Source organism: Tenacibaculum skagerrakense, assembly GCF_004345825.1.
GTDB classification, from domain to species: domain Bacteria; phylum Bacteroidota; class Bacteroidia; order Flavobacteriales; family Flavobacteriaceae; genus Polaribacter; species Polaribacter skagerrakensis.
In genome coordinates, this window is record NZ_SLXM01000001.1 from 807,402 (window position 1) to 902,261 (window position 94,860).

At 30.9% G+C, this 94,860-nt stretch carries 97 protein-coding genes and 1 other RNA gene (1 of these 98 cut by a window edge); 45 read left to right on the plus strand and 53 right to left on the minus strand.

Annotated elements, in window-relative coordinates:
* Positions 1-926, minus strand: the 5' portion of a protein-coding gene (locus EV195_RS03765; RefSeq protein ID WP_132793096.1) for a DUF6588 family protein. It extends 103 nt beyond the left edge of the window; the window shows 926 of its 1,029 coding nt (coding positions 1-926); its start codon is at positions 924-926; its stop codon lies beyond the left edge, outside the window.
* A gap of 125 nt (positions 927-1,051) precedes the next feature.
* On the minus strand, positions 1,052-2,989 hold the full coding sequence (gyrB, locus tag EV195_RS03770; protein WP_132793098.1) for a DNA topoisomerase (ATP-hydrolyzing) subunit B: 1,938 nt from the start codon (positions 2,987-2,989) through the stop codon (positions 1,052-1,054).
* Between the two features lie 478 nt (positions 2,990-3,467).
* Here gyrB and EV195_RS03775 point away from each other — a divergent pair, with 478 nt between their 5' ends.
* Positions 3,468-4,640, plus strand: coding sequence for a DUF3103 family protein (locus EV195_RS03775; protein ID WP_132793100.1), 1,173 nt, complete (start codon positions 3,468-3,470; stop codon positions 4,638-4,640).
* 111 nt (positions 4,641-4,751) lie between these two features.
* On the opposite strand, the gene asnB is transcribed toward EV195_RS03775, so the two are convergent.
* Positions 4,752-6,413 carry an asparagine synthase B gene (gene asnB, locus EV195_RS03780; RefSeq protein ID WP_132793101.1) on the minus strand — a complete coding sequence of 554 codons (1,662 nt, stop codon included), beginning with the start codon at positions 6,411-6,413 and terminating at the stop codon, positions 4,752-4,754.
* A 235-nt stretch (positions 6,414-6,648) separates the two neighbouring features.
* Here asnB and EV195_RS03785 point away from each other — a divergent pair, with 235 nt between their 5' ends.
* The 9 genes from EV195_RS03785 (at position 6,649) to trpA (ending at position 15,663) form a co-directional block, all read left to right on the plus strand.
* A complete protein-coding gene (locus tag EV195_RS03785; protein ID WP_132793102.1) occupies positions 6,649-8,367 on the plus strand; it encodes a glycoside hydrolase family 9 protein in 1,719 nt (572 codons plus the stop codon).
* A gap of 174 nt (positions 8,368-8,541) precedes the next feature.
* Positions 8,542-9,933, plus strand: coding sequence for an anthranilate synthase component I family protein (locus tag EV195_RS03790; protein WP_132793103.1), 1,392 nt, complete (start codon positions 8,542-8,544; stop codon positions 9,931-9,933).
* A gap of 2 nt (positions 9,934-9,935) precedes the next feature.
* Entirely contained in the window at positions 9,936-10,517 is a 582-nt protein-coding gene (locus EV195_RS03795) for an anthranilate synthase component II (protein ID WP_132793105.1), read from the plus strand.
* A gap of 80 nt (positions 10,518-10,597) precedes the next feature.
* On the plus strand, positions 10,598-11,587 hold the full coding sequence (gene trpD / locus EV195_RS03800; RefSeq protein ID WP_132793107.1) for an anthranilate phosphoribosyltransferase: 990 nt from the start codon (positions 10,598-10,600) through the stop codon (positions 11,585-11,587).
* 19 nt (positions 11,588-11,606) lie between these two features.
* Positions 11,607-11,960, plus strand: a complete 354-nt coding sequence (locus EV195_RS03805) for a four helix bundle protein (RefSeq protein WP_132793109.1) — start codon at positions 11,607-11,609, stop codon at positions 11,958-11,960.
* A 77-nt stretch (positions 11,961-12,037) separates the two neighbouring features.
* Complete coding sequence (gene trpC, locus EV195_RS03810) at positions 12,038-12,826, plus strand: indole-3-glycerol phosphate synthase TrpC (RefSeq protein ID WP_132793111.1); 789 nt, start codon at positions 12,038-12,040, stop codon at positions 12,824-12,826.
* 88 nt (positions 12,827-12,914) lie between these two features.
* Positions 12,915-13,562: a phosphoribosylanthranilate isomerase gene (locus EV195_RS03815; protein ID WP_243693059.1), complete on the plus strand. Its 648-nt coding sequence runs from the start codon at positions 12,915-12,917 to the stop codon at positions 13,560-13,562.
* Complete coding sequence (gene trpB, locus EV195_RS03820) at positions 13,552-14,730, plus strand: tryptophan synthase subunit beta (protein ID WP_132793113.1); 1,179 nt, start codon at positions 13,552-13,554, stop codon at positions 14,728-14,730. Before EV195_RS03815 ends, trpB begins: the two co-directional genes overlap by 11 nt.
* Before the next feature lie 162 nt (positions 14,731-14,892).
* On the plus strand, positions 14,893-15,663 hold the full coding sequence (gene trpA, locus EV195_RS03825) for a tryptophan synthase subunit alpha (RefSeq protein WP_132793115.1): 771 nt from the start codon (positions 14,893-14,895) through the stop codon (positions 15,661-15,663).
* An 80-nt stretch (positions 15,664-15,743) separates the two neighbouring features.
* Here trpA and EV195_RS03830 read toward each other — a convergent pair whose 3' ends face one another.
* Positions 15,744-16,391 (minus strand): DsbA family oxidoreductase, encoded by a 648-nt coding sequence (locus tag EV195_RS03830; RefSeq protein ID WP_132793117.1) that lies wholly within the window; start codon positions 16,389-16,391, stop codon positions 15,744-15,746.
* Between the two features lie 165 nt (positions 16,392-16,556).
* On the opposite strand from EV195_RS03830, the gene EV195_RS03835 reads away from it, so the two are divergent.
* Both EV195_RS03835 and recQ read left to right on the plus strand, forming a co-directional pair.
* On the plus strand, positions 16,557-17,108 hold the full coding sequence (locus tag EV195_RS03835) for a TlpA family protein disulfide reductase (RefSeq protein ID WP_132793119.1): 552 nt from the start codon (positions 16,557-16,559) through the stop codon (positions 17,106-17,108).
* Positions 17,109-17,129: 21 nt separating this feature from the next.
* A complete protein-coding gene (gene recQ / locus EV195_RS03840) occupies positions 17,130-19,241 on the plus strand; it encodes a DNA helicase RecQ (protein ID WP_132793121.1) in 2,112 nt (703 codons plus the stop codon).
* Positions 19,242-19,297: 56 nt separating this feature from the next.
* On the opposite strand, the gene EV195_RS03845 is transcribed toward recQ, so the two are convergent.
* From EV195_RS03845 to EV195_RS03870, 6 genes are all read right to left on the minus strand, one after another.
* Positions 19,298-19,918, minus strand: a complete 621-nt coding sequence (locus EV195_RS03845; RefSeq protein ID WP_132793123.1) for a hypothetical protein — start codon at positions 19,916-19,918, stop codon at positions 19,298-19,300.
* A complete protein-coding gene (locus EV195_RS03850; RefSeq protein WP_132793125.1) occupies positions 19,902-20,381 on the minus strand; it encodes an RNA polymerase sigma factor in 480 nt (159 codons plus the stop codon). The genes EV195_RS03845 and EV195_RS03850 overlap by 17 nt, the downstream gene beginning before the upstream one ends.
* 80 nt (positions 20,382-20,461) lie before the next feature.
* On the minus strand, positions 20,462-21,367 hold the full coding sequence (locus EV195_RS03855; protein ID WP_132793127.1) for a carbohydrate kinase family protein: 906 nt from the start codon (positions 21,365-21,367) through the stop codon (positions 20,462-20,464).
* Positions 21,367-22,533: a glycoside hydrolase 100 family protein gene (locus tag EV195_RS03860; protein WP_132793129.1), complete on the minus strand. Its 1,167-nt coding sequence runs from the start codon at positions 22,531-22,533 to the stop codon at positions 21,367-21,369. Before EV195_RS03860 ends, EV195_RS03855 begins: the two co-directional genes overlap by 1 nt.
* Complete coding sequence (locus EV195_RS03865) at positions 22,526-23,860, minus strand: MFS transporter (protein ID WP_243693060.1); 1,335 nt, start codon at positions 23,858-23,860, stop codon at positions 22,526-22,528. Before EV195_RS03865 ends, EV195_RS03860 begins: the two co-directional genes overlap by 8 nt.
* Before the next feature lie 140 nt (positions 23,861-24,000).
* Positions 24,001-26,616: a TonB-dependent receptor gene (locus EV195_RS03870; protein WP_132793133.1), complete on the minus strand. Its 2,616-nt coding sequence runs from the start codon at positions 26,614-26,616 to the stop codon at positions 24,001-24,003.
* Between the two features lie 177 nt (positions 26,617-26,793).
* Here EV195_RS03870 and EV195_RS03875 point away from each other — a divergent pair, with 177 nt between their 5' ends.
* The 7 genes from EV195_RS03875 (at position 26,794) to EV195_RS03905 (ending at position 31,676) form a co-directional block, all read left to right on the plus strand.
* A complete protein-coding gene (locus EV195_RS03875) occupies positions 26,794-27,813 on the plus strand; it encodes a LacI family DNA-binding transcriptional regulator (RefSeq protein ID WP_132793135.1) in 1,020 nt (339 codons plus the stop codon).
* 54 nt (positions 27,814-27,867) lie between these two features.
* Entirely contained in the window at positions 27,868-28,374 is a 507-nt protein-coding gene (locus tag EV195_RS03880) for a GbsR/MarR family transcriptional regulator (protein ID WP_132793137.1), read from the plus strand.
* A 380-nt stretch (positions 28,375-28,754) separates the two neighbouring features.
* Positions 28,755-29,576: a DCC1-like thiol-disulfide oxidoreductase family protein gene (locus EV195_RS03885; protein WP_132793139.1), complete on the plus strand. Its 822-nt coding sequence runs from the start codon at positions 28,755-28,757 to the stop codon at positions 29,574-29,576.
* Positions 29,577-29,579: 3 nt separating this feature from the next.
* Entirely contained in the window at positions 29,580-29,924 is a 345-nt protein-coding gene (locus tag EV195_RS03890) for a hypothetical protein (protein WP_132793141.1), read from the plus strand.
* Positions 29,925-29,926: 2 nt separating this feature from the next.
* A complete protein-coding gene (locus EV195_RS03895) occupies positions 29,927-30,298 on the plus strand; it encodes a hypothetical protein (protein WP_132793143.1) in 372 nt (123 codons plus the stop codon).
* Between the two features lie 10 nt (positions 30,299-30,308).
* Entirely contained in the window at positions 30,309-31,202 is an 894-nt protein-coding gene (locus EV195_RS03900; protein ID WP_132793145.1) for a TIGR01777 family oxidoreductase, read from the plus strand.
* A gap of 3 nt (positions 31,203-31,205) precedes the next feature.
* Positions 31,206-31,676: an SRPBCC family protein gene (locus EV195_RS03905; RefSeq protein WP_132793147.1), complete on the plus strand. Its 471-nt coding sequence runs from the start codon at positions 31,206-31,208 to the stop codon at positions 31,674-31,676.
* A gap of 118 nt (positions 31,677-31,794) precedes the next feature.
* Here EV195_RS03905 and EV195_RS03910 read toward each other — a convergent pair whose 3' ends face one another.
* The 4 genes from EV195_RS03910 to EV195_RS03925 form a co-directional block, all read right to left on the minus strand.
* Positions 31,795-32,415 (minus strand): TonB-dependent receptor plug domain-containing protein, encoded by a 621-nt coding sequence (locus EV195_RS03910; protein WP_132793149.1) that lies wholly within the window; start codon positions 32,413-32,415, stop codon positions 31,795-31,797.
* A gap of 215 nt (positions 32,416-32,630) precedes the next feature.
* On the minus strand, positions 32,631-32,831 hold the full coding sequence (locus EV195_RS03915; RefSeq protein WP_132793151.1) for a hypothetical protein: 201 nt from the start codon (positions 32,829-32,831) through the stop codon (positions 32,631-32,633).
* A 231-nt stretch (positions 32,832-33,062) separates the two neighbouring features.
* Positions 33,063-36,515, minus strand: a complete 3,453-nt coding sequence (locus EV195_RS03920) for a methylmalonyl-CoA mutase family protein (protein WP_132793153.1) — start codon at positions 36,513-36,515, stop codon at positions 33,063-33,065.
* A gap of 70 nt (positions 36,516-36,585) precedes the next feature.
* Positions 36,586-36,915 (minus strand): hypothetical protein, encoded by a 330-nt coding sequence (locus EV195_RS03925; RefSeq protein WP_317128204.1) that lies wholly within the window; start codon positions 36,913-36,915, stop codon positions 36,586-36,588.
* 213 nt (positions 36,916-37,128) lie between these two features.
* Here EV195_RS03925 and EV195_RS03930 point away from each other — a divergent pair, with 213 nt between their 5' ends.
* Positions 37,129-39,282: an alkaline phosphatase D family protein gene (locus EV195_RS03930; RefSeq protein WP_132793155.1), complete on the plus strand. Its 2,154-nt coding sequence runs from the start codon at positions 37,129-37,131 to the stop codon at positions 39,280-39,282.
* A gap of 21 nt (positions 39,283-39,303) precedes the next feature.
* Here the strand turns inward: EV195_RS03930 and EV195_RS03935 are convergent, their stop codons facing one another.
* Entirely contained in the window at positions 39,304-40,221 is a 918-nt protein-coding gene (locus EV195_RS03935; RefSeq protein WP_132793157.1) for a LysR family transcriptional regulator, read from the minus strand.
* 77 nt (positions 40,222-40,298) lie between these two features.
* Here EV195_RS03935 and hutH point away from each other — a divergent pair, with 77 nt between their 5' ends.
* From hutH to EV195_RS03950, 3 genes are read left to right on the plus strand one after another with little or no spacing between them, the layout of a single operon-like run.
* The gene (gene hutH, locus EV195_RS03940) at positions 40,299-41,789 is read left to right on the plus strand and encodes a histidine ammonia-lyase (protein ID WP_132793159.1); all 1,491 of its coding nucleotides are present in this window, start codon (positions 40,299-40,301) and stop codon (positions 41,787-41,789) included.
* 14 nt (positions 41,790-41,803) lie between these two features.
* On the plus strand, positions 41,804-43,798 hold the full coding sequence (locus EV195_RS03945; RefSeq protein ID WP_132793161.1) for a urocanate hydratase: 1,995 nt from the start codon (positions 41,804-41,806) through the stop codon (positions 43,796-43,798).
* Positions 43,799-43,810: 12 nt separating this feature from the next.
* Positions 43,811-44,350, plus strand: a complete 540-nt coding sequence (locus EV195_RS03950) for a DUF4136 domain-containing protein (RefSeq protein WP_132793163.1) — start codon at positions 43,811-43,813, stop codon at positions 44,348-44,350.
* Positions 44,351-44,434: 84 nt separating this feature from the next.
* On the opposite strand, the gene EV195_RS03955 is transcribed toward EV195_RS03950, so the two are convergent.
* Complete coding sequence (locus EV195_RS03955) at positions 44,435-45,901, minus strand: hypothetical protein (protein WP_132793165.1); 1,467 nt, start codon at positions 45,899-45,901, stop codon at positions 44,435-44,437.
* Between the two features lie 173 nt (positions 45,902-46,074).
* On the opposite strand from EV195_RS03955, the gene EV195_RS16635 reads away from it, so the two are divergent.
* The 3 genes from EV195_RS16635 (at position 46,075) to EV195_RS03965 (ending at position 47,245) form a co-directional block, all read left to right on the plus strand.
* The gene (locus tag EV195_RS16635) at positions 46,075-46,242 is read left to right on the plus strand and encodes a DUF5522 domain-containing protein (protein WP_165915675.1); all 168 of its coding nucleotides are present in this window, start codon (positions 46,075-46,077) and stop codon (positions 46,240-46,242) included.
* A gap of 45 nt (positions 46,243-46,287) precedes the next feature.
* The gene (locus tag EV195_RS03960) at positions 46,288-46,998 is read left to right on the plus strand and encodes a DUF4197 domain-containing protein (RefSeq protein ID WP_132793167.1); all 711 of its coding nucleotides are present in this window, start codon (positions 46,288-46,290) and stop codon (positions 46,996-46,998) included.
* Positions 46,999-47,059: 61 nt separating this feature from the next.
* Positions 47,060-47,245, plus strand: a complete 186-nt coding sequence (locus EV195_RS03965; protein WP_132793169.1) for a Lacal_2735 family protein — start codon at positions 47,060-47,062, stop codon at positions 47,243-47,245.
* Here EV195_RS03965 and EV195_RS03970 read toward each other — a convergent pair.
* The 3 genes from EV195_RS03970 to pyrF all read right to left on the minus strand — a co-directional run bounded on the left by EV195_RS03970 (position 47,225) and on the right by pyrF (position 50,099).
* Positions 47,225-47,920, minus strand: coding sequence for an ABC transporter substrate-binding protein (locus EV195_RS03970; RefSeq protein WP_243693061.1), 696 nt, complete (start codon positions 47,918-47,920; stop codon positions 47,225-47,227). The two genes, EV195_RS03965 and EV195_RS03970, sit on opposite strands and share 21 nt — an antisense overlap.
* Before the next feature lie 85 nt (positions 47,921-48,005).
* Positions 48,006-49,253, minus strand: coding sequence for an aryl-sulfate sulfotransferase (locus EV195_RS03975; RefSeq protein ID WP_132793173.1), 1,248 nt, complete (start codon positions 49,251-49,253; stop codon positions 48,006-48,008).
* A gap of 27 nt (positions 49,254-49,280) precedes the next feature.
* Positions 49,281-50,099 (minus strand): orotidine-5'-phosphate decarboxylase, encoded by an 819-nt coding sequence (gene pyrF / locus EV195_RS03980; protein WP_132793175.1) that lies wholly within the window; start codon positions 50,097-50,099, stop codon positions 49,281-49,283.
* 63 nt (positions 50,100-50,162) lie between these two features.
* Here pyrF and EV195_RS03985 point away from each other — a divergent pair, with 63 nt between their 5' ends.
* From EV195_RS03985 to EV195_RS04020, 8 genes are all read left to right on the plus strand, one after another.
* Positions 50,163-51,245 (plus strand): ABC transporter permease, encoded by a 1,083-nt coding sequence (locus EV195_RS03985; protein ID WP_132793177.1) that lies wholly within the window; start codon positions 50,163-50,165, stop codon positions 51,243-51,245.
* Positions 51,242-51,715 carry a TlpA family protein disulfide reductase gene (locus EV195_RS03990; protein ID WP_132793179.1) on the plus strand — a complete coding sequence of 158 codons (474 nt, stop codon included), beginning with the start codon at positions 51,242-51,244 and terminating at the stop codon, positions 51,713-51,715. Before EV195_RS03985 ends, EV195_RS03990 begins: the two co-directional genes overlap by 4 nt.
* Positions 51,712-52,200, plus strand: a complete 489-nt coding sequence (locus tag EV195_RS03995) for a TlpA family protein disulfide reductase (RefSeq protein WP_132793181.1) — start codon at positions 51,712-51,714, stop codon at positions 52,198-52,200. Before EV195_RS03990 ends, EV195_RS03995 begins: the two co-directional genes overlap by 4 nt.
* Before the next feature lie 123 nt (positions 52,201-52,323).
* The gene (gene tpiA, locus EV195_RS04000) at positions 52,324-53,082 is read left to right on the plus strand and encodes a triose-phosphate isomerase (RefSeq protein WP_132793183.1); all 759 of its coding nucleotides are present in this window, start codon (positions 52,324-52,326) and stop codon (positions 53,080-53,082) included.
* A complete protein-coding gene (gene prmA, locus EV195_RS04005) occupies positions 53,083-53,916 on the plus strand; it encodes a 50S ribosomal protein L11 methyltransferase (RefSeq protein ID WP_132793185.1) in 834 nt (277 codons plus the stop codon).
* Positions 53,917-53,924: 8 nt separating this feature from the next.
* Positions 53,925-54,200 (plus strand): ATP-dependent Clp protease adaptor ClpS, encoded by a 276-nt coding sequence (locus EV195_RS04010; protein WP_132793187.1) that lies wholly within the window; start codon positions 53,925-53,927, stop codon positions 54,198-54,200.
* Positions 54,201-54,203: 3 nt separating this feature from the next.
* Positions 54,204-54,476: a hypothetical protein gene (locus EV195_RS04015; protein ID WP_132793189.1), complete on the plus strand. Its 273-nt coding sequence runs from the start codon at positions 54,204-54,206 to the stop codon at positions 54,474-54,476.
* Between the two features lie 900 nt (positions 54,477-55,376).
* Positions 55,377-56,210: a M57 family metalloprotease gene (locus EV195_RS04020; RefSeq protein ID WP_243693062.1), complete on the plus strand. Its 834-nt coding sequence runs from the start codon at positions 55,377-55,379 to the stop codon at positions 56,208-56,210.
* Positions 56,211-56,270: 60 nt separating this feature from the next.
* Here EV195_RS04020 and EV195_RS04025 read toward each other — a convergent pair whose 3' ends face one another.
* The 3 genes from EV195_RS04025 to EV195_RS04035 form a co-directional block, all read right to left on the minus strand.
* A complete protein-coding gene (locus tag EV195_RS04025) occupies positions 56,271-56,666 on the minus strand; it encodes a hypothetical protein (protein ID WP_132793191.1) in 396 nt (131 codons plus the stop codon).
* A 221-nt stretch (positions 56,667-56,887) separates the two neighbouring features.
* Complete coding sequence (locus EV195_RS04030) at positions 56,888-58,372, minus strand: S8 family peptidase (RefSeq protein ID WP_132793193.1); 1,485 nt, start codon at positions 58,370-58,372, stop codon at positions 56,888-56,890.
* A gap of 264 nt (positions 58,373-58,636) precedes the next feature.
* Positions 58,637-59,614 carry a M20/M25/M40 family metallo-hydrolase gene (locus EV195_RS04035; RefSeq protein WP_132793195.1) on the minus strand — a complete coding sequence of 326 codons (978 nt, stop codon included), beginning with the start codon at positions 59,612-59,614 and terminating at the stop codon, positions 58,637-58,639.
* 64 nt (positions 59,615-59,678) lie between these two features.
* On the opposite strand from EV195_RS04035, the gene kdsA reads away from it, so the two are divergent.
* Together kdsA and EV195_RS04045 are read left to right on the plus strand one after the other, a co-directional pair.
* The gene (gene kdsA / locus EV195_RS04040) at positions 59,679-60,497 is read left to right on the plus strand and encodes a 3-deoxy-8-phosphooctulonate synthase (RefSeq protein WP_132793197.1); all 819 of its coding nucleotides are present in this window, start codon (positions 59,679-59,681) and stop codon (positions 60,495-60,497) included.
* The gene (locus EV195_RS04045; protein WP_243693063.1) at positions 60,497-61,063 is read left to right on the plus strand and encodes a hypothetical protein; all 567 of its coding nucleotides are present in this window, start codon (positions 60,497-60,499) and stop codon (positions 61,061-61,063) included. The genes kdsA and EV195_RS04045 overlap by 1 nt, the downstream gene beginning before the upstream one ends.
* 202 nt (positions 61,064-61,265) lie before the next feature.
* Here EV195_RS04045 and EV195_RS04050 read toward each other — a convergent pair whose 3' ends face one another.
* Complete coding sequence (locus EV195_RS04050) at positions 61,266-62,144, minus strand: DUF4846 domain-containing protein (RefSeq protein WP_132793199.1); 879 nt, start codon at positions 62,142-62,144, stop codon at positions 61,266-61,268.
* Between the two features lie 109 nt (positions 62,145-62,253).
* On the opposite strand from EV195_RS04050, the gene EV195_RS04055 reads away from it, so the two are divergent.
* Positions 62,254-63,204: a transglutaminase domain-containing protein gene (locus EV195_RS04055; protein ID WP_132793201.1), complete on the plus strand. Its 951-nt coding sequence runs from the start codon at positions 62,254-62,256 to the stop codon at positions 63,202-63,204.
* 132 nt (positions 63,205-63,336) lie between these two features.
* On the plus strand, positions 63,337-64,284 hold the full coding sequence (locus EV195_RS04060; RefSeq protein ID WP_132793203.1) for a transglutaminase domain-containing protein: 948 nt from the start codon (positions 63,337-63,339) through the stop codon (positions 64,282-64,284).
* A 2-nt stretch (positions 64,285-64,286) separates the two neighbouring features.
* On the opposite strand, the gene EV195_RS04065 is transcribed toward EV195_RS04060, so the two are convergent.
* Positions 64,287-64,655 carry a DUF1801 domain-containing protein gene (locus EV195_RS04065; protein WP_132793205.1) on the minus strand — a complete coding sequence of 123 codons (369 nt, stop codon included), beginning with the start codon at positions 64,653-64,655 and terminating at the stop codon, positions 64,287-64,289.
* A 115-nt stretch (positions 64,656-64,770) separates the two neighbouring features.
* Here EV195_RS04065 and EV195_RS04070 point away from each other — a divergent pair, with 115 nt between their 5' ends.
* The 4 genes from EV195_RS04070 to EV195_RS04085 all read left to right on the plus strand — a co-directional run bounded on the left by EV195_RS04070 (position 64,771) and on the right by EV195_RS04085 (position 67,870).
* Positions 64,771-65,382: a hypothetical protein gene (locus EV195_RS04070; RefSeq protein ID WP_132793207.1), complete on the plus strand. Its 612-nt coding sequence runs from the start codon at positions 64,771-64,773 to the stop codon at positions 65,380-65,382.
* 8 nt (positions 65,383-65,390) lie between these two features.
* Positions 65,391-65,687 (plus strand): winged helix-turn-helix domain-containing protein, encoded by a 297-nt coding sequence (locus EV195_RS04075; protein ID WP_132793209.1) that lies wholly within the window; start codon positions 65,391-65,393, stop codon positions 65,685-65,687.
* A 124-nt stretch (positions 65,688-65,811) separates the two neighbouring features.
* Positions 65,812-67,221 carry a cell envelope integrity protein CreD gene (creD, locus tag EV195_RS04080; protein WP_132793211.1) on the plus strand — a complete coding sequence of 470 codons (1,410 nt, stop codon included), beginning with the start codon at positions 65,812-65,814 and terminating at the stop codon, positions 67,219-67,221.
* Entirely contained in the window at positions 67,187-67,870 is a 684-nt protein-coding gene (locus EV195_RS04085) for a DUF1361 domain-containing protein (protein WP_132793213.1), read from the plus strand. The genes creD and EV195_RS04085 overlap by 35 nt, the downstream gene beginning before the upstream one ends.
* A gap of 37 nt (positions 67,871-67,907) precedes the next feature.
* Here EV195_RS04085 and EV195_RS04090 read toward each other — a convergent pair whose 3' ends face one another.
* The 3 genes from EV195_RS04090 to EV195_RS04100 all read right to left on the minus strand — a co-directional run bounded on the left by EV195_RS04090 (position 67,908) and on the right by EV195_RS04100 (position 69,870).
* Complete coding sequence (locus EV195_RS04090) at positions 67,908-68,123, minus strand: DUF3820 family protein (protein ID WP_132793325.1); 216 nt, start codon at positions 68,121-68,123, stop codon at positions 67,908-67,910.
* Between the two features lie 91 nt (positions 68,124-68,214).
* Positions 68,215-69,438 carry an NAD(P)-dependent oxidoreductase gene (locus EV195_RS04095; RefSeq protein ID WP_132793215.1) on the minus strand — a complete coding sequence of 408 codons (1,224 nt, stop codon included), beginning with the start codon at positions 69,436-69,438 and terminating at the stop codon, positions 68,215-68,217.
* 225 nt (positions 69,439-69,663) lie between these two features.
* Positions 69,664-69,870 (minus strand): hypothetical protein, encoded by a 207-nt coding sequence (locus EV195_RS04100; protein WP_132793216.1) that lies wholly within the window; start codon positions 69,868-69,870, stop codon positions 69,664-69,666.
* Positions 69,871-70,145: 275 nt separating this feature from the next.
* Between EV195_RS04100 and EV195_RS16640 the strand changes: the two genes are divergently transcribed.
* Entirely contained in the window at positions 70,146-70,319 is a 174-nt protein-coding gene (locus EV195_RS16640) for a hypothetical protein (RefSeq protein WP_165915676.1), read from the plus strand.
* Positions 70,320-70,346: 27 nt separating this feature from the next.
* Here EV195_RS16640 and EV195_RS04105 read toward each other — a convergent pair whose 3' ends face one another.
* Positions 70,347-71,963 carry a helix-turn-helix domain-containing protein gene (locus EV195_RS04105; protein WP_165915677.1) on the minus strand — a complete coding sequence of 539 codons (1,617 nt, stop codon included), beginning with the start codon at positions 71,961-71,963 and terminating at the stop codon, positions 70,347-70,349.
* Positions 71,964-72,258: 295 nt separating this feature from the next.
* On the opposite strand from EV195_RS04105, the gene ssrA reads away from it, so the two are divergent.
* Positions 72,259-72,657: a transfer-messenger RNA gene (gene ssrA, locus EV195_RS04110) on the plus strand.
* Between the two features lie 181 nt (positions 72,658-72,838).
* Here the strand turns inward: ssrA and EV195_RS04115 are convergent.
* Positions 72,839-73,735 (minus strand): alpha/beta hydrolase, encoded by an 897-nt coding sequence (locus EV195_RS04115; RefSeq protein ID WP_165915678.1) that lies wholly within the window; start codon positions 73,733-73,735, stop codon positions 72,839-72,841.
* A gap of 250 nt (positions 73,736-73,985) precedes the next feature.
* Here EV195_RS04115 and EV195_RS04120 point away from each other — a divergent pair, with 250 nt between their 5' ends.
* Positions 73,986-75,500, plus strand: coding sequence for an NADP-dependent isocitrate dehydrogenase (locus EV195_RS04120; RefSeq protein ID WP_132793220.1), 1,515 nt, complete (start codon positions 73,986-73,988; stop codon positions 75,498-75,500).
* A gap of 86 nt (positions 75,501-75,586) precedes the next feature.
* Here EV195_RS04120 and EV195_RS04125 read toward each other — a convergent pair whose 3' ends face one another.
* The 24 genes from EV195_RS04125 to EV195_RS04240 form a co-directional block, all read right to left on the minus strand.
* Positions 75,587-75,910, minus strand: coding sequence for a hypothetical protein (locus tag EV195_RS04125; protein ID WP_132793222.1), 324 nt, complete (start codon positions 75,908-75,910; stop codon positions 75,587-75,589).
* A gap of 52 nt (positions 75,911-75,962) precedes the next feature.
* The gene (locus tag EV195_RS04130) at positions 75,963-76,403 is read right to left on the minus strand and encodes a hypothetical protein (protein WP_132793224.1); all 441 of its coding nucleotides are present in this window, start codon (positions 76,401-76,403) and stop codon (positions 75,963-75,965) included.
* 39 nt (positions 76,404-76,442) lie between these two features.
* A complete protein-coding gene (locus EV195_RS04135) occupies positions 76,443-77,051 on the minus strand; it encodes an SET domain-containing protein (protein WP_132793225.1) in 609 nt (202 codons plus the stop codon).
* Between the two features lie 200 nt (positions 77,052-77,251).
* Positions 77,252-77,506, minus strand: coding sequence for a hypothetical protein (locus EV195_RS16795; protein WP_207899765.1), 255 nt, complete (start codon positions 77,504-77,506; stop codon positions 77,252-77,254).
* 359 nt (positions 77,507-77,865) lie between these two features.
* Positions 77,866-78,750 carry a helix-turn-helix domain-containing protein gene (locus EV195_RS04145; protein WP_132793227.1) on the minus strand — a complete coding sequence of 295 codons (885 nt, stop codon included), beginning with the start codon at positions 78,748-78,750 and terminating at the stop codon, positions 77,866-77,868.
* Between the two features lie 11 nt (positions 78,751-78,761).
* A complete protein-coding gene (locus EV195_RS04150) occupies positions 78,762-79,181 on the minus strand; it encodes a nuclear transport factor 2 family protein (RefSeq protein WP_132793228.1) in 420 nt (139 codons plus the stop codon).
* A 64-nt stretch (positions 79,182-79,245) separates the two neighbouring features.
* Positions 79,246-79,791: a carboxymuconolactone decarboxylase family protein gene (locus EV195_RS04155; RefSeq protein WP_132793230.1), complete on the minus strand. Its 546-nt coding sequence runs from the start codon at positions 79,789-79,791 to the stop codon at positions 79,246-79,248.
* A 111-nt stretch (positions 79,792-79,902) separates the two neighbouring features.
* The gene (locus EV195_RS04160) at positions 79,903-80,751 is read right to left on the minus strand and encodes a hypothetical protein (protein WP_132793232.1); all 849 of its coding nucleotides are present in this window, start codon (positions 80,749-80,751) and stop codon (positions 79,903-79,905) included.
* Positions 80,752-80,990: 239 nt separating this feature from the next.
* On the minus strand, positions 80,991-81,863 hold the full coding sequence (locus tag EV195_RS04165; protein WP_132793233.1) for an SMI1/KNR4 family protein: 873 nt from the start codon (positions 81,861-81,863) through the stop codon (positions 80,991-80,993).
* A 195-nt stretch (positions 81,864-82,058) separates the two neighbouring features.
* Positions 82,059-83,399: a hypothetical protein gene (locus tag EV195_RS04170; RefSeq protein WP_132793235.1), complete on the minus strand. Its 1,341-nt coding sequence runs from the start codon at positions 83,397-83,399 to the stop codon at positions 82,059-82,061.
* Between the two features lie 290 nt (positions 83,400-83,689).
* Complete coding sequence (locus EV195_RS04175; protein ID WP_132793237.1) at positions 83,690-84,043, minus strand: hypothetical protein; 354 nt, start codon at positions 84,041-84,043, stop codon at positions 83,690-83,692.
* Between the two features lie 34 nt (positions 84,044-84,077).
* On the minus strand, positions 84,078-84,584 hold the full coding sequence (locus tag EV195_RS04180) for a hypothetical protein (RefSeq protein WP_165915679.1): 507 nt from the start codon (positions 84,582-84,584) through the stop codon (positions 84,078-84,080).
* 181 nt (positions 84,585-84,765) lie between these two features.
* Positions 84,766-85,842: a hypothetical protein gene (locus EV195_RS04185; RefSeq protein ID WP_132793240.1), complete on the minus strand. Its 1,077-nt coding sequence runs from the start codon at positions 85,840-85,842 to the stop codon at positions 84,766-84,768.
* Positions 85,843-86,039: 197 nt separating this feature from the next.
* Entirely contained in the window at positions 86,040-87,083 is a 1,044-nt protein-coding gene (locus tag EV195_RS04190) for an outer membrane protein assembly factor BamB family protein (protein WP_132793241.1), read from the minus strand.
* Between the two features lie 279 nt (positions 87,084-87,362).
* Positions 87,363-88,181: an SDR family oxidoreductase gene (locus EV195_RS04195; protein ID WP_132793243.1), complete on the minus strand. Its 819-nt coding sequence runs from the start codon at positions 88,179-88,181 to the stop codon at positions 87,363-87,365.
* 2 nt (positions 88,182-88,183) lie between these two features.
* A complete protein-coding gene (locus EV195_RS04200) occupies positions 88,184-89,128 on the minus strand; it encodes a dioxygenase family protein (protein ID WP_132793244.1) in 945 nt (314 codons plus the stop codon).
* A 15-nt stretch (positions 89,129-89,143) separates the two neighbouring features.
* Positions 89,144-89,560 carry a DoxX family protein gene (locus EV195_RS04205; protein ID WP_132793246.1) on the minus strand — a complete coding sequence of 139 codons (417 nt, stop codon included), beginning with the start codon at positions 89,558-89,560 and terminating at the stop codon, positions 89,144-89,146.
* Between the two features lie 73 nt (positions 89,561-89,633).
* On the minus strand, positions 89,634-90,233 hold the full coding sequence (gene ribA / locus EV195_RS04210; protein ID WP_132793247.1) for a GTP cyclohydrolase II: 600 nt from the start codon (positions 90,231-90,233) through the stop codon (positions 89,634-89,636).
* A gap of 102 nt (positions 90,234-90,335) precedes the next feature.
* A complete protein-coding gene (locus EV195_RS04215) occupies positions 90,336-90,863 on the minus strand; it encodes a Crp/Fnr family transcriptional regulator (RefSeq protein ID WP_132793249.1) in 528 nt (175 codons plus the stop codon).
* A gap of 164 nt (positions 90,864-91,027) precedes the next feature.
* Entirely contained in the window at positions 91,028-91,972 is a 945-nt protein-coding gene (locus tag EV195_RS04220; protein ID WP_132793251.1) for a hypothetical protein, read from the minus strand.
* Positions 91,973-92,126: 154 nt separating this feature from the next.
* Positions 92,127-92,786 carry a hypothetical protein gene (locus EV195_RS04225; RefSeq protein ID WP_132793252.1) on the minus strand — a complete coding sequence of 220 codons (660 nt, stop codon included), beginning with the start codon at positions 92,784-92,786 and terminating at the stop codon, positions 92,127-92,129.
* Between the two features lie 161 nt (positions 92,787-92,947).
* Positions 92,948-93,334 carry a hypothetical protein gene (locus EV195_RS04230; protein ID WP_243693065.1) on the minus strand — a complete coding sequence of 129 codons (387 nt, stop codon included), beginning with the start codon at positions 93,332-93,334 and terminating at the stop codon, positions 92,948-92,950.
* Between the two features lie 158 nt (positions 93,335-93,492).
* Positions 93,493-94,344, minus strand: coding sequence for an IS3 family transposase (locus EV195_RS04235; RefSeq protein ID WP_317128207.1), 852 nt, complete (start codon positions 94,342-94,344; stop codon positions 93,493-93,495).
* Entirely contained in the window at positions 94,344-94,715 is a 372-nt protein-coding gene (locus tag EV195_RS04240) for a transposase (RefSeq protein WP_132793257.1), read from the minus strand. The genes EV195_RS04235 and EV195_RS04240 overlap by 1 nt, the downstream gene beginning before the upstream one ends.
* Between the last annotated feature and the right edge of the window lie 145 nt (positions 94,716-94,860).

The following is a 94,860-nucleotide window of genomic DNA, read 5'->3' on the forward strand; positions in this document are numbered from 1 at the left end:
GTGCTTCTAAATCCACTAGCATCAAAATCAAGATTCAATGGGTCAGTTAATGTTCTTTGGTTTAAAGAAGTATTGTATGAAACAGTATAAGTTCCTAGCATATCTAATGTAGAGCTTCCGCCTGTATAACCAATACCTCCATATACGTTAATTACGGGAAAGTTTAATGAAGCAATTGCCTGAACTGTATAAGAATTCAAATTAAAATCAACCTTACCATTTTGGATATCAATATTATCACTTGGGTTGTCATCGACTATTGTGTAATCAACCCCCATGTTAGTATAGGTAGCTAATAAAGAAAGATGCAGAGGTGTTTTATCCATAGGTCCAAACCAATCTGTGATTTCTTTTTTTAAACCAAAACCAAACATATTACCTTTTACGTCATCAGAACCTACTTTTGGAACAAATCTAACCATAACATCAGTTTTAAAAGGTAAACCTAAACTAGCTTGAACAAAAGGTGCAGGAACAGCATTAAAAGGAAGATCTTCTTTAATTCCTCCAGGCATTTCAAAAGTTCCAGTATAGGTTGTGTTTACACCTCCAACATTTTCTTGAAAAGTTACAGAAGCTAATGTTCCATCATTTTCAGAACCTCCAACAGTTGCTGAAGTAATTGTTCCTGTTGGTTGATTGACAGAAGTCAGATTATTAAGTGTAAACATTTCGTCTTTAGAAGGAATCATTGATCCGTTAACACCAAAAGAGATGTCGAAACCAAATTTCTTGTGAACTTTAGCTGTGTGGTACCAACCGTTATTCATACTGTAAATTAATCCTTTCATAGCTGGATTCATGTATGCTTGAGTTAACCTATTTGCATCTTGTAGACTAGAAAATAGAATTCCTTCTGGTCCGTTTTGACTAAAACTAGACAAGCTTAAGAAGGTTATTACGAGGGAAAATAATAATTTCTTCATTTCGTATTTTTATTGTTAAGTATAGTAAAAATAAGAAATTATAGATAAAGCTTAGGGATAATGAAAAGAGATTTCATAAAAAAACCTCCGCAATTACGGAGGTTTTTGAAATTTATATGGATGTTTTAAGCATCGATATTAGCATATTTTGCATTCTTTTCAATAAATTCTCTACGAGGAGGTACTTCATCTCCCATTAACATAGAGAAGATTCTGTCAGCTTCCGTCATATTATCAATAGTAACTTGACGCAATGTTCTGAACTCAGGATTCATAGTAGTGTCCCATAATTGTTCAGCGTTCATCTCTCCAAGACCTTTATATCGTTGAATTGTAGCTCCTCCGCCCATTTTTTGGTTAATTAAATCACGCTGGTTATCATCCCAAGCGTATTCTCTTTTTTGACCTTTCTTAACCAAGTATAAAGGTGGTGTAGCGATATAGATATATCCTTGTTCAACCATTTCTTTCATATAACGGAAGAAGAAGGTTAAAATTAAGGTTGCAATGTGAGAACCATCAACATCGGCATCACACATAATAACTACTTTATGATAACGCAACTTAGATAAGTTTAGAGCTCTAGGATCATCTTCGGTTCCGATCGAAATTCCAAGAGCAGTAAACATGTTTTTGATTTCTTCGTTTTCAAAAACTTTATGTTGCATCGCTTTTTCAACGTTTAAGATTTTTCCTCTTAATGGTAAAATTGCTTGAAAATTACGATCACGACCTTGCTTAGCAGTACCACCTGCAGAATCTCCCTCGACTAAGAATATTTCACATTGAGCCGGATCAGTTTCTGAGCAATCAGATAATTTACCAGGTAAACCTCCAATACTCATGACAGTTTTACGTTGTACCATTTCTCTAGCTTTACGAGCAGCATGACGCGCTTGGGCAGCTAAGATTACTTTTTGTACTATGGTTTTAGCATCATTAGGATTTTCTTCTAAATAATCTGTAAGCATTTCGGTAACTGCTTGAGATACTGCGGCAGTTACTTCTCTGTTTCCTAATTTTGTTTTTGTTTGCCCTTCAAATTGAGGTTCAGCAACCTTAACAGAAATAATAGCTGTTAAACCTTCACGGAAGTCATCACCAGAAATTTCAAACTTTACATTTTTTAATAATCCTGAATTGTCAGCATATTTCTTTAATGTACCTGTTAATCCTCTTCTGAAACCAGATAAGTGAGTACCTCCTTCGTGTGTGTTAATGTTGTTTACATAAGAATGTAGGTTTTCAGCGTATGAATCATTATAAATCATAGCAACTTCAACTGGAATTCCACTTTTCTCTCCTTCCATTGAAATTACATGCTGAATAACTGGAGTTCTAGTGCTGTCTAGGTATCTAACAAATTCAGATAATCCTTCATCGCTCTGAAATGTTTCAGAAATATCATTTCCTTCATCATCTTTGTTTCTCTTATCTGTTAGTGTAATAGTGATACCTTTATTTAAATAAGCTAACTCTCTCATACGAGTTGCTAACGTATCGTAATTGTAAACAGTAGTTTGTTGGAAGATTGAAGTATCTGGAGAAAATGTAACCTCTGTTCCTGTTTTATCTGTTTCTCCAACAGTTTTTACAGGATATAACGTTTTACCTCTTTCATATTCTTGTTGCCAAATTTTTCCTTCTCTGTACACTGTAGCCTTTAAGTGGTCTGAAAGTGCATTTACACATGAAACACCAACTCCGTGTAAACCTCCTGATACTTTATACGAATCTTTGTCGAATTTACCACCAGCACCAATTTTAGTCATTACAACTTCAAGTGCAGAAACCCCTTCTTTTTTATGAAGTCCTACAGGAATACCACGTCCGTTATCTCTTACTGTAATTGAGTTGTCTTCATTGATGTCAACAGAGATAATATCACAGTGTCCAGCTAATGCCTCATCAATAGAGTTATCTACAACTTCATACACTAAATGGTGTAAACCACGTACACCTACATCACCAATATACATGGAAGGACGCATTCTTACGTGTTCCATTCCTTCTAGTGCCTGAATACTATCGGCAGAATAATTGTGTTTTTTCTCTTCGCTCATGTTTTGAGTTTTATGTCTTTTATGTTTTTGTCCTCTTTAAAATCACTATCGTTAGGGAGGAGAATTCAATAATGATTTGTTCCCATAAAAAATTCGCTAGTACAGCGAATCGGTAGCTAACAAATTTACGACTTTTTACCCATGAAATATAATTTTTAAGCAATTTTAAGTTAAAATTATCAACAATTGTTTAAAACTTAAAAATGGCTTAAATCGCCTAAAAAGGTCTTTAGATTTAATTTTTGGGTTAATTTATAGTGTAGGCTGTTCTTGGTTGATTATTTTTGTCTTAAACCGTTTTAAAATGAGTTTTATTGCTTAGAAAGAAAATAATTGTTAATTAATGTTAAAAAAATGATTTTAAATTGTTAAAAAAAAGTTTTAATTAATACTAATAAATAAAATTAACAAATTATTTGTTTTTTATTGTGTTTTTGATATTTTTATAAGCATTATTAACATATAAAAATTTATAAAGATGAGATTCCCCCGAATTTTATTCGCAGGTATTATTGCGTCAACTGTAATGTCGAGTTGTAGTAACTCAGAAGAGTTAAATTATCAATCTGAAAGTGGACTTCTAAATGTTGATCAACAGGTCAATAAAAAGGAAGTTGCTTTAGAATTGATTGATTTAATGAAAAATCAAAGTTTTAAAACCAAAACACTTCACCTTTTAGAAAATCAAGAACCTAGTGTTCCATTATCAAAAGTTCTTGATGAAAGTGCTTCATTTGTTGGTAAATCAACTTCTTATCAAAATTTAGCTACCAAAGCTTCAAAGCTTGAATCTTTTGCTAATGAAGGTACTCCTGACAAGATTGAAATTTTAGAGCTTTGGATGTTAAATTCAAACAAGACTAAAGATTTTTCAAATGTTCTATTTTCTTTTGCTCCCGAAGGAGACGAGAAAAATTGGTCAGTTATTGAGGCTTACAATATGAACAAGGAAGTTGTTTATTTGGATGTAAACAAAGTACCAGATCAGCCAGTTATTGTTGTTGAAACGAATGGTTTTGAGACTTTAAAAAGAGAAGTGGCATTAATGAATGAATATCTAAGAAAAGAAGGAGTTCAAAACTCTAGATTTGAAAAGTTAGGTAATAATCTTTCGGATTTAAATTCAAGAGCTCAAGGTTTAGAAACAACAAAACTTGATAAGATTAGATTGAATGATGATGAAGAAGCTTGGATTAGTGGAGCTGCCGAAGTGTATGCAATTACGTCTGGAATTAAAGATTCGAGCAATTCTCCAGAAATTAAAGTGATTCCAATGTATTATTTGGATCATGATAAGCGCGATTATTATCCGAATCAAATATTATTATTCTGGGATGATTATGAATATCAGGCTGCAAATATTCAATTGTTTGAGAAAGATGATAATACTAATTATAAAGATTTAGTTTCAACTATAGTGAATGGTGTTTTTCAAATCATAGGAACAGTGTCAACTCAACCTTGGGTAAACGTTTTAGGTCAAGTTGCTGGAGCTATTATTCAAGCAATGCCTAATAGTTGGTATACAAATAATGATGATTATGTAGATTCATTTTATACAATAGAAAAGAATAAATCGTATTCAAATTATTATGGAGCAAGAGGCAATGCAAAAGTTAATTTGTCACCATTCTTTGTAGCTTCAAATTAATCAAGAAAAATTTATTTACACTACAAGCCTCATATTACGTGAGGCTTTTTTAATAAAAAAATCCTGCATAAAGCAGGATTTTAACACAACTAAAATTTAAAAATTTGCATATTAATATGCGTCTTCATGAACCATTTTTATAGCCCTTCCACTTGGTTCATTCTGATTTCTAAAACTTTCATCCCAAGCTAAAGCTGTTGGAGAACTACAGGCAATTGATGGAACCGATGGTACAGTTAATGCCGCAGTTTCACTAGGGAAATGCTCTTCAAATATTGATCTATAATAATATTCTTCTTTTGTTCTTGGAGTTTGAATAGGGAATCTATGATGTGCACTACGCATCATCTCATCTGTAACCTCACTTTCAACTAACTCTTTTAAGGTATCAATCCAGTTGTAGCCTACACCATCAGAAAATTGTTCTTTTTGTCTCCAAGCTACGCTTTCTGGTAAATAACTTTCAAAAGCTTTACGTAACACCCATTTTTCCATTCGTTCTCCGTTAATCATTTTGTCTTCAGGGTTAATTCTCATGGCTACATCCATAAACTCTTTGTCTAAAAATGGAACTCTACCTTCAATTCCCCATGCCATTAAACTTTTGTTGGCTCTTAAACAATCATATTGATATAATTTGTCAAGTTTACGAACAGTTTCTTTGTGGAATTCCTCAGCATTCGGTGCTTTGTGAAAATATAAATACCCTCCAAAAATTTCATCAGCTCCTTCTCCTGATAATACCATTTTTATTCCCATAGATTTAATTACACGAGCCATTAAATACATAGGTGTAGAGGCTCTTACTGTTGTGATATCATATGTTTCTAAGTTGTAAATAACATCACGAATAGCATCTAATCCTTCTTGAATAGTAAATGTGATTTCATGGTGAATAGTTCCGATATGGTCTGATACTTTCTTTGCAGCTACTAAATCAGGAGAATCTTTTAATCCAATAGAGAATGAATGCAATTGTGGATACCAAGCCTCTTCTTCGTCGCCACTTTCAATTCTTTTTGCAGCATATTTCTTTGCGATTGCTGAGGTAATTGAAGAGTCCAAACCGCCAGATAAAAGTACTCCATAAGGAACGTCACTCATTAATTGCCTATGCACAGCTGCTTCTAGGGCGTCACGTAACTCATCTATGCTTGTTTGGTTTTCTCTAACAGCTTCATATTCCATCCAGTCTCTAGAATACCAACGTTGTAATCCGTGTTCTCTAGTATAGTAGTAACCTGGAGGAAAAACTTCTATTTTGTTGCAAAATCCTTCTAAAGCTTTTAGCTCAGAAGCTACATAAAAAGTTCCTTTTTTATCCCATCCCATATATAGAGGAATAATTCCCATATGATCGCGAGCAACTAAATATTCATCAGTTTTAGCGTCATAGATGGCAAAACCAAAAATACCATTTAAGTCATCTAAGAATTCTTCTCCTTTTTCTTGGTATAAAGCTAAAATCACCTCGCAATCCGATTTCGTTTGGAAATCATACTTCCCTTCAAACTGTTTTCTTAACTCTTGGTGGTTATAAATTTCTCCGTTTGCTGCTAGTACAAACCTTCTGTCTTTACTAAATAAAGGCTGTTGTCCAGATGTAGGATCAACTATGGCAAGTCTTTCATGAGCCATAATAGTTTTATCATCACTATAAACTCCACTCCAATCTGGACCTCTATGACGAGTTTTTTTCGCCATCTCTAATAATTGAGGTCTTAATAATTCCGATTTTTCTTTTAAATCAAACGCACATACAATTCCACACATAATATATAGTAATTTTTAATTCTTGTTGTTTTAATTATGGTTCAAATTACTTGAATATACTTCTTTATAAAAATTAAAAATTAAATTTTGATTTCATATTGTAACCTTTAATTTATTTTTGATGTTTTATTGTAATTTTAAAAGGTGTTTTGTAGTATTTGAATTAAAATTTGATATTTTTTGATGCGTTTTTAGTTGTAATTTGTAAGGATATTCCAAAATGTAAACCTAAATAATGAAGTTTCTAAATTGTATTTTACTATTATTTACTGTATTAACCGCTTCTTGTCAAAAGAAAATTAAAGACTTAGCTGTCTCTATTCGTTATAATCAAGTTGGGTATGCGGTGGGTAGACCTAAATTAATTTCTGTTGTTACTGAAAAAGAATTTGATAAAGCTAGTTATACTATAAGAGACACAAACAAAGAAATAATTATTTCAGGCGAAACAGCTAAGAGTTCTTTGTGGAAAGATTCAGGAGAATATGTTTCTATAATTGATGTTAGTTCAATAAACATTGCTGGAGAATACGAACTTTCAATAGGAGGGATTCAACAGAAAATTAAAATATTGAAAACGCCTTATAATAGTTTGTCTGAAGCTGTATTTAAGTATTACTATTTTAATAGAGTTTCAATTGATTTAAACGAGAAATATGCTGGAAAATGGAAGAGAACAGCTGGTTTGTTAGATGATAAGGTAAAAATACATAGTTCGGCTGCAACTAAAAATAGACCTGAAGGAACTATTATTTCTGGATCTAAAGGTTGGTTTGATGCTGGAGATTATAATAAATATGTTACGAATAGTGGAATAAGTATGTATACTCTATTAAGTGCATATGAAAATTATAGTGATTACTATAAGACTAACGTATTTCATATTCCAGAATCAGGAAATAATATGCCTGATATTTTGGATGAATTAATTTGGAATTTAGATTGGATGTTATCAATGCAAGACCCGTTTGATGGAGGAGTATATCATAAACTTACCGGATTGAAATTCTCTGGAGCAATCATGCCAAATGAATATAATTTAGATAGATATGTTGTTAAGAAGAGTACATCAGCAACGCTAAATTTTGCAGCTGTTGCAGCGCTAGCATCACGAATTTTCTCAAATTTTGATACAAAAAAAGAATATGCTAAGAAGCTTTTAGAAGTTTCAAAAAAAGCTTTTAAATGGGCTAAAGAACATCCTAAAGATTATTTTAGAAATCCAGAAGGAGTTAAAACAGGTCAGTATGAAGACGATGATTTGTTAGGAGAGTTTCAATGGGCGGCAGTTGAACTGTTTATAACCACAAAAAACAAAAAGTATGTAAATGATATTCAGGTAGAAGTAATTTCAAATGAAGTGCCTTGGTGGCAAGACGCAAGTGCTCTGGCTTTGTATTCTATAACTAAACATAAAAGCAAATTCAAAGAATATATTAATGTGGGTTTAGCTGAAAAGAAACTGTTAGAGAAGGCTTCGGAGTTAAGAAGTAGGATTGAGACTGAACCAATGAGAGTTGCTATGAAAGGTAAAGATTACGTTTGGGGAAGTAATGGTGTAGCAGGAAATCAATTAATGTATTTGGTAAAGGCATATGAAATTACAAATGATGAATCTTTTTTAGAAGCTGCTTTTGTTGGATTGGATTATTTTTTAGGAAGAAATGGAATAAGTATTTCTTTTATTACTGGGATAGGAGAAAAATCACCAAAGTTTCCTCATCATAGAATATCTGAAGCAGATAAAATAGAAGAACCTGTTCCAGGAATGGTGGTTGGTGGTCCGCAACCAGGACAGCAAGATAAATGTGAATATGTTAGTAAGATGCCTGCAAAATCCTATTCAGATACTTGGTGTTCTTATGCTTCTAATGAAGTAACAATCAACTGGAATGCGCCATTGGTCTATGTTGTAAACGCACTTCAATACTATCAAATAAAAAATTTTAAATAAATATTTGTTTAGATAAAAATGACTTTATAAATTTGTTGCAAATGAAAACGATACAATTAAATAACTGGTGGTGGATATCTCTTAACTTACGTTAGTGAGACCATCTTGTTATATATAAATATTAACGAAAAAGGCTTATCTCATGATAAGCCTTTTTTTATTGACCAAATTAAAATGAAACCATTACAGTTTAAAACAATTTGTAAACAAAAAATAGCAGATACAGTTACTCCGGTAGGTTTGTATTTGCGTTTAAGAGATAAGTATTCCAATACGTTACTTTTGGAAAGTTCTGATTATCATAGTAAAGAAGAGAGTTTCTCTTTTATCTGTATTGAACCAATTATTTCCTTCAAAGCAGATAAAAATGATTTTTCAGTTTCTATTAAAAACAAAGAGATTCAGCGTCAAAAGATAGACCGAAATTTTAATGAATTATATAAAGATTTCACTCAATTAATTGACCTTGATTGTGACGAGAAATTAAAATCTTTTAATGGTTTGTATGGTTACACTACTTATGATAGTGTTCAGTATTTTGAGACTATTAAATTAACTAATCCAGATGCTCCATCTGCAATTCCAATGATGCAGTACAGCTTTTACAGATTCATTATAGCTATAAATCATTTTAATGATGAAATGCAATTGATAGAAAATCTTGAAGCAGGAGAAGAGTCAAGATTAGAAGAGATTAAAACGATTATTGAAGCACAAGCATTCAACACTCAGAAGTTCGAAATTCAAGGAGAAGAAACCTCTAATGTAACTAGTGAAGAGTTTATTGAAAATGTAAAAAAAGCTAAAGCACATTGTAAAAGAGGAGATGTTTTTCAATTGGTTTTATCGCGTCAGTTTCAGCAACATTATAAAGGAGATGAGTTTAATGTATACAGAGCATTACGTTCTATAAATCCATCACCTTACTTGTTTTATTTCGATTATGGAAGTTTTAAATTAATGGGGTCTTCTCCAGAAGCTCAGATTAAAATTAATAATGGAAAAGCTATTATCAATCCAATTGCTGGAACTTTCAGAAGAACAGGAGATATGGCAGAAGATATTAAGCTAGGAAAGAAACTTTCAGAAGATAAAAAAGAAACTGCTGAGCACGTAATGTTAGTTGATTTAGCTAGAAACGACTTAAGTAAACATGCAGAAAATGTAACTGTTGAAGTGTTTAAAGAGGTGCAATATTTTAGTCATGTAATTCACTTGGTTTCTACAGTTCAAGGACAATTAAAAGGAGATCCAATTAAGATAGTTGGAGACACTTTCCCAGCAGGAACATTAAGTGGAGCACCAAAGTACAAGGCGATGCAATTAATAGATACTTATGAAAACCAATCTCGTGGTTTTTACGGTGGCGCAGTTGGAATCTTAGGATTAAACGGAGATGTAAACTTGGCTATCGGAATTCGATCTTTCGTCAGTAAAAATAATGTGTTGTATTATCAAGCAGGAGCAGGAATTGTAATTCATTCTGATGAAGAAAAAGAGTTGCAAGAAGTAAATAATAAACTAGCGGCGTTAAAGAAAGCATTGACTTTAGCGGAAAAAATATAATTATGAAAATATTAATCTTAGACAATTACGATTCGTTCACGTATAATTTGGTCCACATGGTGGAAAAAATTACCGATAAATATCCTGATGTATACAGAAATGACGAAATCTCAATTGAAGAAGTTGGAGATTATGATTTAATTATGTTATCTCCAGGTCCAGGAATTCCGGATGAAGCAGGAATCTTAAAAGAAGTGATTAAAACCTATGCAGGGAAGAAGCCAATTTTCGGAGTTTGTTTAGGCTTACAGGCTATTACAGAGGTTTTTGGAGGCACGATTATTAATATGAATGAAGTTTTTCATGGTGTAGCTACAGATATGAAAGTAACTAAGCCAGATGCTGTAATCTTTAACGGTGTTCCTGAGGTTTTTCCAGCGGCTCGTTATCATTCTTGGATTGCTTCTAATGAAGATTTACCTGCAGAGTTAGAGGTGACGGCAATTGATGAAGACGGAGGAATTATGGCTATCCGTCACAAAAAATATCAAATTAGCGCTGTGCAGTTTCATCCAGAAAGCATTTTAACAGAAGTTGGAGAGCAGTTAGTAAGGAATTTTATTAATAGTGTGAAAAAGAATTAATAATTGAGAATTATGAATTACGAATGAAATGTTTTCAAAAATAGAGATTCGTAATTAGTAATTTAAAATTCATAATTAATATGAAAGCGATTTTAAACGATTTATATCAACATAAACGGCTAACAAAAAACGAAGCAAAACAAGTTTTAATTGATATTGCTAAAGAGAATTATAATGAGGCCCATTTAGCTTCATTTTTAACGGTGTTTATGATGCGTCCAATTACGGTTGATGAACTGGCAGGTTTTAGAGAAGCATTATTAGAATTAGCAATTAAAATTGATTTATCAGAATTCAATACAATTGACATAGTTGGAACCGGAGGAGATGGAAAAGATACGTTCAATATTTCTACGTTAACGTCATTTGTGGTTGCCGGTACAGGTCAAAAAGTTGCCAAACACGGTAATTATTCTGTGTCTTCAAAATCTGGTTCTTCGGATATGTTGGAAAGTTTTGGGTATGAATTTACTAATGATGAATCTATTTTAAAATCTCAGTTAGAAAAAGCAAACATTTGTTTTTTACATGCTCCTAAATTTCATCCAGCAATGAAAGCAGTTGGACCAGTGAGGAAATCTTTACAAATGAAAACATTTTTCAATATGTTAGGACCTTTGGTAAACCCAAGTTTTGCACAAAACCAATTACTCGGTACATTTAATTTAGAGGTAGCTAGGTTATACAATTATATCTTACAAGAAGAAGGTACTAACTATGGAATTGTTCACGCTTTAGATGGTTATGATGAAATATCGTTAACAGGAGGTTTTAAATTGTTTACTAAGCAAGGCGAACAATTAATTACTCCAGAAGATCTAGGAGTACAACGAGTTGAACAATCAGATATTTATGGAGGGAATTCAGTAGAAGCTGCAGCAAAAATTTTCAAAGCAATATTAAACGGAGAAGGTACAGAAGCACAAAATAATGTTGTGCTTACAAATGCTGCCTTTGCATTAACAATTATAGACTTAAACAAGGATTTTTCTACTGCTTTTGAAGAAGCTAAAACTTCTTTATTCAGCGGAAAGGCAAAAGAGTGTTTAACTAAATTAATTATGAATTAAAAATTACAAATTGTGAAATATGAAAAAAGAAAATGTTATTCAAAAGAAAAGTTATTCGTTTGCTGTAAAAATGGTGAAATTATATCAACATTTATCAAATGAGAAAAGGGAATTTGTTTTAAGTAAACAATTATTGCGTTCTGGTACATCTATAGGAGCAAATGTTGAAGAAGCAATTGGAGGGCAAAGTAGAAAAGATTTTTATGCAAAGCTTTCAATTGCTTATAAAGAAGCGAGAGAATCTAATTATTGGATAAGGTTACTTAATGATACAAACTACTTATCAAATGAAGAAACGATTCCACTATTGAGAGATTCTGAAGAAATATTAAAAATAATTGGGAGTATACAAAAAACAATTCGTGACTCCTAGATAATTATAAATTCTCAATTACGATTTTAAGAAAGAAATAATTCGTAATTCTTAATTTAAAATTTACAATTAAGTATATGACAATTTTAGAGAAAATAATAAATTTTAAGAGGCAAGAAGTAGCTAAAATTAAAGCAGCAGTTCCTGTCAAAAAACTAGTTGAAAGTCCAAGTTTTAAACGAACACCAATTTCACTGAAAGCTTCTCTAACAGAGAAAGGTTCTACGGGTATTATTGCCGAATTTAAAAGACAATCTCCTTCAAAAGGAGTTATCAACGATCAGGTTTCTGTTACAGAAGTAACAAATGGGTATTTGGATGCAAATGTTGCAGCACAGTCTATATTGACAGATACTTCTTTCTTTGGTGGTACAATGGCAGATTTAATGGAGGCAAGAACAATTAATAATATCAAGCCAATTCTTCGTAAAGACTTTGTAGTTGATGGTTTTCAAATTGTAGAAGCGAAGGCTATTGGAGCAGATGTGATTTTACTAATCGCAGCTTGTTTAACTGCAGAAGAAATTAAGAACTATGGGCAATTAGCTAACGACCTTGGATTAGAAGTTTTATACGAGGTTCATAATCAACAAGATTTAGATAAAATTTCTGATTTAGATAATAAGATTATAGGAATCAATAATCGTGATTTAAAAACCTTTAAAGTTGATTTAGAACATTCTATCAATTTAGCAAATCAAATACCAAGTTCGGCAATCAAAGTTTCTGAAAGTGGAATTAGCAATCCAAGAATTGTCACAGGATTAAAAGAGTACGGTTTTCAAGGATTTTTAATCGGAGAAAACTTTATGAAAGAAGAAAATCCAGGAGAAGCTTGTTTAGACTTTATAAATCAAATTTGTTAATCGTCATCGCGAGGAGGAACGATGAAGCGATCTTAAAAGAGATTACTTCTTCCGAAGTTTCGGAATCGTAATGACAAAAACTAATCAAATGAAACTAAAAGTTTGTGGTATGAAATACGTAGATAATATTCGGCAAGTTGCTGAATTAAAACCTGATTATTTAGGCTTTATTTTCTACGAAAGATCTAAAAGAAACTTTGAAGGTATTATACCTGAAATTCCTAAAGGAATAAAAAAAACAGGTGTATTTGTAAATGAATATTTAGAGATTTTAGTTTCTCTTGCTGAAGAGTATAAGTTGGAAGCTATACAATTGCATGGAGACGAATCTGTAGCTTATATCAAAGAACTAAAAAGTCATCTCGAGCGCAGTCGAGAGGAAAAACGATTGCCAAAAGTTGAGATCATTAAAGTTTTTGGAATTAAAGACACTTTTGATTTTTCAATTCTTGAAGCATACGAATCAGTAGTAGATTATTTTTTATTCGATACAAAAGGAAAAGAAAGAGGAGGAAATGGAGTAGTATTTGATTGGACGGTGTTGAAAAATTATCCATCAACAAAACCATTTTTCTTAAGTGGAGGAATTGGTTTAGAAGAAGTGCCAGATGTACTGTCATTCCTGCGTAGGCAGGAATCTCAATATTGCGTAGCGCTAGACGTAAACAGCAAATTCGAAACCAAGCCCGGTTTAAAATCTATAAAAGAACTTAAAAAGTTTAAAAATGAAATATAATCCAGACAAAAACGGTTATTATGGAGAGTTTGGGGGAGCATTTATTCCAGAATTATTATATCCAAACGTAAAAGAGCTAGAAGACAATTATATTGAAATTATAGAGTCTGAATCATTTCAAAAAGAATACAAAGCTTTATTGAAAGATTATGTAGGTCGTCCTAGTCCGTTGTATTATGCAAATCGCTTATCAGAAAAATATGGAGCTCATATTTATTTAAAGCGTGAAGACTTAAATCATACAGGAGCGCACAAGGTAAACAATACAGTTGGTCAAATTTTAATAGCAAAGCGTTTAGGGAAAACTCAAATTATTGCAGAAACAGGTGCTGGCCAACATGGTGTGGCAACAGCTACGGTTTGTGCATTAATGAATGTTGAATGTATCGTTTTCATGGGAGAAAAGGACATTGAGCGTCAAGCACCTAATGTTGCACGAATGAAAATGTTAGGAGCAAAAGTAGTTCCTGCTACAAGTGGTAGTAAAACCTTAAAAGACGCAACTAATGAAGCCATTCGTTATTGGATTCAGAACCCAGAGACTTTTTATTTAATTGGTTCTGTTGTTGGTCCACATCCACATCCAGATATGGTAGCTCGTTTACAAGCAATTATTTCAGAAGAAATGAAATGGCAGTTAAAAGAAAAAACAGGAAAAGAAAATCCTGATACAATTATTGCTTGTGTTGGTGGTGGAAGTAATGCAGCCGGAGCTTTTTATCATTATTTAGAGGATGTAGAGGTAGAGTTAATTGCCGTTGAAGCTGCTGGTTTAGGAGTAAATTCTGGAGAAAGTGCTGCAACGTCTCAATTAGGAGAGGTTGGAGTAATTCATGGAAGCAAAACCATTTTAATGCAAGACGAATACGGACAAATAGCTGAACCTTATTCTATTTCAGCAGGATTAGATTATCCTGGCGTTGGACCTTTACACGCATTTTTGTTCGATTCTAAGAGAGCAAAGTTCATGAATGCAACAGATTCAGAAGCTTTACAAGCCGCTTTTGAATTAACACGATTGGAAGGAATAATTCCAGCTTTAGAATCTGCTCATGCATTTGCGGTATTACCTAAATTAGAATTACAGTCAGATCAAGTTGTGGTAATTAATTTATCGGGTAGAGGAGACAAAGATTTACAAACGTATATTAAGTATTTAGAGGAGTAAAATTTCAATGTCATTCCCGCGGCTTATTCTGAACTTGTTTCAGTAAGGCGGGAATCAAAGACAAAGAATTTAAAATAATAGCGTCATTCCGAATGAAATGAAGGAATCTGTGAGATTGCCATGTCATTTTATTCCTCGCAATGACAAAGAATAATTAAAACAATGAACTCAATTCAACAACTATTTCAAAAGAAGGATAAAAACCTTTTATCTATATTTTTTACGGCAGGATTTCCAGAGTTACATGGAACAGAAAGAATTATTTCAGAATTAGGAAGTAACGGAGTTGATTTTATCGAAGTTGGTTTACCATATTCAGATCCTTTAGCGGACGGACCAACTATTCAGCATAGTAGTTCTGTTGCATTAAAAAACGGAATGAACTTAGATGTTGTTTTCGAACAACTTCAATCTTTAAAAGATAAAAATACAACACCATTAGTGTTAATGGGATATGTAAACCAAATTATCAAATACGGAGAAGATGCTTTTTGTCAAAAAGTAATTGATTGCGGTATCGATACAGTAATTATTCCCGATTTACCAATGGTAGAATATGAAACACATTATAAAGCCTTATTCGCGAAATATGGAATTACGAATGTGTTCTTAATTACACCAAAAACTCCAGATGAACGTATTCGTAAAATAGATGAGTTAACAGAAGGTTTTATTTACATGGTAGCTTCTTCATCAATTACAGGAGCAAAAGGTGAAATTTCTGAACAGCAAATTGATTATTTCGAAAGAATTAAATCAATGAATTTAAAAAGTAAGTTAATTATTGGATTCGGAATTTCTGATAATACAACTTTTACAAAAGCTTGTGAATATGGAAATGGAGCTATTATAGGATCTGCTTTTATTAAAAGTTTAGATAAAGATGGTGTGGAGGGAACTGCAGGTTTTGTAAAAAGTATAAAAGGAGAATAATTCTAAGAATTTTATAAAGAAAGCCTCACTAATTTGATCCTAGTGAGGCTTTTGTATTTTATTTGTCAAGATTGATTTCCCTACACTTTTTCTACGAATTGCTGTAAAATGCTTTTGAAGGTCTCAATCGGTTGTGCACCAGTAACTCCTTCCTTTCTATTAAAAACAATTGTTGGAACAGATCTAACTCCAAGATTTTGCCAATGTTGCTTATTGCTTTGAACTTCATAACGAGCTTCATCATCTTGTAATTTTGCTAAAGCTTCATCTGTGTTTAAACCAACAGCTACTAAAGCTTCTCTTAAAACTTCTTCTTTAGAAACATCTTTTCGCTCACTAAAATAAGCTGTAGTTAATCGCATTTTTAATTCAGTCTGTTTGCCAAATTTTTTAGCATACTCTAGTAAAACATGAGCATCAAAAGTGTTTACAATTCGCATACCTTCATAAAAGTCAAATGTAAAATCAACATTAGCTCCAGCTTCAACCAATCGCTGTCTAGAAGCTTCATGTTGTTCTTTTGTAGAGCCATATTTCTGAGTTATATGTTCTGTTAAATCCTGACCTTCTTCTGGCATATGCGGGTTTAACTCAAAAGGTTGCCATTCAATTTCTACTTGATCGGCTATATTTAATTCATCAATTGCTTTTTGTAAGTGCTTGTAGCCAACATTACACCACGGACAAACAACATCTGAAACGATATCTATTTTTAATGTATCTTTCATCTATATTTTAAATGATATTAATTCTTTCTATTGGTAGTTTTATTTCGTTCAATCTTACAAAAATTTTAACTAGATTTTATAAAAAGGTACTGTTAGTTTATAGTCAATTCTATGACAAAAGAAAAAACTATAAGTACTTTTGCTTGAATTTAATCTAATTACGATTTGAAAAAACACCTTACATTATCCAATTTACTATTTGCAATAGCAATTTTTTTGTTGTTGTATAAACCAAGTAGAATTTGGTTTATACGTCAGATTTCTTTTAGCCCATCTATTGAAAAAGTAGAAACAAGTGCTCGTGTTTTTGATTACAATTGGAAATTGAACGGCTTAAATACGGATGATATTAATTTTGACGAATTTAAAGGTAAGGTAGTGTTTCTTAATTTCTGGGCAACTTGGTGTCCTCCGTGTGTTGCGGAATTACCCTCAATACAAGCATTTTATTCGAAGTATAAAGACAAAGTTGCCTTTGTTTTTATTACAGATGAAAGCGCGGAAGATGTACTTGCGTTCTTCAAAAGGAAAGGTTATGAATTTCCAGTGTATCAAACCATTGGAAATTATTTAAATGAATTACCTTTAATTACTTCAATACCAAGAACTTTTGTGTTTGATAAATTAGGGAATATTAGAGTGGATAAATCTGGGGCAGCCGATTGGAATGCCACAAGCTTTTTAACTTCTATAGACCAAATGTTAGATGAAGAGTAGGTTTATTACTACTTTTGCAGCATGGAGCCAATTGTAGAAAAAGACCTATTACAAAAATTAAAATCAAATTTTGGTTACGATAGCTTTCGATTAGAACAGCAAAAAATCATTGAAAATGTTTTAGCAAAGAAAGATACGTTGGTTATTATGCCAACCGGTGGAGGAAAGTCTATTTGTTTTCAATTACCTGCACTTTTTTTTGAAGGAATTACCTTAGTGATATCTCCTTTAATTGCTTTAATGAAAGATCAAGTTGATAGTTTAAAAGCGAATGGAATTTCTGCGACGTATTTTAATAGTAGTCAAACAGAAGAAGAACAGCAACATGTTTTTGATGTGATAGTTAATAAGGAAGTAAGGTTGGTATATGTAGCTCCTGAAAGTCTACAATTATTGCAAAATATTCTTCATCAAAATTATATCAGTTGTATTGCAATTGATGAAGCGCATTGTATTTCTTCTTGGGGACATGATTTTAGACCGTCCTATAAACAATTAGCATTTTTAAAAAAGTCATTACCTGATGTTCCAGTAATAGCATTAACAGCAACAGCAGATAAAGCTACACAAGAAGATATTTTAGAACAGTTGGCTATTCCAAATGCTACACGTTTCATAAGTTCATTCAATCGAGAAAATATAGCTTTAGAGGTTCGTCCTGCAAATGATAGAGTACAACAAATTACTAAGTTCATCAATAGACGTCCTAATGAGTCTGGAATTATTTATTGTTTAAGTAGAAAAGCTACTGAGCAATTAGCCGCTAAATTATCACAAAGCGGTATTGATGCACGACCTTATCACGCTGGGTTATCTTTTGAAGAAAGAGCAGAAACTCAAGAAAGTTTTATAAAAGATGATGTTCAAATTATTTGTGCAACAATAGCATTCGGGATGGGAATTGATAAATCCAATGTGCGTTGGATAATTCATTATAACATGCCCAAAAACATTGAAGGATATTATCAAGAAATTGGTCGTGCAGGAAGAGACGGGCTTCCATCTCATGCATTATTGTTTCATAGTTATGCAGATGTAATTCAGTTACGACAATTCATTGCCAATACAGCAAATCAAGAGGTGCAAGAAGCCAAATTAGAGAGAATGAAGCAGTTTTCGGAAGCGACTGTTTGTAGAAGGAAAATTTTGCTAAGTTACTTCGGAGAGTTAATTGAAGAGAATTGTGGAAACTGCGATGTGTGTAAAAATCCGCCACAATTTTTTGATGGAACCGTTATTGCGCAAAAAGCACTTTCTGCAATTTATCGTTTGCAAGGTAAAGAAGCTATGGGAACTGTGATAGATGTTTTAAGAGGTGCTCAAAATGCTGCTATTCTGGATAAAAATTATCAGCTATTAAAAACATACGGCGTTGGTAAAGAAATCTCTTGGAGAGATTGGCAACATTATCTTATTCAATTGGTTAATCAAGGATTTTGTCAAATTGCCTTTCATTTAAATAACACACTTCAATTAACCGAATTTTCAGAAAAAGTATTATTTAATGGAGAAAAAGTTGAGTTAACTACTCCTATAGAGATTTCAAAAGAAAGTCCGAAGCAAGAAAAAGTATCTAAGAAAAAAACTAGTACTAGTAATACGCTTTTTGAACGCTTACGAAAATTGCGTTATCGTATTGCCGAAGAAGAAAATATTGCGGCTTATTTAATTTTTAGTGATGCTACTTTGCGTGAATTGGAAATTCAGAGACCTCAAACAGATGAAGAATTCTTAGCGATAAGTGGTGTAGGACAAAGAAAACTTGAGGTATATGGAGGAGAGTTTATGGAAGAAATCAAAACCTTTATTAAAGAAAAGAAAAAAGGTAAAAAAGACACCACTTTAGAAACCTATAAACTATATCAGGAAGGACTTTCTGTTGAAGATATTGCGATTCAAAGAGGACTAAAAGAGCAAACCATTTTTTCACACTTAGCTAAATTATATTTAGAAGGAAAGGATATTAGTTTAGATAAATTTATAGATGCTAATACGTTGAAATTAATTCAAAGTGCTAAAAAAGTGTTAGGTAATGAAACTGCCTTAAAGCCGTATTTTGAGTTTTTAAAAGAAGAGGTTTCATATGAACAAATCAGAATTGGATTAACCATTCTTCAGAAAAAAACCTTGTAAATAGAAAAAATCGTCATCTGAAGTCAATTAAGAAAAGATGACGATTGATTTTTCTATTATGTTGTTTGTAAACTTTCTATTTCGTTAATAATATCATTTAATTTAGAAAGTAAGGTTCCGTATAAAAGTTGTGTAGAAATTTTAAAAGCTACCATCGAAATAATTGATACAATTAACGCTACTGAACCTCCAATTCCTATTATTTCTAATAACGTAGTGTCCTCTGAAATATACTTAGATAAAAAGCTGTTTTCTTTAACAAAAAAGGCTAAAACAAAAATTGAAAGTACTAACAAAGGAAGTATAAAAATAAACATTCGTTTAGTTGCTTTCGCTACAGAATTCATAATAGCTCTGTAATTCTTTAAATACGTTAGGTTGTCAGATTTTACATCTAAAGTGTCAAACCTGCTTAATAATTTTGTGTTGAAATAGTAAAGCGATAAAATTAATAAGGTACCGTATAAGCCAATAATGGTTTCTGAAAGTAAAATTCCGCCTATGGCAACAATACCAGCTATAGGAAGTAATCCCTTATTATCAAATTCATAGGTACGCTGAATCTTATGAATTATTGATTTTGATTTTTGATTATATAAATCGTTTATTTTTGGAACCAACATAGATTGCTCATTTATAAACGCCTCATTCCATATTTTTTCAATTGATTTTTCCATCTAATAGTTCTTTTAATTGTTTTTTAATTCGGTTTATTCTAACTGCAATATTGTTAGCGCTAGTTCCAATAATGGCAGCAATTTCTTTGTGCGGATTTTCTTCTAAATGCAATAAAATAATAGCTCTGTCAACCTCTGATAGTTTTTTAATAGCATCATAGAGTAAATTCAAATCTTCATTTTCAAATGCATTATTAGTTACAGAAGCTTCATTATGCATGGTAGTATAGTTTTTTCGCTGACTTTTCTTAGAAAGTGTTAAACATACATTTAGCGTAACTCGATATATCCAAGTAGACCATTTCGATTTTTCTTGAAAGGCAGTTCTACTTTTCCATATTTGTAAACAAGCTTCTTGATAATAATCTTCAAAATCCTCTTGAGAATCTGTATAAGCTCTACAGATCTTAATGATAATTCCTGCATGAGGAAGAATTGAAGAAGTATAAAAATCGGTACTCAAAATTTAATATTTACTTAGTTAGTAAATCGAGAAATTAAAATATTACAAGAAAATATAAAATAGAAGTAAAAAAGATTGTTTTAATAATTGTTAATATTCTTACCTTGAAGTTTTAAAGCAGAAATAAGCAAACCAGTTTGTACTGATTTTTCAATAGTAAATTCATGTATAAAACCATATAAGAAGCCAGACCAAAAAGCATCTCCAGCACCTGTTGCATCTTTAATGTTAGGTATTTTTATGGATGGAAAAGCATAGGTTTTTTTATTGCGTTCCGATATAACTACACCTTCTTTTCCTTTAGTTAAACAAATAAGATCTACATTTTGATTATGAAAAAAAGCAAACATTTCATTCTCAGACATAGTACTACCAAAAATACGATGCATATCATCTAGACTTATTTTAATTAGTGGATTGTACTTACAATATTTCATAATAACCTTAAGAGCATCATCTCTATTAGTCCATATTTTAGAGGAGAAATTTAAGTCGATACTTGTTTTACTGCCATTTTTATAAGCTAATTCCGCATATTTTAATATCGTAGTTTGCGCTGGGTCTCTACTTAACGCAAAACATGTTGTGTGAAAAATTTTCGATCTTAATATTGTGTGTTCTTTAATTTGTGATTCATAAATATAATAATCTGCATTACGATAGGGAATAAAATCAGGAGTTTCAGTTGTTTTGGAAACCAATATAATTGAAGTTGCCATATTATCTATCAGCTTTACACAACTTATATCTATTTGATTTTTGATTAGTTCTTCGTGTATATAGTTACCTAAATTATCTTCACCCACGGAAGATGCAAGTGCCACCTTTAATTTTAATTTACTACAGTTTAAGGCTACATTGGTTGGTGAGCCTCCTAAATGACGCTCAAATTTATTTGTATTTTTAATAGAGTCTTTAGCCTCAATTCCAATTAGGTCAACAATAGTTTCTCCTACACAAAATATATCAATATCTTTTATAACCATTAGACTAATAATTTTTTACCATTTAAAAATTGAGTTGCAATTATTTCACCAGCGGCGCTCCATGTACAATTTGGTACACCATTAGGAACTCCTGTTTTCGAATTGAAATTTTCATAAAAAGAATAGTTTTCAATTTTATTTAGTTTTCTAATATATTTTAGTACATCATTAGCAGCTGTTTTATCTATACTAGAGATGGCCGCCGCATAAAAACCATTAACAACTTGCCAGGTTCCTCCGTTATGAAATTCATGAGGTGAGTTTCGGAACTCATATTTACAATTATCTACGAGTAAATTCCAATTGGGAGATTCTTCTTCAATAGGCTCCCAGAAGGCGGGAATTAACTGTAATGTCAAAAGTTTTCTTAATTGCTCAGAGTATTTAAATACCTGAAAATTAAACTCTGAATCAATATCTAGTAAAATAGCCAAAGAATTGGCAAAACCATCATACATAATTTGATAACCAGATGGAGTAATTGATGCAGCCCAATACTTTAAATGTGGTAGTTTTTTATAGGCGTTCGGATGATAAACTTCTCCGGAAGAGTTGTGTTTTCGATAATTGAGTTTAATTTTTTTCTCTATAAGATGAATTTTCTTTGTTATATCTTCAGAAGGAATGATTTTATTGAAAGCTCTCAAAGCCCATAGTCTTAATAGTTGGTCATATAGAATATGTCCTTCGGTAATGTACTCGTCTGCCCAATTACCAGAGCGAGGAACATAAACTAAATCATTATTGTTAAACTCCCAGCATTCTAATAAATCCAGTCCCTTTTCTATTGAAGAAATCATTCTTTTTAGAAACTTATGATCATTGGTAAAGTGTACATAATTGCATATGCCTATGATAAACCAAGGTATTGTATCGACTCTACCTGCTAAACCACCAAAGCTCACTTCTGTTTTATCTTGATTAAAATAAACATTAGAAGGAATGTTTCCATGTTTATGTTGATTTTCAGCAAGAGTTTCTAATGTGTTTTTGAAGATTTCTGTAAGTTGTGAATCACCATCTAATAGAGCTGCTAATCCACAAATAACACCATCTCTAGCCCAAACTCGATTATAATTTGTTATCTGCTTAGCACTGGCTAGAAATCCATTTTGGGAACTAGCTATTAATAATAGTTCTTTAGCTTTAATGTAATTGCTATTCATTTACTATAGTTCTTTCTTTAATAAATAATGTGAAAACACCTCCTATAATCAAAAATAACCCTGCTAGCTTAATTACGTTTACTGGGTTTTTTCCTAATAAATCATAAACAAATGTTTGCATAGAAATAATTTGAATAATCATTGGGATAACAATGAACATGTTAAAAATTCCCATATAAACTCCAGTTTTATGCTTTGGAACAGAGCCTGCTAATAATTGATATGGCATTGCCAGCATAGATGCCCATGCAATTCCTAGTCCAACAGTGTATAAGTATAATTGAGAAATTTCAATAGAGTTTTCTCCAAATGGATTTGGTATTGAAAATAAAATAGAAGAGTTGCTTAAATATGGAATACTAAAAACAGCAATTCCTCCAAGGAGTAAACTTATAAAATGAACTCCTTTTGCTCCTATTTTTTTAGCTAAAGGAACTAAAGCTAAAGCAACAATAAAGCATACAATGTTATAAGAACCGTTGTACTGACCCGTTAGTAATTGAGAGGTTTTGAAACCATTCGATTCCACATCTAAAGTATCAAAAAGCGATAAAGATAAGGCAGATGTTAAATACTGCCAGTAACAAAACATTGCATACCAAGTGAAAAATTTTACAGGAATAAGTTGTTTCATAGCTAAAGGCATCTCTTTAAAAGCTACATATATGTCTTTTATTGTTCTCGAAAGGATATTTCCTTCTTTTTTTTGTAATGCTATTATGGCTAATTCTTCCTCAGATGGAGGATATTCTTTTGTGGTAAATACAGAAATGAGTATTGAAAAAATTGATGCAAAAGCGCCAATGAAAAAAGCCCAATAGGTAGAAACAGGAATACCATTTTCCATGGTATCTGTTAAAGCAAAGAAGCCTAAAGCTATTAAAATAGCGGGTGTGAAATTTGCTAAGGTAATCCCAAGTCCGGTAAAAAAGCTTTGCATTAAAAAACCTAAGGAATGCTGGCTTTTATCTAATTTATCCGACACAAAGGCTCTGTAAGGTTCCATTGCTATATTATTTGCAGCGTCTAAAATCCAAAGTAAACTTGCTGCCATCCACACAGTTTTTGAATAAGGCATCAACAGTAATGCAACACTTGCTAATATGGCACCAATCAAGAAAAATGGTTTTCGTCTTCCAAATTTTGGAGACCAAGTACCGTCACTTATCGCACCAATTATTGGTTGAACGATTAAACCGGTTACAGGTCCAGCCAACCACAAAATAGGAATCTCTTCTTCTACAGCTCCGAGATACTTATATATCGAACTCATGTTACTTTGCTGTAGTCCAAAACTGAACTGAATTCCGAAGAAACCGAAATTCATAGTCCAGATTTGCCAAAAGTTTAATATTTTCTTTTTTTGCGCCATAATATTTACAATCAAATGATTTAGTTGAAAAAACGGATTGTCTTTTTAGACAAACCGTTTTTAAGGTTCAATGAAAAACAAACTATATAATTATATTATAAATTATACCTTACACCTAAAGAAAAAGATTGTCCAGGTAAAGGTCTTGCTCTTACGAAATTTACAGCATTATCTGTAATGCTTCCTTCCTCAGATTCTGTAATACCTAAAGAGTCAAAGATATTATTGGCTGATAGGTTAAATGATAAGTTTTTAGTGACTCCAACATTGAAAAATCCATTTACAATTACAAAACCTGGCATTACTAATTGATTTGAATCCTGAGCAAAAGCTTTAGTTTGTCCAATAAAACTTAAACCAAAAGCATGATTTTTATTTTTTCCGAAGTTATAGGTAGGGATTAAATTATAGATAAGATCTGGTTGACGTCTTGGAGTGTTTCCTTCATTGGCTCCAGAAGTTACCTCAGCACTTGTGTAGGTAACGGCTCCTCTTAAATCAAAGTTATTGATAGAGTAAAATCCTTCCAATTCAATACCTAAAGAACGATAATCATTTTCGATTACAGAGTTCGTAGTTGCTTCAAATCCTCCTTCCTCTGTAGTAGAAGAATAGAATGCAGTAGCATAAAAAGCACCAGCATCAAATTTTCTTTTGTATCCAACTTCAAATTGATCTATAAAATCTAATGCGTTTACGTTGTCGCTTGTAAAATCTTGATCTCCAGAGAAGAATATTCTATCCGCTTTAGCGGAAGCACCATGGCTAAATCTTCCGAAGATAGAAGTCTTATTATTAAGCTTATAATTTAAACCTAGTGTGTAAGAAGCATAATCATAATCATAATCCACTGGAGTTGCATTAGCATTGTCAATAGCAGAAACATCAGATTCAGGCACTGAAATATTTCCGTCATTATTCATGTCTCTTACTGTTTGAACCGTCGCGGCAATTGATCCATCAACTTTTCCAATATCATATCTCAAACCTCCATCAAAAGTTAAATTCTCATTGGCTTTAATTGTTACATTCATGTATGGAGCAGAGGTATTATATTGTGTATTATAATTTCTATTACAACAATTCCCCCAAAATGGAACACCATAAGCGTAAAGACCATTGTCACTTTGTAATTGTCCCGTGTTGTCACTAACGTTAATTAGACGAGCGTTATCGTCGGAAACTTCTTGGAGATAAGAATTCCAATGCCATGACGTAGCTACATTTTGAATTGCTTTAAAATATCCTACAGTAAGATCAATTCCATCAAAATCCTTACTAAGTCTAAAATCGTTTATGAAATTGTTCATGTTATTTAGTTCAGTATCGAACATATGAATTCTGTTTACAAGTGTATTGGCACTTACAGGAGAATCATCATTTGCATACGTTAATGTACTACCAGCACCAAAAGAATCAGCAATAGTTGAAGCAGTTGCTACTTGAGCAGGAAATGGCGCAATAAAACGACCGCTATTTGCCGAGTAACGTCCATTGTTTCTTAGCTTTAATCCATCTGCAATTTCAAATTCAATATCCAGTCCGATTGATTGAGTTTTTACATGCATCCCATCCGATACATCAGCTCTTCTTATGTTTCCATTACCATCTAAAACAGTGTTTTGTGATAAATACGCCGAATGTAATGCTCCAGATGTAGCATCAAAACCAGGAGCGCTTTCCCAAGTAGGGTCAGAATTTGTTCCTGTTACCTGAATTGGAATGGGCATATAGGCAACCGCACGATCATTAAGAAGTTTGGTGTATAATCTAATCTTACCTTTTTCGAATTCACGAGTTAAGTTAAATTTAAATTGACCTCCATTATTGGCTGTAAAGCCAGTTTCTCTAATTCCTTCACCAACTCTATAAAAACCACCTGCATGGAAATACAAGTTATTACTGATTTTGCCACCATAATCTAAATCTGTTCTAAAAGAATCATAATTTAAACCAAAAGATGTAGCCACAGAGCCTTGATTGTATTTTCCTGTTTTACTTATTAAATTTATAATACCTCCAGGAGAGTTTGATGATAATGTAGATGCAGAACCACCTCTAATAGCTTCGATACTTTTAATATTTGAGTCAAAACGAGTAAACATATCTGGTGTTGCAAATGCAATATCTCCGAATAAAAGCACAGGTAAACCGTCTTCTTGTAGTTGTACGTATTTTGACCCTCCAGCTGAGATAGGTACACCACGAACAGCAATATTGGAATTACCGTCTCCACCAGAAGATTCTGAACGAATACCAGGTATTGTTCTAAAAATTTCAGCTGTTGTTCTTGGTGCAGATTGATTTATTACATTTGGTTTTAATGTGGTTATCGAAATACTTGATTCAATTTTAGATTTTGGATTTGTAACTCCAGTTATAATTACATCATCTAACGTAACTGAATCTTCAATCAGCTGAATATCAATATTTAACTCAGGACCGCTTAATACTACACTTTTTGTAAAAGACGCGTATCCTACAAAAGAAGCAACTAAAGTATAAGTTCCTTCAGATAGATTTAATATTTCGAAATATCCATCAAAATTTGTTTCACTCCCTGTTAATGTTCCTTTTATTACAACATTTACACCAGGAAGAGGTTGTCCTGAAGTATCTTTAACTGTACCTTTTATTTTCGATTGAGAGTAAGCAATTGAAGACAAAAAGATACAAGTAAAAAAGATTGTATTAGTAAAAAAATTTCTCATTGTAAATTATTTGAATTATTAAAATAAAAATTTGTTGTTTGGTTTTTTAAAGATATTTCAAAATAAAAGTTGAATTTTAGTTTTTTTTAATCAAAAACGTTTTCGAAATTACCGAAAACGTTTTCGATTTTCTTTTGATTCATCTGAATAAATAAAATTATTATATTGATTCTTAATATGAAACAAGTAACATTAAAGCAAATAGCTGAGATTCTTAATATAAGTGTAGCAACAGTTTCTAAGGCATTAAAAGATTATTATGATGTAAGCCCTAAGACAAAAAAAAGAGTTAAAGAATTGGCAGAAAAATTAAACTATACTCCTAATAGTTTAGCTGTTAATTTTCGAACGAATGAAACAAAAACAATTGGCTTAATAATTCCAGAGTTAGTTCATCATTTCTTTTCGAATGTTATTAAAGGTATTACTGCCGAGGCAGAGAAGGAAAATTATTATGTCGTAATTGTCCACTCCAATGAATCTTATGAGTTAGAAAAGAAACAGTTACAATTACTTGCAAGCAAGAGGGTAGATGGAATTCTAATTGCGCTGTCAAATAAAACGTTCAGATTTGATCATATTGAAAAGGTTATTAATAGTGGTACACCAGTCGTTCTATTTGATAAAATAGCTAAAGGATTAGACTGCTCAAAAGTTTTGATTGATGATAAACGAGCTGCTTATAATGCTACACAATATTTAATAAATATCGGATGTAAGAAAATCGCCCATATTAGAGGGCCGCTTATTCCTCAAAACTCAATTGATCGTTTTTTAGGTTATAAAAAAGCACTGGAGGATCATGATATTGAATACCAAAGTTCATTAATATATACTTGTAATGAAGTTACTTTTGATGAAGGATATAATTTTGCTGAACAAATTTTGAATGAGCATCCTGATGTTGATGGAATTTTTGTAATCACAGATTTGGTTGCAACAGGAGTTATAACAAAATATAATGAACTAGGTATAGATGTTCCACAACAAATATCAATTGTTGGATTCAGTAATTGGTTTATGTCAAGAGCTATTTCACCCTCATTGACAACTATTGATCAACCAGGTTTTGAAATGGGAGTAAAAGCGATGGCTCAATTAATTAAGGAAATAAAAAGTACTAAAGACAATATTCCATTTAAACATGAAACTATAAATTTACCTACATCTTTAATAGTGAGAGACTCAACAAAGTAATATTTTATTTTCAATAATTTTAGAAAGTTTAGAATTTAGTTTTATATTTGTCACATGAAGTTAGAAGACGCAAAAATAAAATACATTCATACTTGGGGTAGTTTAGCTACTAGCTGGGGAATTAACAAAACAATGGCACAAGTACATGCTTTGTTATTAGCTTCGACAAAACCTTTGTCTGCGGATGAAATTATGGAAGCGTTAAAAATTTCAAGAGGTAATGTGAACATGAATGTTCGTGCTTTAATTGATTGGGGAATTGTTCGCAAGGAATTGGTAGTAGGCGAGCGAAAAGAGTTTTTTGTGGCTGATAAAGATATTTGGGAACTTTTTAAACAAGTAACCAAAGAACGTAAAAAAAGAGAGATAGAGCCAGTTCTGAAAATTTTAGATGAATTGAAGAGTGGAGTAGACGAAGACTCAGAGGAAGCAGAAACTTTTAAAAAGTTAATGAATGATTTATCATCGGTAACAAATACGGTAAATGGAATTTTAGATAAAGCGATCAAAGCTGATGAACATTGGCTATTATCTAACTTTACTAAAATGATTAAAAAGTAAAAAAATTTAAACACAAACTTTCAATAAATTCTGAAACTATGAAATATATAATTATTTTAAGATATATAAATCGAGCTTTTTTTGCGCTCACTTTGTGTCTATATGTTACAATAATATTAGGACTATATGCTCAAGTAGTATTAGGGGCATATCAATTATTAGTTGGATTAATACTACTGTTTTTTTTGAAAAAATTATCTATAAAACCTAAAAAAGGAATCTTAATTTATTGGTTTGTTGTTTCTATCTATTTCGTCATTACTTACACTTTAAATAAAGTAACAAAAGATTTTCCAGTAATAAACTTTATGATAATTCCAATGCTGATTGCTAGTTACTTTACTTATATACTGGAAACTATGAAATTAAAGAGATAAACTATGAAAACATTGAATAACCACACCATATTGTACGATGAAGATTGTCCTTTATGCAATGCCTATACAAGTACTTTTATTAATACTAAAATGCTTGATGAAGAAGGAAGAAAGCCTTACTGTAAAATTTCTAATCACGAACGAGAGTTTGTTGATATTGAAAGAGCTGCAAATGAGATAGCTTTAGTTGATAATGAAAATAAAGAAGTGATTTATGGTATTGATAGTCTGCTTAAGATTATTGGATTTTCATTTCCTTTAATTGAAAAAATTGGAAATTTTGCTCCTGTTAATTTTCTATTGAGGAAGTTATATTCTTTCATTTCATACAATAGGAAAGTCATTATGCCTTCTGAGAAAAAAGAAGATCTTAATCTGGAGTGTTCTCCGAGTTTCAACTTTAAATATCGCTTACTCTACATTGTATTAGGTCTTTTAATTACAGTGGTAACACTTTTTAAATTCTCTGAATTGATTGAAATTTTACCAGTATCAAGTTATCAAAGAGAAGTTTTTTTAGCAGTAGGAATGGTTGTTTCTCAGCTGTTATTTATCATCAAGAAAGATTATCAAACTCAAATCAATTATATAGGGAATATCATTACAGTTTCATTATTTGGATGTATTGGATTATTTCAATTGATGCTGTTACGTAGTGTATTTCCGATACCGCAATCAGTTATTTTAGTTGGATTTACCGGAACAGTTGCATTAATGTTTTTTGAGCATAAGAGACGAATTCAACTCTTAGAATTACCAACGTATTTGAGTTGGACATGGATAGGTTATCGAATACTTGTTTTGTTATTAATTCTAAACTTTTAAAAAATGAATTTTGCTACATATCTAACCTATATTTTATTATCCGCAGTCACAATTGTTTATGTTGGAAATGCCTGCTATCAAAATGGAAAAATTTATATAGCGAACTTCTTCCCAAATGATGTGAATTTTGCAACAGGAATTAATAAAATTCTTAGATCAGCATATTACTTAATGAATCTTGGTATTGTTATTTTCACTTTAAACTCTATCGATAATATTAAATCATTCCTTGAATTAATTGAAGAAATTACTAATAGACTTAGTTTTATTCTATTGTTAATTGGATGCTTACATGGAATTAATTTATTCACAATTTATATATCACACACGTATTTTAAAAACAAATAATTATGGAAACAACTTTAGTACTCATAGCTTACGCAATTTATTTACCCGTAAGTATCGGATTAACAACTTTTGTGTCTCAGCATTTATTTAAGAACAGTAAAATTTTTATGCTAGATATTTTTAATCAAAAACAAGAAATAGCATTTGCAACTAACAAACTATTTAAAATAGGATTTTATCTTCTGAATATAGGTTTTGCATTAAGAATTATTAAAATTTATAACCTAGCGAATTATAAAAGTTTAGTAGAAGTTTTAAGTGCAAAAGTAGGAGGCTTTTCTATTTATTTAGGAATAGTAATGATTCTTTTTATCATTTTCTTTTTAAAAGGAAGAAAAGCAAGTAAAGAAGCCAATCTAAGAAGTCAAAATTAAACTTATAAAAATGAAAATAGTAATCGCTGGAGGGACTGGATATTTGGGAAAGTTGCTTACCGAATTTTATACAAAAGAAAAAGAAAATCAGATTTACATTTTAACAAGAAATCAAAAGTTGAATTATAAGAATGTAAACTATATATACTGGGATGGTAAAACAAAAGGATATTGGACGCAGTACCTTGAAGGAACAGATATTTTAATCAATTTAACTGGGAAATCAGTTAACTGTAGGTACACACAGAAAAATAAAAAAGAAATCTATGAAAGTAGATTACAAAGTACCGCAGTTTTATGTGAGGTTGTTCAGAATTTAAAAGTTCCACCTAACGTATTTATCCAGTCATCTTCAGCGACTATTTACGAACATTCAGAAGATACATTTATGACCGAGAAAGATGGTGAAATAGGCATCGATTTTTCTATGGATGTTTGCAAAAAATGGGAACAGCTATTCAATAGTTTTAAATTCGAAAATACACGAAAGATTATTACAAGAACTTCTATAGTTTTAGGAAATAGAGGAGGAGCTTATCCTCTAATGAAAAAAATGACACAATTTGGTTTTGGAGGAAAACAAGGTAACGGGAAACAGTTTATTAGCTGGATTTCTGAGCAAGATTATGTAAATGCAATTCATTATTTAATCGATAAACCATCTGGAGTTTATAACATATGTGTACCAAATCCGATAAGAAATTATAGTTTTCAAAAAGAATTAAGAAAAAAGTTACGAATAAAAGTAGGGATTAACGCTCCAAAACTGTTATTAAATATAGGAGCTAAGATTATCGGAACGGAAACAGAATTGTTATTGAAAAGTAGAAAAGTTTATCCCCAAAATCTTCTTGATTTAGGTTTCGAGTTTGGTGCTGCAAAGTTTAATGAATTAAAAATTTAGCGTATGCCAACAATTATTTTATTTACAAAAATTAAAGCAAAAAAAGAATTAGTATTCAACTTATCTAGAAGTATTGATTTACACAAAATTTCTACTAAAAAAACAGATGAAGAAGCTATTGCAGGAAGGCAATCTGGTTTAATTGAATTGGATGAAACTGTAACATGGAGAGCAAAACATTTAGGGGTATATCAAAACTTTACTTCCAAAGTAACAGGATGCCGTCCATCAGAGTATTTTGCTGATAAAATGGTTTCTGGAGCTTTTAAAAGTTTTAAACACGAACATTACTTTTCTCAAGAGAATAATACAACAACATTAGTAGACGTAATGGAGTTTGTATCTCCCTTAGGGTTTCTAGGAAAATTCTTCGATTTTATTTTCTTAAAAAGATATATGAAGCAGTTTTTAGTAGAAAGAAATAACACCATCAAGTTATATGCCGAGTCTGATAGATGGAAAGAGATAATTTAAAATTCATGTTAGTTACTACAGGAAGATTATTGTAGTTCTAAATAGTTAGTTTAGTTAAAAAGGAAAAGGCTGTTTGTAAAAACAGCCTTTTTAAATTTTTCTTAGTTGGTTTAGGTTACTAGAAAGTTCTAATTTCGATAACTCCATTAGCACCTCTCGATCCATATTTAGAAGCATCTGGTCCTTTTAAAACAACTACTGATTTTATTGTTGTAGGAACAATATTATCTAAATCTTCTTGCTCAACAGGAGTATTGTTAAGCATAAATAAAGGAGTAGTACTTCCATTTACACTATTATAACCTCTAATGTTAATAGAATTATCCATAGTTACATTAACACCAGGAACTTGTCCTCTTAAGTAATCATAAAAGTTTCGAAACTGTATAGCACCAACATTTTTTGAAGCAGGACTTCTGTTAATACCCAAATCATTACTGTTTCCAATAACAATATCTACTTTAGAGCTTCCGTCGTAAACAACCTTGCTAATTCCTACTTTAGGAGAAAAAGCACTAATTTCTTTTGGAGTTTTGTCAAACTTAGCTTTAAAAACACCTTTTGAGTTTGTCCATCTTTTTAGGCGAACGTTGTCAAATAAAATTACGGCACCAGGTACAGGATTATCTTTTGAATCTTTTACCGTAATGGTAACCTTATTTTGCTTTTGAGCATGTAAGCTGGTTTTAGTATTTAATAAAAAAATACTTAATAAAAATAAAATGTAAATCTTCTTCATAATTCTGGGATTTAAAATTACTTATTAAAGATACAATAATTCTAAGTATTTGTATATGAGTCTAGTTAATAAGGTGTTAAAAATCATTATTTTTAACATTTTAACCCCGAAATGAATAAGTTTTGAAGGTTTTTAAGTGATGTAATAAAAAAATCCCGAGTAAAAAATACTCAGGATTTAAATAAGTTTAAGTTGTAAGGTTAGTTATATATAACTTATATGTTAGTTTCAATTTTATACCTTTTGATATAAGCTTTTAGAGCAAAACCAACTCCAAAACCTAATACAATACCTGAAACAATACCAAGTACAACACCCACTGGAATATTACCAGTTAAAGTTCCAAAATTCACTCCTAAAGAAGCTCCTAAGCCTGTGGCAAAGATTAAACTAAAGATAAAATAATTGTTACTCATTTTTTATATGCTTTTACAAGTAAGAAGATTTTTAACTGATTTTGTTACAGAGAGTTGTAAGTTTTTATGTTGCCTATAAGTACAGAAGATTATTTTTTTTCAGTATTAATGAGGCTTTCAAATATGTTTTGGTACTTGAAAAGCAGATAGTTAAAATTTGTTAAATATGTTTTTAACAAAAAAAAACCTCTCAAAAATGAGAGGATTATGCTAAATCTATGTTTTTTGAAATTACATATTTCTTCTGTATTGTCCACCAACTTCAAATAAAGCAGCGGTAATTTGTCCTAAAGAACACACTTTTGAAGCTTCCATTAACTTTTCAAAAATATTATCATTTTGAATAGCAGCATTTTGAATCTTGTTTAGTTCTTCAGCTACTTTTTCTTTATTGGCTTCGTTTAAATTTTCTTTCGTCTTAATTTGGAATAATTTTTCTTCCTCTGTTGCACGAATTACTTCTTGTGGAGTAACCGTTGGAGATCCTTTAGAACTTAAGAACGTATTTACTCCAATAATTGGGAACTCACCTGTATGCTTTAAGGTTTCGTAGTATAAACTTTCCTCTTGAATTTTAGAACGTTGGTACATCGTTTCCATTGCTCCTAAAACGCCTCCACGTTCCGTAATTCTATCAAATTCAGTTAATACAGCTTCTTCAACTAAATCAGTTAATTCTTCAATAATGAATGAACCTTGAATCGGATTCTCATTTTTCGCTAATCCTAATTCTTTATTGATAATCAACTGAATCGCCATTGCTCTACGAACACTTTCTTCAGTTGGTGTTGTAATTGCTTCATCATATGCATTTGTATGTAACGAATTACAGTTATCGTAAATGGCATATAATGCTTGTAACGTAGTTCTAATATCATTGAAATCAATTTCCTGTGCGTGTAAAGAACGCCCAGAAGTTTGAATATGATACTTTAACATTTGTGCACGTGCGTTTGCTCCATATTTATATTTTAAAGCTTTTGCCCAAATTTTACGAGCTACACGTCCAATTACTGCATATTCAGGGTCAATACCATTTGAGAAGAAGAAGGATAAGTTTGGTCCAAACTTGTTAATATCCATTCCTCTTGATAAATAGTACTCTACATAGGTAAATCCGTTTGCTAAAGTCAATGCTAATTGCGTAATAGGATTTGCTCCCGCTTCTGCAATATGATATCCTGAGATTGAAACAGAGTAGAAGTTACGTACATTTTTCTCAATAAAATATTCCTGAACATCTCCCATTAAACGTAAGGCAAATTCCGTAGAGAAAATACAGGTGTTTTGAGCTTGATCTTCTTTTAATATATCTGCTTGAACTGTACCTCTTACTTGTGATAATGTATTTGCTTTAATTTCAGCATAGACATCAGCTGGCAAAATTTGATCTCCAGTTACACCTAATAATAATAAACCTAATCCATCATTTCCTTCTGGTAGGTCTCCATTATATTTTGGCCTGTCGATTCCTTTATTGTCGTATAACTCTTTTAGTTTTGCTTCAACTTTATCTTCTAAACCATGTTCTTTTATGTATTTCTCGCAGTTCTGATCGATTGCAGCATTCATAAAGAATCCTAATAACATTGGGGCAGGACCGTTAATTGTCATCGAAACCGAAGTCATAGCGTGACTTAAATCGAATCCAGAATATAATTTCTTGGCATCATCTAAACAACAAATAGAAACTCCAGCATTACCAATTTTTCCATAAATATCTGGTCGGTGACCAGGATCATTTCCATAAAGTGTTACCGAATCGAAAGCGGTAGATAAACGCTTTGCAGGCATTCCTAAACTTACATAATGGAAACGTCTGTTAGTACGTTCAGGTCCACCTTCACCTGCAAACATTCTTGTTGGATCTTCTCCAGTTCTTTTGAAAGGATATAGTCCAGAAGTATAAGGGAATTCTCCAGGAACATTTTCCTGTAAATTCCAACGTAATAAATCTCCCCAAGCCTGATATTTTGGTAAGGCTACCTTTGGAATATCAGAGTGAGACAGTGATTTTGTATGTGTTTCAATTTTAATTTCCTTATCTCTAACCTTAAACGAGTAGATAGGGTCTTTATATTTTTGAACTATAGTTGCCCAGTTTAAAATGATTTCCCAGTTATGAGGGTCAAGATTTAATTTAACCTTATCAAATTGATCAAAAAGTAATTTTAAAAACCCTGCGTCATCACGAGCGGAGTCGAGAGACAGAATCTCATCTTGGTCAATTCCATTTTTAGTAAGTAAAGACTTCTCTAATTCGCTCGAAGTGACATTAGCTACCGATAAAATTGTTTGGTAAATACCGTATAACTTCTGAGCTACTTTTTCCTGCTCATTTGCTTTCTTATCGTAAGCTCTGTTGTTCTCTGCAATCTCAGATAAATAACGAGTTCTTGCAGGTGGAATTACAAATATCTTCTCAGACATTTCTTTTGTAATTTCAAAAGTAGATTTTAAATCAGCTCCAGTTTTCTCAACAACTTTGTCCATAATCGCTTTATATAGCGAATTCATTCCTGGGTCGTTAAATTGAGAAGCGATAGTTCCAAAAACCGGCATTTCATCCATTGGTGTATCCCAAAGGTCATTATTACGCATGTATTGTTTCTTCACATCACGTAATGCATCTAATGCCCCTCTTTTATCGAACTTGTTAATAGCGACCAAATCAGCAAAATCAAGCATGTCGATTTTTTCTAACTGAGTTGCAGCTCCAAATTCTGGAGTCATCACATATAATGAAGCATCAGAATGTTCAATGATTTCGGTATCAGATTGTCCAATACCAGAAGTTTCTAAAATAATTAAGTCAAATTCGGCAGCTTTTAAAACTTCTACAGCCTCATTAACATATTTAGACAAAGCTAAATTAGATTGACGTGTTGCTAAAGATCGCATGTATACACGTTCGTTATTAATAGCATTCATACGAATTCTATCTCCTAATAAAGCTCCTCCAGTTTTTCTTTTAGAAGGATCAACAGAAATTAATCCGATAGTTTTTTCAGGGAAATCAATTAAAAAACGACGAACTAATTCATCAACTAAACTTGATTTTCCTGCTCCACCTGTTCCGGTAATTCCTAAAACTGGTGTTTTAGATGTTTCATTTTTTTTATGAATAACATCCATAGTTTCTTTGGCAACTTCAGGGAAGTTTTCAGCAGAAGAAATAACACGAGCAATGCTTCCAATTTCCTTTTCTGCTAAATGATTTACTTCTCCGTTTAACACATCACCAATAGCAAAATCAGATTGTTGAACAAGGTCATTAATCATACCTTGTAATCCCATTTCACGTCCATCATCAGGAGAATAAATGCGCGTAATTCCATAGTCCATCAGTTCTTTAATTTCTTCAGGAAGAATTACTCCACCACCACCGCCAAAAATTTTGATATGACCCGCTCCTTTTTCTTGCAGTAGGTCATACATATATTTGAAGTATTCGTTGTGTCCACCTTGATAAGAAGTCATTGCAATAGCATTTGCATCTTCTTGAATAGCACAGTTCACTACTTCTTCTACACTTCTATCATGACCTAAATGTATAACTTCAACTCCTGTAGATTGTATAATTCTACGCATAATATTGATTGCAGCATCATGTCCATCAAATAAAGACGCAGCAGTTACAATTCGTACTTTATGTTTAGGTTTATAGGGTGCTATTTGTTCCATTCGTAAATTTAGTTGTTAAAATGAGCTGCAATTTACGGATTTCCTAAAAAACAGAACGAATTCTTAGTAATTATAAGTAGTTAAAGAAACTATATATTTTTCTCGATTGTAAGTAGTATAAATTACATTCATTTTGATACGCTTCTCTCTCAAAACTTACGTTTAAATAAGCAGTATATCCATTTCTATATATGATGAACTTTACTACCCATTCTAGAAAGTAAAAAAGATAAAAGAAGCCTACTAAAAGTTCTTTTTGTTGTTGTAAATGAATTTTTTCATGATTAACTAGAGTTTTATCTTCTTTTAATTCTTTGTTTTTTAAGAAAATAAAAGGAAATAATGTGATGCCTAAGTATCCAGTAGGTACAATATGTTTTGAGATAAAAACCAAATTCAAAAAAAACCTTTACTCAAATATACAAAGTTTATCCAATAATTTCTTTAGGGTTCTAACGTAACTAAAATATCAATTTAAGGTTAGTGTTTTTTATTGATAGAATATTAAAATGTTAAAAAAATTATCATTGAGTTAATTATTATGCATGCATAGTAAAGTGAAATTTTAACAATTAGATTCGCGGAAAATTAACCAAAAATCAACCCCGAAATCATGAAAAAAAACAAATTAAACGTATTGTGTTTTATTATTTTTTTAGCTGGAGTTATCGCGCTTCAAGCTCAAAAACAAACTGTAGTCACTAAAATTGGCAGGAATAATACTGCTGGTATTGAAAACTATTTCAATGCTGCTTTAGCTCCATTTTACCATGGTGTTGCTTCAGGAGACCCATTAAAAGATGCTGTTATTATTTGGACACGTGTAACTACAAACCAACCAGATGTTAATGTTACTTGGAAAGTTGCAACAAATGCATCTATGACAAATGTTGTGAAGCAAGGACTAGTAGTAACTGATGAGAGAAAGGATTATACTGTAAAAGTAGATGTAAGAAGTTTGCAGCCAAATACTACCTATTATTTTCAGTTCGAAGCATTAGGAAAGAAATCTGAAATTGGAAAAACAAGAACTTCACCTACAGGAAATGTTAGTAATGTTCGCTTTGGAGTAGTATCTTGTTCTAACTACCAAAATGGATATTTTAATGCCTACGAAGAAATGGCTGATAGAACAGATATTGATGCTGTAATTCACTTAGGAGATTATATTTATGAATATGAAACTGGCGGATATGGGTATAGCGATGAGGTTGGAAGAGGGCATTTACCCAACAACGAAATTGTAACCTTAAGCGATTACAGAGTTCGTTATTCATATTACAGATTAGATCCGATGTTGAGAAAATTACACCAACAACACCCATTTATCTTAGTTTGGGATGATCATGAGTTTTCAAATGACGCGAATAAATTCGGTGCAGAGAATCACGATCCTGCCACTGAAGGAAGTTGGGAAACACGAAAAAACAATGCTTATAAAGCGTATTTCGAATGGATGCCAGTACGAGCAAATTCAATTCAGGAATACAGATTATATAGAGATTTTTCTTACGGAAATTTAGCTGACTTATTAATGTTAGATACAAGGATTGAAGGAAGAGATGAAACGGTTTCAACCACTCAAAAGCTAAATAAAAGCTCAAAAAAAGACTTACAATCGAAAGTTAAAACTTTAGTAGCAAATAAGTCTCTACAATCTATTGAAGATTTTGAAAATGCGATTAAAGAAATTGCTCCATACTTTATTCAAGAAGGAAAGTTAACAGGAGAAGAATTAAGATATGTAATTCAAAAGTTTGCTCAAGTTGCTTACAATTATAAAAACAATGGGAGTAGAAGCTTATCTTCTAAAGAAGATCAATCAAAATTAAAAAATCTTCTAGTAAAAGCAACAACTGTTGATTCCAAATTAGCGGGAAGAGCAACTTATGAGTCAATTTTAGGGCAAGCACAATTTAACTGGTTACTAAATAAATTATCAACATCATCGGCAACATGGAAAATTATTGGAAACCAAGTAATGATGATGAATTATAACGGAGTTCCAACAAACGATGCTTGGGATGGGTATGAAGAAGAACGCGAACGATTATATCAGCATATTTCTAATAACAATATTAATAATGTGGTTGTTTTAACAGGTGATATTCACAGTACGTTTGCAGGTGATTTAAAATACGGACGTGAGTGTATTGGAGCTGAGTTTGTGGTTCCTAGTGTTACGTCACAAAACTTAGATGCTTTTGGAGGAATTGCAACTGGACTTGCGGAGTTTTATACTAAGCTTTTAAATCGTCATATGAAAGAAGTGGATTTAGATGAGCACGGATATTTTGTGTTAGATGTGAAGGAAGAAAGAGTACAGGCCGATTGGTTTTATATTCGTGATGTAAAAGTTCCAAACTCAGGAGAGTTTTATCATAAAGGATACTATGTGAATAAAAACGGATGCGGAATTAGAGCAACAAATACGCCTGCAAATGCGACTTCAAGATATGGAGACCAACCTGAGCCAATTGAAAACTCTATAGAGCTTTTGGAAGAAGGAGCAATTATAATGGGAGTTTATCCAAACCCAATGCAAACTTCTGGAAATGTTCACTATTTATTACAAAACCCAACAGAATTATCTATCGTTATTTTTAATAGTAATGGACAAAAAGTGAAAGATGTTCTAATTAATAAAAAACAAGAAATAGGAATCTACAATGTAAATTTTGATGTGGAATCATTAGCAGCTGGTAATTACTTTTTAAAGGTAAAAGCTGGAAATAAAACTATTACAAAACAATTTATTGTGAGGTAATAGGTAATTTTTTGTGCTAAACTAAAAGCATCCTGTATTAGGGTGCTTTTTGTTTTTAAAATTAATTTCTGCAATCAACGATTTTAAAACTGGATTTCGATTATGTTCATCCCAAACAACTGAGAGTGTAGTGTGTTGTTTAATAGTGTTTAACTCTATGAACTGTACATTCATATTATATCCTAACTGTAGAGATTTAGGAACAATGGATAACCCAAATCCATTTTCTACTAATTTATATATAGAAGCTGCATGTATGGTATTATGGGAAACAATTGGAGCAAATCCACTATCCGTAAAAATCTGCATCACTTTTTCATAATAAGATGGACTGTATGAAGGGTCAAAAAGAATGAAAGACTCATTTTTTAATTGTTGCAAACTCTTGAAATTTTGAGAGTTAATTTGATGGTTTTTTGGCAATACCAAACAAAAGTTTTCTTTTAAAATAGGTTGTATAGTTAAGCCTCGTGGCACAGTATCTAGTCTCACAAAACCGATATCTATTTTTTGGTGTAATAAATTATCAATTTGTTTCTGATTGTCCATTTCTGTTAAGCCAAATTGAATATTAGGGTGTTTTTCTTTGAATTTTATCAATACATTTGGAATAATTTCTTGCATAGCAGATCCTACATAACCAAACTCTAATTTTCCTTGTTTTCCATCATGAATCAGTTTAGCGTGATCAATAATTGAATCTAAATTCTTGAGATTGCGAGTCAATTCAGCTTTTAGGTATTCTCCAGATGGAGTCAAAACGACTTTTCTATTATGTCTCTCAAATAATTGAATTCCTAAATCATCTTCCATTTGTTTTATTTGTCTGCTCAATCCAGGTTGTGATATAAACAATCGATCAGCTGCTTTTCTGAAGTGTAATTCCTCGGCTACGGCCAAAAAGTATTTAAGATGTCTTAATTCTAATTGATAACTCATAATTATTAAATATTGATAAAAATGATATTATTAAGCATCAAAAATAAAGGTAATTTTGTAGAAAACGAACTAGAAACATGTTTAAATACGGAATAGATCACTTAACGGTAGATAAAGTTTTAGCTATTGCAAATGGTAATTTGAAAGCAGAAATTACTGATAAAGCTAAAAAGAAAGTGAATGAGTGTAGAAAAAAGGTTGAAACCATGGCAAATTCTGATGCTGCGGTTTATGGAATCAATACAGGATTCGGACCTTTATGTGATGTGCAAATTACGCCCGAAGAGACAAGTAAACTTCAGGAGAATTTATTGATTACTCATGCCGTTGGTGTGGGTGAACCTATTGATAAGTTATTGTCTAAAATCATGATGATTTGCAAAGTTCATGCTTTATGCCAAGGATTTTCAGGTGTACGTTTAGAAATGATCAATCGTATTATTTATTTCATTGAGAATGATATTTTACCAGTAGTTCCTGAGCAAGGTTCTGTTGGGGCTTCTGGAGATTTAGCACCATTATCACATTTATTTTTACCGCTTTTAGGAGAAGGAGAATTTTGGGTTGAGGATAAGATTGTATCTGCAAAAGAAGTTTTAGCAAATCATAACTTAGAACCTTTAACTTTAATGGCTAAAGAAGGATTAGGTTTAATAAATGGAACGCAGTTCATTTTATCGCATGCAATTATTGGGTTAAAAAAGATGGAGTATCTTTTAGATTTAGCTGATGTTGCAGGAACAATGAGTTTGGAAGGATTCCAAGGAAGTGCTTCACCTTTTAGAGAAGAGCTTCATACTATTCGTCCTTTTGAAGGAAACATCAAAGTCGCTGAGCGAATTCGAATGTTATTAAAGGATTCTCAAAATGTCGAAAATCATTTAGAGTGTGATCGTGTGCAAGATCCGTATTCGATTCGATGTATGCCTCAGGTTCATGGCGCATCAAGAAATGCCTTTAATCATTTAAATGATTTAACTGAAATTGAAATGAATTCTGTAACCGATAATCCAATTGTATTAAGTGAAACAGAAGCTATCTCTGGAGGAAATTTTCACGGACAACCTTTAGCAATGGTGTTAGATTATGCTTCTATTGCTGCTTCTGAGTTAGGAAATATTTCAGATAGAAGGAGTTACTTATTATTAGAAGGAAAATATGGTTTACCAAGATTGTTAACTGAGGCAGGTGGTTTAAACTCCGGATTTATGATTCCTCAATATACCACAGCTGCTTTGGTTACAGAAAATAAATCTTTATGTTTCCCGCCTTCTGCAGATAGTGTTCCTACTTCTTTAGGACAAGAAGATCATGTTTCAATGGGAAGTATTTCAGGAAGAAAATTCAATCAGATTTTAGGTAATCTAGAAAAAATATTAGCTATAGAATTAATGTATGCAGCTCAAGCTATGGAGTTCAGAAGACCAAATACATTCTCTGAAATTATAGAAGAAAACTTCAAATTGATTAGAAGTAAAGTTGCTAAATTAGAGGAGGATCGTGTTTTAAAAGATGATATTAATGCAATGATTAAGTTGGTAAAAGAAAAAGCATTTATTGTAGCATAAAAAGTAAGTAGATCATGACATTTAAAGAACAGATTAAACAAGGAATACCAAGTGTTTTACCATCAAAAAAAGAGTATGATACAACGATTAATCATGCTCCAATAAGAAAAGAAATACTTACTAAAGAAGAAAAGCAACTAGCGTTAAGAAATGCCTTACGCTATTTCGATAAAAAACATCACGAAGAATTATTACCAGAGTTTTCTGAGGAATTGGAAAAGTTTGGTAGAATATACATGTATCGATTCCGTCCTGATTACAAAATGAAGGCGAGAGCAATTGAGGAATATCCTGGAAAATCTACGCAAGCAAAATCTATTATGCTGATGATTCAGAATAACTTAGATTATGCAGTTGCGCAACATCCACATGAATTAATTACTTATGGTGGTAATGGTGGAGTTTTCCAAAACTGGGCTCAGTATCTATTGACAATGCAATACTTATCTGAAATGACAGATGAGCAAACATTAGTTATGTATTCTGGTCATCCAATGGGATTATTTCCATCTCACAAGAATGCTCCGAGAGTCGTAGTTACAAATGGTATGATGATTCCTAATTATTCCCAACCAGATGATTGGGAAAAGTTTAATGCTTTAGGTGTTACTCAATACGGACAAATGACCGCGGGGAGTTACATGTATATTGGTCCGCAAGGAATTGTTCATGGGACAACAATCACCGTTTTAAACGGATTCAGGAAGATTGGTAAATCTCCAAAAGGAAATGTATTTGTTACTGCTGGTTTAGGGGGAATGAGCGGAGCACAACCAAAGGCTGGAAATATTGCTGGGTGTATTACGGTTTGTGCAGAGGTAAATGAAAAAGCGGTTCATACTCGTCATTGGCAAGGATGGGTAGATGAAGTTGTTTCTGATGCAAGTCTTTTAGTTGAAAGAGTTCAAAAAGCAAAAGAAAATAAAGAAGTAGTTTCTATTGCTTATTTAGGGAATGTAGTTGAGGTTTGGGAAAAGTTTGATGAAGCAAATGTGTATGTTGATTTAGGCTCGGATCAAACTTCTTTGCATAATCCTTGGGCTGGAGGTTATTATCCAGTTGGATTGTCATTTGAAGAAGCAAATGATATGATGGCGAATAATCCAGACGAGTTCAAGAAAAGGGTTCAAGAATCTTTACGTAGACAAGCAGTAGCTATTAATAAACACACAGCAAAAGGAACCTATTTCTTCGATTACGGAAATGCCTTTTTATTAGAATCGAGTAGAGCAGGAGCGGATGTAATGAATGAAAATCCAACCTTAGGAAGAGAGTTCAAATACCCAAGTTACGTTCAAGATATAATGGGGCCAATGTGTTTCGATTATGGTTTTGGGCCATTCCGTTGGGTTTGTGCTTCAGGAAAACCCGAAGATTTAGCAAAAACCGATCAAATTGCTTGTGAAGTTCTAGAGGAAATCATGAAAGAATCTCCAAAAGAAATTCAACAGCAAATGGCCGATAATATTCAGTGGATTAAAGGTGCCCAAGAAAATAAACTGGTTGTGGGTTCTCAAGCAAGAATTTTATATGCTGATGCAGAAGGAAGAATCAAAATTGCTAAAGCATTTAACAAGGCAATTAAAAAAGGAAAAATTGGTCCTGTTGTTTTAGGAAGAGATCACCATGATGTCTCAGGAACGGATTCACCATACAGAGAAACGTCAAACATTTATGATGGATCGAGATTCACAGCAGATATGGCTATTCATAATGTAATTGGAGATAGTTTTAGAGGTGCAACTTGGGTATCCATTCACAATGGTGGTGGAGTAGGCTGGGGAGAGGTTATTAACGGAGGATTTGGCATGCTTCTTGATGGTTCTAAAGAAGCGTCAAAGCGTTTAAAATCGATGCTTTTTTGGGATGTAAATAACGGAATCGCAAGAAGAAGTTGGGCTCGAAACCAAGAAGCTGTTTTTGCAATTAAACGTGCTATGAAGGCAGAGAAAAAACTTAAAGTTACTTTGCCTAACTTAGTAGACGATTCTTTGTTTAACAACTTTTAAAACTCAATTATCATGAAGTATGTAAAATTTTTACCTCTTTTTCTACTATTAATTACTTCTTGTAGCTCTGTTAAGGTAGCAACGGATTATGATACAAAGGCAAATTTTAATAATTATCAAACATTTGCTTTTTACAAACCTGGCATAGATAAAGCACCAATTTCTGATCTAGACAAGAAAAGAATTATGCGCGCCATTGAAACTGAATTAGTAGCTAAAGGAATGCAAAAATCATCAACGCCAGATGTTTTAGTAAGCATTTTTACAAAATCTAGAGAACGTGTAAATATTAATGACAACAACTGGGGTTGGGGCTTCGGTTGGGGATGGAATCCTTGGATGTGGGGTGGAGCAGGTAGATTAAATGTAAATCAGTACACAGAAGGAACATTATTTATTGATATTATTGATGCAAGTAAGAAAGAATTAATTTGGCAAGGGATTGGATCTGGAGCATTGGCGTTCAGTAATATTGAAAAGAGAGAGGCTCGTATTAAAGAGTTTGTGAAAGAAATTTTAGAAAAGTATCCTCCAGGTTCAGAAAAGAGATAATTTTGAATTGAAATAATAAAAAAGACTGTCGTTAACGACAGTCTTTTTTATTATATAATCTTTAATTGATATTCATTTAGTTTATTATGGGTGCTGTCTAATTCTTGAGTCGATATAAAATGTTATTGTTTTGCTTATCGGATTATTGCTGCAATCAGAAGCAGTCATTGTTAATTTATACTCATTTTTCACATATTGAGGAGATAAACTAGTTCCTATATACATGTTGAATTTGTTTCTTAAGTCTACCGCAAAATCATCTCCACTTAAACTCAAACCTGTTATAGTTTCTGTTATGCCTGTATAAACTTCAGTAAGTGTTAAGTTATAATTAGAAACCCCTTTTGATAGCCACGGATTAAAAGTAACAGGTTCATTATTCCCATGAAAAACGTTTGTTACGCGATGCGGGTTACTGTTGATTGGATGTAAATATTGTTGAATCCTGTAAACATTGTAATCTAAATTTTGTTTGGTTTCATAATGCATGAAAAGCTCTAAATGTGGAGTGTTTGTTGTAGAAATATCGAAGTATCCACCAAGGTTTGAGGTGTTGTTGGAATAGTAAATTACTAGATTGTAACTATCTGATATGTTAATAGGAGTATTCGAGGTATAAATGAAAAATTTATTAGAAGAATCTAACGTTAAGCTTCCATTTCCACCAGAACCATTGTATACAGCTTTCGTGACTCCGCTTATAGTTTTTAATGCTACTGATGTAATATTGTTTCTATAGTAGTAATTATCTAGTACGTTTTCTCCATCTTTAATAAGGGTTAACCTCACACTATTAGGATTTGTATTACCGCTAGCACATAATCGAGTACTATGGGTAGCAAGGTTAGAAAGAGGAAAATTCATATTATTACTACTGTTTAGATAAGATTGGTTGGTGCTTAAAAATAGATTAGGATAGATTTCTAAAATATGATTTAAAGCAAGTTTTTCCTCTGGATAATAACTTTCAGAAATAGTATTAAAAATGTTTTCGAAGGTTTTTTCACCAGAAGTAATGTCTTTATTGATTTTAATATTTGCAGAAGGAAGAACATCATCTTTTATTGTTTTTACTCTTAATATTACATGGTCTTCCGTAACAAAATCTTCAATAAGATTACCTGTACTATTTTCTGAAGTATTTGGAGATACTCGAAATATAATATTGTCTTCAATCACCTCATTGTTTGGAATTTCGAAGTGTTCTTCTTGAAAAGAGTTATTGGTTAACATCATAATGTTGTCTTCAAAGACATAATCAGTTTTCATCATGATGTGATCTTCAAAAATATATCCCTTGAAATTGACATCACTAAGCTTGCTAGCATTTTTTTCTACTATTCCAGATAGATCATAATTAACTCCTTCTAATTTTAGTATTTCATTAAATACTTTAGTTACTTTTTGAGGGAGTTCAACTTCTAGGCTAGTTTTACTTTTTTCATTAAAAGTTTCTTCTTTTACTTCTTCTGTTGTGTCGACTAGTTCTTTTTCTGAGCAGCCAATTACTAGAATAAGACTTGCTAAAGTCATTGTTATTAATTTTTTCATAATTTAATTTTAATGGGTTAATAAGTGCTGTAAAATTAGGTTCAATTGGCATTTCAGTATTCTTAAAATTTCTGAATCGAAGCAGAGAGTTTTTGAATTGTTGTCTGAAGTTTATTAGTGAAAGTATTTTATAAAGTCATTAAGACTAATTAATATAAATTATCTTTGTTGAGATGAAAAAAATATTGAAACCTAATCCAGATGAGTATTATGTTAACGAAGATGGATATCGAGTTTTTAAAGAAGCCTATCACTTAAGAAGAGGTTATTGTTGTAAAAGTGGATGTAAACATTGTCCGTATGGCTACGATAAGAAAACAGACAGTTTTAAAAAAGTGTGACTTTTCTCTTAAAAAAGTATCTTAACAATAAATAAAGTTTTTAAAATGATTAAAAGAGTAGTATTAGTATTTGTAGCGTTACAATTTGTTGCCTGTGCAGAGTTACAGAAAATAGCAAATCAATTGCCTAATGGAGGAGCATTAACTCAAGAACAAATCGGAGCAGGTTTGCGTCAGGCTTTAGATAATGGAATTCAACATCAAGTTTCAAAGCTTACTGCTAAAGACGGTTTTTATAAAAACGAATTAGTTAAGATTTTACTTCCTGAAGAATTACAAGTTGTAGATAAAGGATTACGAAAAATAGGGTTGAGTAGTTTAGCTGATGAAGGAATAAAAGCATTAAATAGAGCTGCTGAGGATGCGGTAAAAACTGCTACACCAATTTTTGTAAACGCTGTAAAAGAAATTACTTTTAACGATGCGAAAAATATATTATTAGGAAGCGATAATGCTGCTACCAATTATCTTGAAGGAAAAACTAATTCAGCATTGTATGCCAAGTTCAATCCTGTGATTAAAAACTCATTTGATAAAGTTGGAGCTGATCAAATTTGGGCTAATTTAATAGCTAAATACAATAGTATTCCATTTGTAACAAAAGTAAATCCAGACTTAACGGATTATGTAACTACAAAAGCTCTTAATGGCGTATTTACTATGATTGCTGTTGAAGAAAAAGGAATCCGAAATAAGATAGGATTACGTAATACTGATTTGTTAAGACGTGTTTTTGCACTTCAGGATAATAGATAATTTTTAATTGTTTGAAGTTCAGTTTTTTATTATTATATTTAGTCAAAAATCGAACTAACCAATGTCACGTATCAATCAGTTAAATAGGTACAAGAAACACCTTGAAGATCGCTACTACAAATTAGTAGAGCGTTCTAATGATTACAAGTACGTTGATGAAGCTAAAAGTGATATGGCGTCTTATAAAGCAATGAAGATTCTTGAAAAAATTAACAGAGTAAATTACTTAGATAATTCTTTGGTGTAATTTTTTAAAGTAATCAAACGCTTTAAGCATTCTGCTACCATACCATGAAAAAAGCTCCCCATCAACAAAAATTGTTTTTGCATGGTGTGTGCATCTTCCAATCTCAAAAGCATGTTCTTCTTTGAAAGGGTAAGGCTCGGATGATAAAAAAACTAAGTCAGGATCTCCTTCTAACCTTATTTTTTTTAACACAACTTCGGGATAGCGTTCTTTGTTTTTGTAAATGTTATCAAACTTGTTTAATTCAAGGATATGGTTAATGAACGTATTGTTTGCGGCTACCATCCATGGATCTCTCCAAATAAAATAGGCTACTTTTTTAGGTTCAATATTTTTGATGAAATTTTTAAAATCTGAAAGTTTGAAATTAAGTTTCTGAATTATATTCTGAGCTTCAGTTCTGCAATTGAAAAGTTGGCCATACTCTTCAATTAATTCCATTGTGTCCTTAAGAGTAAAGATATCTGATACATGAACATCCGCAATTTGTTGACACATTTCAACGATTTCTTTTGTGTTCTCCTCTTTATTGCAAAGAATAATATCTGGTTGAAGTTCTTTTATTTTATCAATTTTAATATTTTTTGTTCCGCCAACAATTGTTTTTGTTTGTTTTAAATGAAAAGGATGAACACAGAATTTAGTAATACCTACCATTTTATCTTCTAATCCCAAGTCAAACAGTAATTCTGTTTGACTTGGAACTAGTGATATTATTCTTTTGTAGGTTTTAATTTTAGAATTTAGAGTATTTATAGCCTTACTTTTTAAGATTTACTACCGCAGAACTTGTTTTTTTATATGGATAACCTCTCCAGAAAAATCCTCCTGGTTTATTAAATTGCCATACTAACTCTTTGCTTGGTGTAACTTCCCAATAACCAAAATCTCCTTCAGTGATAATGGTATTTCCATTTTCTGTTCGATAAGCGCCAGATACTTTTTGAGAGAATAAATTTACATCCGTAAAAGACCAAACTACAGTAGGAGCGGCATTAAAATCGAAAGGAGTTGGAAATTGTAATTCGTAAACAGTAGATTGCATAGTGCTTGTTCCATTACTATATATTAGCATATTGCCAGCTCCAGGTAAATTGTCACTAATAAAATTACAATTATGATTGTTAGAGAATAATTGATTTCCAGTGCTTTTAAAGGTGTTTGGATTTCCAAATCTATATAATAAATTACCACCTTTGTTATAATTTCCTCCTGAATTAGTTTTAGCTTGTTCAGTAGTTGTACTATGGTCAATTACCCAAACTTCATGATAGAAATTCACGCTTATGTATATGAGGTCGTTTTTCTTATCATATTCAATGGCGTTAGCGTGCATAATATCGCCGTTATCTAAATTATTGAAGTTAATGTCTATCAACTGAGGATTTGCAGAAACAGTTCCAAAATTTATTTTAGTATTATCGGCATCTTGAATCAAATGATCCCAAGAACTCCATTTCCAAACAATTTGATCTGTAATAGGATTGACCTCTATTAAAGATTCTATATACACATCTTTATTTAGTTGATACCCTCTTTCTTGAGCTTCTGCCGCAGTTTTCTTTTCCCAAACTAATGCGATAACATTTCCGTTAGGTAATCTTTCTACATCATGGTGTAAATTATAATCTTCAGTTGAATAAACAAACTTCCAATCAATAGAGTTATCTGGGTTTATAACTTGTATTTGTCCTCCAGAACCACCAAATATTATTTTGTCATTACCTGTTTTTAATATAGCTAATAGCTTTCCATCATCTTCTAAATAGGCGTCATTTCCTAATTCATCTGTTAATGTCCATTCATGGAATCTTTTACCATCTTTTTGTAATAAATAAACTTCATCTGCTCCAGGATCAGAAACTAAAACTAAGTTATCACTAATTTTAGTTGGCTCATAAACCAAAATTTCATCGGTTAATTCAGGAATTGTAGGTGCTTTTTCTGAGTCATTTGAACAAGAATAAAACAACACGAGGCTAAATAATAGGAGAAATATTTTTTTCATTTTTAGATTTAAGATTAGGTGTGTAATTTACGATAAATTTAAAATTTGTTCCATTTCCTTTTGAAGTTCAAATGCTTTTTTAGACGCTTCTTCAGCAAAATCCTTACCGTTTCCAGCGTAAATAATTCCTCTAGAGGAATTAATTAATAAACCAACAGTATCTGTCATTCCGTATTTACAAACATCTTGTAGATTTCCGCCTTGTGCTCCCACTCCAGGAACAAGTAAAAAACTATCAGGAATAATAGTTCTAATTTCTTCTAAATATTCTGCTTTAGTAGCACCAACAACATACATTAAATTAGACGCATTATCCCAAGATTTAGAAACCTCTAACACTTTTTTATACACTTCTTTTTCGTCTATTTTTTGAGTTTGGAAATCAAAAGCACCTTGATTTGAAGTTAGTGCTAATAAAATGGTGTGTTTATTTTCAAAAGCTAAAAAAGGTTCTACAGAATCTTTACCCATGTAAGGAGCAACAGTAACAGAATCAAAAGCTAAATCTTCAAAAAAAGCTTTAGCATACATAGTTGATGTATTACCAATATCTCCACGTTTAGCATCTGCAATTGTAAAAATTTCAGGATGATTATTGTTAATGTAATTGATGGTTTTTTCTAGTGCTTTCCAACCTTTTAATCCATAAGCTTCGTAAAAAGCTGTGTTAGGTTTGTAGGCTACACATAAATGATGAGTAGCATCTATAATTTCTTTATTAAAAGCAAAAATAGGATCTTCTTCTGCTAATAAATGTTGAGGAATTTTTGTTACATCCACATCCAATCCAATACATAAAAAGGATTTTTTACGTTTTATTTCTGCTACTAGTTGTTGTGTTGTCATTTTTTTAAGATGATGAGTTGTGCAAAAGTAAATATTTTAAACTTTCTAGTATCTTTGTTTTAGATGTTTCAATATGTTTTCAATAAAATTTTATACGGTTTCTTAACGCTATTTGGCGTTGTTACTGTTATTTTCTTTTTGTTTAATGTTTTACCAGGTGATCCTGCAAGAATGTTAATGGGACAACGAGAAGATAGTGAGCAGTTAGAAATTATTAGAAAGAAGTATGGTTTTGACAAATCACTAGCTACTCAATATTTGTATTATGTTAATGATGTTTCTCCAATTTCATTTCACAGTACTTCAAACGATAGCTATACATCACTGTCTTCGGGGAAATATAAATATTTATCAATTTTTACTATTGGAGGTACGTCTATGGTAATTAAGTATCCTTATTTAAGGGATTCTTTTCAAAAGAATGGTAAAAGTGTAAGTGAAGTTATCAAAGAAACATTACCTAACACAGCTGTGCTGGCTGTTGTTTCTATTGTAATAGCTTTATTTATAGGAATAATTCTCGGTGTTTTTTCTGCTTTATTTAAAGACACTCTTTTTGATAAAGTTGTAGCAATTATAAGTACGCTGGGAATGAGTGTTCCTTCGTTTTTTTCTGCAATTTTATTCGCTTGGTTTTTTGGTTTTGTTTTACACGATTATACCAATTTAGAAATGACAGGAAGTTTATTTGAGGTAGATGATTTTGGAGAAGGAAGTTATATCAAATGGAAAAACCTACTGCTTCCTGCTTTAGTTTTAGGGATTAGACCATTGGCTGTAGTGGTTCAATTAATGAGAAATTCGTTATTAGAAACATTAAGTCAGGATTATATTAGAACAGCTAGAGCGAAAGGTTTGAATAATTTCAAAGTGATAAAAAATCATGCGTTAAAAAATTCGTTGAACCCTGTTATTACAGCTATTTCAGGATGGTTTGCGTCAATGTTAGCTGGGGCCGTTTTTGTAGAATATGTATTTAATTGGAATGGACTAGGAAAGGAAATTGTAAATGCTTTAAATACATTAGACCTACCCGTAATTATGGGAAGTGTTTTAGTTGTAGCCAGTTTATTTATAGTAATTAATATTTTGGTTGATGTACTTTATAGTTGGTTGGATCCAAGAGTTAAATTGAATAAAACATGAAGTATATAGTTATTATCATTAGTAGTATTATTGTTTTATCGAGTTGTGCTTCTTTACAAAAGAAGCAGTTTAGTAATGACGCACTCAATGAAAAGTTACTAACGCTAGAAAGAGATTCTATTACATTGAAGCAAATTCTAGAGAATAATAAAGGGAGTCAACTTTTTATCCAGGTTTTTGCAAGTTATTGCCCAGTTAGCCAAGATAGTTTTGATGATGTTGTAACGTTTCAACAAGAAAATCCAGAAAAAAAATACATATTCCTATCTGTAGATCATTCTTACTACGATTGGAAAAGAGGTTTAGAATATGTAAAACCTAAAGGACAGCTCTATTATATTCCTGAAAAAGGGGATGGAGCATTAGGAAAGTTTTTAAAACTTAAAAGTATTCCTCGTTTTCTAAAAATTAATGAACAAGGTCAAATAGAAGTCTATAAAACGTCTAAAGTTTCTGAAAAATTAAAATGATGAGGTATTCTTTTTTAATAGGGATTGTTTTTTTGATGATTAGTTGTAAAAAGAGGGTTGAAACACAGTTTTCTGAATTAGCTTTAAAGGAAACATTAGTATCAATTAAAGGAGATACTTTACAGTTTAATCAGGTTTTAAAAAAATATCAAGGCAAGAAGACATTAATTGATGTTTGGGCAACGTGGTGTGGTGATTGTATCAAAGGAATGCCTAAAATAGTAGACTTACAAAAAAAATATCCAAATGTAAATTACCTTTTTATATCTATTGATGAATCTTTAGAGGATTTACAAAAAGGAGTAAAGAAGTATGAAGTTAAAGGAGAACATTATTTATTACCTTCAAAATGGGAAGGAGACTTCAGTAAGTTTTTAGACCTTTCTTGGATACCAAGATATTTGGCAATAGATGAACAAGGAAAAATTTTAGTATTTAACGAAGTAGATGCGAATGCTAAAGAAATTCAAAATGCATTAAAATAATCGAGCATAAATTATTACGTTTTCGTAAAAAAATAACAGCATTTGTTTTAGTGTTCGGTATTATCAATTAGTTTTGTTTTACAATTAAGACAACTATTTTAAAATCAATATAACTATTTCCCAATGAGAAAAAAGATTGTAGCAGGTAACTGGAAAATGAATAATAATCTCAATCAGACTAAAGAGTTGATTGAAGTATTAAAAGCAGAGATAAATGAGGTAAAATTGAACAATACAAGAGTAATAGTTGCTCCTTCTTTTGTAAATTTGCAAGAAGCTATTGAAGGAACAAAAAATACGAGTATTGAAATTGCTGCTCAAAACTTACATCAAGCTAAAAACGGAGCTTATACAGGTGAGGTTTCTTCTGAAATGTTAGCTTCTATTGGTGTAGATATTGTTATTTTGGGACACTCTGAAAGAAGAACTTATTTTAACGAGACCGATGAAGCGTTATCAGAAAAAGTAGCAACAGCAATTGAAAATGGGTTTGATGTTATTTTTTGTTTTGGAGAGCAGTTAGAAGATAGAGAAGCTAATAATCACTTTAAAGTGGTTGAAAGTCAATTAAAAAATGCTCTTTTTAACTTACCAAGTGAAGCATACAGCAAAATCATACTGGCTTATGAGCCTGTTTGGGCTATAGGTACAGGAAAAACAGCATCAGCCGATCAGGCTCAAGAAATGCATAAATTTATAAGAGGTTTGTTCGTGGATGCTTATGGTAATGATTTAGCGAATGAGTTATCTATTTTATATGGAGGTAGTGTAAAACCATCTAATGCAAATGAAATTTTTTCTAAGCCAGATGTAGATGGAGGATTAATAGGAGGGGCATCTTTGAATGCTAAAGATTTTTCAGAAATAGTAAAAGCAATATAATTGGATAATATTTATATAGAATATACTTTTGAAGTAACACCTAAAGAACCAGCAACAGAAATTCTAATTGCTGAATTAGGAAGTGTTGGTTTCGAAAGTTTTGTTGAAAATGATAATGGAGTTGTAGCCTATATACAACAACAAGATTGGAACGAAAATTTGTTAGATGATATTTATATAATAAACTCAGAGGAGTTTTATATATCATATAACTATAAAGAAATTGCTCAAGAAAACTGGAATAAAGAATGGGAAAAAAACTTTACTCCAATTCGTGTAGATGATAAAGTTAGCATTCGTGCTCCTTTTCATGACAACCCAGGTTTGCCTTATGATATTGTTATTGAGCCAAAAATGAGCTTTGGAACTGGGCATCATGAAACAACGCACATGATGGTGCAGCATTTACTAGCATTAGATGTTGAAGGGAGGAAAGTACTAGACATGGGATGCGGAACTGGGATTTTAGCAATCTTTGCTGAAATGAAAGGAGCTAAACCTATCGATGCAATTGATATAGATAATTGGTGTTATCTAAACTCAATAGAAAACGTTGAAAGAAATAACTGTGAACATATAAGTGTTTATGAAGGCGACGCATCTTTACTAGTTAACAAAAAGTATGATGTAATTATTGCTAACATCAACAGGAACATCCTTTTATCAGATATAAAAACGTATGTAAGTTGTTTAAATGAAAAAGGAGTATTACTTTTAAGTGGATTTTATGAACAGGATATTCCTATCATAGATGAAGAAGCTAGGATATATGATTTAACTATAGATACTGTTATAAAAAGAAATAATTGGGTTGCAGTTAAATATTTAAAATAATAATGAAGATGAGTACAATTGAAAAGATTCAAGAAGAATTAGATGTCCTTATTCAGGAAACTAGAGAGCATGAAATTATTTTGTACAATGATGATGTTAATACCTTCGATTTTGTAATCGATAGTTTAGTAAGTGTGTGTGATCATACGTTAGAACAGGCTGAGCAATGTACTATACTTGTACACTATAAAGGAAAATGTGCTGTTAAAACTGGAGAGTACAAAGAATTAGAGCCTAGATGTACAAAATTACTTGAACTAGGTTTATCTGCTGAAATAGTTTAATTAATGGAAAATGTTTTAAGGTACTATGAGTTTTCAGAATTCTTTCAGGATGAATCTGAAACTTTTGAAGGAAAAGAAATTTCCTACACCTCTTTAAATTCTGAACATTTTCTAATTTTTACCAAAGAAAGTAATACATACGATTTATATGTTTCTAAATATTCCTCTGAAAAGGAGATAGGAAAAAAACCTCCTCAGATACTGGAATTGTTGATGAAAAACTACGATAAATCAATACCTGAACATCGTGTAATTTTAAGGAAATATTTATACTAAACTAAAAGATCAAATTTTTTGATCTTTTTTTTTTTGCTTTTTAGTGACTTTTTAAAAAGTGGTGTGTCTTAATAGTGTAATAACATAACAAAGGTTATTAAAATTTAAGTTCATTGTAATAATTAGTCACAGTAGTCCCTTTAAATTAGAAGGCCAAATCCCTATTCAAAGAACTTCTTTGAGTAAGTAACCAGAAAGAAGAAGTTCTGGCTTTAAAATTTAATTTAGATATAGTTAGTAAAAATAGTAGTAGTTAGTTTTTATACTAAGTTTGGTTAGACAAAGAGCCTCAGACGAGTTTTTGAGGCTTTTTTTTAAAAAAAACAAATAATTTAAGGTGACTTTACAAAGAGAAATGTGTCTTAATAATTGAAACAACTAGTTGATTGTTGTTTTGATTAAAAAAATAAATAAGTAGTAAAATAGTAGTAGTTAGTTTTTATACTAAGTTTGGTTAGACGAGGAAGCCTCAAACATATGTTTGAGGTTTCTTTTTTTATACAATCAGGTTGTTTTTTGTGACTTTTTAAAGAATGGTGTGTCTTATAAGTGTAAATAGTTTTAAATAGTAGTAGTTAGTTTTTATACAAAGTTTGGTTAGACTTTAAACCTCAAGTTTTTCTTGAGGTTTTTTTAGTTTATTAAAATGTTAATTTTTCTTCTTAAAGTTTAAAATAACACAATTCTGTTTTATTTAATTTATTTCTCTAGTTGTTTAATAGGATAATTGATTTAAATAGTTAATATTTAATGTTCTATACGTTTAAAAAAACACATAATTGTTTAAATGTTAACATTTAAGATAATTTTGTGTAATTACAAATAAGTGTTAAAAACATGAATAAATTATTATATTTTCGTTAAAAATATTTTATTAACCATTAAAAACTAAATTTAAAAATGAAAAAAATGAAATTCTCCCGAATTGCATTATTACTAGTTGGGGCTAGTTTTTTCGCATGTCAAACTGAAAACAATGAGCAACCAACAGATGCTACACAAAGTAATGTGTCTCCTGAGATCATCGCTAAATTAGCGAACTATGATGTCAATACGAGCAATGTTCAAAAAGTTGACTTTATGTTACCTGATGGATCAACAACTCCTATGATCCAAATGGAAGGTGATATCCATATGTCTGAAGATCAGATTATGGGATTACCTAATTTACAGGGTGTTACTGGTAAGAACTACCATACTAACAACTTAGTTGCACAAAACACTGTTATTGATATTATTGGTTATACTGGAGGAAGTAATGCTCTTTCTACAAAAGGTAGAACTGGTTTACAGTGGGCTGTAGATAACTATAATAGATTAAACTTATCTATTAGGTTTAATTTAACTTTTGGTACTAATTACCAAGATAAAGATATGGTTGTTTACGTAAATCCAAATCAAAGTGGTTCTGGAGGTTCTGCAGGATTCCCTTCAGGTGGAGCACCTTACAAGTGGGTTCAAATTTATGGTTTAGACGGATTTAGTAATAACGTAAATGAGCACGTAATTACTCACGAAATTGGTCACTCAGTAGGTTTCCGTCATTCAGATTATTTCTCTAGACAAAGTTGTGGACAAAACGTTAATGAAGGTTCTGCAGGAGTAGGAGCTAATCCAATTCCAGGAACACCTTCAGGTTACGATCCAACTTCTATCATGTTAGCTTGTTTCAGTGGAAGTACTAATGGAGAGTTTAATAATAATGACGTTACAGCATTAAACTATCTATACTAATAGTCATTAACTTTTTAGTATTAAAAAAAACCCGAGGATTTTTTCCTCGGGTTTTATATTTTAATAAAATACTGTTTGAGAATAATCTAATATTCGCAAACTAGCATCATAAAGTTTTATATTTATTTGAGGATAATTAATTTCATTATACTCATTTTTTAAAGTAAGCTCAATGTTTTCAGGATACACTGGTTTTTCGGTGTTTTTGAACGATAAAAAGTATTTCCCTTCTCTATTAATTAGTTGAGCCATTTCAGAAGCTAGCTCATTTTTATTTTCATCTACTAATTGAATTTGAATATATTCTATTTTTCCAACTTCATATATGTCAACATTCGCTTTATAAATAGAATCAGTTTTTTCAACAGTAGAATAAAACAAAGAACCTTCTCTATTTTGGGCAATTGAAGAAAAAACGGTTGTGAATAAAAATAATACTAGTGTAATTTTTCTCATGTTATTATATAATTCAAATTATTAAAATCGAGCGCAAGTTACAAAATCCTCATTTAAAACCTATTAATTATGTACTGATACGCCTAGTTGTTATAGTAGGTTAATAACCAAATTCATGCCAAAACATAATGGAATAGTCTGTAAAAGTAAAAACTCTACACATCTAGTGTAGAGTTTTCAATTTAAATGGTTGACTTAATTAGTCTTTTATAAAGGGATTATTATTGAACAGCTTTTAGAGCATCAATGTTACCATATCCGAAACTAGAATTTCTATTCGGGTAGAATTCTCCAGCTCTTTTCATTTTGTCTAAAACCTGTGAACGTGACCATCCTGGATTTCTAGCCCAAACTAATGCCGCGATTCCAGCTGTAGTGGCAGTAGCAACAGAAGATCCACCTACATAATTAGAAGCTCCATTATAGTAGCTTAAAACTGGAACAAAATTTCCAGAATTACGTTCCATTTCAATTGTGAAATCAATTTTAGAACCAGAATGACAATTACCACATCTAGTATATCTACCTTCTTTTAGACCAGTTACAGCAACAGTTTCATTCATGTTAGCAGGAAAGATAACACCATACCAATTTGTAACAGAAGTAGAAGTACCACCAGCAGCAATAATTAATTTTCCTCTGTTGTATGCGTATCTGATAGCATCTGCTACTCTTGAGCTACTAAAAGGAGAACCAATAGACATTGAAACAATTTTAATATCACTTCTATTTCCAATAGCTGTTAAAGCTTCAGCTACACCTCTTTTTTCATGATAATCATCAATTAATACATTTTGAACAGCACGATAGGTAACTAGATTCGCATTATAAGCAACACCAACTGGTAAGTTGTCATTATTTCTTGGAGCAGTAGCCACAGAAGCCATACTTGTTCCATGTCCACATTTATCATTAACTCCGTCGTAATTGTTAGACCATGCCCACCAAGAATCTACATAAGTACCATATTTCTGTACAGTTCTTCCAGAAGAATAACCATCATTAAAATATTGGTTCATCCATTTTTGATCAGGAGATAAACCTGAATCAATTACAGCAACTGTAATACCTCTACCAGTACTATAGTTCCAAGCAGAAGGGATGTTGTGAATGTCAAAGTTCCAAGGGACTCTAGCTCCAGGTGCGATAGTGCGATAATCAGAAGAAGAAAGAGTCCTAGAGCTATAACCACATCCAAATCCTTCTCCAGATTTAGAAACACCATCTTGAGTTTCTAATTTATAGGTAGCTGGTTCTAAATAGCGAACTCTACTATCTTTTAATAAAGCTTCAATTGTTTCTTTATTATCTACTTTAATATCTATGATATTTAAAGTTTGATCAACATATAATTCATCTTTTCCTTTTGTTGAATTATTTGTGTTCTCTATAGTTCTTACTAGTTTAATTATATCATCTTTAATTAAATCAGAGCTAGAATTTTTTTGAAATTCATCAGCTGAATTTCCATAACCAATAGTTAACATGTTATCACCATGTTTAACAGCACTCCAAATAGTGTGAGCATCTGTATCCGTCCAAAAGAAATCGCCTTTTGTATCAATAGATTCTTGAATTTTGCTATTGATTTGATCTTTCGTTAATAATTCAGTTTGCTGTTCAACGTTTTCTTGAGGAATATCATCGTTTTTAGAACAAGAGACAATAGCCATAGCCGCAGCTAAGCTGAGAATTAGTTTTTTCATTTTTTGAAGGGTTTTTAAGTTTTGTGATAGCGAATATATTAAAAAATGAATTAAAAAATAAATAAATACATAATTATATGATGTTTTAATTATCAAAATAACAATTAATCTATTAAAAAGTCTTAAAAACATTACTTTAAGCTATTGATTTTATTAAGGATTATTGTCTTTTAGTAAAGTGCATAAAAAAACCACATCTTTTTTAAAAATGTGGTTTTTTAAATATGGTAAAAATAAGAATGCTTAAATTTTTGCTTTAAGCTTTTATTCGATAGTTACTCTTGTAGGAGTGTCCTTTCCGTTTATAATTGAAGTGGTACCTATAGCAACTGCCTTGATGGTTTCTGTTAACACATTAACATCTAATGTTTCGGCTTCATCGGTTACCTTATGATAATCAGGGTCAATGTCAATTGGCGTAGTAGAAAAGGTATGAGAAGGAACCCCTAAACGTGCCAAAGAAGCATTATCAGACCTGAAAAACAAATTGTATTTTGGGTATGGATCTGGAAACAATTTATAACCTGTACCCTCAAGGTTTTTTTGAATGATTTTACCAAAATCAGATCTTTCAAAACCAGTTAACCAAGCTGTTTTGGGTCCTGTTTTCGGTTCTTTACCAATTAATTCCAAATTAATACCTGCTACAAATTTTGAGGCATCAATTCCTTTACCAAAATATTTAGAACCTATAAGTCCCATTTCTTCTGCAGTGAAGCAAACAAATAAAATACTTCTTTCGTTATTGCCTTTTTTCTTAAAATATTCTGCTAATGCAATAACACCAGTAACTCCAGAAGCATCATCGTTAGCGCCATTATATATTCTATCGCCATCGCCATCTTTTTTCATTTCCAAATGATCATAATGAGCAGACACAATTACAAACTCATCTTTTTTACTTTTTCCTTCTAAAACTCCCATAACATTAAACATTTTAATACCGTTATGCTCAAAGTTTTGTCTGTAGGAAGTATTGCTGTTGAAATAGGTTAATCCAATTTTTTTAAACTCATTTTCAATATATTGAGCTGCTTTTTCTATTCCTGGAGTACCTGTTGCTCTTCCTTCCATTTCATCAGAAGCGAGCGTATATAAGTGTTTTTTTATTGTTGCCGGATTGAAAGTAATTTCTTCTGTAGTTTCTTTTAGTTTTTTTGACTCTTGAGCATTTGCTTTTGTGTATTCTTTACAAGAGAAAAGAATCATTAGTGCCGATATGAATATACTTGCTTTTTTCATTTATGAACTGTTTAAATTTAGCCTTAGATAATATTATTTCGTAGTTTTGCGTAAAAATTTACCGATGAATTTATCAAATATTCCGAACATAAAACATACAAATTCTAATAACTTTTTTTTATTAGCTGGTCCTTGTGCAATTGAAGGAGAAGATATGGCAATGCGAATAGCTGAAAAAGTACTTCAAATTACAAATAAATTAGAGATTCCTTTTATTTTTAAAGGGAGTTTTAAAAAGGCTAATAGAAGTAGAATAGACAGTTTTACAGGAATAGGTGATGAGAAAGCGTTAGAAATTTTAGCTAAAGTATCTGAAAGTTTTAAGGTTCCAACCATTACCGATATCCATGAAATAAGCGATGCTGCTTTAGCTGCAAAATATGTAGATGTACTTCAAATTCCTGCTTTTTTGGTTCGTCAGACCGATTTAGTGGTTGCAGCTGCAAAAACTGGGAAAGTAGTGAATCTAAAAAAGGGTCAGTTTATGAGTCCAGAAGCTATGAAGCATGCAGTACAAAAAGTGAAAGATTCTGGAAATGACAATGTTTGGATAACAGACAGAGGAACGATGTTTGGTTATCAAGATATGATTGTTGATTTTAGAGGTATACCTACAATGAGAAGTTATGCTCCAACAGTTTTGGATGTTACACACTCATTACAACAACCAAATCAAAGCTCTGGAGTTACTGGAGGTAGACCTGATATGATTGAAACAATAGCAAGAGCAGGAGTAGTAAATAATATTGACGGATTATTTATGGAAACTCATTTTGATCCTGCTAACGCAAAATCTGATGGTGCCAATATGTTGCATTTAGACTATTTAGAAAAATTACTTACCAATTTAGTAGCTATTAGAAAAGTAGTTAACGGCTTATAATGGCTTTTGATTTTCTGATAACTTCCACAAAAGAACTATCTGTATTAGCAAAGGCTAAAAAATTAACTACTTGGTTAGAAGTGGTTAATTACGTAAAATCTTTGCCTTATGGAAGAAATACCAATAGAACAGATGTATCATTAGTATTAAAAGAAGAAAAAGGGAGTTGTAGTTCTAAACATGCTTTTTTAAAATCATTAGCTATTGAAAATTCAAAGAAAGAAGTCGAGTTAATTTTGGCTATCTATAAAATGAATGCTAATAATACTAGTATAGGTACTACAATAAGTAAAAAAAATTTAGAATATATTCCTGAGGCACATTGTTATCTAAAAGTTTTGGGAAACAGCCTAGATATTACTTCCGAATCATCAAATTTTAATAACATAAAAGAAGCTATACTTTCCGAAGAAATAATTTTACCAAATCAAGTTTCTGAGTTTAAAGTAAATTACCATCAAGAGTTTATAAAAAAATGGATTAAAGAGGAACAAATCAATTTTTCCTTTGATAAAATATGGAAAATAAGAGAAGAGTGCATAAGGTATCTTTCTCAAAATAGTTGATTTTTTGGGTGTTATTTTACTATTGTACTTATAAAATTAAAATTCATCCATCTATACTTTTACATCTTCTCATCGATTAAAAAATGTCTAATCAATTTAGTTGAATAAATTCCCCATCGATTAGTTACATAATAACTATGATTTTTGGAGAAGTACCGTATTGGGGATATTTATATATTGGTGCTTCTCCTTTCTTTTTTATTCATTTAAATCGGATAAAAACAGGTTTATCAAAATAATAACTTGGAGTGTACACAGGTTCATTTTCAGCAAAACGATACCAAGGAGAAATGTCTATATCTTCAAAATTCTTTAATAAGCAAACGTTTTGAGCAGGAGTATTTCCTTGAACAAGTAAGTACATTTTTTCTCCTTTGTCATTCATTATTTCATCAGCTATGATTTCTATATGCCCTGGAAATCCTGGTTGAATTAACATATCTCCAATTTTTAAATCTTTAATTTTAACCTTAGGAAGTTCTGCATGAAGAGAAGCTGTACCAGCGTAAGTAAAAATTAAATTCAGGTAATTATAGAAGTTGCTTTTAGAATAATTTGCGTTAGTGGTTTTAAGAAATTTTACTTTGCTTCCATTAATTTTAGGTCTGTAACCTTCTGCATATTGCTTCCAAGAACAATAATGGCCAGAAGTAAATTTAAATCCGATTTTATGTTGCAGATTTTTATTCCATAAATATTCAGCTCTAATTCTCATTAACGCATCGGCACACTGTTGTAATCCATTTTTTGGAACAGGTATTTCTAAAATAGCATCATGCCAATGTTGTGCGAAATACTCAGAACCATCAAAATTGATAATAGGAGTTCCGTATTTTTTTAACTTATAATTTCTTAGGTACTCTTCAAAAGAACCTTGTGGATAAGTAACTCTTTTAAAGCCTTCAGGAACCCTAACTCTTGTACTAATTGAATCACCAGATTCGTTAATATAACTAGGTTTGGAAATAGTGTTTTTAACAATGCCTTTTAAATGATTTGTGATTTGTTTTCCTTTAGAATTAGTTCTAATTAAAAAAAAGACACTTAGTATACTTGCAATTAAAATGATACTTTTTCTCATAGCCTAAATTTATAATTATATTTATAACAATTTGAAAAGCACATTTATTATGCCGTTTTATATATAGGCACGATTTTTGGTTTTTTGATAGCAGTTTTAAAATAACAGTATGAGAGTTTTAATTTTTACACTTTTCTTGTCATTTATAGGGTTTGCACAAGATTTTTCTGAAATCAATTTAAAAATAAAGGCATATCCAAAATCGTTAACTGCGGAGCAATTAGCCAAAAAGATTAGTAAAGATTTTTCTAATAAAGAAACCCAAACAAAAGCAGTTTATAGTTGGTTAACGGCTAATATTCGTTATGATTTGGAGGAGTTTTACAATCCAAATCGAGCAACAAAAGTAAGTTTTCAATACCAAACCTTGGAGGAACGTGATAGAAAATTAAAAGCTATTAAAGATGAAATTGTACATGAAACAATGACTTCTAGAAAAGCTGTTTGCGAGGGATATGCACAAACATTTTCAAAAGTGTGTACACTTTTACATATTGAAAACGAAGTAATTGAAGGGTATGTTAGGGCTTCATCAAATAGAATTGGAAGACCTCTTGAAGGACCGAATCATTCATGGAATGCGGTAAAGCTAAATGGAAAATGGATTTATGTAGATGCAACTTGGGGAGCAGGATCAGAGAATAACGGAAGATGGATACGAAAGTTCAATTCGTACTATTATAATATCCCTAAAGACAAGTATTTTAAAACACATTTACCTGAAAAATCAATTTGGAGGCTTAGAGTAGGAAGAATGGAAAAAGAAGAATATTATAATCAGCCTATATATAGTCATGAGTTTTTAAAATCTGATATAAAGTTAGTTACACCAACTTCAGGAATTTTATCTAAAAAGAGTAACGGAAGTGTACAAATGGAATTAAAAAATGCTACTGATAAAGAAATATTAGTCGGATTTTTAGGATCAACAATGGCTGTAAAACCTAGCATTGAAATTAAAGGGAATACCACAAAAGTTACAATAATTCCTCCAAATGGAGCGAAGGCACTTTTTCTTTTAATTGATAGGGAAGTGGCTATCGAATTTTTAGTGCAATAGAACTGTAATCTGCTGAAAGTGTTAGTTTTGATTGCGTTTATAAATTTCTAATGTAGATTTCTGAATTTACTTGAAAAAGTTATTTTCTGCATGTTTTTAATTTTTATTTTTTAAATTAATGAAAAATTAGAGATGAAAAGAATTATTTACTTACTGATTTCCTTACATTTTTTTATAGCTCAAGCCCAAAGTAATTTTCTAATAAAAAACAAAGTTAGAGGTTACAAAAATGTTGGTACTTCTTATGAACTATTTCAAAAGATAGATAAAGATTTTACCACTAAAATTAGTAAAATAAAAGCAGTTTATGCTTGGATAACATTGCATATAAAATATCAAGTTTCTGATAGTAAGTTTATTCATGAGCCAGAACAAATTCTGTATTTTAATGAAGAGGATTTAGCTAGAAAATTAAAAGCAAAAAATGACAGGTTAGTTGAAAAAGCAATTTCTGAAAAATCTGGAGTTTGTGAACACATGGCTTTAGTATTTAACAAACTCTGTGATTATTTTGGTGTTGAAAATGAGTTAATAAAAGGATATGTAAGAAATACTCCAGAAGAAATAGGTGTGCGTCCAAAGTTTAAAAATCATATTTGGAATGTTGTTAAATTAGATGGGATATGGATGTTGATAGATGCAACTTACGGGATAGATTATGATAGGAATTTAGATAGACCCGAATGTGATTTTAGTTATTTTGATATTCCTAAAAATCAAATGAGATTAACACATTATCCTAGCAAAAAGAAATGGATAGATTTTTTAGAACAGCAGTCTATTAATAAGTTTAGTGCTTTACCGATGTTTTGGGAAGTGTTTATAAAAGCTAAAGCTACGTTAATTAATCCCAGTAATGGAAAATTGGAATCAGGAGCAGCAAAGAAATTTATAACGTTTAGAAACCTTAATGAGAATTTAAAAATAACCTATAAGTTTAACGATGATTTGTATGCAAGAAAACCTATTGTTAAAAGGTCTGGTGATTTTACGAATGTAATTATAGACTCAACTAAAAAGGGAATTCTAACCTTATATTTTAATAATACTTCAGCTTTAGCCTTTAAAGTAATAGATTAAAGTTATTTTTTTCCATATCCATTTAACTCATTTTTATAAGCTTCTGAAAGAATATATACTAGGATGTCGCTATCAATATCCTCTACAGAAAAATAGCGTAACGATTTTACCACTTTCCTGCCTTCAGAGAGTACCTTATCATTATATTTTTCAAAAGCATGGTTGCAATAAAACCCAACATCTACATATTGTTTCTTTTTGGACGGATTCAAATAACAAAAAGGTTTTCCGTTTAATATGTAAAAAGGTATTTTCCACTTAAACTGTAAATCAACATCAGGAAAATTCTGTTCAATTAGTACTTGAAGATGTAATAAAATTGATTTAAAAGGTTCTTCTTGACGAAGAATATAGTCTTCTGCTGGTTTCATAGAGGATAAATATAGTATACATATGAATTCTTTTTATAAAATATTAAAAATTAACAGAAATTTATTAGGAGCTTATCATTAATTTATTTTACTTTGTTTTTCAAAGTACTTTAATATGAGTTCAGAAGATTATTTAAAAGATATATCAGAAATTAAAAACCTAATGAATAAATCTACTAGGTTTATATCATTAAGTGGATTGTCGGGAGTACTGGCAGGTACTTTTGCATTAATAGGAGCGGCGTATGCGTATTGGTTAGTTACTAGTAGCAAAAGAGGCTACTTAATTTTAGATGGTAAAATATTTAATTTAGTTCTAATTGACTTAATACTGGTATTTATTTTAAGTGTTGGAACAGCAATCTACCTAACAACATTAAAAGCAAGGAAAAACAATGAAAGAATATGGGACGCAACCACAAAAAGATTACTAAGTAGTTTTTTAGTTCCTTTAATTGCAGGAGGAATTTACACTTTAATCATTTTAAAACAACAACGTTACGGACAAACAGGAGCCTTAATGTTACTTTTTTATGGACTAGCTTTAGTCAATGCTTCAAAATATACTTTAGGTTACGTAAAATATTTAGGATATACAGAAATAATTTTAGGACTTTTGTGCGCGGTTTATCCAGGTTTTGGTTTTTGGTTTTGGGTGATTGGTTTTGGCGTGATGCACATAGTTTACGGTATATTAATGTACTTTAAATACGAAAGAATAGGTTAGAAATAGGTTTGAAAAATATTCTGAATAACATAAATAAAGCGTTTGATCATAGAATCAGATTAGGCATTATGTCTATTTTGGTAGTAAATGAGTACGCCGATTTTACAACGTTAAAAGAATTGTTAGGGGTAACAGATGGAAATTTGGCTAGCCATTCGAAAGCACTAGAAAAAGTAGGTTTTATTACAGTAGAAAAACAGTTTATTGGAAGAAAGCCAAACACAAAATATGTAGCAACAAAATTAGGAAAAGAGGAATTTAAAAAGCATGTAGAAGCATTGGAAAGATTGATAAAAGGAGAGTAAAATTTTTTTAAAAATAAACTTTGAATTTCAAAGTTCTTTTAAAAAGGGAAAATTGCTAAAATCCGCCTAACCGATAATAGGTTAGGTGGTTCTAAAAGAATACTAATTTATAAATACTAATAAAATGGAAAAAGGTCAGGAACAAACGGGAAGAATCGGGAAATGGATAAAAAACTCTATTTCTGCTAGAATGCTAATGATTGGATTTTTAATAATTATTTTACTTATTCCACTGTCTTACGTTAAAGATATTATACGAGAGCGACAGTTTAATCAAAAAGCTGTTATTAGTGAGATTAATCAAAAATGGGGTGGAGAAGTATTGTTATATGGTCCGATGTTAAAAGTGCCATACAAAACATATACTGTTAAACGAATTTATAATCAAGAATCTAAAACACATCAGGAAGAAACGTTAGAAAACATTCATAATGCTTATTTTTTTCCTAATAATCTTGATGTAAGCACCCAAGTAAATCCTCAACTTAAAAAAAGAGGTATTTATGAAACCGCTGTTTACGGAAGTGAAATCAATATTAAAGGAAGCTTTATTAAACCTGATTTTACAGAAATTGATGTAAAAGAAAAAGACATTCTATGGGAAAAATCAAAACTGATTATTGAAACGTCTAATTTGAAAGGAGTAAGTAGTTTAGTTGAAATTCAATTCAATAAAAATAATTATGCATTTGCTTCTAAATATGAAACCAAAAATACAATGTCAAATAACGATGTTTATGATTTAGACGAAAGCTCTTACGATTATTTAAATTTACATAAACTAGAGAGTAAGTACTTAAAGAAAACAGATTTACCGTTAGAGAATGCTGTTGACTTTTCGATGAAAATGAATGTAAACGGTAGTAAGCAAATTCGATTTATACCTGTAGGAAAGGAGACAAATGTTTCGATTACATCTAATTGGAAAACAGCTAATTTTTTAGGTGAATACTTACCTTATAATCCGGATAAAATTAAAGAGGATGGATTTGATGCTAGATGGAAAGTACTCGACATTAATAGACCTTTTCCTCAACAATCATTTAATGGCATACCGAATTTAAAAAGATATGCTTTTGGTGTTAATTTTATGATTCCAGTAGATCAATACCAAAAAAGTGAGCGTTCTGCTAAATATGGTTTCTTAGTTATTGCATTGACGTTTTTAGTGTTTTTCTTAATACAAACTATGAGCAAAATAGCAATTCATCCTTTTCAATATTTAATGATAGGTATTGGATTAACAATGTTTTACACATTATTAATTTCAATTTCTGAGCATAGTAATTTTTTAAGTGCCTATGTAATTGCTGGTATTTCAGTTATTACCTTAATAACACTGTATTCTAAGTCTATTTTAAAAACGCTTAAGTTTCCTTTCTTTATAGGAATAAGTTTAACGGCTCTGTATACATTTATTTTTATCATTATACAGTTGGAAAGCTATGCGTTACTGGTTGGTAGTATCGGTTTATTTGTAATTCTTGCTGCTGTAATGTATGCATCAAGAAAAATTGATTGGCAAAACGGTTAAATTGCTTGGAATTATGAATAGAACTTCTTTAACAAAACTTGAAAGTACAATGCTTTTATTAATTGTATTTTCAGCTTTTTTAACCTTGTTGAGAGTACAAATAACTCAAAATTTATCCTATACTTTTTTATTGTGGAATTTATTTTTAGCGGTGATACCTTATATGATTTCTGAGTACACAAGAAGATTAGATATAGTGAATATAACCAAATTTAAATTGGGTTCATTACTGCTGTTTTGGTTGTTTTTCTTGCCGAATGCTCCTTATATCATAACAGATTTTATCCACTTTAAGACAGAAAGTAGTATGGTGTGGTATGATTTGTTGCTTCTTTTTGTGAACGCAGTAACAGGTTTACTTTTAGGATTATTATCAATGCATACATTTTATAAAATAGTATGTAGCAAATGGAATATATCTATTGGTAATTATTTTTCTGTAGGAGTATTTTTTCTTTGTGGGTTTGGTATTTATTTAGGACGATTTCTAAGATTTAATACCTGGGATATTATTTTCTCTCCATTAGATTTAATAAAAAAGAGTATCTTAAGTTTTCAAGAAACCACTGCTTGGTTAATTACCCTTGGATTTGGTTTTTTATTATGGATGTTATTTGAAGTAGTTAAGAAAATAAACAGAGTTATATAGTACTAAAAGTACATCTTGTTTTATAAGATGTACTTTTTTAATTTCTTATTTTTCTTAGTATATCCTCTAAGCCATTGAGTTTTATTTCATACACCAAAGTCATCATTTTACCCAGTTTTCCTGCTGGAAATCCCTTGTTTTTGTACCAAACCATATAATATTCAGGAATATCAATTAAATAGGTGCCTTTATATTTTCCAAAAGGCATTTTCATATTTGCGGTATCAATAAGAAATTTCTTGTCTGGTTCCATCATTGGTATTTGTTTAAAAGCCCGAAATCAAAAAGTGTCCAATAACTTGCCTTTAAACTACTTTAACTTTTAAGAAAAAACCTGTTTTTTTTTAATGAAGCGCATACGAATCACTTCCTTCCACATAATCTTGAAGGTATTGATATCTCTCTGTCAGTTCACCATTATCAGTTGTCATTTTAGCACGTGCTAAAATTCCATCTTTATCATTGTTGTAAAAAGCAGGAATTACATGTTCTAAAAACATATCGCCGAAGCCTTCGCTAGCATCTTTTGGTAATTCACAAGGTAAATTATCAACAGCCATAACTACAATCGCATTGTCATCTTTATAGTCTACTTCAGATTCAGATTGTGGATCATATCCATAAATAGGATCTGTTATTGTAGAAGCTCTTAACGTAGTAGCCACAGGGCCGTCTACATCGCAAGAAATATCAGCAACATATTTAATGTTAAAATCATTAGACTTTACATCTTCTCTGGTATATAAATAAGGAGCTCCATCTCCGTAAAAATGACCAGCAATAAAAAAGTCAGTTTCTTTTGCATAGGGCATAAAATTACTTTCATACCCAGTTGGATCTTTATAAAACTCGAATTTATCTCCCACTTTACCATCTTTACGTTTAGCATATTCCATCACATCAACTAAACAGTAAACTGGTTCAGTAAATTTTGAAGTTAGATATAAAGCATCACTAACTTGTTTAATTTGTAAATGATCAAGTATTTCTTGTGCTCCCTTAGCAACTTTTCCTGTTCCGGAAAGTAAAATTTTGATATTAGGAAGTTTAATCTTGTCTAATTCTCTTTTTACTTCATCCAAGTCTGCTAACGTTTCTACTTTTGGCAACATAAAAGTACCCTCTTTTAAACCAATGGCTCTAAATCCATTGTAAGCTCCAACTAATCCAGCATAACGACCAAAACCAATTAAACGAGCACCATTTTCCTTTATAATAGTTTCATGATCATACATTTCAATGTTTTTAGCCAGCATAGCTTGTAATAACTTTCTATTGTAAGGCTGTTTTTTAATAGTATGACTAAAAAAGAAGTATTTTTTGTTTGGAATTAAGTTTTCTACAGGAACTTCTTTTACTCCTAATAAAACATCACAATCAGAAACATCTTTAGTAACTTCAAATCCAGCAGCAATATATTCTTCATCTTTAAAAACTCGAATATCAGAGCTTTCTACTACTATTTCTGCTTCAGGAAAATTCGCTTTAAATTCTTTTAATTTTTCTGGTGAAAAAACAACTCTTTTATCAGGTGGATTTTTACGTTCCTTTATAATTCCAAACTTCATGATTAACTGTATAAAATTTAACAAAAAACATGTTAATTGTTGTAAATTACAACATATGTTCACAAAAATACACGATTTTCACCTACTGTACAAGAAGTATTTTTATCATTAAAATATGCTTTATTTTACTTTATTAAGTGTTTTTTGTTGAGAATAATGTAAAAGAAAAAGCTCTCGTTATCTTGATAACGAGAGCTTTAAATGAGCTTTTCAGCTGTTGAAATTTTACATATCAACAGCTATTGCTTTACATACACAGTATCCAAGCGAATAATCATATACTCTTTCTTGTCCTCTTCTACAAGCCAAAGGCCTTGGACCCCAGTTTGCACTATTATTACACCAATTAGGATCTCCAGGTCCTCCTCCATTAATTTTTAATTGAGAGTTTTTGTCTAACACCTTTCCTAAGTTTGAGATTGATTTAATCATAATATTAAAATTTTTTACGGTTAATAAACTTTTTTATTCATTGATAAAATCCAAATGATTTCTTTCACAAATATTTGATGAAAAGTTTACAAAAAGAAGTGTATGAGGTGAGCATTTATAAAATATGTAGGTACTTTTTTTAAAAAGTGACTAATTAATATTTATTTAAATAATTGATAATCAACAATTTAATTGTATGTTGTTGAAAAGGAGGTTTTTCTTGTTGAAAGAGGTTGTAAAAAGGCTAATTTTAAAAAAACAAAAACTAAATAATTATGAAACGAACATTTATTGAGGATTTAAAAAGTTTTGAAATAGCAAAAAGCGAGCAAGTTAAAATATTTGCAAAAGGTGGTAAACTAGATGGAGGAGTTAATACGGACGGTGATGAAGATTGTCTTCCTTTAGCAGATAAACCTAAAGACAAGAAAGATACTGTGTGTATCTAAATCACATATCCACTAAAGCCCTTACACTTATAACTCCGTTTCGATTTTTTCTATGAATTGATACGGAGTTATTCCAGTATATTTTTTAAAAATTCGTGTAAACGATTTTGCATTTTTATAACCACCAATTTCTCCAATAGCCTGAGTGGTATATGCTCTAATAGTTTTATCAGTATTTAATTTTTCAACAATATATTTTATTCTTAATTCATTAGTGTACTCACTAAACGTCATTTTTTTGTGATCTTTTATAATCTTGGATAGGTAAGTTGTATTAGTTCCAATTTTTTTAGCTGTTGTATATAGATTGAATTCTTCTTTTAAAAAGAACAAACTCTTTTCTATTTTTTTCAACCCTTCTATTACTTCCAAATGATGTTCATTTTTTATACTTATAGAAGTAGCACTTGTTGTTTCTTTTGTTTCTTCTTTAGAATTGTCTAATAACGACTGAAGCCTATTTTTAGCATTCTTTTTTTCTTTGATGTTTTTTAAGATTATATATGTACTTATTAGCACTATAATTATCAAAACAATTACAGTTTTAGTAAATAGATTTTTACTTTTAACGTTGGCTTTTTTTAGGCTTTCTATTTTCTTTTTTAAACGATAAGTTTCATCTTCACTGTAAATTTTATCGAACTCTATTTCTTGTTCTAGTTTAGCCCTTTTTAAAATTTGTTGATGTTTTGTGAAATAATAGGAAGCAGAATCTTCACTTTTTTGTTTTACATAAATTTCACTTAGATATTTATGAGTATTTACAAAATTAGGATCTAGTAGAGTGTCTTTTTTAATACTTAATACTTCCCAGAAAGATTTTTTAGATTTTATAATACTATCTTGTTTCCAGTAATTTACACCCATGTTATAATAGGAGTTATACAGGTTTGATTGTGAATTAACTGCATTAAAATATTCAATACTTTTCTGAAAGAAAGGGTTGGCTTGTTGATACTCTTTTTTTAATGTATATGCTGTTGCTAATTTAGAGTAAACCGATCCATAATTAAGCTGAGTAAGCGTTAAACTTTCATTAGTGAGAATTCTATTTAAACAATGGATAGCAGAATCACCATAATACAATTTGGTTTCATTTTCTTGAAGTAAAGAATTGTATATAGCCCCTTTGTTTAGTAACGTTTTATAGAGTCTATTGTTGTAATTTTTACCAAGTATTTTTTTATTGTTTTCTACTATTTTTAAGGTAATATTTATTTGACGTAATGCATCGTCTAGTTGTCCCATATCCTGATTTATCAATGCAACATTTCCCTTAATTTTTACAATTCGTTCAATGTCATTAATAATCAATGCATAACTTTCAGCTTTTAAATAAAAATCCAAAGCAGCTTTCATTTCTCCTCTTCTTTTAGAAGTATTTCCAAGAATGATATAAATGTCGAAAAGGAGCGAATAGTTTTGATTATTATCCTTTATTTGAGGTAAATATTTTTGAATACTATCTGAGTAAGATTGAAAGTTTATTGGGTATTTATCTCTAGTTTTTAAATACGCTTGAGCAGCAAAAGCAAAAGTTTTATAAGGCGAGCTAGAAGTATTTGCCAATTTATCCATGTAGTACAATGCGCTATCGGTTCCAATTTTGCTGTTAGCATAAAATTTCAGTTTTAATGCTTTCAATTGATTAAGATTCGTCTTAGTATGTTGTTGAGAAAAACATTGTATTGCATTTAGTATGCATAATGCAATAAAATAACTGAAAGTGCGCATATAACTATTGATGGTTTGCAGTAGGGCTAAATATAAAAAAAAATGGCGGTTGGTTCTTTCTAAATTAAAATTACAGATTATTAACGTTTAATGTAAACTTGTTTTTATATTTGCTGTCCGACTTTTCAAGAAATTATTTGTTAAATAAACTTGTTTTATTTGGTATACATTTTGAGAAGTTAGAACTACATATCTTTGACATATTGGGGACGACTGGTTTTGACAGCAAGACTAGTAAAACTGTAAGCATACCGAGGAGTGAAATGATAACTCGTAAAACTTATTTCAAAAATTTAAACGGCGAAAATAATTACGCTTTAGCTGCTTAATAATCTGAATTATAGTAAGATCAAAGCCTTGGCATACTAGGTATGCAAGCTAAATGTCCACGAAAAGCCTTGGTTTACGGCGTTTCATTTTTGGGCATCGTAAAAGTAAACATAGAGAATCTAGCGCTTCGATAGGTTTTCGAAACTAAAGAAGATAGGCTAAAAGTAGGCGGTTCTTAGTCAGCTTTTAGATGAAAATTAAATAAGAACTAAGTATGTAGAAAGCTTTTTTGCTACTTGTTTGGACCCGAGTTCGATTCTCGGCGTCTCCACAAATAAACCCTGTAAGCATTATGTTTACAGGGTTTGTTGTTTTTGGGAGACAATTTAGGTGGCAAAAAATTGTTTAGAAGCGATAATCGAATTTTAATAAAATATATCTTGGTACCAATCTGTATTAATTTGTTGATATACCAGTATAGCTAATTTTAGTTTTAATTAATTAGTTAGAGTTTTTTATTTCCTATATAAATACAATAGACCATCATAAATTGCTCTTGATAAAACTGAATGATGATTTGCCTTTTTTATAGGTGAAAAGTTATAATTGAAATTTTTTATTTCTTTCTGAGTTATCATTTCGCTTAAAGTATTATTTGATTTGACTGTTGCTTTTACTTCATCTGTTCCATAACTATGGTATAACTTTATATCAGTTTTAGATTTAAGTAATTTCGAGAAAAACTCTTCGCTAACTATTTCTGAGGAATTCCAAGATAAGGATGCAGATATTAGAAGTAAGTCTTGAAATAATTCAGGACGATTTTTCAAAGTATAAAAACCAAATAGTCCTCCAAGCGAATGTCCAAGTAATCCTTTTCTCTTATTTAGATTTGGGTATTTATTTTCAATAAAGTTTATTATATCATTCTCTAAAAAATCTAAAAATAAGTTCGCTCCACCAGTACTGTTTTTATTAAATAGATTTCCTGCTCCTGATGTGATAGTAATTTTCATCTTATTCTTTTCATCTTTTTCTTTTAGTTTATCAAGAAGTCCTAAGTTTTGAAACGGAGTAGGAGTGAAATCCATATTTCTTTGTGTATTCCAATCTTTTTCTGAACCATGTAAGGAAACTCCAACAAAAACTATATTCTCAACATAATCACATAAATCTAGAATTGTATAAGAACCTAAAACTATTTCAGTAAGCCAGTAAGCATCTAAGTAATAAAGTGTTTTATATTCTTTATTAGGATCGTAGTTTCTTGGGAAAGTTACTTTTAATAAATATTCATCATTGTCTGATGAGTAAATTTTATGACTCTCGGTTTTATAACCCAATTCATTTTTTTGCCCGTAGATATTTGTAAATAAAAAGGAAAGGATAACTATTATAATATTCTGTTTCATGAATTTTTGGTTTTTGTTATAGCAAACATTCAACAACTGAGGGTATAATATTGTAAGTTGATAATAAATCAAATATAAAAGTTTTGTAATTATTATTTCAAACATTTGACTTTTTCAGTCCATTTCCTATACAAGACGGTTTAGCTATATATTTATAAATTTTAATATATGTATTTTATAAAAAATATAAATAAAAATTAATGATTTGTTTGAAAGATATTTGCAGTGTAGATCAAACAATTAACAAAACATGAATACAATAGGAATTACTGAGAAAGTAAAAACAGCAAGTACACAAGTAAAAACAAAAGTGGTTGTAGCCAAAGGAGATGGTATTGGACCAGAAATTATGGAGGCAACATTACGCATTCTGGATAAAGCTGGTGCTAAGATAGATTATGATTTTATTGAGCTTGGTGAAAAAATGTATTTGTCTGGTAATACAGCGGGAATTAACAATGAGGCTTGGGAAAAAATTAGAGAGAATAAAATTATTTTCAAAGCTCCAATTACGACTCCTCAAGGTAAAGGCTATAAAAGTTTAAATGTAACCTTACGAAAATCATTAGGATTGTTTTCAAACGTAAGACCAGTACAGGCTTACACTCCATATGTGAAAAGTCATTTTCCAAATATGGATGTGGTTATCATCAGAGAAAATGAAGAGGATTTATATGCAGGAATAGAACACAGACAAACGCAAGATGTATATCAGTGTTTAAAATTAATAACAAGACCAGGATCTGAAAGGATCATTCGTTATGCTTTCGAGTATGCAAAAGTATATGGAAGAAAAAAGGTTACTTGTATGGTAAAAGACAACATCATGAAAATTACCGATGGTTTATTTCATAAAGTCTTTGAAGAGGTAGCTACAGAGTATCCAGATATTATCAATGAAATTCAGATTATCGACATAGGTTCTGCTAAGCTAGCTGCAAATCCAGAAAATTATGATGTAATTGTAACCTCAAATTTATATGGAGATATTATATCTGACATTGCTGCGGAAGTAGGAGGTTCTGTTGGAATGTGTGGTTCGGCAAATATTGGTAAAGACATAGCGATGTTTGAAGCTATTCATGGATCTGCGCCTGATATTGCTGGAAAAGGAATTGCTAACCCTTCTGGATTAATTAATGCAGCAGTTTCAATGTTAGTTCATATTTGTCAACCAAAAGTGGCAGACAAAGTAAAAAATGCTTGGTTAACAACTTTAGAAGAAGGATATCATACAGCCGATATTTATCAAGAAGGAAAGAGTGTTCAAAAACTAAGTACTCAGGAGTTTGCAGATAAGGTAATATCAAACCTTGGAAAAGTTCCGACAAAACTTAAGAAGAGCTCTTTAGAAGAAGGAGAAGGGACAATAGTAATTCCAGATTATATAAGAAAACCAGAAGAAAAAAGCTTAGTAGGTGTTGATGTATTTTTAGATTGGGCAGGAAATGATCCTGAAGAAATAGGAAACGCTTTAGATGCAATTTCTGCTTACAAACTAAAACTCAAGATGATTACAAATAGGGGAGTTAAAGTGTATCCTGAAGGATTAAAAGAAACGTATTGTACAGATCATTGGAGATGCAGGTTTGTTGGAGTAGATGCCACCATTAAAAGCAACGAACCAAAATATGCACAGATAGATTTTGAGCAAATTTTAGCGCTCCAATCTGAGTTAAATAGCAAAGGTTTTGATGTGATTAAAACTGAAAATCTATACGAGTTTAATAATAAACGAGCATTTTCATTAGGACAGGGAGAGTAGTTCTATTACATATTAATGTAAACTAGATATAATGATTGAAGTAAGAAGGAAAAGAGGTGACTCTTTTCCTTTTTTTGAATTATAATTTATAATACTATTTTCTTAATGTTACCGTCAATAAGGTTTTTCCATAAATCAAATGCTACTTGAACAGTTACATTGTTAATTTTCTTGTTTTCTAGTTCTACATCCATATCTGCGTTGTTAAACTTTGAATATATAGCATATCCACCGGCATAAACACTTAGAGAATATAATGGTCCATCTTCTGTTCCACATTCAATCCAAGCGTCTGGATGTTCATTATCATTAGCGTCAAATAGTTGATGTAATGCGTCTGTTAATTGAATATCTTTAGGGTTACTAAAGTTTTTTCCTAAATGGTTTGTTAGGTTAATCCATTCATGCATGATTTTATTTTTTTAAGTGTTTTTTGATTATTAGTTTGTAAAGATTCACGTCTTAGTTAGCATCTGTAAGATTGAAATCTACATTCTCAGGAGGAAATAATGGACATAATCCTATTTCATCTTCGCAATCTCCCGAAAAAATAGGACCAGCACCATCATATAACTGACCAAGTGTATAATTCCATAAAGTATCTATTTGTGAATTATTAGGTTTTTTACACAAGATATATTCAACAAACATTACAACTCTATCATTTTTAATTGTCAAACCCAGAGTTCCTCCAGAGACTTTAAGATTCTTTAAGTTTTCGGTACCTACACCATCGAAAATGTAATCTGATAATTGACTTGTATGAATTTTATTATCGAGTTTTTTAAGTTCTTCTAATGAGGTAACTTCTTCTTCATTTTCACCATCTCCGTCTTGAATGATAACATTTATATATCCTTCAAATCGTATTTTCTTTTTTTTTCTAAAGTTTAGAAATGTCATAAGCTTCGATTACTTTAAATTATTATAGTTGTATGTGTTTTATACAAGATGTTGCTTATGGCTTTCTTCATCAAAATAATTGGCAATTATCGATTCCAAAGGTTCTTTACCGTTAATAATGTTATCAATTTTACTCCAAGTTTCTTCGTTTAAAACCTGTCTTAAAGGTTGATCAACTTTAGTAATTTTAGGAAAGACTTTTTTAATTTTATTATCCCAAGTTTTATAATATTTAGTTAGGTCGTTAGGATAAACAATTTTTCTTTTGGTGCCTTCATTGATGCCTCTAAAAGGAGCAGAAATATTTAAATAACCATAATCATCAGTTAATTGTTCACCAGGTTGAATATCTCTAATGGCAATTTCAAAATCGTAGGCAGTAGTTAAACAGTTAGAATTGAAACTATGATTCACATATCTTCCGTTGTCCCAACATAAAATCAAATTTCCATTGTTATTTCTAAAGGTGTAGGTATCTAATATTTCTTGGTATATAGGCTCCATTTGCTGAAATTCTAGAGGACTAAACTCTCTGTCTAGCTTGTCAAGAACCCACGTAATAGTTCCTGCAGGGATGAATTGTTTTGCAACAACTCCATATCCTACTTCGTTATTTATAAACTTTAATTCTGTATGTGGATGAATCATTTTTCACTTCCTGTTTGTTAATTTTAAACACTATTTTTTAGCAAAAATATTTCGTTTGCTTATTGTAAATTTAAACAAAAACAGGTTCCGTAATACAGTTTTTTTTACTATGAAAAACAAGTGTATGTAATTTATTATCAGTTACTTGTGTGGAATTGTTTTTAATGATGTTTTTTAATAACTAATTTTTAAGGCAAGTGTTATTTTTTAGTCTCTGCTTCAAGTTTTTTCATGGTTTCTTGAAGCTGTTCTCTTTTTTCTTTTAAAGCATGTATTTCTATCATTGCTAGCATAAAAACAATTAGAATTTCTATTATTATATATACCCAACCCAAATTAGTAATTACTTGGATGTGATGAATAGCTAAAAGAATTGATAAACAACAATATATAAGATTTATATATAATATATTTCTTGAAATTTTTATTGATTTTAAAATAGCAATAGAAATCATAAATAGCAAATAAGCAGGGTAGTGTAGCTAAAAAATAAAGAGTTGATTTTGGAATTCCAAAGAGAGTAACAAATTGAGGCATGATAATTCCTAGTATAATAGCGGAAAGAATTGCACCACAACCATCTATTAAGAATAGTTTTTTTGGATTGTTGTAACCCCATTTTAAAATCCGATTAATTAGCATCCTTTTGAATGTTATTAGCATAATAGTATTACTGTCTATACAGATTTAAAGTTACATATTTTGTTTAAAAATTAATTAAAGTACTTCTACTGCATGAACTTTCTCGTTTTTTATACTTGGCAGAAAACATATCACTTGAAGTAAGAAATAAGTGAGATACTTTACTATTTTTTTAACCAGAAGATGCTTTATCAAAACCAACTGTTTCTCTATAAAGTTGAGGTGATATTTCAACATTTTTTTTAAAAAACCTACTAAAATAATATTCATCAGTATATCCTAATTCAAAAGCAATTTCCTTGATGGTTTTATTAGTTAAATACAATTCTCTTTTTGCTTCTATAATTATACGTTCTGAAATTAAATCGGTTAATGTTTTGTTATAGTGGGCTTTAGTGAGTTTTGCTAATGCTTTTGGTGTAATGGCTAGCATAGTAGCATATTCACTAGCAGAGTGTTTAGTTTTATAATGTGTTTCTATATAGTTTTTCAAATTCTGCAAAATGAAAGGAGCTTCGTTAGTATTGTCAGTATTTTTTTTAAGAGGCTGTTGTTCTGTTTTTAATCTCGAAGCAGTTATCAAAAATATTTTCAAATAGGAGAATAATAATTCATATTGAGCTAAAGCTGGTCTTTTCATTTCTTCCTCTAATTGCTTTACAATAATTTGTAAACTAGCTACATCTTTATCTTCGATTTGAACCGTAGGAGAGTTGTAAATATTATTAAATAAAACACCGTCACAAGCCACTTCTTTATGATGCTTGTAAATACAGAAAAAATCGGGATGGAAATGAATTACCACACCGATTATGTTAGATTTTGTTTGAAGCATAAATGGTTGATAAGGAGAAAAGGACAATAGCATATTATCTTTAAAACTATATTCAGAAAAATCTGCCTTTAAAGTTCCATTCCCTTTTTGTATCCATATAAGCGAATAATAATTTAGTCTTTGTATATGGTCAAATGGATTGTCTTTTTCTAAATGATATATTTTAAAAGCCAGATTACCTGTTTGAGGGTTAATCAGTGTTAAGCTATTGTTTTGTATCATGATTCAACATTTTACTTTAGTTTTCGATCGCTTTCTTCAATTTTTAAATCGTTTATGCTGGCGTAACGCTTTTGCATAAGTCCATTTTCATTAAATTCCCATAGCTCGTTTCCATACGCTCTATACCATTGGTCGTTTTTATCTTGAAATTCATATTCAAATCTTACCGCCATTCTATTTTCTCTAAAACCCCATAGCTCTTTTTTTAGCTTATACTGCCTTTCGTTTTCCCATTTCTTGGTTAAAAATGCAATAATTTCTTCTCTTCCGTTAATAAATTGAGTTCTGTTTCTCCATTCAGAATCTACCGTGTACGCTTTTGAAACTTGTATTGGGTCTTTTGAATTCCATGCATCTTCTGCTTTTTGAACTTTTTCAAGTGCAGATTCTAAAGTAAACGGAGGTAGTGGATATTTTTTTTCTTGATTCATCTCTAAATTAGTTTAAAAGTTAAAAAATAAAGGAAACATGAAGTGCATATTTCCTTTGTTTGTTTTAAATGGTCGCAGCTAAAGGGAAGTCTACAGGGACTTTAGTAAGGTTGTGTAAATAATTCATAGCAGTTTTATCGCTTACCTGAAGTATTAAATCCACAAGATTTTCTTTTGTATATCCTTGAGCAAAAAAGTCTTTAAGATTTTCATTTTTTGCTTTACCTCTGTTTAGGGTAATATCAGCTGCTAATTTTACTAATGCATTTAATTTAGGATTTTCACTTCTCCCTTTTCGGATATCTAATAATTGGAGATCATTAAAACCGTTCATTTTTCCCAAGACTAAATGTGCGCTTTGGCAATAGATACAATCATTTACTTGACTTACAATAAGATTTACTGCTTCCTTCTCCTTGTTATTTAATGATGTTTTTGCATTTTGATAGTCTAAAAATCGTTTCAAACCATTGTCAGAATACCCTATTGTTGCATAAAGATTCGGAACAAAACCTAAAACATTATTTAAATTATCAAAAATTTCTTGGTTGGTTTGAGATACCTCATTTCTGGTTGGAACTCTAAATTCCGTTTCAGTTAAATTTTCCATTTTATATGTTTAAAATTGCTTGTCAATATTGACAATACAAAGTTGCGGTAGAATACAATGGGTTAAAATGGATAATTTACGTATATAGATGGATGATTTTCTTTGAGAAAACTAGCCCCAAAACATATTGCTGAAATCTATAGAACAATTTTTAAGATCTTTTTCGAGTCCTTCACGAAGTTCATAACGACTTTTAAATGTTACAGTATGCCATTCAGGACCTGTTTCTCCATTTGAATACCAATATCCTGAATCAGTAAAACTTGATATCACCAACGGATGGTCTTTAAATTTTTTCATTAAAGAGTTACAGTTAGATTCTGAGGTAGTAATAATTAAATTACTAGGTTTAATTAAATTGAATTTAAATTTTCCAATAGTTAACGAATCTCCTAAAATATGGCCTTTATATTTTCCTTGTTTAATAAGGTCATTATCATCAGCAATATGTCCAGCATATTTCATGTTTCTTTGCTCTTCTGGACTTATGTAGTGAAATATTTTATCATTTACATCAGAAACTTTATTCAATTCTAATTCAATCGTGTTCTCTTTTACAATATAAGTACCTTTATAAACATAAGAGTCTGGATTTTCCTTTTTTAAAACAGCTTGTTGTCTAATGCCAATTACCACACCATCTTCATAAAAACGAAGATTAGCATACTCTGTTTCAGTGCTATAAGAATCTCCATCAGAGTCTAACCAATTTGTTTTACAACTCTGTTCATAGATACCAAAATGTAATTTGTCAAATTCAGGATTATATGCTTGTTTTTTTTCAATTGGAGATGCTTTTTCTTGCTCAATGACTTGCTGAGTATTTGAAGTTTTTCCTTTTTTCCCTTGTGATACAAACCCATGAATGAAAATGATCATAAAAATTAATGATATTACCAATTGCGTTGAAATATCATCAAAGGTTTTATCTGAATAGCCAGCTAAAATAAGAATGCTCATTACAAGAGTGTACCCTAATAGAAAAATGATACTAAGGCCTATTAAAATTTCTATAAAACTTTTCATGAAACTTATTACTAAAAGTTCAACTTATTTATGAGTATTTACAAGAAAAAGAAATAAGTTCTTTCTCGGTGTTGCCTAAAGATAATTAATAAGATTGAATTTTTAGTAAGATTCTAAAGCTTAGGAGGTAACGTTAGTTTATAATACAATTTGTTAGTGGTTTTTTTAGTGTATTAAACTTTTGTAGAATCCAAGTCATGAACCAATGTAACGGTTAAATGGGTTTCTTTTATTCTATTTTGTATTTCTGCTTTTGTAAAAACATCATTTCCAATTTTAAAAATCCAACGTGTATTTTTATGTTCAGGGTGATTTATATATCCATCATCTTCGATATTAGGAACCAGCCATACTAAATCTGACTTTCCTTTTATTTGAGTCATACTTGTTCCATATTCTGAATGTATAGTGGTTATTTCTTCATAGTCGGCACTAGTTACTTTTCCTCTTAATGATTTAAAACTAGGGTTACTTCTTAAATCTTCAAATTGAAATTTAAAGGAAGCTTCTATAAGGTTTATTAGTTCTTCATCAGAATACATTTCAGACTCAATTGCAAACTCATAATATGATGAATCATATTTTAAATTAGAAAGAAACTCTTTAAAAGAAGAAGCGATAACATAATCACTTCCAGAATCAGGATTGATAACAGTTATTTTAGGTTCTTCAGATGTAGAATCCAGACTTCTGTAATCTAAGCATATGATAGCTCCAAATCCATTATTGAGTTGAATTAATTTACTAGAATTCTTAGGAAAAGGAACTTCTTGCCCTTCTTCATTGATAGTGTAAAAGTCTAAGTCAGTACTAAATATTGAGTCATCAGAATGGCCAATGCCAAATATTTGTCCATTGTACAAATCAATCTTCGGATGGTTCGTAAACCGAAGAAATCCTCCATTTCTATATTTAAGTAGTTTTAAATATTCATCAGGAAATTTTACTTTGAAGTGCTTCTCTGCTTCTTCGATTAAACCATCAGTTAGAGGCTCGCATGTTGAATGATCAAATATTCTGCCCCAATAATGTTCTAAGTTTTCCATTTTTAATGTTACTTACAGCGTATTTATATATGATTATTTACAGGAAAAGGAGGGAAGTCCTTCTCCGATGTTTCAGAAAGATACTTAATAAGATTGAACTACCTTATCAAAAGTTCAATCTTATTAAGTACATAGTTCACAATGGAATATTCATTTTTAGAAAGATTAAATAAGGAGTTAATTCCATTTGGAGTTTTAAAATGATATTTGTGCTCCTAACACAATTCCCATACTATTTGCATCTCTTTCACTATGAGTAACACCAGGAGGAAAAGGATCATTGTCTGCACTTCCACTAATAAAATTTAAAGGTACATATCCTTCAGTTCTGAAAATTTCAACGAAAAGCTTAGCAGAATTGTTTAATAAGGCTTGATATCCTAACACATATTGGTTCTGTCTTTCCCATGGCGCTCCTTCTGGACCAGCTACAAAATTTGAAAATTCTCCTGAAATAGTGTGTTTAATTTTATTAGCGTTATTTAGGTCGTATTTTGCTCCTACGCTTAAAGAACTAACTTTAGAAGCTTCAAATACATTTAATGGAGGATTCGGATTAAACGTTCCTTCCCATTCATGAACAGTTTTAGCAAAGGAAGCCATAGCTGTAAAACTATTACCTATGTTTAAAGTGCTATAAAATGTATAGGCTGGATTATGTTTCTCGCAAGGCGTAAAGTGAAAAACAGGAAATCCTTGGCAATAAGCACTTCCTTTTAAATAAGAAGTCCCTAATTTTAAATTCACTTGATCGTACATGTTGAACGTATAATTTATATCTGCAACAAAATTATTAAGTTTTGATGGCACGCTAGTTCCATCTCCAACAGGTACATGCATTGCTCTAAATTGCGCACCACCTTGTGCAGCCATAAGCTTAATGTGTAACCCGCCTTTAGTATAACCAATTTGAGCTCCATAACTTAATCCCCCAAACGCATGCCACATAGTCGAATTTGTAAAAGGATTTACAGATCCCATTTGTCCAAATGGAGCATCCATTTTTCCTATAGCACCATAAAAAGGAGATTCATTTAAGTCACCAAATATTACATAAGCTCTTCTTAATTGAACTTGATTTCTGTTTAATGCGGTAATTGTTCCTTCTCCAAAACTTTGTTGAGGATTATAAAGTAATTCTGCATAAGTAGTTATCCAGTTATTAATTGATGCAGTTAATGATAATTGAAAAGAATGAATTACAGCTTCACTAACTTCTTTTCCAATTTGATTGTTTGCAGTAGGATGTCTCATTAAATAACCAAATTTAGAATATGTATTAGAGTTTTGATAATCTAAGAGTGTAATTAATGATGTACTTACAATAATCTTATTGTTACTTATACTACCTTTTCTTTTTTCATTTAAGAGGATATTTATCTTTCTCAGATCTTGATTTTGATCAAGCATTTTATAACTATATGGAGAATTGATACCTATAGTATTAATCTTTATTGAGTCTTTTTGGGCAAATAAGGAATTTCCTAAAAGAATTAAAGTAACAATTAGTACGTGAATAGTAGTAGTTTTTTTCATTTAATTATTTCTATAAAAAGGCTTTATTTAAGTTGTTTTTGTTATGGGCGAAAGTTACATAATAAGATTATAATTCCGTTTAATTTACCTAGCTTCTTGATAGTTTCAATCAATGTATACCGTTAACAAGTATTTTCATTTCAAATAAATATTATAATTGTGTTTATCCAATATATTCCTTCTTTGAAAATACCTAGACCTCCTTGTTGTTAGGATTGTCATATTTTTCAAAGTGTATGAAATATTCTCTGTTAAAAGAGATGTGCAGATTTTAATATTATCAGTTAATTCTATACGCTGTAGTTATTGGCTTTATTCCAATTATTAGCTCTTTCATAAATACGATTTCCCAATTCTATTTCAGCTATTCCGTTAAAATAATTCCAGCTAGAATTCGGTGCAAACCAAATACAGATTCTCTCAAAATCAGGAACATTTTGATATTTCAAGTCATTCAATTCCTCTAAAAATTCTTGATAAAACTTCTTTGCATTTTCAGAAACTTCAGAATCTCCTTCGTACAATTTAGACAATGTTTTCTTTGCTTTGTCAAGGTCGTTAAACAATTCAAATAGTTCAAACTTTTTCCAAGTTTCAATTTTAGAAGGTGTTTTTTTTCTTTTTTTAAAAAGTCCTTTGAACATTTTATTTTTCCTTATGTCTAAAGGTTTTATATACCTAGTTAGTGGCAGTTACTTCTTTTTTAATCTGAGTCAAATAGCTAGGCAAATTATTTTTCATCAAATCCAATCCTTTACCGTAAATATCTACCAAATGCACATGTTGTTCAATCATTTCTTTTTGCAACCAAGCTTTTTCAGCTTTTAGGTCGCCTTTTCTGACTATTATAAGTTCATAATACTTAATCTTAGAGTCCCAATCAACTATTGTTAGTTGATTAAAATCCGAAACTTCTGGGTTATTATTGATATTTCTTGAAATATCTGCTCCTAAATAAACATCACAATTTGAAAATTTATAATGTGGATTGTCACTGTCAATGTTGCGATAAGTCATTTTCCTTCCTTTTTTAAGAATAAATTCTTTCGTTTTCTCAAATTCTTTAGGGGAAATAAAATCAGACACGTCTACAAAGTTCTTATCTAAAATTTCTTTCTTTTGTCTCATTATACTACTTGAACTAAAATTTATTAAAAACACAAAAAGTAAAATTTCAATTTTCATTGGTATTTGGTATTATTGTTACTAACGTACTTGTGTATGAAAAGTTGCTGTTTATTTAGTTTGTAATTTTACTTCTTTTTTTCATGATTTAAAATTAGTTGTAATTTTTGATATTTTACTGAAGTAGCTATTTTATATTCATTATGTTACCTATACTTTGTATTCAGCTAGTTTAAACATTTCAATAGTAATAATTCAAAACGGTTAACGCTATATTCTTATAAGAACTATTTTCTGTCAGAAAACTGAAATAAAATAATGCCTTGATTGTTTTTTCTGCATCAACAGTTTTTTCATTACCAAGAAATGATTCGCCACCTGGAAAAACCCTTGTGTTTCCATCAGTTAATATTTCTCCATTAGAAAGAATTCTAGAAATTTGCCAATCCATAGCTTCAGCCAATTTCAATCCGAAGATTTCTTTAAATTCGGATATGGGTAACAAACTAAAAGCTTCTAAGCCAAGTTTTAAAGCTACCCCATTATAGCTACTATCCCAGCCTCCACCTTCAATAAAGTAACCAGAAGTTTCATCTGTCAATTCAAGTACTCTTTGCATAAACTCAATTCCTATTTCTTTTGCCTCATTATCCTCTAAATACATGCCTAATGAATAAAAAGCTATTGCATCAAAAAGGAGTCTGTTTGGTGCGTATTGGTCTGCTTGGTTTAATATTTCCTTATTGGTTTTTAAATAAGATAGTGTTAACTCAATATTAGAACTAAAGCTTTGAATTTGTTGACGAATCTCTTCGGTCTCAGAATGATTCGAATACCAATCTGAATTTTCAAGTGTTGTTAAACCTAATCCGAGACTATAAGCAAAAAAGGCAACTGCACTTATTCGATCACCTGTATTTGCTGATGGGATGTCAGGATTGTTGATTAGGTCATCTGGTGGAATTAATTGAAATCCTCCATTAGACTCTTGATAAAGGAATGAATACTGTAAGCTCTTTAAGAAAGCTTGTAATGCGTCTATTCTTTGAGACTTAACTGCTAAATCAGATAATTTTGACATGTTTATTTGAAAACGCACATGGAAATAACCATTTTTATTACGTCCAAGAGCTCCTGAATTGTTTGGGACTTCTGTAAATTCTAGTAAAAGTTGTTCATCAAATTCACTAATTAAAGAATTATAGTCTTTTCCTTCATTCAAGTGAACAGTATCGTTTACTGACAGGTTTTCAGATTTTTCTTTATTGCAAGAGTTAAAGCTTATTGTTAAAGTCAAAAAAATAGATAAACATCTCATAATTTTAAGGTATTTCTAGTTTGACTCCAATTAAGCTAATAGGTTTAATTAAATTGTAGGTAATGTATTTGTATTAGAATAGTTGCTTGAACAAGAAGTTAACTTACTAAAAACGGAATTAACAAGAGAGAAATCCTGCTGATTTTATAGGTGTTAGAGAATCAGGTAATTGATTTTAACAGTGTTGTATTGCGTTATTATTTATCAATTAAAGTTACTTCACTTGGCTTAAAACAAACAATAATTTTATTTTTATCACTTTCAATTGTTGCTTCTCTCCACAAACGATATTGAAATTTTTCATCAAAAATAAAATCGTTTGAATTTACTAGACTAGTTAAATCTCCATTTTCGGCATTTATTAATCCAATGCAAAATTGATTATTTTTTTGTTTTAATGTTGCTAATAGGGTTCCGTCTTTAAACTCTGCCAACTCGTGAATATGATAATCTTTAGACCAAACTTTCTTTCCTTTTTCTAGATTAATAGCAGTTAGTTTATATACTCCTAGTATTTCAATGGCATAAATAAATTCACTTATTTTTAATTGTTTTGGTTCAGAACCTGCATTTTTCTTTATCCTCCAAATTATCTCTCCACTATCAATATCAAAACTAGTAATGTAAGAAGCGTATGAATTTGATATAATTTGATTTTTATAAAATTCTGGAGTAGTTCCTATAGCCCAACCTCCAGGGTATTTAAATTCTTTTAATATTTCTAAGTTCTTTTTGTTAATCTCAATAATCTTTGAATTTGAAGTTGAAACAAAAAGCTTTTCTTTATAAATAACAACTTGACTGTCTATCCATTTTATTCGATATTTTTTTTGCATTTCTCTTTTTCCAGTTTCAGGATTAATGACTTCTATCGAATTTTTATTAGTTAGATAAATTTTATTTTCAATAATACTCAAATGACTATTCGATATTTTCGACTTTAATTTCCATATTATTTTTCCATTTAATTTATCTATTGCTAATAGACCATTTTCCGTACTAAGTAATACTATATTTTTAAATAGTATAGGTTTACAAAGCAAAGTATTAATGTTTAAGTCAAAGGTCCAGATAATTTGATTTAATTCAATATTTCTTTTTTGAAAAATATAAGTTGTGGAAGTATTTATAGCAGCGTTTGAATCCGTGAATCTTAACCCAATGTATAAAAACTCATTTTCAAGAATTGGAAAGCAAGGATAGCAGTATTTGGTGTCTAAAATTATTGTTTTTATTTTCATATTAGATTGATGGACAAAAATGCTGTATAACGACCTGAATAAAAGTAGTTTTAATTTTTTTTACTCTACACTGTTTTATTCATTGTAATCATTCCATTTTTGTAATAAGAAAGTCTCAATGTAATTGATTTCATTACTTGTTAATATTTTTTCGAAGTGCTTAACATAAGAAACGATATATCTAAGATAATAATCTTTTGATCCGTCCTTTAACCTGAATTCAAAAGATTTCCATTCTTGAAATTGTTTCAGTATACTCTGTAAGGTATGTTTTTTGTTCTATTGGATTAACCAATCACTTAAAGTGATAGTTGGTTGACCAAGAAGTCTATTTGTGTTATAACTACTACCAACTTCTTTTGTTTTATCAAAATACTCGAACATTGGGATGATATTTTTCAATTCCTTGTTTTCTGTTATGAAGGCAATAAATTTAAGCAAACCAAAAGGTACGTTCGATACTTTTTTTATGTTAGCGTGTTTTACTTTAATATACTGCTCTAGAGCTTCCTTGAGGGTGAATTTTTCTGGACCATAAGAATAAAATTCTTTATTTAAAGATTCTTTAATGGCATAGGCTTTGCTTAATTGCTTAGCAAAGTCTTTAGCACTAATCCAATGTATTTTTAAAGGCTGTTTTCCCATTACGTTGGCTTTTCCGTTTTGAATCATCATGTCCAAGGATTCCATAAACCAAGTAGGTCTAAAAATCATATAGGGTATACCACTGGATTTAAGTAATTGTTCAGCCTTATATTTATTACCAACCATGCTAAACCAGCTATTTTCTTTGCAAACCGTAGCACCACTTACGTAGCTAATTCGTTTTATGTTTTTCATTTTTGCTATGGAGACAATATTTTGAACGGCTAAAGCTTCATCTGGTGTGTTAATTGTAATATGTATAGCATCACATCCCGTAATGGCATTTTCTAAGTCACTCTTTTTTAGTACATCGCCTGGTGTAACTTCATGAGTGGGGTAATTTTCTGATTTAATACCTCTGGAAAATAACCTTAACTCATTTCCTGCTTTTGATAATTCCTTTATGGTTTGTTGTGCAATCATTCCTGAAGCACCTATTATTAGTATTTTCATTTTTAACTGTTTTCTGGTTGTATGATAAAACTTCGTTCACTAAAAGCAGGAATTGTAGGTGTTGCTTCGTAAAAAAAGTCTAGTTTATCTTTTTTGTCCATCATGCCTATGCTGTATAGTAACGGCACGTAATGGTCTGGTGTAGGTGCTGCGAGTTTTCCCAATTTATGACTAGTAAGGTAATTGGTTAAGTTTTTAAAGTTTCTAGCTTCTAGTTGTTGTTTTAACCAATTATCATACTCTGTTTCCCAACCAAAAATAGAGCGATTTCCTGTTCGCATTTTCTGCATCACCAAGCTTAAGTTATGAATTAAAGAACCGCTACCAATAACTAAAACGCCTTTTTCTCTTAAAGATTTAAGTTGCTGTCCCATATTAAAATGATATTCTGGTTGAGCGTTGTAGTTAATACTCATTTGGAATACAGGTACATCCGCTGCTGGAAATAAGTGCATCAACATCGGCCAAGCACCATGGTCCAATCCCCATTCATCGGTTTCTTCTATTGTAGTCACCAATTTGGTGATTTCCTTAGCAATATCTGGTGCACCTTGCGCACTATATTTTGGATCGTAGTAATGCTCCGGAAAACCATAGTAATCATAAATTTGTTTTTGTTGTAACGAATTGTTTACCATTGTTTTACCATTGGTGCACCAATGTGCAGAAACCACTAAGGCTGCTTTTACTTCGTAGTTCTGTTTCAATTCCTTTCCTAAATCGTATAATTTCATCCAAAAAGGACGATCTTCTTTGCTAACAGGAATGTCCATAGGATTACCATGAGAGGTAAATAGAACAGGCATTTTTTTAGACTGCTTTGGTAGGTGGTCGGTATATTTTTTAAGACCTTCTAATCCGTTCATAGTATTAAATGCATAAGTAGCACCAAGTGATATGCTACTACCTAATAAAATTGATTTTTGTATAAAATCTTTTCTATTCATGATAGAAAGTTAAATCTATTGTTTAGGTAAAATAGGTGCTTTTTTAGTTCGTCCCCATACTACAAACATAGCAAGTATTAAGAAAAATATATTCATACCTATTAATGATGATTCTCCTCTTGAAATATGAAAAATACTTGCAGCAATCATAAGAGCAATAGTACCGTAAGCAGCATAAACAGATAGTTTAGGTTGTGTTTTAAGAGCTGCTGGTAAAATGATACCTATACCACCGAGTAAATCTATTATTCCTGTGAAAGTAAGTAGTTTAGGATTATCTAAAGCCCATGGTAGCATTTTTGCAGTTTCTTCAATAGGTTGAAGCAATTTTGCGTATGCTGCCCAAATTAATGTTAATGCAATAAGACCTTGAGATATCCAAAGTAAAACGTTTAATGCTTTTGATTGTTTAGATTTTGCTATTATAGTCATTTTATATATTTTGAAATTAATAGTGTAAATTTCATCAATAGAATATTGTTATTCATTAATGTAGATTAAGAAATTAAAGCATGTGCTTAAGCTGTTGTTTTTTTATCGTTAAATAATCAAGATTATACTTGTTCGGTTTAGTACTAAGCGGTTGTACACTTGTTGAAATGCCCGTAGATTTAGAAATGGTATTTATTTTCTCTGGATTATTTGTTAATAGTTTTATGGATGTAACACCTAGGAAATTAATTACATTGGCAACGATATCAAAAGTTCTTAAATCGGTGTCAAAACCCAATGAATGATTTGCGGTTATGGTGTCTAGTCCTTCGTCTTGTAAAGCGTAAGCATTTACTTTATTAAAAAGACCAATTCCACGTCCTTCTTGTTTTAGGTAAATTATAATACCTTCTTTTTTTTTAGCTATTAATTTCATACTTGTTTCAAGTTGTTCACCACAATCACATTTTAGTGAGGTAAAAACATCTCCAGTTAAACATTCTGAATGCTCTCTAGTAAGAACATTTTCTTTGTCCTTTAAATTTCCCATTGAAAGAATTAAATGTTCCTTTTCACTTTTGTCTTCTTTAAAGGAAACAATATTGAATAGTCCATATTTCGTTGGTAATTTAGCTGTGTTAGAAAACTGTACTTTTTCTTTATGAAGTAACATATTGGTAAATATTAATGTCTATCTATTTAAAATACTTACCGCAAAGGTTGCTATTTAGTTAGCTTTAAACATTAATCTATATTAAGAAATAAAGTGAATTGCTTAATTTCCTTTGATAATTTTATTTCTTATAGTGCTCAACGCTTCAGGTGTAATTCCAAGATAGGAAGCTATCATTTTTTGAGGTACCCGATTGGGTAGTTCTGGATATGTTTGAATGAAATACTCATATCGCTCTCTAGCTGAAGCACTCATTAACGATAAAATCCGTCTTTGCATAACACCAATTCTTTTGGTTAATGCTTCTAAAATTAATTTAAACTCTTTTTGGTTTTTTTCTAATTGAGAAAAATCATCTACTTCTACAATTACAACTTGTGAGTTTTCGATGGCTTCTATGAAAAGTACTGTTTGATTGTTAAAAGCTTGGGATTCTATATCTGAGACAATCCAGCCTTCAGGTGCAAACATAAAAATATGTTCTTTACCTTTTTCATCTACAATATAGCTTTTTAAGAGCCCTTTTTTTACATAAAACGCCTTGGTCAATTTTTGACCAGCACTTTGAAGAATAGCTCCTTTCGAGAACGATTTTGTGTTACCAGTATTATTAAAAATTTCATCAAACATTTATTCAGTTTGGGTCATAATTACCTACAACGTATTTGTATAGGATTTCGTTGCGTGTTTCAGCAACTAAATTAACAAATACATACCGAATAGAAAATCCGCGAGGATTTTGTTAAGTAGGCGATAACAAGCAATTACTTATAGCCATTGTTGTAAGCAGTTTTTTATTTGTAAAATTCGTATTCGTATCTAAAAGTCAATTTATTATTCCCGTTAACTTTCTCAATTTTTTTCGGTAATGAGTTTTCATAGAAAAAAGTCAGTATGGTTGTCTCATTTCTGTCTTCTATTGTTTTGGTTTTGATAAAACCATTTTCATCATATTCAAAATATTCCGACTTAGTGTAATATTTGGTTTCGATTATCTGATTTTTGTCATTAAACTTGAATGATGAAATCGTTTCTAAATTTCTAGGATTAATATTCTCAATTCTGTTTCCTTTGGAATCTGTTTTATATGCAGAATAATCCTCTTCGCTTAGTTTAATCCCATTCAAATAACTGATTTTTTTTGTTCCACCAATTTTTTCTTTTGGGTTGTAGAAATATTTGAATTCAGAATATAGGCCATCATTATTATATCTTAATTCCCTATCGAACGATTTGTCGTCATTTTTGAATATTACACTATTTAATTCCCATTCCTTATTTTCATTAAAGTCAGAATATATAGTAATGTTTTCGTCTTTTAATTCAATAGTTCTTTTAGTCGGAATTGAATCTCCAATTTCATACTCTGTTCTGTATGGTCCGTCATATTTATATTCGTAACCATATTTAAAATCCCCTTTTGGTGTAAAAAATGAAAGTTTAGTTAATCTGTTATGTTTGTCAAACTCAAATTTGGTCTTGCTAATAACTTTATTGGATGAATCAGTGTTTTCAACTATGTTACCAAATTTGTCAAAAATTAAATCTGTTACTATTCCTTTTTCTTCGTAAAATTTGATTCTCTTAATCTTGTTTTCAGTCGCAATTTTTTTAAAGGATTCATTATAGTTTCTTTCAGATTCAGGAACGTTTAATGTTATGACAAAATTTTGTCTTGATTCAGATTGTCCGAAACAAAAGTTTGAAATTAAAATAAGTAAGATTAAATACTTTTTCATTGATTTGGTCAAATTACTTATGGATTTGTGTATGATTTTTTGCGGGAAAGGATGCGAGTTCTTTTCCGATGTTTCGGAAAGATAATTAATAAGATTGAATTTCCGATGAGGAAATTCAGAAGCAATTAATTATGCACCTTGTTGGACATAGTTTCTATTCGAAATAAATTTTAAATTTCTCAAAAGTATCTTGTCCAGGAATATTCACAGTCATAAGATAAAATCCGTCTTCTTTGGATAAAACTTGATAAATAAATTTATCTCCTTTTACGCTAAAATTAGATCTTGTTTCATTGTTGCTCTCCACAAATGTTAATTCGAATTCAGTTTCGTTAATCCAATTATAAGTTAGTTTTGAAAAGGTATTATTAGAAAATGAGTCAGTCCAGTTTCCTTTTTCCATTTTTACTCTTGTCGTATCTCCAGAAACTTCAAAGTAATAAAACTCTTTTCTTCTTTTAAATTCATCAAGTTGCTCTCTTGAAATTTTAGGTTTTGGTTTCTCTTTTATTCTTTGTACAGATTCTTTTGGCGGTTCTAATCTGTCTAATAAATCTCTAAATTCTACACAGTTTCTTTGAAGTCTGTAGTAAAGTTGTTGACCAGTTTTTTGAGCTTTTGATTTGTCTAATTTTCCAAGATATGGATAAAATTGGTTTTCAAATAGAGAATTTATTTTTAGGGTGTCATTCTCGATATTTAATTTTTTGAGATAATTACACATTACATTCGAAACTGAGTCAATTTCAGTTATTGTCTGTGAAAATCCAATATTATAAATTCCGATAATTAAAATTAAGAGTGTTTTTTTCATTATTTACAAATTATGCACAACGTATTTGTGTATGATTTTTTTGCGGGAAAAGGACGCGAGTCGTTTTCCGTTGATGCGGAAAGATAATTAATAAGATTGAATTTTCGGTGAGGAAATTCAGCCGCAATTAATTATACACCTTGTTGTACACTGTATTTTTTTCATTCAGTTGTTGCTTTTACAGCACGTTGAGTAATTGGTTCATAATCAAATGTTGAACACAAACCTTCACTTAAAACTCTTTTTCCTGTCCGTTCTATTTTACTATCGTCATTTTCCCAATCAAAAACGTAAATAGTTGCTCTGAAAACTTCGTTCAGCTCTTTGTAATTCAGTTCTCCATTTAAGTGGCCGAAGTTTTCTTCCGTTTCTATTATTTTAATTGGTATTCCATTATTCAGATAAATAACTGTTTTTATTCGACCGTAAGAAAGTCCGATTTCCTCAACTATCTTGCAAATCTGTTTTTCATTAAGCCAAACTTTTAAAATTCCGCCACCATCTGTAGCAGTTTCGGTCAGTTTCACCAAATCGAATTCTTTTTCCATAAGAGTCGAGTCCGATTCTATAGATTTCACTTCGCTATTAATTCGGTCAAGTGTTTTTACTTGGCCAAATGCTAAAAATCCAAATAAGAATAATATGATTACGAAAGTGTTTTTCAAATGTCTCGTCCTGAAATATGGCTACAGGTTAAAATTTATTTTTAAGCTGATAATTTATATACCATATTCGGTGTTTTATAACCTAAAGATAAGTGTAATCTTATTTCGTTGTATAAATTAATTGCATTTTTTGCAGCTCTCTTTGCATGAGCTGTGTTATCAAAGGTCTGGTCGAGATAAAACTCATCTTTTAGAATTCCATTTATTCGTTCTGCCATAGCATTTTCGTAACAATGATTTTCTTCAGTCATACTAATATTTATCTTTTTCCTTTTAAGTATTTGTGTATATACATTACTACAATATTGTATTCCTCTGTCCGAATGATGAATAAGTTGTTTAATGTTTTTAGCTTGATAAATGGCTTTGTTCAAAGCTCTTACACAACCTTTTAATTCTAGGCTGTCACTAAGGTCGTAACCAACGATTTTCCTGGAATGCATATCAGTTATTAAGGCTAAGTAACAAAAACCTTTTACTGTTCTAATATAAGTTATATCACTAACCCAAACTTGATTAGCTCTAGTAACTTCTAAGTCTTTTATGATGTTATTATACTTATAAAAACGATGATATGAGTTAGTAGTTCTAGCACTTGTTTTCTTTCTAAGAGTTAGCATTTGGTGTTTTCTAAGGACATTAAACAAAGTGTCTCTACCCACCTTAATATTGGCTTTAGTAAAATTTACATCTAATGATTTCACAAGTTTTCTCACACCTTCTCTAGGAAGGGATTTACGTCTTTTACTAACAATTTCAATAATCTGTTGTTCTAGTTTTAAACGATTATCAGCTCTAGATTTGTATTTATAATACGCATCACGTTTAAGTCCAAAACAATCAGTTATAGTGGTTAAAGAAGCAAATCCCTTAGATTTTTCTTTGGCTTTGATTAAGGCTTTATACTTAGCTTTTTTTTTAGTTCAGCAACAGATTTATAGCCTAGATCTTCAGCAGCTACTTCAAGATAGGAATCTAATACCATGGTATCTAGATCCTTTTTAAGTAATAGTTTTTTAAGTTGCTGAATCTCTTTTTGAAGTGCTTTAATTCTAGATATTTCGTCTTTTGTTTCCACTTTTACTCTGGTGTTCATTAAGTCTTTACGATTATACTTTTTAATCCACTCATTAACCGTTGTGGGTGCAATAGAGTAGAGCTTACAAAGTTCGCTTTTTGTGTGTTTACCTTTACTAAGTTCATCAATAATTTTTAGTTTAAAAGGTTCTGAATACCGTCTAATTACTTTGTCATTTTTGTACATAATGTTTAAAATTATGTAGCCTTTATTCAGGACGGGTCAAAATTGCTTACAACGTTGTTGTATAAGATTAGTTGCGTGTTTTAAGCACTAAAGTTAGCAAATAAATCACAGATAGAAAGTCCGCGAGGACTTTCGTAAATTGACT

Coding starts and splice junctions, on each gene's coding strand:
- trpD (WP_132793107.1), top strand. CDS start 10,598: ATGAAAGCGATTTTAAACGATTTATATCAACATAAACGGCTAACAAAA.
- EV195_RS04155 (WP_132793230.1), bottom strand. CDS start 79,791: ATGGAAAATTTAACTGAAACGGAATTTAGAGTTCCAACCAGAAATGAG.
- EV195_RS04030 (WP_132793193.1), bottom strand. CDS start 58,372: ATGAAAAAACTAATTCTCAGCTTAGCTGCGGCTATGGCTATTGTCTCT.
- EV195_RS03965 (WP_132793169.1), top strand. CDS start 47,060: ATGTCACGTATCAATCAGTTAAATAGGTACAAGAAACACCTTGAAGAT.
- EV195_RS03905 (WP_132793147.1), top strand. CDS start 31,206: ATGCCAACAATTATTTTATTTACAAAAATTAAAGCAAAAAAAGAATTA.
- EV195_RS04240 (WP_132793257.1), bottom strand. CDS start 94,715: ATGTACAAAAATGACAAAGTAATTAGACGGTATTCAGAACCTTTTAAA.
- trpB (WP_132793113.1), top strand. CDS start 13,552: ATGAAATATAATCCAGACAAAAACGGTTATTATGGAGAGTTTGGGGGA.
- EV195_RS04180 (WP_165915679.1), bottom strand. CDS start 84,584: ATGAAAATTGAAATTTTACTTTTTGTGTTTTTAATAAATTTTAGTTCA.
- EV195_RS04165 (WP_132793233.1), bottom strand. CDS start 81,863: ATGGAAAACTTAGAACATTATTGGGGCAGAATATTTGATCATTCAACA.
- ribA (WP_132793247.1), bottom strand. CDS start 90,233: ATGTTACTTCATAAAGAAAAAGTACAGTTTTCTAACACAGCTAAATTA.
- EV195_RS03955 (WP_132793165.1), bottom strand. CDS start 45,901: ATGAAAAAATTAATAACAATGACTTTAGCAAGTCTTATTCTAGTAATT.
- EV195_RS03795 (WP_132793105.1), top strand. CDS start 9,936: ATGAAAATATTAATCTTAGACAATTACGATTCGTTCACGTATAATTTG.
- tpiA (WP_132793183.1), top strand. CDS start 52,324: ATGAGAAAAAAGATTGTAGCAGGTAACTGGAAAATGAATAATAATCTC.
- EV195_RS03880 (WP_132793137.1), top strand. CDS start 27,868: ATGAAGTTAGAAGACGCAAAAATAAAATACATTCATACTTGGGGTAGT.
- gyrB (WP_132793098.1), bottom strand. CDS start 2,989: ATGAGCGAAGAGAAAAAACACAATTATTCTGCCGATAGTATTCAGGCA.
- EV195_RS03960 (WP_132793167.1), top strand. CDS start 46,288: ATGATTAAAAGAGTAGTATTAGTATTTGTAGCGTTACAATTTGTTGCC.
- EV195_RS04220 (WP_132793251.1), bottom strand. CDS start 91,972: ATGAAAAAGTATTTAATCTTACTTATTTTAATTTCAAACTTTTGTTTC.
- EV195_RS03990 (WP_132793179.1), top strand. CDS start 51,242: ATGAAGTATATAGTTATTATCATTAGTAGTATTATTGTTTTATCGAGT.
- EV195_RS03870 (WP_132793133.1), bottom strand. CDS start 26,616: ATGAGAAATTTTTTTACTAATACAATCTTTTTTACTTGTATCTTTTTG.
- EV195_RS16795 (WP_207899765.1), bottom strand. CDS start 77,506: ATGATTTCTATTGCTATTTTAAAATCAATAAAAATTTCAAGAAATATA.
- EV195_RS03805 (WP_132793109.1), top strand. CDS start 11,607: ATGAAAAAAGAAAATGTTATTCAAAAGAAAAGTTATTCGTTTGCTGTA.
- EV195_RS03900 (WP_132793145.1), top strand. CDS start 30,309: ATGAAAATAGTAATCGCTGGAGGGACTGGATATTTGGGAAAGTTGCTT.
- EV195_RS03875 (WP_132793135.1), top strand. CDS start 26,794: ATGAAACAAGTAACATTAAAGCAAATAGCTGAGATTCTTAATATAAGT.
- EV195_RS04185 (WP_132793240.1), bottom strand. CDS start 85,842: ATGAGATGTTTATCTATTTTTTTGACTTTAACAATAAGCTTTAACTCT.
- EV195_RS04170 (WP_132793235.1), bottom strand. CDS start 83,399: ATGAAAAAAACTACTACTATTCACGTACTAATTGTTACTTTAATTCTT.
- EV195_RS04135 (WP_132793225.1), bottom strand. CDS start 77,051: ATGATTCATCCACATACAGAATTAAAGTTTATAAATAACGAAGTAGGA.
- EV195_RS04065 (WP_132793205.1), bottom strand. CDS start 64,655: ATGAAACCAGCAGAAGACTATATTCTTCGTCAAGAAGAACCTTTTAAA.
- EV195_RS03890 (WP_132793141.1), top strand. CDS start 29,580: ATGAATTTTGCTACATATCTAACCTATATTTTATTATCCGCAGTCACA.
- EV195_RS04120 (WP_132793220.1), top strand. CDS start 73,986: ATGAATACAATAGGAATTACTGAGAAAGTAAAAACAGCAAGTACACAA.
- EV195_RS04190 (WP_132793241.1), bottom strand. CDS start 87,083: ATGAAAATAAAAACAATAATTTTAGACACCAAATACTGCTATCCTTGC.
- EV195_RS03865 (WP_243693060.1), bottom strand. CDS start 23,860: ATGAATTTCGGTTTCTTCGGAATTCAGTTCAGTTTTGGACTACAGCAA.
- EV195_RS04060 (WP_132793203.1), top strand. CDS start 63,337: ATGAAAAGAATTATTTACTTACTGATTTCCTTACATTTTTTTATAGCT.
- EV195_RS04195 (WP_132793243.1), bottom strand. CDS start 88,181: ATGAAAATACTAATAATAGGTGCTTCAGGAATGATTGCACAACAAACC.
- EV195_RS03885 (WP_132793139.1), top strand. CDS start 28,755: ATGAAAACATTGAATAACCACACCATATTGTACGATGAAGATTGTCCT.
- recQ (WP_132793121.1), top strand. CDS start 17,130: ATGGAGCCAATTGTAGAAAAAGACCTATTACAAAAATTAAAATCAAAT.
- hutH (WP_132793159.1), top strand. CDS start 40,299: ATGTTTAAATACGGAATAGATCACTTAACGGTAGATAAAGTTTTAGCT.
- EV195_RS03860 (WP_132793129.1), bottom strand. CDS start 22,533: ATGAATAGCAATTACATTAAAGCTAAAGAACTATTATTAATAGCTAGT.
- EV195_RS03775 (WP_132793100.1), top strand. CDS start 3,468: ATGAGATTCCCCCGAATTTTATTCGCAGGTATTATTGCGTCAACTGTA.
- EV195_RS03995 (WP_132793181.1), top strand. CDS start 51,712: ATGATGAGGTATTCTTTTTTAATAGGGATTGTTTTTTTGATGATTAGT.
- EV195_RS04085 (WP_132793213.1), top strand. CDS start 67,187: ATGCATCAAGAAAAATTGATTGGCAAAACGGTTAAATTGCTTGGAATT.
- EV195_RS04035 (WP_132793195.1), bottom strand. CDS start 59,614: ATGAAAAAAGCAAGTATATTCATATCGGCACTAATGATTCTTTTCTCT.
- EV195_RS04215 (WP_132793249.1), bottom strand. CDS start 90,863: ATGTTTGATGAAATTTTTAATAATACTGGTAACACAAAATCGTTCTCG.
- EV195_RS03915 (WP_132793151.1), bottom strand. CDS start 32,831: ATGAGTAACAATTATTTTATCTTTAGTTTAATCTTTGCCACAGGCTTA.
- EV195_RS03910 (WP_132793149.1), bottom strand. CDS start 32,415: ATGAAGAAGATTTACATTTTATTTTTATTAAGTATTTTTTTATTAAAT.
- creD (WP_132793211.1), top strand. CDS start 65,812: ATGGAAAAAGGTCAGGAACAAACGGGAAGAATCGGGAAATGGATAAAA.
- EV195_RS03930 (WP_132793155.1), top strand. CDS start 37,129: ATGAAAAAAAACAAATTAAACGTATTGTGTTTTATTATTTTTTTAGCT.
- EV195_RS04205 (WP_132793246.1), bottom strand. CDS start 89,560: ATGACTATAATAGCAAAATCTAAACAATCAAAAGCATTAAACGTTTTA.
- EV195_RS04145 (WP_132793227.1), bottom strand. CDS start 78,750: ATGATACAAAACAATAGCTTAACACTGATTAACCCTCAAACAGGTAAT.
- EV195_RS04020 (WP_243693062.1), top strand. CDS start 55,377: ATGAAAAAAATGAAATTCTCCCGAATTGCATTATTACTAGTTGGGGCT.
- asnB (WP_132793101.1), bottom strand. CDS start 6,413: ATGTGTGGAATTGTATGTGCGTTTGATTTAAAAGAAAAATCGGAATTA.
- EV195_RS04115 (WP_165915678.1), bottom strand. CDS start 73,735: ATGAAACAGAATATTATAATAGTTATCCTTTCCTTTTTATTTACAAAT.
- EV195_RS04090 (WP_132793325.1), bottom strand. CDS start 68,123: ATGGAACCAGACAAGAAATTTCTTATTGATACCGCAAATATGAAAATG.
- EV195_RS03815 (WP_243693059.1), top strand. CDS start 12,915: ATGAAACTAAAAGTTTGTGGTATGAAATACGTAGATAATATTCGGCAA.
- EV195_RS04160 (WP_132793232.1), bottom strand. CDS start 80,751: ATGAGCATTCTTATTTTAGCTGGCTATTCAGATAAAACCTTTGATGAT.
- EV195_RS16640 (WP_165915676.1), top strand. CDS start 70,146: ATGAAACGAACATTTATTGAGGATTTAAAAAGTTTTGAAATAGCAAAA.
- EV195_RS03790 (WP_132793103.1), top strand. CDS start 8,542: ATGAAACCATTACAGTTTAAAACAATTTGTAAACAAAAAATAGCAGAT.
- EV195_RS04150 (WP_132793228.1), bottom strand. CDS start 79,181: ATGAATCAAGAAAAAAAATATCCACTACCTCCGTTTACTTTAGAATCT.
- EV195_RS04225 (WP_132793252.1), bottom strand. CDS start 92,786: ATGAAAAAAACACTCTTAATTTTAATTATCGGAATTTATAATATTGGA.
- EV195_RS03920 (WP_132793153.1), bottom strand. CDS start 36,515: ATGGAACAAATAGCACCCTATAAACCTAAACATAAAGTACGAATTGTA.
- EV195_RS03845 (WP_132793123.1), bottom strand. CDS start 19,918: ATGGAAAAATCAATTGAAAAAATATGGAATGAGGCGTTTATAAATGAG.
- EV195_RS04200 (WP_132793244.1), bottom strand. CDS start 89,128: ATGAATAGAAAAGATTTTATACAAAAATCAATTTTATTAGGTAGTAGC.
- EV195_RS04125 (WP_132793222.1), bottom strand. CDS start 75,910: ATGCATGAATGGATTAACCTAACAAACCATTTAGGAAAAAACTTTAGT.
- EV195_RS04070 (WP_132793207.1), top strand. CDS start 64,771: ATGAGTTCAGAAGATTATTTAAAAGATATATCAGAAATTAAAAACCTA.
- EV195_RS04095 (WP_132793215.1), bottom strand. CDS start 69,438: ATGAAGTTTGGAATTATAAAGGAACGTAAAAATCCACCTGATAAAAGA.
- EV195_RS04025 (WP_132793191.1), bottom strand. CDS start 56,666: ATGAGAAAAATTACACTAGTATTATTTTTATTCACAACCGTTTTTTCT.
- EV195_RS04175 (WP_132793237.1), bottom strand. CDS start 84,043: ATGTTCAAAGGACTTTTTAAAAAAAGAAAAAAAACACCTTCTAAAATT.
- EV195_RS03935 (WP_132793157.1), bottom strand. CDS start 40,221: ATGAGTTATCAATTAGAATTAAGACATCTTAAATACTTTTTGGCCGTA.
- EV195_RS03785 (WP_132793102.1), top strand. CDS start 6,649: ATGAAGTTTCTAAATTGTATTTTACTATTATTTACTGTATTAACCGCT.
- EV195_RS16635 (WP_165915675.1), top strand. CDS start 46,075: ATGAAAAAAATATTGAAACCTAATCCAGATGAGTATTATGTTAACGAA.
- EV195_RS04230 (WP_243693065.1), bottom strand. CDS start 93,334: ATGGAAAAAGAATTCGATTTGGTGAAACTGACCGAAACTGCTACAGAT.
- EV195_RS04045 (WP_243693063.1), top strand. CDS start 60,497: ATGGCTTTTGATTTTCTGATAACTTCCACAAAAGAACTATCTGTATTA.
- EV195_RS03975 (WP_132793173.1), bottom strand. CDS start 49,253: ATGAAAAAAATATTTCTCCTATTATTTAGCCTCGTGTTGTTTTATTCT.
- trpA (WP_132793115.1), top strand. CDS start 14,893: ATGAACTCAATTCAACAACTATTTCAAAAGAAGGATAAAAACCTTTTA.
- pyrF (WP_132793175.1), bottom strand. CDS start 50,099: ATGACAACACAACAACTAGTAGCAGAAATAAAACGTAAAAAATCCTTT.
- EV195_RS03855 (WP_132793127.1), bottom strand. CDS start 21,367: ATGGTTATAAAAGATATTGATATATTTTGTGTAGGAGAAACTATTGTT.
- trpC (WP_132793111.1), top strand. CDS start 12,038: ATGACAATTTTAGAGAAAATAATAAATTTTAAGAGGCAAGAAGTAGCT.
- EV195_RS04130 (WP_132793224.1), bottom strand. CDS start 76,403: ATGACATTTCTAAACTTTAGAAAAAAAAAGAAAATACGATTTGAAGGA.
- EV195_RS04015 (WP_132793189.1), top strand. CDS start 54,204: ATGGAAAATGTTTTAAGGTACTATGAGTTTTCAGAATTCTTTCAGGAT.
- EV195_RS04050 (WP_132793199.1), bottom strand. CDS start 62,144: ATGAGAAAAAGTATCATTTTAATTGCAAGTATACTAAGTGTCTTTTTT.
- EV195_RS03895 (WP_132793143.1), top strand. CDS start 29,927: ATGGAAACAACTTTAGTACTCATAGCTTACGCAATTTATTTACCCGTA.
- EV195_RS04010 (WP_132793187.1), top strand. CDS start 53,925: ATGAGTACAATTGAAAAGATTCAAGAAGAATTAGATGTCCTTATTCAG.
- EV195_RS04055 (WP_132793201.1), top strand. CDS start 62,254: ATGAGAGTTTTAATTTTTACACTTTTCTTGTCATTTATAGGGTTTGCA.
- EV195_RS03830 (WP_132793117.1), bottom strand. CDS start 16,391: ATGAAAGATACATTAAAAATAGATATCGTTTCAGATGTTGTTTGTCCG.
- EV195_RS03945 (WP_132793161.1), top strand. CDS start 41,804: ATGACATTTAAAGAACAGATTAAACAAGGAATACCAAGTGTTTTACCA.
- EV195_RS03985 (WP_132793177.1), top strand. CDS start 50,163: ATGTTTCAATATGTTTTCAATAAAATTTTATACGGTTTCTTAACGCTA.
- kdsA (WP_132793197.1), top strand. CDS start 59,679: ATGAATTTATCAAATATTCCGAACATAAAACATACAAATTCTAATAAC.
- EV195_RS03950 (WP_132793163.1), top strand. CDS start 43,811: ATGAAGTATGTAAAATTTTTACCTCTTTTTCTACTATTAATTACTTCT.
- EV195_RS04100 (WP_132793216.1), bottom strand. CDS start 69,870: ATGATTAAATCAATCTCAAACTTAGGAAAGGTGTTAGACAAAAACTCT.